The sequence below is a fragment of the Streptomyces sp. NPDC048664 genome (genome assembly GCF_040650555.1).
In the GTDB taxonomy this organism is placed as follows: domain Bacteria; phylum Actinomycetota; class Actinomycetes; order Streptomycetales; family Streptomycetaceae; genus Streptomyces.
In genome coordinates this window covers 1-115,343 of the sequence record NZ_JBEZHK010000007.1, presented here as the reverse complement: position 1 = coordinate 115,343, position 115,343 = coordinate 1, and the positions used below count along the sequence as shown (strand labels likewise).

Annotated in this window: 90 protein-coding genes and 1 pseudogene (1 of these 91 running past the window's edge); 52 read left to right on the top strand and 39 right to left on the bottom strand. The window is 73.0% G+C overall.

Annotated elements, in window-relative coordinates:
• Window positions 1-685 carry the 5' portion of a UDP-N-acetylglucosamine--N-acetylmuramyl-(pentapeptide) pyrophosphoryl-undecaprenol N-acetylglucosamine transferase gene (locus AB0C59_RS10160; RefSeq protein ID WP_363002599.1) on the bottom strand. The gene continues 479 nt to the left of window position 1, outside the view, so only the first 685 of its 1,164 coding nucleotides appear in the window; its start codon is at window positions 683-685; the stop codon falls past the left edge of the window.
• Window positions 686-749: 64 nt separating this feature from the next.
• Here AB0C59_RS10160 and AB0C59_RS10155 point away from each other — a divergent pair, with 64 nt between their 5' ends.
• Window positions 750-1,469: a response regulator transcription factor gene (locus tag AB0C59_RS10155; protein ID WP_363002597.1), complete on the top strand. Its 720-nt coding sequence runs from the start codon at window positions 750-752 to the stop codon at window positions 1,467-1,469.
• Window positions 1,466-2,869 carry a HAMP domain-containing sensor histidine kinase gene (locus tag AB0C59_RS10150; protein ID WP_363002595.1) on the top strand — a complete coding sequence of 468 codons (1,404 nt, stop codon included), beginning with the start codon at window positions 1,466-1,468 and terminating at the stop codon, window positions 2,867-2,869. Before AB0C59_RS10155 ends, AB0C59_RS10150 begins: the two co-directional genes overlap by 4 nt.
• 359 nt (window positions 2,870-3,228) lie before the next feature.
• Here AB0C59_RS10150 and AB0C59_RS10145 read toward each other — a convergent pair whose 3' ends face one another.
• Window positions 3,229-3,966: an SDR family oxidoreductase gene (locus AB0C59_RS10145; RefSeq protein ID WP_363002593.1), complete on the bottom strand. Its 738-nt coding sequence runs from the start codon at window positions 3,964-3,966 to the stop codon at window positions 3,229-3,231.
• 137 nt (window positions 3,967-4,103) lie between these two features.
• Here AB0C59_RS10145 and AB0C59_RS10140 point away from each other — a divergent pair, with 137 nt between their 5' ends.
• Window positions 4,104-4,940: a helix-turn-helix transcriptional regulator gene (locus AB0C59_RS10140; RefSeq protein ID WP_363002591.1), complete on the top strand. Its 837-nt coding sequence runs from the start codon at window positions 4,104-4,106 to the stop codon at window positions 4,938-4,940.
• A gap of 61 nt (window positions 4,941-5,001) precedes the next feature.
• On the opposite strand, the gene AB0C59_RS10135 is transcribed toward AB0C59_RS10140, so the two are convergent.
• Complete coding sequence (locus AB0C59_RS10135) at window positions 5,002-5,988, bottom strand: L,D-transpeptidase (RefSeq protein ID WP_363002589.1); 987 nt, start codon at window positions 5,986-5,988, stop codon at window positions 5,002-5,004.
• A gap of 194 nt (window positions 5,989-6,182) precedes the next feature.
• Between AB0C59_RS10135 and AB0C59_RS10130 the strand changes: the two genes are divergently transcribed.
• Both AB0C59_RS10130 and AB0C59_RS10125 read left to right on the top strand, forming a co-directional pair.
• Window positions 6,183-6,881 (top strand): ABC transporter ATP-binding protein, encoded by a 699-nt coding sequence (locus tag AB0C59_RS10130; protein ID WP_363002587.1) that lies wholly within the window; start codon window positions 6,183-6,185, stop codon window positions 6,879-6,881.
• A complete protein-coding gene (locus tag AB0C59_RS10125) occupies window positions 6,878-9,103 on the top strand; it encodes a hypothetical protein (RefSeq protein WP_363002585.1) in 2,226 nt (741 codons plus the stop codon). Before AB0C59_RS10130 ends, AB0C59_RS10125 begins: the two co-directional genes overlap by 4 nt.
• Before the next feature lie 61 nt (window positions 9,104-9,164).
• Here AB0C59_RS10125 and AB0C59_RS10120 read toward each other — a convergent pair whose 3' ends face one another.
• From AB0C59_RS10120 to AB0C59_RS10080, 9 genes are all read right to left on the bottom strand, one after another.
• Window positions 9,165-9,989 carry a DUF4232 domain-containing protein gene (locus AB0C59_RS10120; protein ID WP_363002583.1) on the bottom strand — a complete coding sequence of 275 codons (825 nt, stop codon included), beginning with the start codon at window positions 9,987-9,989 and terminating at the stop codon, window positions 9,165-9,167.
• A 211-nt stretch (window positions 9,990-10,200) separates the two neighbouring features.
• Window positions 10,201-11,667, bottom strand: coding sequence for an aldehyde dehydrogenase (NADP(+)) (locus tag AB0C59_RS10115; RefSeq protein ID WP_363002581.1), 1,467 nt, complete (start codon window positions 11,665-11,667; stop codon window positions 10,201-10,203).
• Window positions 11,668-11,728: 61 nt separating this feature from the next.
• Complete coding sequence (locus AB0C59_RS10110; protein ID WP_363002579.1) at window positions 11,729-12,730, bottom strand: proline racemase family protein; 1,002 nt, start codon at window positions 12,728-12,730, stop codon at window positions 11,729-11,731.
• Window positions 12,730-13,662, bottom strand: coding sequence for a dihydrodipicolinate synthase family protein (locus AB0C59_RS10105; protein ID WP_363002577.1), 933 nt, complete (start codon window positions 13,660-13,662; stop codon window positions 12,730-12,732). Before AB0C59_RS10105 ends, AB0C59_RS10110 begins: the two co-directional genes overlap by 1 nt.
• A 43-nt stretch (window positions 13,663-13,705) precedes the next feature.
• Window positions 13,706-15,178, bottom strand: a complete 1,473-nt coding sequence (locus AB0C59_RS10100) for an FAD-dependent oxidoreductase (protein WP_363002575.1) — start codon at window positions 15,176-15,178, stop codon at window positions 13,706-13,708.
• A complete protein-coding gene (locus AB0C59_RS10095) occupies window positions 15,178-15,504 on the bottom strand; it encodes a (2Fe-2S)-binding protein (RefSeq protein WP_363002573.1) in 327 nt (108 codons plus the stop codon). Before AB0C59_RS10095 ends, AB0C59_RS10100 begins: the two co-directional genes overlap by 1 nt.
• Before the next feature lie 4 nt (window positions 15,505-15,508).
• Window positions 15,509-16,705 (bottom strand): FAD-dependent oxidoreductase, encoded by a 1,197-nt coding sequence (locus tag AB0C59_RS10090; RefSeq protein ID WP_363002571.1) that lies wholly within the window; start codon window positions 16,703-16,705, stop codon window positions 15,509-15,511.
• 51 nt (window positions 16,706-16,756) lie between these two features.
• Complete coding sequence (locus AB0C59_RS10085) at window positions 16,757-17,365, bottom strand: XRE family transcriptional regulator (RefSeq protein ID WP_363002569.1); 609 nt, start codon at window positions 17,363-17,365, stop codon at window positions 16,757-16,759.
• Window positions 17,366-17,426: 61 nt separating this feature from the next.
• Entirely contained in the window at window positions 17,427-19,532 is a 2,106-nt protein-coding gene (locus AB0C59_RS10080; protein WP_363002567.1) for a SpoIIE family protein phosphatase, read from the bottom strand.
• A gap of 220 nt (window positions 19,533-19,752) precedes the next feature.
• On the opposite strand from AB0C59_RS10080, the gene ppk2 reads away from it, so the two are divergent.
• Window positions 19,753-20,556: a polyphosphate kinase 2 gene (gene ppk2, locus AB0C59_RS10075; RefSeq protein ID WP_363002565.1), complete on the top strand. Its 804-nt coding sequence runs from the start codon at window positions 19,753-19,755 to the stop codon at window positions 20,554-20,556.
• A gap of 43 nt (window positions 20,557-20,599) precedes the next feature.
• Here the strand turns inward: ppk2 and AB0C59_RS10070 are convergent, their stop codons facing one another.
• Both AB0C59_RS10070 and AB0C59_RS10065 read right to left on the bottom strand, forming a co-directional pair.
• Window positions 20,600-21,226: a hypothetical protein gene (locus tag AB0C59_RS10070; protein ID WP_363002563.1), complete on the bottom strand. Its 627-nt coding sequence runs from the start codon at window positions 21,224-21,226 to the stop codon at window positions 20,600-20,602.
• A gap of 163 nt (window positions 21,227-21,389) precedes the next feature.
• On the bottom strand, window positions 21,390-21,989 hold the full coding sequence (locus AB0C59_RS10065; RefSeq protein ID WP_363002851.1) for a lytic transglycosylase domain-containing protein: 600 nt from the start codon (window positions 21,987-21,989) through the stop codon (window positions 21,390-21,392).
• Window positions 21,990-22,229: 240 nt separating this feature from the next.
• Here AB0C59_RS10065 and AB0C59_RS10060 point away from each other — a divergent pair, with 240 nt between their 5' ends.
• The 5 genes from AB0C59_RS10060 to AB0C59_RS10040 all read left to right on the top strand — a co-directional run bounded on the left by AB0C59_RS10060 (window position 22,230) and on the right by AB0C59_RS10040 (window position 26,541).
• The gene (locus AB0C59_RS10060; RefSeq protein ID WP_363002561.1) at window positions 22,230-23,618 is read left to right on the top strand and encodes a hypothetical protein; all 1,389 of its coding nucleotides are present in this window, start codon (window positions 22,230-22,232) and stop codon (window positions 23,616-23,618) included.
• Between the two features lie 473 nt (window positions 23,619-24,091).
• Window positions 24,092-24,889 (top strand): IPT/TIG domain-containing protein, encoded by a 798-nt coding sequence (locus tag AB0C59_RS10055; protein ID WP_363002559.1) that lies wholly within the window; start codon window positions 24,092-24,094, stop codon window positions 24,887-24,889.
• A gap of 84 nt (window positions 24,890-24,973) precedes the next feature.
• Window positions 24,974-25,990, top strand: coding sequence for an IPT/TIG domain-containing protein (locus tag AB0C59_RS10050; protein WP_363002557.1), 1,017 nt, complete (start codon window positions 24,974-24,976; stop codon window positions 25,988-25,990).
• 74 nt (window positions 25,991-26,064) lie between these two features.
• Window positions 26,065-26,352 (top strand): hypothetical protein, encoded by a 288-nt coding sequence (locus tag AB0C59_RS10045; RefSeq protein ID WP_363002555.1) that lies wholly within the window; start codon window positions 26,065-26,067, stop codon window positions 26,350-26,352.
• 12 nt (window positions 26,353-26,364) lie between these two features.
• Complete coding sequence (locus AB0C59_RS10040; protein ID WP_363002553.1) at window positions 26,365-26,541, top strand: hypothetical protein; 177 nt, start codon at window positions 26,365-26,367, stop codon at window positions 26,539-26,541.
• Here AB0C59_RS10040 and AB0C59_RS10035 read toward each other — a convergent pair.
• On the bottom strand, window positions 26,525-27,175 hold the full coding sequence (locus tag AB0C59_RS10035) for a PAS domain S-box protein (RefSeq protein WP_363002551.1): 651 nt from the start codon (window positions 27,173-27,175) through the stop codon (window positions 26,525-26,527). The two genes, AB0C59_RS10040 and AB0C59_RS10035, sit on opposite strands and share 17 nt — an antisense overlap.
• Before the next feature lie 219 nt (window positions 27,176-27,394).
• Here AB0C59_RS10035 and AB0C59_RS10030 point away from each other — a divergent pair, with 219 nt between their 5' ends.
• Window positions 27,395-30,565 (top strand): cytochrome P450, encoded by a 3,171-nt coding sequence (locus tag AB0C59_RS10030; protein ID WP_363002549.1) that lies wholly within the window; start codon window positions 27,395-27,397, stop codon window positions 30,563-30,565.
• A 75-nt stretch (window positions 30,566-30,640) separates the two neighbouring features.
• Here the strand turns inward: AB0C59_RS10030 and AB0C59_RS10025 are convergent, their stop codons facing one another.
• From AB0C59_RS10025 to AB0C59_RS10010, 4 genes are all read right to left on the bottom strand, one after another.
• The gene (locus tag AB0C59_RS10025; RefSeq protein WP_363002547.1) at window positions 30,641-32,581 is read right to left on the bottom strand and encodes a collagenase; all 1,941 of its coding nucleotides are present in this window, start codon (window positions 32,579-32,581) and stop codon (window positions 30,641-30,643) included.
• 149 nt (window positions 32,582-32,730) lie between these two features.
• A complete protein-coding gene (locus AB0C59_RS10020) occupies window positions 32,731-33,690 on the bottom strand; it encodes a LysR family transcriptional regulator (RefSeq protein WP_363002545.1) in 960 nt (319 codons plus the stop codon).
• 190 nt (window positions 33,691-33,880) lie between these two features.
• On the bottom strand, window positions 33,881-35,518 hold the full coding sequence (locus tag AB0C59_RS10015; protein WP_363002543.1) for a M4 family metallopeptidase: 1,638 nt from the start codon (window positions 35,516-35,518) through the stop codon (window positions 33,881-33,883).
• Between the two features lie 474 nt (window positions 35,519-35,992).
• Entirely contained in the window at window positions 35,993-37,033 is a 1,041-nt protein-coding gene (locus AB0C59_RS10010) for a PAS domain-containing protein (RefSeq protein ID WP_363002541.1), read from the bottom strand.
• A gap of 285 nt (window positions 37,034-37,318) precedes the next feature.
• On the opposite strand from AB0C59_RS10010, the gene AB0C59_RS10005 reads away from it, so the two are divergent.
• From AB0C59_RS10005 to AB0C59_RS09965, 9 genes are all read left to right on the top strand, one after another.
• Complete coding sequence (locus AB0C59_RS10005) at window positions 37,319-38,692, top strand: ATP-grasp domain-containing protein (protein ID WP_363002539.1); 1,374 nt, start codon at window positions 37,319-37,321, stop codon at window positions 38,690-38,692.
• Window positions 38,689-40,701, top strand: a complete 2,013-nt coding sequence (locus AB0C59_RS10000; protein WP_363002537.1) for a PEP/pyruvate-binding domain-containing protein — start codon at window positions 38,689-38,691, stop codon at window positions 40,699-40,701. Before AB0C59_RS10005 ends, AB0C59_RS10000 begins: the two co-directional genes overlap by 4 nt.
• A gap of 8 nt (window positions 40,702-40,709) precedes the next feature.
• Window positions 40,710-42,068: an MFS transporter gene (locus tag AB0C59_RS09995; protein ID WP_363002535.1), complete on the top strand. Its 1,359-nt coding sequence runs from the start codon at window positions 40,710-40,712 to the stop codon at window positions 42,066-42,068.
• 399 nt (window positions 42,069-42,467) lie between these two features.
• Window positions 42,468-43,787 carry an MFS transporter gene (locus AB0C59_RS09990; RefSeq protein ID WP_363002533.1) on the top strand — a complete coding sequence of 440 codons (1,320 nt, stop codon included), beginning with the start codon at window positions 42,468-42,470 and terminating at the stop codon, window positions 43,785-43,787.
• Window positions 43,788-43,892: 105 nt separating this feature from the next.
• On the top strand, window positions 43,893-45,203 hold the full coding sequence (locus AB0C59_RS09985) for a condensation domain-containing protein (protein ID WP_363002531.1): 1,311 nt from the start codon (window positions 43,893-43,895) through the stop codon (window positions 45,201-45,203).
• A gap of 465 nt (window positions 45,204-45,668) precedes the next feature.
• Entirely contained in the window at window positions 45,669-48,839 is a 3,171-nt protein-coding gene (locus AB0C59_RS09980) for an amino acid adenylation domain-containing protein (RefSeq protein ID WP_363002529.1), read from the top strand.
• Entirely contained in the window at window positions 48,839-50,737 is a 1,899-nt protein-coding gene (locus AB0C59_RS09975; protein ID WP_363002527.1) for a non-ribosomal peptide synthetase, read from the top strand. The genes AB0C59_RS09980 and AB0C59_RS09975 overlap by 1 nt, the downstream gene beginning before the upstream one ends.
• A 1-nt stretch (window position 50,738) precedes the next feature.
• A complete protein-coding gene (locus tag AB0C59_RS09970) occupies window positions 50,739-52,580 on the top strand; it encodes a non-ribosomal peptide synthetase (RefSeq protein ID WP_363002525.1) in 1,842 nt (613 codons plus the stop codon).
• On the top strand, window positions 52,570-55,572 hold the full coding sequence (locus AB0C59_RS09965; RefSeq protein ID WP_363002523.1) for a condensation domain-containing protein: 3,003 nt from the start codon (window positions 52,570-52,572) through the stop codon (window positions 55,570-55,572). The genes AB0C59_RS09970 and AB0C59_RS09965 overlap by 11 nt, the downstream gene beginning before the upstream one ends.
• A gap of 29 nt (window positions 55,573-55,601) precedes the next feature.
• Here AB0C59_RS09965 and AB0C59_RS09960 read toward each other — a convergent pair whose 3' ends face one another.
• From AB0C59_RS09960 to AB0C59_RS09945, 4 genes are all read right to left on the bottom strand, one after another.
• Entirely contained in the window at window positions 55,602-56,069 is a 468-nt protein-coding gene (locus AB0C59_RS09960) for a GtrA family protein (RefSeq protein WP_363002521.1), read from the bottom strand.
• A complete protein-coding gene (locus tag AB0C59_RS09955) occupies window positions 56,066-57,067 on the bottom strand; it encodes a glycosyltransferase family 2 protein (RefSeq protein ID WP_363002519.1) in 1,002 nt (333 codons plus the stop codon). The genes AB0C59_RS09960 and AB0C59_RS09955 overlap by 4 nt, the downstream gene beginning before the upstream one ends.
• A gap of 112 nt (window positions 57,068-57,179) precedes the next feature.
• Window positions 57,180-57,941 (bottom strand): hypothetical protein, encoded by a 762-nt coding sequence (locus tag AB0C59_RS09950; RefSeq protein ID WP_363002517.1) that lies wholly within the window; start codon window positions 57,939-57,941, stop codon window positions 57,180-57,182.
• Window positions 57,938-58,933: an ABC transporter permease gene (locus AB0C59_RS09945; RefSeq protein ID WP_363002515.1), complete on the bottom strand. Its 996-nt coding sequence runs from the start codon at window positions 58,931-58,933 to the stop codon at window positions 57,938-57,940. Before AB0C59_RS09945 ends, AB0C59_RS09950 begins: the two co-directional genes overlap by 4 nt.
• A gap of 304 nt (window positions 58,934-59,237) precedes the next feature.
• Here AB0C59_RS09945 and AB0C59_RS09940 point away from each other — a divergent pair, with 304 nt between their 5' ends.
• The 4 genes from AB0C59_RS09940 (at window position 59,238) to AB0C59_RS09925 (ending at window position 65,249) form a co-directional block, all read left to right on the top strand.
• On the top strand, window positions 59,238-60,440 hold the full coding sequence (locus tag AB0C59_RS09940) for an acyl-CoA dehydrogenase family protein (protein WP_363002513.1): 1,203 nt from the start codon (window positions 59,238-59,240) through the stop codon (window positions 60,438-60,440).
• A gap of 233 nt (window positions 60,441-60,673) precedes the next feature.
• Window positions 60,674-60,889, top strand: a complete 216-nt coding sequence (locus tag AB0C59_RS09935) for a DUF4177 domain-containing protein (RefSeq protein ID WP_363002511.1) — start codon at window positions 60,674-60,676, stop codon at window positions 60,887-60,889.
• A 1,184-nt stretch (window positions 60,890-62,073) separates the two neighbouring features.
• Window positions 62,074-63,171, top strand: coding sequence for a hypothetical protein (locus tag AB0C59_RS09930; protein WP_363002509.1), 1,098 nt, complete (start codon window positions 62,074-62,076; stop codon window positions 63,169-63,171).
• Entirely contained in the window at window positions 63,168-65,249 is a 2,082-nt protein-coding gene (locus tag AB0C59_RS09925) for a tetratricopeptide repeat protein (RefSeq protein WP_363002507.1), read from the top strand. Before AB0C59_RS09930 ends, AB0C59_RS09925 begins: the two co-directional genes overlap by 4 nt.
• Window positions 65,250-65,671: 422 nt before the next feature.
• Here AB0C59_RS09925 and AB0C59_RS09920 read toward each other — a convergent pair whose 3' ends face one another.
• A complete protein-coding gene (locus AB0C59_RS09920) occupies window positions 65,672-66,808 on the bottom strand; it encodes an NAD(P)/FAD-dependent oxidoreductase (protein WP_363002505.1) in 1,137 nt (378 codons plus the stop codon).
• A 142-nt stretch (window positions 66,809-66,950) separates the two neighbouring features.
• On the opposite strand from AB0C59_RS09920, the gene AB0C59_RS09915 reads away from it, so the two are divergent.
• From AB0C59_RS09915 to AB0C59_RS09895, 5 genes and pseudogenes are all read left to right on the top strand, one after another.
• Window positions 66,951-67,544, top strand: a complete 594-nt coding sequence (locus tag AB0C59_RS09915) for a helix-turn-helix domain-containing protein (RefSeq protein ID WP_363002503.1) — start codon at window positions 66,951-66,953, stop codon at window positions 67,542-67,544.
• Between the two features lie 185 nt (window positions 67,545-67,729).
• On the top strand, window positions 67,730-68,353 hold the full coding sequence (locus AB0C59_RS09910) for a DUF6230 family protein (RefSeq protein WP_363002501.1): 624 nt from the start codon (window positions 67,730-67,732) through the stop codon (window positions 68,351-68,353).
• Between the two features lie 27 nt (window positions 68,354-68,380).
• Window positions 68,381-68,785, top strand: a pseudogene (locus AB0C59_RS09905) (DUF6114 domain-containing protein); the annotation flags it as partial.
• Window positions 68,786-68,843: 58 nt separating this feature from the next.
• On the top strand, window positions 68,844-69,311 hold the full coding sequence (locus AB0C59_RS09900; protein ID WP_363002499.1) for a MarR family transcriptional regulator: 468 nt from the start codon (window positions 68,844-68,846) through the stop codon (window positions 69,309-69,311).
• Window positions 69,308-69,715: a hypothetical protein gene (locus AB0C59_RS09895; RefSeq protein WP_363002497.1), complete on the top strand. Its 408-nt coding sequence runs from the start codon at window positions 69,308-69,310 to the stop codon at window positions 69,713-69,715. Before AB0C59_RS09900 ends, AB0C59_RS09895 begins: the two co-directional genes overlap by 4 nt.
• A gap of 88 nt (window positions 69,716-69,803) precedes the next feature.
• On the opposite strand, the gene AB0C59_RS09890 is transcribed toward AB0C59_RS09895, so the two are convergent.
• Window positions 69,804-70,421, bottom strand: a complete 618-nt coding sequence (locus AB0C59_RS09890; RefSeq protein ID WP_363002495.1) for a GNAT family N-acetyltransferase — start codon at window positions 70,419-70,421, stop codon at window positions 69,804-69,806.
• A gap of 185 nt (window positions 70,422-70,606) precedes the next feature.
• Between AB0C59_RS09890 and AB0C59_RS09885 the strand changes: the two genes are divergently transcribed.
• A complete protein-coding gene (locus tag AB0C59_RS09885) occupies window positions 70,607-71,413 on the top strand; it encodes a siderophore-interacting protein (RefSeq protein WP_363002493.1) in 807 nt (268 codons plus the stop codon).
• Window positions 71,414-71,436: 23 nt separating this feature from the next.
• On the opposite strand, the gene AB0C59_RS09880 is transcribed toward AB0C59_RS09885, so the two are convergent.
• A complete protein-coding gene (locus AB0C59_RS09880; RefSeq protein WP_363002491.1) occupies window positions 71,437-71,820 on the bottom strand; it encodes a signal peptidase I in 384 nt (127 codons plus the stop codon).
• Window positions 71,821-71,964: 144 nt separating this feature from the next.
• Between AB0C59_RS09880 and AB0C59_RS09875 the strand changes: the two genes are divergently transcribed.
• The 9 genes from AB0C59_RS09875 to AB0C59_RS09835 all read left to right on the top strand — a co-directional run bounded on the left by AB0C59_RS09875 (window position 71,965) and on the right by AB0C59_RS09835 (window position 83,930).
• On the top strand, window positions 71,965-72,810 hold the full coding sequence (locus tag AB0C59_RS09875; RefSeq protein WP_363002489.1) for an alpha/beta hydrolase: 846 nt from the start codon (window positions 71,965-71,967) through the stop codon (window positions 72,808-72,810).
• 304 nt (window positions 72,811-73,114) lie between these two features.
• Window positions 73,115-73,432, top strand: coding sequence for a hypothetical protein (locus tag AB0C59_RS09870; RefSeq protein WP_363002487.1), 318 nt, complete (start codon window positions 73,115-73,117; stop codon window positions 73,430-73,432).
• A 249-nt stretch (window positions 73,433-73,681) separates the two neighbouring features.
• The gene (locus tag AB0C59_RS09865; RefSeq protein WP_363002485.1) at window positions 73,682-75,751 is read left to right on the top strand and encodes a phosphocholine-specific phospholipase C; all 2,070 of its coding nucleotides are present in this window, start codon (window positions 73,682-73,684) and stop codon (window positions 75,749-75,751) included.
• Between the two features lie 477 nt (window positions 75,752-76,228).
• Window positions 76,229-77,491 (top strand): phenylacetate--CoA ligase family protein, encoded by a 1,263-nt coding sequence (locus tag AB0C59_RS09860; RefSeq protein ID WP_363002483.1) that lies wholly within the window; start codon window positions 76,229-76,231, stop codon window positions 77,489-77,491.
• The gene (locus tag AB0C59_RS09855; RefSeq protein ID WP_363002481.1) at window positions 77,488-78,777 is read left to right on the top strand and encodes an MFS transporter; all 1,290 of its coding nucleotides are present in this window, start codon (window positions 77,488-77,490) and stop codon (window positions 78,775-78,777) included. The genes AB0C59_RS09860 and AB0C59_RS09855 overlap by 4 nt, the downstream gene beginning before the upstream one ends.
• On the top strand, window positions 78,774-79,910 hold the full coding sequence (locus tag AB0C59_RS09850) for a GNAT family N-acetyltransferase (RefSeq protein WP_363002479.1): 1,137 nt from the start codon (window positions 78,774-78,776) through the stop codon (window positions 79,908-79,910). Before AB0C59_RS09855 ends, AB0C59_RS09850 begins: the two co-directional genes overlap by 4 nt.
• On the top strand, window positions 79,907-81,073 hold the full coding sequence (locus tag AB0C59_RS09845; protein WP_363002477.1) for an acyl-protein synthase: 1,167 nt from the start codon (window positions 79,907-79,909) through the stop codon (window positions 81,071-81,073). The genes AB0C59_RS09850 and AB0C59_RS09845 overlap by 4 nt, the downstream gene beginning before the upstream one ends.
• Entirely contained in the window at window positions 81,070-83,586 is a 2,517-nt protein-coding gene (locus tag AB0C59_RS09840) for an acyl-CoA reductase (protein WP_363002475.1), read from the top strand. Before AB0C59_RS09845 ends, AB0C59_RS09840 begins: the two co-directional genes overlap by 4 nt.
• A 128-nt stretch (window positions 83,587-83,714) precedes the next feature.
• Window positions 83,715-83,930, top strand: coding sequence for a hypothetical protein (locus AB0C59_RS09835; RefSeq protein WP_363002473.1), 216 nt, complete (start codon window positions 83,715-83,717; stop codon window positions 83,928-83,930).
• Window positions 83,931-83,960: 30 nt separating this feature from the next.
• Here AB0C59_RS09835 and AB0C59_RS09830 read toward each other — a convergent pair whose 3' ends face one another.
• Window positions 83,961-85,205: an MFS transporter gene (locus AB0C59_RS09830; RefSeq protein ID WP_363002471.1), complete on the bottom strand. Its 1,245-nt coding sequence runs from the start codon at window positions 85,203-85,205 to the stop codon at window positions 83,961-83,963.
• Window positions 85,206-85,381: 176 nt separating this feature from the next.
• On the opposite strand from AB0C59_RS09830, the gene AB0C59_RS09825 reads away from it, so the two are divergent.
• Window positions 85,382-86,317, top strand: coding sequence for a LysR family transcriptional regulator (locus AB0C59_RS09825; protein ID WP_363002469.1), 936 nt, complete (start codon window positions 85,382-85,384; stop codon window positions 86,315-86,317).
• Window positions 86,318-86,323: 6 nt separating this feature from the next.
• On the opposite strand, the gene AB0C59_RS09820 is transcribed toward AB0C59_RS09825, so the two are convergent.
• The gene (locus AB0C59_RS09820; protein WP_363002467.1) at window positions 86,324-87,001 is read right to left on the bottom strand and encodes a TetR/AcrR family transcriptional regulator; all 678 of its coding nucleotides are present in this window, start codon (window positions 86,999-87,001) and stop codon (window positions 86,324-86,326) included.
• A 59-nt stretch (window positions 87,002-87,060) separates the two neighbouring features.
• Here AB0C59_RS09820 and AB0C59_RS09815 point away from each other — a divergent pair, with 59 nt between their 5' ends.
• Complete coding sequence (locus AB0C59_RS09815) at window positions 87,061-88,680, top strand: FAD-binding oxidoreductase (protein ID WP_363002465.1); 1,620 nt, start codon at window positions 87,061-87,063, stop codon at window positions 88,678-88,680.
• Window positions 88,681-88,817: 137 nt separating this feature from the next.
• Here AB0C59_RS09815 and hemC read toward each other — a convergent pair whose 3' ends face one another.
• Window positions 88,818-89,750 carry a hydroxymethylbilane synthase gene (gene hemC / locus AB0C59_RS09810; protein WP_363002463.1) on the bottom strand — a complete coding sequence of 311 codons (933 nt, stop codon included), beginning with the start codon at window positions 89,748-89,750 and terminating at the stop codon, window positions 88,818-88,820.
• A 369-nt stretch (window positions 89,751-90,119) separates the two neighbouring features.
• Between hemC and AB0C59_RS09805 the strand changes: the two genes are divergently transcribed.
• The 4 genes from AB0C59_RS09805 to AB0C59_RS09790 all read left to right on the top strand — a co-directional run bounded on the left by AB0C59_RS09805 (window position 90,120) and on the right by AB0C59_RS09790 (window position 96,524).
• Window positions 90,120-94,412, top strand: a complete 4,293-nt coding sequence (locus tag AB0C59_RS09805; RefSeq protein WP_363002849.1) for a HAMP domain-containing protein — start codon at window positions 90,120-90,122, stop codon at window positions 94,410-94,412.
• Complete coding sequence (locus AB0C59_RS09800; RefSeq protein ID WP_363002461.1) at window positions 94,409-94,993, top strand: response regulator; 585 nt, start codon at window positions 94,409-94,411, stop codon at window positions 94,991-94,993. The genes AB0C59_RS09805 and AB0C59_RS09800 overlap by 4 nt, the downstream gene beginning before the upstream one ends.
• A gap of 96 nt (window positions 94,994-95,089) precedes the next feature.
• Window positions 95,090-95,341 carry a hypothetical protein gene (locus AB0C59_RS09795; RefSeq protein ID WP_363002459.1) on the top strand — a complete coding sequence of 84 codons (252 nt, stop codon included), beginning with the start codon at window positions 95,090-95,092 and terminating at the stop codon, window positions 95,339-95,341.
• A 10-nt stretch (window positions 95,342-95,351) separates the two neighbouring features.
• Window positions 95,352-96,524: an SPFH domain-containing protein gene (locus AB0C59_RS09790; protein WP_363002847.1), complete on the top strand. Its 1,173-nt coding sequence runs from the start codon at window positions 95,352-95,354 to the stop codon at window positions 96,522-96,524.
• 70 nt (window positions 96,525-96,594) lie between these two features.
• On the opposite strand, the gene AB0C59_RS09785 is transcribed toward AB0C59_RS09790, so the two are convergent.
• Window positions 96,595-97,551 carry a hypothetical protein gene (locus tag AB0C59_RS09785; RefSeq protein ID WP_363002457.1) on the bottom strand — a complete coding sequence of 319 codons (957 nt, stop codon included), beginning with the start codon at window positions 97,549-97,551 and terminating at the stop codon, window positions 96,595-96,597.
• A gap of 77 nt (window positions 97,552-97,628) precedes the next feature.
• Entirely contained in the window at window positions 97,629-98,486 is an 858-nt protein-coding gene (locus AB0C59_RS09780; RefSeq protein WP_363002455.1) for a patatin-like phospholipase family protein, read from the bottom strand.
• Window positions 98,487-98,853: 367 nt separating this feature from the next.
• Between AB0C59_RS09780 and AB0C59_RS09775 the strand changes: the two genes are divergently transcribed.
• The gene (locus AB0C59_RS09775) at window positions 98,854-99,504 is read left to right on the top strand and encodes a TNT domain-containing protein (protein WP_363002453.1); all 651 of its coding nucleotides are present in this window, start codon (window positions 98,854-98,856) and stop codon (window positions 99,502-99,504) included.
• A gap of 239 nt (window positions 99,505-99,743) precedes the next feature.
• Here AB0C59_RS09775 and AB0C59_RS09770 read toward each other — a convergent pair whose 3' ends face one another.
• Both AB0C59_RS09770 and AB0C59_RS09765 read right to left on the bottom strand, forming a co-directional pair.
• Window positions 99,744-99,971, bottom strand: coding sequence for a hypothetical protein (locus tag AB0C59_RS09770; RefSeq protein ID WP_363002451.1), 228 nt, complete (start codon window positions 99,969-99,971; stop codon window positions 99,744-99,746).
• Complete coding sequence (locus tag AB0C59_RS09765; RefSeq protein ID WP_363002449.1) at window positions 99,968-100,603, bottom strand: ParA family protein; 636 nt, start codon at window positions 100,601-100,603, stop codon at window positions 99,968-99,970. Before AB0C59_RS09765 ends, AB0C59_RS09770 begins: the two co-directional genes overlap by 4 nt.
• A 209-nt stretch (window positions 100,604-100,812) precedes the next feature.
• Here AB0C59_RS09765 and AB0C59_RS09760 point away from each other — a divergent pair, with 209 nt between their 5' ends.
• A complete protein-coding gene (locus tag AB0C59_RS09760) occupies window positions 100,813-102,045 on the top strand; it encodes an FAD-dependent oxidoreductase (RefSeq protein ID WP_363002447.1) in 1,233 nt (410 codons plus the stop codon).
• Between the two features lie 386 nt (window positions 102,046-102,431).
• Here AB0C59_RS09760 and AB0C59_RS09755 read toward each other — a convergent pair whose 3' ends face one another.
• Both AB0C59_RS09755 and AB0C59_RS09750 read right to left on the bottom strand, forming a co-directional pair.
• A complete protein-coding gene (locus tag AB0C59_RS09755) occupies window positions 102,432-104,528 on the bottom strand; it encodes a SpoIIE family protein phosphatase (RefSeq protein WP_363002445.1) in 2,097 nt (698 codons plus the stop codon).
• Between the two features lie 310 nt (window positions 104,529-104,838).
• Complete coding sequence (locus AB0C59_RS09750) at window positions 104,839-104,994, bottom strand: DUF6131 family protein (RefSeq protein ID WP_363002443.1); 156 nt, start codon at window positions 104,992-104,994, stop codon at window positions 104,839-104,841.
• Between the two features lie 216 nt (window positions 104,995-105,210).
• Between AB0C59_RS09750 and AB0C59_RS09745 the strand changes: the two genes are divergently transcribed.
• A complete protein-coding gene (locus tag AB0C59_RS09745) occupies window positions 105,211-105,768 on the top strand; it encodes a hypothetical protein (RefSeq protein ID WP_363002441.1) in 558 nt (185 codons plus the stop codon).
• A gap of 4 nt (window positions 105,769-105,772) precedes the next feature.
• Here the strand turns inward: AB0C59_RS09745 and AB0C59_RS09740 are convergent, their stop codons facing one another.
• Entirely contained in the window at window positions 105,773-106,333 is a 561-nt protein-coding gene (locus tag AB0C59_RS09740; RefSeq protein ID WP_363002440.1) for a TetR/AcrR family transcriptional regulator, read from the bottom strand.
• 119 nt (window positions 106,334-106,452) lie between these two features.
• Here AB0C59_RS09740 and AB0C59_RS09735 point away from each other — a divergent pair, with 119 nt between their 5' ends.
• Window positions 106,453-107,490 (top strand): hypothetical protein, encoded by a 1,038-nt coding sequence (locus AB0C59_RS09735; RefSeq protein ID WP_363002438.1) that lies wholly within the window; start codon window positions 106,453-106,455, stop codon window positions 107,488-107,490.
• A gap of 16 nt (window positions 107,491-107,506) precedes the next feature.
• Here the strand turns inward: AB0C59_RS09735 and AB0C59_RS09730 are convergent, their stop codons facing one another.
• Window positions 107,507-109,768, bottom strand: coding sequence for a SpoIIE family protein phosphatase (locus AB0C59_RS09730; protein WP_363002436.1), 2,262 nt, complete (start codon window positions 109,766-109,768; stop codon window positions 107,507-107,509).
• Between the two features lie 202 nt (window positions 109,769-109,970).
• Here AB0C59_RS09730 and AB0C59_RS09725 point away from each other — a divergent pair, with 202 nt between their 5' ends.
• On the top strand, window positions 109,971-111,413 hold the full coding sequence (locus AB0C59_RS09725) for a glycoside hydrolase family 47 protein (protein WP_363002434.1): 1,443 nt from the start codon (window positions 109,971-109,973) through the stop codon (window positions 111,411-111,413).
• Window positions 111,414-111,595: 182 nt separating this feature from the next.
• Window positions 111,596-112,411 carry a polysaccharide deacetylase family protein gene (locus tag AB0C59_RS09720; RefSeq protein WP_363002432.1) on the top strand — a complete coding sequence of 272 codons (816 nt, stop codon included), beginning with the start codon at window positions 111,596-111,598 and terminating at the stop codon, window positions 112,409-112,411.
• On the opposite strand, the gene AB0C59_RS09715 is transcribed toward AB0C59_RS09720, so the two are convergent.
• Together AB0C59_RS09715 and AB0C59_RS09710 are read right to left on the bottom strand one after the other, a co-directional pair.
• Window positions 112,384-112,773, bottom strand: coding sequence for a DUF1330 domain-containing protein (locus tag AB0C59_RS09715; RefSeq protein WP_363002430.1), 390 nt, complete (start codon window positions 112,771-112,773; stop codon window positions 112,384-112,386). The genes AB0C59_RS09720 and AB0C59_RS09715 overlap by 28 nt on opposite strands.
• 94 nt (window positions 112,774-112,867) lie before the next feature.
• Window positions 112,868-115,084 (bottom strand): glycosyltransferase family 39 protein, encoded by a 2,217-nt coding sequence (locus AB0C59_RS09710; RefSeq protein ID WP_363002428.1) that lies wholly within the window; start codon window positions 115,082-115,084, stop codon window positions 112,868-112,870.
• Window positions 115,085-115,343 lie beyond the last annotated feature (259 nt).

The following is a 115,343-nucleotide window of genomic DNA, read 5'->3' as shown; positions in this document are numbered from 1 at the left end:
GGCGTATGTCGTCGCGGTGCCGCAGGCGTTCCGCGAGGCCGATCGCCGCCTCGGTGAGCCGGGCGGCGCCGAGGCTGCCGCCGTTGACCAGGAGCAGCCGGGTGTGTTCGGGGATGCCCAGTTCCCGGCGGGCGTCCACGCGGCGGGCCGCGCGGTCGAGTCGGGCCAGGGGACCGGACAGGGGCATGCCGACCACCTCGGGGCGGCTGGAGGCCGGCAGGCCCGCGCCGCTCGCCTCGAAGGCGAGCGCGACATGCGGGGTGAGCCGCGCGGCGAAGGCGTTGGCCCGGCCGGGCACCGCGTTGGACTCGTGGATGATGCTGGGCAGACCGGCCAGGCGCGCGCCGAGGATGACGGGGGCGCTCGGGTAGCCGCCCATGCCGACGGCGACCTGCGCGCCCTGCTCACCGAGGAGGGCGCGGCACTGCCGGCCCGACCTCAGCAGCGCGACGGGCAGGGTGAAGCGCTTGGCACCGAGCGACCGGTCGAAGGGGATCATGTCGACCGTGTGCAGCGGGTAGCCGGCGGCGGGTATCAGCCGGGTCTCCAGGCCGCGTTCGGTGCCGACGAACGAGATCACCGCGTCGGGCACGCGGCGGCGCAGCGCGTCGGCGAGCGCCAGCCCCGGGTAGATGTGGCCGCCGGTGCCCCCGGCACCGATCACGACGGAGAGTGGGGTGTTCATGCCGTCGCACGGTCCTGGGCAGGTCTAAGAGGCTTCTAAGAAGTCGCTTTGGCAGGCTGGACCCATGAACGAGGCAGGTCAGGAAGTACCCGGTGCCCCTCCCCCGCGTGTGCTCGTCGTGGACGACGACCCCGAGGTGCGGGCCGCCCTGGAGGACGGGCTCGAACTGGAGGGGTTCACCGTCCTGGGGGTGGCCGACGGGCACGCGGCGCTCGTGGCGGTGGCGGACTGGGAGCCGGACGCCATGGTGCTGGACGTGATGATGCCCGTGGTCGACGGGCTCGCCGTGTGCCGGCGGCTGCGGGCGCTGGGCGACCGTGTCCCGATCCTGGTGCTGACCGCGCTGGACGCGGTGAGCGACCGGGTGGACGGACTGGACGCGGGGGCGGACGACTACCTGGTCAAGCCGTTCGCGCTGGACGAGTTGGCGGCCCGGCTCCGCGCACTGCTGCGGCGCACGGGGCCCGGCGAGCCGCCGGCCGCGGGTGAGCTGCGGTTCGCCGATCTGACCGTCGATCCCCACAGCCGTACGGCGGTGCGGGCCGGCCGGCGGCTGGAGTTCACCCGCACCGAGTGGGCGCTGCTGGATCTGCTGCTGCGCCATCCCGGTCAGGTCCTGGAACGCGAGACGATCATGCGCTGGGTGTGGGGCCGGGACCTGGGACCCGACTCCAACTCGCTCGCCGTCTACGTCGGTTATCTGCGGCGCAAGCTGGAAGCGGACGGCGCCCCCCGCCTCGTGCACACCGTGCACGGGGTCGGCTACCGGCTGGACGAGCGGTGAGGCGGGCCCGTCGGCACCGCCGCCCCCCGCTGCGCCGCCGGCTGGCGCTGGCGGCCTCGGCGGCGGTGGCGGGTGTGGCGCTGGCCGTGTGCGCCGGCGCCTACGCGGTCACCGTGTACACCCTCAAGCGGCAGTTCGATCTCCAGCTCACGCAGTCGGCCACGCTCGCCGTGCAGCGGTACTCCGGGGAGGGGCCGGGCGTGCAGGCCGGTGAGTGCCGCTACTTGGCCGCGCCCGCCTGCGCCCAGCTGGTGCCCGAGAACCGGGCGGACGATCCGAGGGCGCCGTATCTGCTGCCGGTCAGCGGATCCGTGCGGGACGTCGCGGCGCGCCGGCGCGCCCCCTTCTTCCGTACGGCGTCCGTGGACGGTCATCCGGTGCGGGTGCTGACCACCCCGGCCCGCAAGGGGCTGGCCATGCAGGTGGCGCTGCGCTCCGACGGGGTGCGGCGGGCCGAGCGGCAGGCGGCCGGGCTGCTGGCGGTGATCGGCGGGGCGGGTGTGCCGGTCGCCGCGCTGCTGGGCTACTGGGTGTCCCGCTCGGGCCTGGCGCCGGTCACCCGGCTCACTTCGACCGCGGAGCGGATCACCGCCACCCGTGACGCCGGGCTGCGTATCGAGCTGCCGGCCGGGCCCCGCGGCCGGGAGGACGAGATCACCCGGCTCGCGGTCTCCTTCAACACCATGCTGGACGCGCTGGAGGAGTCGCTGGCCGCGCAGCGTCGGCTGGTCGCCGACGCCTCGCACGAACTGCGCACGCCGCTGACCGCGCTGCGTTCGAACGCGGAGATCCTGCTGCGCGCGGACCGGTTGAGCCCGCAGCAGCGGGAGCGGGCCACGGGGGCGCTCTCCCGCCAGTTGCGGGAAGTGACCACGCTGGTCAACGACTTGATCGATCTGGCGCGGGACGAGGAGCCGCAGCAGGCTCTTGAGCTGGTGCGGCCGGTGTCCCTGCTGGAGCACTCCGTGGCCGCCGCTCGTGACCACTGGCCGCATGTGGGCTTCGTGCTCGACCGGGACCCGGCGGCCGCGTCGGCGCTGACCGCGGCCGTGCCGAGCCGGCTCACGCGCCTGTTCTCGAACCTGCTGGACAACGCCGCGAAGTTCTCCCCGGCCGGCGGCCGGGTCGAGGTGGCGGCGTGCCGGGCGGAGCGGGACCACCGCCTGGAGATCACCGTCCGGGACCACGGTCCCGGGATCGACACGGCCGACCTGCCGCATGTCTTCGACCGCTTCTACCGGGCGCGGGCCGCCCGCGCGCTGCCCGGTTCCGGGCTGGGGTTGGCCATGGCCCGGCAGATCGCGCAGACCCACGACGGGGAACTGACGGCTCATCAGGCGCCGGGGGGCGGGGCGCTGTTCCGGCTGGCCCTTCCCGTGGACCCGCGCGGCGAGCAGTGAGCGGGCGAGGGCGCGGCACGCGCTCCGGCTCAGGGCCCGACACCCTGCGTGGATGCTCGTCCGGGGAGGGGCGGCACCTCCCGGTCTCGGGTCGGCCGGGTGCGGGGCGCGGTGCGGCACCGGACCGCGAGCCGGCCGCCCGGTGCCGAGGGAGACATCCCGTCCTAGCAGAGCTGCCCCGTCCCGACGGAGACATCCCTTTCCAGCGGAGCTCCCGCCGGGGTCGGCGCGGTCGGGGCGTCGTCGAGCAGGGGCGTCGGTCTTCCGCGTCGTCGCTCGAAGGGGCCGTCCGCCGGGGGTCGGCTCTCCGGGACGAGCCCCTCGTCAGGGGGCGTGGTGGGCGGGGCCCGGGTTGGCCCTCACTGAGCGCTTGCCGCGGGGCGTATGACGATCTCGTTGACGTCGACCTCCGGGGGCTGGGAGACGGCGTAGGCGACGGCAGCGGCGACGGCGGAGGCGGGCAGGGCCACCGCGCGGTAGGCGCGCATGGCTTCCCGGGCGACCGGGTCCGCGATGGCGTCCGCCAGTTCGGACTCGGTGACGCCCGGGGAGATCAGGGTGACCCGCAGGCCCCCCGCGGATTCCTGCCGCAGGCCCTCGGAGATCGCGCGGACGGCGAACTTGGTGGCGCAGTACACGGCGGCCGTGGGCGAGACCTCGTGCGCGCCGACGGAGGCGATGTTCACGATGTGCCCGCCGCCCTGGGCGCGCATCCCGGGCAGCGCGGCGGCGATGCCGTTCAGGACGCCGCGCAGGTTCACGTCGATCATGCGCTCCCACTCCTCGGTCCGCGTCGCGTCCAGCGGTGAGAGCGGCATGATTCCGGCGTTGTTGACCATCACGTCGAGCCTGCCGTAGCGCTCGCGGGCGTCCGCCTCGAAGTCCCGGACGTCGGCGGCGTCGGTGACGTCCAGGTGCCGGGCCGCCGCGGTGCCGCCCGCGGCGGTGATCTCCTCGACGATCCGCTCCAGGCGCCCGGTGCGCCGTGCACCCAGGAGCAGACGGTGGCCGTCGGCGGCGAGTCGGTGGGCGGTCGCCTCACCGATCCCGCTGCTCGCACCGGTGATCGCTACGACCTTGGCTGTCTGGTCCGTCATGACCGGCCCTTCTCTTGGTGGACCACCGAGTGGTGGACCACCGAGTCTGGGCGGAGCGGTCCGGGGCGCCCAGGCCGTGCGCTGCCCGGGTGCGGCACACCCAGGCACGGCTTCCGGCCGGGGCATAGCCTGACGGCATGAAGGTCAACGGGTTGGGGGAGTTCCTGCGGGCGCGGCGCGCGGCCGTGCGGCCGGGGGACGTCGGCATGGCGAGTCACGGCCTGCGCAGGGTGGCGGGGCTGCGCCGCGAGGAGGTGGCCGTACTGGCGGGCGTGAACGCGGACTACTACACCCGGCTGGAACAGGGCCGCGAACGCCACCCGTCGGCGCAGGTGGTCGACGCGCTCGGCCGCGCGCTGCGGTTGGACGGCGACGCCCTGGCCCACCTCCACCGGTTGGCCGGTACGGCTCCGGGCCTGCGGTCCGCCGCCGACGACCGGGTCGACCCCGCACTGCGCGTGCTGCTGGACTGCTACCCCGGCACTCCGGCGTTCGTCATCAACCCGAGCCTGGACATCCTGGCCGCCAACGCCCTGGCCGAGGCGCTGTACGCGCCGTTCGAGCGGTCGGACAACCTGGCCCGCATGGTCTTCCTCGACCCGGCCGGCCGGCCGTTCCACGCCCGGTGGGACCGAACGGCCGAGACGGTCGCGGGTCATCTGCGCCAGGCGTCCGGCCTGAGTCCGGACAGTGAGCGGCTTCGGGAGCTGGTCGCCGAACTCACCGCGTCGAGCCCGGACTTCGCCTGGTTGTGGAGCAGCCACACCGTGCGGGGCAAGACGCGGGAGGACAAGTACTTCCGGCACCCCGACGTCGGTGCCATGACCCTCGCGCACCATGCGTTCGACGTGCGGAACGCTCCGGGCCAGCAGCTGATCATCTATCACGCCGAGCCCGGCAGCCCCAGCGCCGAGGCGCTCGGCCTGCTCGGCTCCCTGCACGCCACGCCGGACCGGGCCGCCGGGCGCTGGTAGGAGTGTGCGGCGGGCCGCTCGTGCTCGGTCCCGCCGCCCCCGACGCGCCTGACGGCGCGCGTCACAGTGCCGCGGTCGTCCCCTCGCCGGACGCGCTGCCCGCGAGCCACTGGCCCCATTCCAGGTCGAAGTCGGCGTAGCCGTTCTCGGGCGCCGCCTTGGCCTTGGACGAGCCGGTGATGGTGACGGGGTCGCCCTGCTTGACCTGGTCGTAGAACCACTCGGCGTCCGCCTTGGAGAGGTGGACGCAGCCGTGTGAGCCGCGGGCGCTGCCGCTGCCCGGGAAGGGGTCGCCGTCCGAGTAGTGCACGTACGTGCCGGAACCCGTCAGGTGCACGTCCCAGGGAAGCGTCAGGTCGTAGTAGTTGGGGCTGCCCTTGTCGCAGCTTATGCCGACGGAGCAGGAGTTCATGTGCACCTTCTCCTGCTTGTCCATGACGGCCATCGTGCCGTTCCACGTGGGGAACTCGGAGCTGCCCGCGTTGATCGACAGGGTGCGCACCGGCTTGCCGTCCCGGGTCACCTTCATGGTGTGGCCGGTCACCGAGACGTCCGCGCGCACATCGTCGCCGATCTTGAAGGCGTGCGTGTAGCTGCGTACACCGTAGCGTCCGTTGCCGTTGGCGACGCCCCTCATGTCGACGTCGACCTTGACGTTCGTGCCGGCGGGCCAGTACGTCTTCGGACGCCAGTCGGCGCGCGTGTCGCTGAGCCAGTGCCAGGCGCCGACCACCGGCTGGGAGGCGCTCACCTTCATGTGCTTCTCGACGGCGGCCCGCGCCTTCGCCGCCACCGGGTTCGCGAAGTCGACCGAGACCGGCATGGCGACGCCCACGGTGGTCCCCGACTGCGGCATGATCGTGTTCAGCAGCATCGGCGGCCCCGCGGGCTTCGACGGGGATGCGGAGGCGGAGGTACGCGACGCGCCCGGCCCCTTCGCGTCGTCCCCTCCTGCCTTGCCCCCGCCGCCCGCGCCGCAGGCGGTCGCGCCCACCAGCACAGCACCCGTGACCAGTGCGATTCCTATGCTGCCCCTGCGCCGTTCCACGATCCGCCCCGCTCTTCGACTCTCGCCCCCGACGGGCTCGACTCCCTGTCAGACGGCGAAGCAGGCATTCCGGTTGCGCGCGTCGCGTAAAAGATGCCTCAAAAGGCTCCCCCACCGGCGGCGACCTGCTCCCGCGTCCAGAATGAAGCGCTCGGCTGGACGGTTGCCGAGCGGATGTCTCCTGGGGGAAGTGGATGAGCGGCATGATGCCGGACCAGCCCGTGCTTGCCGTGCGCGGGCTGCGATACGAGGTCGCAGACCGCGTATTGCTCGACGGAGCGGACCTCGAGGTCGCACCCGGGGAATCGGTGGCGGTCGTCGGGCCGAGCGGCAGCGGCAAGAGCACCCTGCTGGGCTGTGTGCTGGGGCTGATCCGGCCGTCCTCGGGCTCGGTGAGCGTTGCCGGCGCCGACGTGACGCGCATGAGGCGGCGTGCTCTGGAACGGCACCGCAGCGGCCACATCGGAGTCGTCTTCCAGTTCGGCGAACTGCTCCCGGAGCTGACACCCGTGGAGAACGTCGCTCTGGCCGCTCTGCTGGCGGGCACCGGTGCTCGCCAGGCGTACGCGCGAGCGGAGGAACTGCTGGCCGAGCTGGGTGTTCCCGTCAAGGGAGTGCCCACCGGCCGGCTCTCCGGTGGTGAACGGCAACGAGCCGCGGTCGCACGGGCCTTGATGAACGAGCCGGCCCTGCTGCTGGCCGACGAACCGACCGGCGCCCTGGACTCGGCCACCCGGGACACCGTGGCGGACCTGCTGTTCTCGGTACCGAAGAAGTGGAACTGCGCGATGGTCGTGGTGACCCACGATGTCGAGGTCGCCCACAGGGCGGACCGGCTGCTGGAGCTCAGGCGGGCGGCGTTGGTGCCCTACGCCGTGGAGGGTCGAGCATGAGCGGAACGTCTCTTTCCGCGCAACTGCTGCGTATGGGGTGGGCCGCGGGACGGCGTACCGGCGACGGAGCGGTCCGCGCCGTCGCCCTGCTCCTCGCGGCAGCCTCGCTGGCGCTCGGCCTGTCCGCGGTGGCGGCGGTGTGCGCGGCCTACGACGGGATGGAGCGCCGCACGGGCGAGCGCGCGCTGCAGTTCCAGGACGCATTTCCCGACCGTCCGGCCGTGGCGCTCGCCAGGAGCGACTTCGACGAGGTGGAAGGACGCCAGTACAGCCTCGTCTACCTTCGCCCGCTGTCCACGGACACTCCACTTCCGCCAGGGATCGACCGGTGGCCCGCGCCCGGCCAGGCGGTGCTGTCACCGCAGCTGGACCAAGCACTGCGCGCCGAGGGAGCGCCGTCCAGGCTCGGCCGGGTGGTCGGCTTCATCCATCAGTCCGGGCTCGCCGGTCCAGGCGAGCGGTACGCCTATGTCAATCCCACGGACAAGCAGTTCGACAAGGCCGGATTCTCGCGCGTCGTCGGGTTCGGGAAGGAGCGGGGGTTGCCTGCGGGCGATGTCCTGTTCGTGTCCGGCCGAGGCAAGTTGCTCACCGCGCTGTATCTGATTCTGCTGCCTGCCGGCGTGCTGGCCGTCGTCGCCGCGCGCATGGGGTCGGCAGGCAGGGACAAACGCACCGCGCTGATCAGCGCGTTGGGGGGCGGCTCGCGTCATCGCCTCGCTCTCACCCTCGGAGAGTCGGCGGTACCGGTGCTGGCCGGTGCGGTGCTGGGTGCCCTTCCGGCCTTCCTCGTGATGACGACGGACCACGTGCGTCTGCCCTGGATCGGCTACTGGCTGTCCGGTGCCGACCTGCGGCACTGGTGGTGGGGCGCCGCCCTGGCAGGGTGTGTGGGAGCGATCGGCACGCTGGTCCTCGTCGGCGTGATGCACCGACCCGGCGGACGGGGAGGAACCCGGCCCGTGCAACTGTCGGCGCGCCGGGGACGGGCCATCCGTTGGGCGGCCCTGGCCTGTCCGCTGCTGATCTTCGCCACGGTCCGAGGTCCGGCGCTCCTTGATCCCGCACAGTACGCGGACCTCCGGATGAAGCTGTACAACGCGGGTGTGGTCGCTGTAATGGCCACCTTCCCCTGCGCGGTCGCCCTCGGAGCGGGCGCGGCGGGCTCCAGGATCGCCGATTCGGTCCGCAGGACAGGCAGTTCGGGCGCCCTGGTCTCCGGCAGGCGCATGGCCGCTCACCCAGGGGTGACCGCGCGCCTGGTCGCCGGAGTGGGGATCGCAATGGTGCTGGTCAGCCAGGTCCAGCTGAAGACCTCACAGTTCGGTGCGAGCGCGCAGGCCGCTCAGGAGACGGCTCGCCGCATCGGGCACAGCGTCGTGCTCCTTCAGGTCGATCCGAGCAGACTCTCCCCGAACCAGCTCGCAGGCGCGCTTCGGCGACTGCCGGAGAACACGGAGAGCTTCGCCCTGTACCCCCCGACGGGCCCCGCCTCCGACGGACTTCCCCGCGTCCAGGCGCCCTGCCCCGCCCTCCGATCCGTGAAGCTGCCCTGCTCGCGGCAGGTCACCACCACCGGCACAGCCCTGGCGACCCCGCGGATCGCCGAAGCGGTGCGCTGGTCGCTCCCGACCGATGAACGCATCGCCGTACAGGAAGGGGACGTCCTCCCAGGCGACATGAAGAAGGCACCGTCGAATCTGGTCCTGACCTCCTCCGACGGCCGGGACATGGACTACGACCAGATCAAACGGCTGTTCAGGGACGACCTCCCCGTCGCGGCCGTCACCGCGGAGCTGCCGGGCGAGGGGTGGCTGGTGGGCGCACGGAACGGAGCGGCACACGGCAGATGGGTCACCTTCCTCGGCGTTCCGGGCCTGCTCATCGTCGCCGTGGCCGCGACTCTCGGGAATCTCGCCGAGTTCCTGCGGCTCAGCCTCCTGCTCGCGCCGCTGAGCGTGCTGACCGGTCGGCGACGGATCTACTACTCGGCCTCCGCCTGGGCTCTGCTCGCCCCGCTCCTGGCGGCGACGGCCGCCGGCGTCGTCGTCGCGGCCTGGCTGGCCACTCCCCAGGAGAGTCCCGTCGACGGCATCGGGCTGTCCGGCGGCACGTTGTCCGTCACTGCGGGGGCCCTGGCCGTGCTGGCTGTCCTCACCTGGTGGTGGGGCGCCCGTGCGGCACTGAGGCAGACGGCCCAGTGGCGTCCCTACGGGGATTAGGAGTGGCCGACCGCATGCGGTCACGCCGAAGGGGCGGGGCGGAGCGGCCGGTCAGGGAGGGCTACTCGACGGTCACGGTGGTGGTGGCGGTGGTACCGGCGGTGGGGCACTGCGCGCTGACGTAGTAGACGCCGTCGACGTCGGCGATCTCCGGGAAGCCCTGCAGAGTGGGCCGGTCGGCGGAGGGGACCAGGTCGGTGGAGCCGTCGACGAAGGCGTTCGACGTGACCGAGGCGTCGGTGTCGTCCTCGCAGCCGGAGACGACGACGTCCGCGGTGTCCCCCGCGTGCAGCGGGCCGGTCGTCGGTCCGTAGTCGGTGAGCCTGTGGACGGAGACCTTGAGCGGCCGCGCCGGGGCCGGCTGGGCGGCGAGGGCGGTGGCACGCAGGACGCCGGCGTCGATGGCGCCCGGGGTGAAGCGGACCGTGAGGTCGCCTCGCCCGCGGGGCGCGGTGACCTTGAGGTAGGAGGGGGTGATCGACCTGTCGCCCTGGGGGGCGTTCCAGGACAGGCTCGCGGTGGCGGCCTGTCCGGGCCTGAGCGTCACGGTGCGGGGGCCGGGGTCGCGCTGGAAGTAGGTGGAACCCCACACCACGTCGACGGCCTGGTTCCGGTGCCTGGCGTCCTGGACGCTCAGACGGGGATATCCGCGCACGGTGCACGTGCGGTACGAGTCGTTGGTCAGGGTGAGGGTCTGCCCGAAGTTGCCGGCACCCGCCTGGGCGTCCCGCAGGGAAGCCGTCAGGTCGGCGGTGCGGCAGGAGGGCGCCCACGCGGTGGGGCCGGTGTCGGCCGAGGCGCTGCCTGCCATGCCGGTGACCAGCAGGGCGGCCGCGGCCGCTCCCGCGGCCGAGATCGTCGCCTTGCGGGTGCGTCGTGCGGTCATGGGGGTCTCTCTTTCGCGGTGTCTGCCGGGCCGCGCGGCCCGGGGAATGCACTTCCGTGATGTGGCCCACACACGGCGGTGCGGTTCCCACACCTGGTGATGACGAGAGCCCGGGGCGGCGGGTTCATCCCCCATGGCAGCAATAAATAATATTTACTTTGCAAAATGATCTTTTGTCCGGTCTGCTCCGCCCACCGGGCGGCCGCGGCGGCTACCCGTCGACCCGTTGGGGCACGCCCCAGGGGTTGTCGTCGCGCAGCGGCGGCGGCAGCAGCCGCTGCGGCCACGACTGGTAGGCGACGGGCCGCAGGAACCGCTCGATCGCGGCGGTGCCGACCGAGGTGGTGGCGGGCGCGGTGGTGGCGGGGAACGGTCCACCGTGCTGCATGGCGTGGGTGACCGAGACGCCGGTGGGCCACGCGTTCCACAGCACTCGGCCGCTGCGCGCGGCCAGCGCCGCGATCAGATCGGCGAGGTCGCCGTGCTCGTGCGGCTCACCGTGCAGGGATGCGGTGAGCTGCCCCGGCAGCGAGGTCACCGCGGCGGCCACGTCCCCGAGCCGCTCGTACGTCACCACCAGGCCGAGCGGCCCGAAGCACTCCTCGGCCGCGGCCCGGGGGTCGGCGGCGAACGCGGCCAGGTCCAGGGTGAGCAGCCGGGGGGCCGTCGACGCCTCGTCCTTCGGCCACACCAGCCGTCGTACGCCCGGCAGGGCGGCGAGTCGCCGCGCGCCGTCCCCGTACGCTTCGGCGATCCGGTCCCCCAGCATCGGCAGGGCGGGAGCCCGGGACAGCGGCTCTGTGAGCGCGTCGAGCAGATCGCCGTCGGCCGGGGCGAACAGCAGGCCGGGGTTGGTGCAGAACTGACCCGCGCCCAGGGTGAGCGAGCCCGCCCAGCCCTCGGCGATCTCCGCACTCCGGGCGCGGGCCGCGCCCGGAGTGACCACGACGGGGTTGACGCTGCCCAGTTCCCCGTAGAACGGGATCGGCTCCGGGCGTTCGGCGGCGACGCGGGCGAGCGTCAGGCCGACCCTCGTGGAGCCGGTGAAGGCGGCTGCCCGCAGGGCCGGGTGGCGCAGTGCGTCGGTCCCGGCCCGCTGCCCTTCGATCAGGGCGAACACCCCTTCGGGTACGTCGGCGCGGGCCATCGCCTGCCGGATGACCCCGGCGGTGCGGTACGACAGTTCGGGGTGGCCGGGGTGCGCCTTGACCACCACCGGGCAGCCCGCGGCCCAGGCGGAGGCGGTGTCACCGCCCGCCACGCCGAAGGCGAAGGGGAAGTTGCCGGCCGCGAACACCAGGACCGGGCCGAGCGCGACGCGGTAGCGGCGCAGATCGGGTCGCGGCCCGGTGGGCCATCGGGGGTCGGGTCGGTCGATACGGACGTCGAGGGCCTCCCCGGTGCGCACCAGGTCGGCGAAGAGCCGCAGTTGGAAGACCGTGCGGGTCAACTCGCCGTCCAGGCGGGCCGCGCCGAGACGGGTCTCGGTGTCGGCCAGGGCGACCAACTCGGGGCGCTCCCCTTCGAGAGCGCCCGCCACGGCTTCGAGGACGCGGGCGCGGGCCGTCGGGGCCGCGTCGGCCCATGCCCGGGCCGAGGCGGAGGCCGCGGCCACCACCCGGTCGGGCTCGGGTGCGACCGCGTTCCAGGTGCTTCGAGCCGAGGCTGAACGGGACATGGCGGGCTCTCCGGTGGTCTCGTGCGGAGTGAGGGGGATGAGGGGTGAGGGGTGCCCTTTTCTAGAGCACGAATCCGTGCGGGAAGGGGTCGGTCGGGTCCAGCAGGTGGGTGGCGGTGGCGGTGATCCAGGCGCGGCCGGAGAACTCGGGGACCACGGCGGGCAGGGCGCCGACGTGTGTCGTCGCGAGCAGGCGGCCGGTGAACTCGGTGCCGATGAAGGACTCGTTGACGAAGTCGGTGTGCAGGTCGAGCTCGCCGCGTGCGTGCAACTGGGCCATGCGGGCGCACGTTCCGGTGCCGCAGGGCGAGCGGTCGAACCAGCCCGGGTGGATGGCCATGGCGTTGCGTGAGCGGCGTGCGGTGGAGTCCGGGGCGAGGAACTGCACGTGCTTGCACCCTTGGATGAGGGGGTCGACCGGGTGCACCGGCCGGTTCCGCTCGTCGATGGAGCGCATGACGGCCAGTCCGGCGGCGAGGATCTCGTGCTTGCGCCCGCGGTCGAACGGCAGCCCGAGCCGGTCGAGTTCGACGATGGCGTAGAAGTTGCCGCCGTAGGCCATGTCGTAGCGGACCTCGCCCAGACCGGGGACCTGGACCGTCGCGTCGAGTTCGAGGGCGAAGGCGTCCACGTTGCGCAGGGTGACCTGGGCGGCGCGGCCGTCGGTGACCGCGACCCGCGCCTCGACCAGCCCCGCGGGCGTGTCGAGGCGGACCCGGGTCTCCGGCTCGGTCACCTCGACCATCCCCGTCTCCACGAGGACGGTGGCCACGCCGACAGTGCCGTGCCCGCACATCGGCAGGAATCCGCTGACCTCGATGTAGAGCACGCCCCAGTCGGCGTCCGGGCGGGTGGGGGGCTGCAGGATCGCCCCGCTCATGGCGGAGTGCCCGCGCGGCTCGTCCACCAGGAACCGGCGCAGCCCGTCCAGGTTCTCCACGGCGTGGCGGCGCCGCTCGGCCATGGTGTCGCCGGGGACGGGACCCACCCCGCCGGTGACCACGCGGGTGGGCATGCCCTCGGTGTGGGAGTCGACCACACTGATCGTGCGGACGGACCGCATCAGGCGGACTGCTTCTCGAGCGCCGCGACGGCACGGGCCATGTCGGCCTGGACCCGCTCGCGCAGATCCGCGCCCAGCGGGCCGCGCGGCGGCCTGCAGGGCCCGCCGAACCGGCCGACCAGGTCCATGCCGAGCTTGACGGCCTGGACGAACTCGGTGCGCGAGTCCCAGCGGAAGGCGGCGACCAGGGACTCGTACAGGGCGCGGGCCTCGGAGACCCTGCCGGTCACGGCGAGGTCGTACAGGCGCGCCGACTCCGCGGGGAAGACGTTCGGGAAGCCGGCGAACCAGCCGGTGGCGCCCATCAGCAGGCTTTCCAGGAGGAGGTCGTCGGCGCCGCTGACGACCTCGATGCCGGGTGCCCGCTCCCTGATCTCCAGAACGCGCCGGACGTCGCCGGAGAACTCCTTCACGGCGACGACGTTGTCGATGCGGGCGATCTCCGCGAGCAGGTCCGGGGTCAGGTCGACCCGGGTGTCGACCGGGTTGTTGTAGACCATGACCGGGAGGCCGACGCCGGCCACGGCCTCGAAGTGGGTGAGGATCTCGCCACGGTTCGCGCGATACATGGTGGGGGGCAGGCACAGCAGGGCGTCGGCACCATCCTCGGCGGCGACCTCGGCCCAGTGCCTGGCCTGGTGCGCGCCGGCGCCGTGCACGCCCACGACCACGATGCCCAGGTCGCCGACGGCCTCGATCGCCGTCCGTGCGACCGTGCGCCGCTCCTGGTCCGTCAGGGAGGTGTACTCGCCCAGCGAACCGTTCGGACCGACGCCGCGGCAGCCGCTCCGCACCAGCCAGCGGCAGTGCTCGGCGTACCGGTCGAGGTCCACGGCCAGCCCGGCCGGGGCGGACGCGTCCTCGCGGTAGGGAAGGGCGGTGGCCACGACCACGCCGCCCAGGGACAGGGCCTGACTCTTGTTGTTGCCCATGAACTCGGCTCCTCATCAAGGAAGTCGATGGGACGGTGCGGGATCAGGGAAGGTGCGGGGCGGGACCTTCGGGGGGCGGTTCGGGGGCGGCGGCCAGTTCGCTCAGCCGTAGCGGCTGGGCGATCGGGCGCCGGTGGGGTGAGCAGGCAGGCGGGCCCCCCGCGGTCCGGTCGGTGGGCTCACCGGACAGGCGGGCGTTCAGCTCGGCGACCGTGGGGCCGCAGATCCGGCCCTGGCACGGGCCGAGCCCGGCCCGTGTCTCCAGCCTGACGACCCGGGCGGCGCGGGTGGCCTCGTCGGCCGCGGCCCGGCGGATCGCGGCGTAGTCGGTCTCCTCGCACCGGCAGACGACGGTCTCGGGGCGCAGCCACTCGGGCCAGGCCGCGCCGATCGGGTGCGCCGCGGCCAGCCGTGCGGCGAACGCGCGGCCCTGGTCCCTGGCGCGGCGCAGCTGACGCGGTGCGGCCGTGTCCGGGGCGCCACCGGCGGCGAGCAGGCCGGCGAGCGCGCCTTCCGCCCGCGCGGCCGGGGCTCCCGCGATGCCGGTGATCTCGCCGACCGCGTAGACGCCGGGGCAGGTGGTCGCCTGATCGTCGTCGACGTGCACGAACTCGCCGCCGGCGGTGGTGCGCAGGGCGCATCCGGCGGCCACCGGAAGCTCCAGCCGCGGGCTGAAGCCGTGGGTGACGCAGACCGCGTCCACGGCGAGCGTGCGCTCGCTGCCCGGCACGACCGACCAGTCCGCGCGCAGCCGCGCGGTGACGACCTCCTCGACCCGCCCGTCGCCGTGCGCCCGGATCACGGCGCGACGCGTGCCGTAGGGCACCCGGTGCCGGAGCAACAGGGCCGCGTACGAACCGAGTTCACCCGCCTTCGCGGCGTGCGCCGCGAGCTGCCAGGGACGGCGCGACCAGCCACGGGCGACGGTGCCCGGCGTGTTGGCCTCCAGTACCGCGAGCACCCGGGAGCCGGCTTCCAGCAGCGTAGCGGCCACCGGGAGCAGGAACGGCCCGGTACCCGCGACGACCACGCGGTCGCCGACCACGACCCGCTCCCCCTTGGCGAGCGCCTGGGCGGCGCCGCCGGTGAAGACACCGGGCAACTCCCAGCCGGGGAAGGGAAGTACGCGGTCGTGCGCGCCCACGGCGAGCACCAGGGCGTCGGGGTCGAGCGTCGTCCGGCGCCGGTCGGAGCCGTCGGCCGGACCGCGCAGCACGTGCACCCGGGGCACCCCGGGCCGCGCGGGGCGCTCCAGCGCCCACACCGAGGACTCGGGCCACCAGGCGCACCGCGCGTGCGTGAGCACCCGGCGGCGGCGCCGGTCGAAGGCCCGCCACCCGTGCCGCGGCGCCCGCGACCGGAAGGCGTCGTACTCGGCGGGGGGCATCCGGTGGTACTGGCCGCCGGGCCGGTCCGCCGAGTCGAGCAGGGTCACCCGGGCGCCCGCGCTCAGCGCGGCCTCCGCCGCGGCGAGACCCGCGGGTCCCGCACCGACGACCACGACATGACGAGGCATCAGCTCTCCCCCGTTCCGCCCCGTACCGGCTCCCTGGTCTGGGTGGTCACCACGTCGTTGTCGCGGGCCCGGCGCAGGCAGGCCCGCACATCGCGCTCCTCACCCACCGTCACCAGGCAGTCGAAGCAGACACCGATCCCGCAGAACACCCCGCGCGGGGCGCCGGAGCGGCCCCGGCGCCAGGCCGGCCGGCCCGCCGCGAGCAGGACTCCCGCGATGGTCTGGCCCTCGGTCCCGCCGACGGGCTCGCCGTCGACCGTGATCCGCAGGGGCCGGTCCCGCCGTCCGGCGGCGTCGGACGCGGCGCGTGCTGGTCCGGGACTCATCTCCTCACCTCGTTCGACTCGCGGTGTGCGTGCCCGCGCCGAGCACCGCCGGACGGTCCACCCGGAAGGGGGCGGCGTCCGTCTCCGTCGGCTCGTCGAGCATCAGGTTCCGCAACAGCCGTGCGGAGCCCACCGACAGGCCGATCCCGGCGCCCTCGTGTCCGCTGACGTGCCACAGCCCCGCCAGCCGCGGATCGGCGCCGATGACCGGCAGATGGTCGGGGACGTACGGCCGGAAGCCGCCGTACGCGCGCATCACCGGCACCCCGGCCAGCGTGGGGAACAGCCGCAGCGCCTTCGCGGCGACGGCCGACAGGACCTCGGGGCGCGACCGGTCGTCGAAGCCGACCCGGCGGCGTGAGGAGCCGATGAGCACGCTGCCGCCCCGGGTGGACTCCACGACCGCGGAGGTCCGCAGCTCCTCCGCGTCGCTGCCGACCGCGCCCACGTAGTCCGCGTCGTAGACCTTGTGGAAGACCATCGGCGGCAGCGGTGTCGTCACCAGGATGTCGCCGCGGCGGGGCCGCACGTCCACCGGTGCGCCGAGGCGGCCGGACAGTTCGCCGGACCAGGGGCCCGCGGCGTCGACGAACCAGTCGGCCTCCAGCAGGCCGGCGCGGGTGCGCACTCCCGTGATCCGGCCTCCTCGGGTGACCGCGCCGAGCACCTCGCAGCCCGTGTACAGCGTCGCCCCCGCCGCCAGCGCGTCGCCGAGCAGGGCACAGGCCGCGCCCGCCGGCTGCACCTGGGCGTCCTCGGGGTAGGACAGGGCCGCGGTGTGCTCCCGGGTGACGTACGGCTCGGCGTCGGCGAGCGCGTCGGCGTCCAGCGTCTCGACCCGTACCCCTGCCGCGCGTTGCCCGGCGGCCGACCGGGCCAGCTCCCGCGCGCCGTCGGGGGTGGTCGCGACGACGATGCCGCCCTTGGGCTGCCACTCCGCCGTGTGCGCGGCGTGCGGGGAGCGCTCGGCGACGGCGGCGAGCACCTCGGGCCACAGCCGCCGGGAGAGTTGGGCGAGGCGGAGTTCGGGGCCGGGCCGCTTGTCCGAGACGAGGATGTTGCCCTCGCCGTGCGAGGTGGTCGCCGCCCCTGCGCCGCCGCGGTCCACGACGACGACCTCCAGTTCGGCCAGGGCCAGTTCGCGAGCACAGGCGGCGCCCACGATCCCGGCGCCCAGCACCGCCACTCTTGTTCCGCGCATCGAACCCCCATCGTTCGCTGTACCGAACGATTCGGAACGTAGCGACGGGGGTCAGGGCGTGTCAACGGTCCCGTCGGACGTGTCCGCCAGATGCAGCCTCTGATCGGCCCGGTACTGCAGCAGCAGGACGGAGCGGACCTCGCCGTCGAGCGCCGTGTACGCGTGCGGCAGCGTCGCGTCGAACGCGACGTAGTCGCCGGGGCCCAGCTCCACCTCGCGCCCCTCCACCCGCACACCGAGCCGGCCGGCCTGTACGATGGTGTGCTCGGTCCCGACATGGCCGAGCGAGTCCTGCCGGCGGTCGGCCCGCACCCGCTGGTCGAAGACCTCGAAGACGGCGTCCCCGGCCTCGATGCGCCGCAGCGGACGCAGGTCGACCCCCTCTCCGCTGAGGGCCTCCACCTCCGCGGCGCGCACCACGGTCGGGCCGGCGGGCGGTGTCGCGTCCAGCAGGTCGGAGATCGCCACCTCCAGGACGCGCGAGAGGCTGAACACCGTCTCGATGGTGGGGTTCCCGGTGCCCGACTCCAGCTGCGACAGCGTGGCCTTCCCGATCGCCGAGCGCCGGGACAGCTCGGAGATCGACAGTCCCCGCTCGGTCCTGGCCCGTCTCAGGTTGACGGCCAGCCTTTCCCGGATCGACCCTTCACCGACGTGCACGCTGTCCCCCTTCGCACCGATCCCTGTTCGGTATAGCGTACGGAACGCCGGGCCTGTTCCGTCACGTCCGCGCGGCGGGCGTCTCGGGCAGCGCGATCTCCGCCCAGATGGTCTTGCCCGCGGCCTCATGGCGGGTGCCCCAGCGCCGGGCCAGCTGAGCGACCAGGAGCAGTCCGCGCCCGCCTTCGTCGAAGGTGCGGGCCCGCCGCAGGTGCGGGGCGGCACTGCTGCTGTCGGACACCTCGCAGATCACCGTGGTCGAGCGGATCAGGCGCAGCTGGATGGGCGGGCCGCCGTAGCGGATGGCGTTGGTGACCAGCTCGCTGACCACCAGCTCCGCGGTGAAGGTCGTCTCGTCCAGTCCCCAGTCCGCGAGCCGGCGGGTCACCGAGGCGCGCACGCCGGCCACGGCGGCGGGGTCGTCGGCCAGCTCCCAGGTGGCGACCTGGCGGGAGTCCAGTGCGCGGGTACGGGCGACCAGCAGGGCCACGTCGTCCGTGGGCCGGCCGGACAGCAGGCTGCCGAGGACGACGTCGCACACCTCCTCCAGCCGGTCGGCCGGCATGGCCAGGGCCCGCCGCAGCCGCTGGAGTCCCTCGTCGATGTCGCGGCCGTCGGCTTCGAGCAGGCCGTCGGTGTACAGCGCGAGCACACTGCCCTCGGGCAGTTCGCGCTCCACGGCCTCGAAGGGCAGGCCGCCCACTCCCAGCGGCGGCCCGGGCGACACGTCGAGGAAGTCGACCCTGCCGTCGGGGGTGACCAGGGCGGGCGGGGAATGACCGGCGCTGGCGACGGCGCAGCGGCGGGAGACGGGGTCGTAGACCACGTACAGGCAGGTGGCGATGAGATCGGTGACGATCTCCAGGTCGGGATCGACGGCCGTGTCCTCCTCCGCCGCGAGATGGGTGACCAGGTCGTCCAGGTGGACGAGGAGCTCCTGCGGCGGCAGGTCGACGTCGGCCAGGGTGCGCACCGCGGTGCGCAGCCGCCCCATGGTGGCCGACGCGCGCAGTCCGTGGCCCACCACGTCACCGACGACCAGGGCCACCCGGGCTCCCGACAGCGCGATCACGTCGAACCAGTCGCCGCCGACACCGGCCCGCGAGTGGGCGGGCAGATAGCGGGAGGCCGCCCGCACCGCCTCCTGGTCCGCCGGCTGCTGGGGCAGCAGGCTGCGCTGCAGGGCCTCGGCGGTGGTGCGCTCACGGGTGTAGCGGCGGGCGTTGTCGATGGCCACGGCGGCGCGTGCGGCGATGTCCTCGGCGAGGACGAGGTCGTCGTCGGTGAAGGAGGCCCGGCGCCGGTGGCGGACGAGCACGGCCACCCCCAGGGTGATGCCGCGGGCGTTCAACGGCACCACGATGACGGAGTGGATCCCGTGGTCGAGGACCCTCGCGGCGCGCTGCGGGTCTCCTTGCGCCCATCGGGCGACGGACCGGTCGATGGTGCGGTGCAGGGAGGGCAGGCCGCTCGACAGGGCGCGGACGGGCGGCGAGGACTGCGGATAGTAGTCCACCTCGCCGATCCCCACCACCGATTCGGGGACGCCAGGAAGAACCGACTGGTGTGCGGCGCGCAGCAGGGCCAGTCCCTCGGCGGCCGGTCGGGGCTCCACGCCGCGGAACAGCGAGTCCAGCAGGTCCACGGTGACGAAGTCGGCCAGGCGGCCCGCCACCACGTCGGCCATCTCCTGGGCGGTGCGGGTCACGTCCAGGGTGCTCCCCACCCGGGCTCCGACCTCGTTCAGCAGGGCGAGGCGCTCCCGTGCCGCGTACTCCGCGGTCAGGTCCACGGCGGTGAACTGCACATGCCGGACCTGGCCTGTCGCGTCCCGCAGCGGGGACAGGGTCACCGACCAGACCCGCTCGCCGGGGTCGGTCCGGCCCTCGACGCGCACCTCCAGATGCGCGGACGCGCCCGTCCTGACCACCCGGCGCATCCCCGCCTCCACCTCCTCGTAGGCCGCGTCGGGCATGAACTGCGTGAACCGCCGGCCGCGCATCCCGTCCTCGGTCAGGCCCGCCTCGTCCGCCATGCCCCTGCTCGCCCGTAGGACGCGCTGCTCGGCGTCGCAGATCGCCACCGGTACATGGCACTGGAGGAAGGCCTCCTGCACCATCGCGTCCCCCGCGCGTCGATGCGGCTTCTCCCCAGGCATGGACACCATCTGCCCTCCGCGGACCGGTGACGGACCTTTGACCACCCCCCAGTCCTGCTTCCTGTCTACCGCTGTTTCCCCCCGTACGCAGGGCGGGGACGCGCACACGCGGCGGCCGCGCGGCTCCCGAGGGTACGGCGCCGCTGTTCGTGGGAACGTACAGTGGCGTCCAGGCTCCCGATCCGGGGGGACGGGTGTCTCCGTGCGTCGTCGAGGCAGGAGGTGCGGCATGGCCGGCAGGGAGACGGTGGCGCTGCCGCGCAAGGTGTACGAGAGGGAACTGCTGCGCCTGCAGGCGGAGTTGGTGAGGCTGCAGGAGTGGGTGCGGGCGGAGGGCGCCCGCGTGGTCATCGTGTTCGAGGGGCGTGACGCGGCGGGCAAGGGGAGCACCATCAAGCGGGTCACGGAGCACCTCAATCCCCGCGTGGCACGGGTCGCCGCACTGCCCAGGCCGACCGAGCGCGAGCGCACCCAGTGGTACTTCCAGCGGTACGTCGAGCATCTGCCGGCCGCCGGGGAGATCGTGCTCTTCGACCGCTCCTGGTACAACCGGGCCGGTGTCGAGCACGTGATGGGCTTCTGCACCGGTGCCGAGTACCAGCGGTTCCTGCGGCAGTGCCCCCTGTTCGAGCGGATGCTGGTGGAGGACGGGATCCTGCTGCGCAAGTACTGGTTCTCGGTGAGCGACGCCGAGCAGCAGGACCGGTTCCGGCGCCGCCTGGAGGACCCGCTGCGCCGGTGGAAGCTGTCACCGATGGACCTGGAGTCGATCACCCGCTGGGAGGCGTACTCCCGGGCCAAGGACGAGATGCTGGTGCACACCGACATCCCGGAGGCGCCGTGGTACGTCGTGGAGAGCGACGACAAGCGCCGGGCCCGGCTGAACATGATCGCCCATCTGCTCTCGTCGGTGCCGTACCACGAGGTGCCGCCGCCGGTGCTGGAGCTGCCGCCCCGGCCCGCCTCGACCGGCTACCGGCGCTCACCGCGCGACCTGCAGACGTACGTCCCCGATCACGCGGCGGGTCTGTGAGCGGTCAGCCGGCCGACGGGCCGGGTGAGGGCGCGGACGGCGCTCAGAGCCAGCCCAGTGATCCGAACACCAGCAGGCAGACCGCGTCGAAGGCGAAGAGGGCGGACACGGCGACGGCCTTGGTGCGGACGCGGGGAAGGTCGTGGACGACGGCGACGGCGACGAAGAAGGGGGCGTAGCCCAGCAGCAGGATCAGGAAGGGGAAGTCGGCCTGCCACCAGGACCAGTCCCAGGTCAGCACGCCCGCCCGGTTCAGAAGGAGTTCCACGCACACGCAGGCGATCGAGTTCGCCACGACGAACACCAGCCGGTTGGGCATCCCGAGGACGCGTGTCCCCCGGGGAGGCAGGAGCTTGGCCGCCGTCACACCCATGATCGCGAACATCAGGCAGATCTCGATGTTGAGCCCGACGAGGATCTGGTACGCGCTGCGGCCCGTCGCCCCCCAGACCGGGGCCCGGCCGGTGAAGTGGAGCACGAGGGCGTTCCAGATCTCGTTGAACCAGTCCATGCCCCACAGGGCGAGCCCCGCGAAGAAGACGTCCCAGTTCCGGCGCTCCACCTCGGCCGCGTAGACATAGAGGGCGAGGAGCAGCAGGGGTATCACGTACCACTGGAACCGATGCGCGTCCCGCAGGTGTTCGAGGGCTGCGCGGGCGTGATCGGTCACGGGGCCTCCATCAGTGGCATGCGGGGCCACCCGCCCTCGCTACCCGCTGGTAACTATGTTCATGCGGCCCCTCTCCGTCAAGGCTCCGCCGATCACGGTCGCCCAACAGGCGGTCGGCAGCGCCCCGTTCACCCCGAATGCCCGACGGCGCGTCCGGACCGACTCAGCCGGCCCCGGCGCCGTGCGGCCCGCTCCGGTCCGTCAGGGCCTCGGCGGCTCGGCTCCGGTGGCTCCGGAACCGGCGCAGATACGACCGCGCCATGGGGCCCGGCGGGACACCCCGGGCGAACGCGCGCATGTTGCGTTCGCCCGTGTTGTACCCGAGGGCGAGAAGCTCGTCGCGGGTGTAGCGGCGCACGTGCCGTTCGGGAAGGCTCCGGTCGAGGTCCCTCAGGTGCAGGGCCGCCGCGCGGATGGCGAAGGCGGGATCGTCGCGCAGGTCCTGCCAGCGCTCCGGCAGGTCGTGCGCGCGCCGCACGCGTTCGAACGTCGCGCGGTGCATGTTGGCCACCCCGAAGGACGCGCCGGGCTTCCACCACTGCCACAGGCGCTCCAGCAGCGGATGGTGGGGCTTGTACGCCTCGTTGTGGAGCACGGCCATCACCAGCAGGGGTGACACCCCGGCCTCCTCGGCACCGCGCACCACGGACGCGGCGTAGTCGGCCGGATCGTAGCTCCCGGGTCGCAGCGGTGGTGTGCGGGCGCCGTCGCGGTCCAGCGCCCCGGACCCTTCCGCCGGCACCGCCGTCGACCGCCTGACCATCCCCACGCGCCTCTCCTCTGCCGCTCCGTGCCCCGCGGACGCGGGAGGTCCCGGCGTCCTGGACTCCACGTGCCCGCCGGGCCCGGTCCCAATCCGGTGCCTCCGGCGCACCGCCCACATGGGCTGTTCGTAGGGCGATCCGACCATGGACGGCATGTCGACACCGTTCCGGACGCGCCGCGGATACGGTGATGCCGCCGATATGTACGAGCGGACCGTGCACGTCCATGGAGGAGCGCGATGAGCTGGTGGAGGGCTCGGGCCCACGTGGCCGCGGCGGCGGGGGGACTGCTCGTGGGCTCGGCGACGCTTCCGGCGCATGCCCTCACGGACGTGCCGTGCTCCACCTCGGCGCTGGTCACGGCGATCGGCGACGCGAACTCCGGGTCGGGGGACACGCTGACGCTGGCCCCGTACTGCGTGTACACGTTGACCGACTCCGACGGGTCGCTGCCGACGATCGCGCAGCCGCTGACGATCCACGGCAACCACGCCACGATCCGCCGCGACCCGGCAGCCACCAGCAGCTTCCGGATCCTCGACGTGGGCGCGGCCCCGCTCACCCTGGACGCCCTGACCGTCATGAACGGCAACGCGGATTCCGGCGGTGGCGGCGGGGTGTTCCTCGGCACCGCCGGCGGATCCCTCACCACCGACGGCGTCAGCTTCCAGGGGAACGCCGCGGGAGTGGGCGGCGCCGTCGCGGCCCTCGACGGCACGTCCGTCTCCCTCACCCGCACCGCCGCCGAGGACAACAGCGCCACCAGCCAGGGCGGCGCCCTCACCGCGCTGGGCGCGGTCGCCGTCACCCTGGACTCGGTGACCATGACCGGCAACCGCTCCGGGAGCCTGGCCGGGGCCGCGCTCCTCGACACCAGCCTGCCCGCCTCCATCACCGGTGGCGTCATCGGCCACAACACGGCGAAACAGGTCGGGGGCGGCATCGTCTACGGGGGCTCCGGCACTCTGTCGGTCACCGGGACCACCGTCTCGGACAACCGGGTCACCCAGAGCATCGAGGGCGGCGGCGGAATCCTGTTCGCTCCGGCCTCCGGCGGGAGCGGCACGATCACCGGCGCCACGATCAGCGGGAACACGGTCACCGGTTTCACCACCGCCGACGGTTTCAGCAACCGCGGCGGCGGCGTCTTCGCCGACGGCGGTCCGCTCGTCCTGGACCACACCAAGGTCACCGGCAACCAACTGGTCGGCGACTTCGGCCAGGGCGCGGGCGTCGCGGCGGCCGGAGACCTCTCGGCGAGCGAACTGACCCTGCGCAACGGCACCACGATCAGCGGCAACCTGGCATCGGGCCGCTCCTCCCAGGGCGGCGGACTCCACACCGACAACACCCTGGGCGCCGTGTCCGTGACCGTGACCGACTCCCACATCGACGGCAACAAGGTGACCGGTACCGGGTCCGCCGCCGCGGGCGTCTTCAACAACGGCGGGACATACGCGTTCACCGCCTCCACCGTGAACGGCAACACCGCGCCGGACGCGCCCGCGCCCGGCGGGGTCTCCACCACCGTGGCGATCACCGACGTGGACGGCGTCACCACCTTCACCGGCAACACCCCCACCGACTGCCTCCGCAGCCCGCAGCCCGTGACGAACTGCGGCAGCTGAGCGGGTCCCGGATCCCGGGCCCCGCCGGCGGGGGTCGAGTGAGCTGCCCCGTGCGACACCATCGCACTCCGGCTCATAAAGGGAATCCCGGCTTTTAAGCCTACATTCGCACTAAACCCCTGTTGCTCCCCATGCGCCCTTTTGCGCAGGAGGAACATCTGCCGTAATGGTCTCAGGTGGCGCCGACGGCGCGCTCCTGGACTCGGCTCCAGGACGTTCCTTCCGGGATGCTCTCGGCTCCAGCCCGAGGCTCGGGAAGCAGGGCTTCACACGAAGTCGCCACGACCGGCGGAGCGCCGGCACGACTCCGGTGGCGGCGACATCGGATCACGCACGCTTCCCTCATCGCCACCCTCTCCGCGACGTCAAGTCCCGCCCCCGCCCCCGCAACAGGGGTGCCCCGTGCGGAGACGAACCAGGGGCGGCAGCACCCACCTGTCCTTCGGGTTCACCAACACAACCAAGGGAAAGACATGGCAACCATCACGTCGTTGGTCGACACCAGCACCTCCACCAACCAGGGAAAGGCCGGAGACACACTCCACATCAACGGCACCGGCCTGGGGACCACCACCAAGGTGACCTTCGGTTCGGTGACGGTGACCAGCGGACTCACCGTCACCGCCACCCAGGTCTCCCTCACGATCCCCTCGGTGCAGTGCGCCGGGCAGGTCTCCGTCAGCGTGACCAGCAACACCAACGTCACCAGCAACGCACTGCCCTTCTTCCTCATCTCGGCCCCGAGCGCCACCGGGGTGAGCGCCACCTGCGGGCCGACCGGCGGCGGAACCACGGTCACGCTGTTCGGCTCCAACTTCCTCACCGGCACCGGCGTGACCGTCGGCGGCACCGCGGTCACCCCCACCCCCACGTTCTCCTCGGCCTCGCAGGTCACCTTCACCACGCCGGTCCACACCATGGTCAACACCTGCGTCGACACGGTGGACATCGCCATCACCACCGCCGGCGGCACGAGCCCCCCGACCAGCAACCTCACGCAGTTCTCGTACTACGCGGCCCCGGTGATCACCTCGCTGGCCCCCTCCACGGGCACGGCGGGCGACCTCATCACCATCAACGGAACCTGCTTCATCAACGTCTCCACGGTGGAGTTCAGCGACGGGACCGACACCTTCACCGCGGACTGGACGAGTTTCGGTGACACCCAGCTCACCGCCACCGTCCCCGCCGGACTCACCGCCGGGCCCGGGACCATCACCGTCACCACATGCGGCGGCCCCTCCAACGACCAGGCGTTCACCATCGTCTGATCCGCGGACAGGCACGGCCGGACAGCGCGCCGCCTTGGTCGAGCCCGTCGACCAAGGCGGCCCGACGACACGAGAAGGAGCATCATGGCCCCACCCGTCGTGTCCAGTGTCAGCCCCAACCAGGGCCCCAACCTGGGAGGGACCTCCGTCACCATCACGGGTATCGGTCTGACGGGCGCCACTCTGGTCCGGTTCGGCGCCAACCCGGCGACCAACGTGATCGTCGTCAGCAGCACGCAGATCACCGCCACGACCCCCGCAGGCAGCGGCACGGTCAACGTCTCCGTCACCACGCCGGGCGGCACCAGCTCGCAGACGGTGCCCTTCACCTACACCGTGGTCACCACTCCGACGCTGACCAGCCTCAGCCCCACGGCGGGGCCGGCGGCGGGCGGCAACACGGTCACCCTCAACGGCACCGGCCTCACCGGCGCCACCCTGGTGCGGTTCGGCGCCAACGCGGCCACCAACGTGATCGTCGTCAGCAGCACGCAGATCACCGCCACAGCACCCTCCGGCACCTGCGCCGGCACGGTCAACGTCACCGTGACCACGCCCGGCGGCACCAGCAACCCGCTGCCGTACATCTACGTCGCCGCTCCCACCGTCATCGACCTCGACCGGCACTTCGGCCCGAGCACCGGGACGAACACGGTCGTCGTCTTCGGCACCGGTCTGACCCTCACCAGCGCGGTCGCCTTCGGAGCGACCCCGGCCTCCAACGTCACGGTCGTCTCCGACAGCCAGCTGACCGTCACCGCCCCGCCCGGGTCCGGCACCGTCACCGTGACCGTCACCACGCCGGGGGGCACCAGCCTCGCGAACGGGAACACCTACTACACCTACCTCGCGGCCCCGGTCCTCCAGTCCCTCTCCCCGGCACAAGGACCCGGTGCCGGCGGCACCGCGACCGTCCTGACCGGCACCGACCTGACCTACACCGACACCGTGACCTTCGCGGGCGTCCCCGCCGTGTTCGCCGCGATCTCCGACACCCAGGTGGTCGTCACCACCCCCGGCGGCCCGCCCGGCACCGTCGCCGTCATGGCGCACTCCCCGGCCGGAAACAGCAACACCCTGCCCTACCTGTACGAGCCGTGACGACGCGCCCCGCGCCGGGACACCCCTCCCCCACCACCCCGCTCCCACAGACCCGAAACGCACGGTGATCGCCCATGAACCTCGTGGTGCTGTTCCTCACCCTCGGCGCCATATGCCGCGTCACCCGCTTCATCACCAAGGACACGCTCGCCGCGGGGCTGCGCATCCGGGTGGCCGACCGATTCGGCGACGACTCCCGGCCCACCGTGCTGGTCACCTGCGGCTGGTGCACCAGCATCTGGGTCTCCGCCGCCGCCGTCCCCCTCGCCCACCTGGTGGGCACCACCACCTGCTTCCGTGTCGCGGCGACGATCCTGACCCTGTCGTACCTGGCGGGCGTCGCCTCCGACCGGCTCGACTGAAGGAGAGACATCATGGGCTGCAACTGCGGTGGACACGTGCACCCCCCCGCCGGACGGACGATCACCGTGTTCCGGCTGACCAGGTCGGACGGAACCGAACAGGACTACCTCACCTCGCAGGAGGCCGACGCGGCCAACCGGCGTTCGGGCAACGGCGGCACCATCACCATCTTCACCCGCCCTGCCTGAGCGTCCGTCGGGCCTGCGGCGGCCAGACTCCCGGTGCGAGCACCCCCCGGGCGTAGGCGTGCGCCACCAGCTCCGTGCGGTTGGACGCGGACCAGCGGGCCGAGAGCCGCCGCAGATGGTAGGTGACGCCGTCCGTGCTGAGGCCGAGTTCCCTGGCGGCCCGGCTCGTGGTGGCGCCCCCGGCCAGCAGCGCCAGGACCCGGCTCTCCACCGACGTGACGGGTTCCGGCTCCGGTTCCCGGGGGATGTCGCGCTCGCCCCGCACCCGGAGCATCACCAGGAGCGCCGGTGTCTGGTCCGTGCTCTCCGTCACCGGATCGGCCATCAGCTCGCCGTACCGCTCGCTCCCGCCGGGAGCGGGCCAGGACACCGACACCCGGTAGCGTGAGCGGTGCCGCAGCCGGAGCGCCTCGGCGATCCGCTCCACCTGCGTGGTCTCCTCGGGGCTGAACAGCTCCAGCACGTTGCGGCCGCACAGCCTGCCCGGCGTCGTACCGCACTCGGCGGCCATCGCCGGGTTGGCCAGCACGATCCGTCCGTGCACGTCGCACACCGCGACCGGCACGAAGACACGGTCGAAGATGGTCAGCGCACGGTTGCGCCACACCACCGCCTCGGACTGCCCGGTTTCCATGCGCACCTCCCTGTCCCGCCCATCCAAGACGAACCGCCGGACCGACGGCAATCTCGACGGTGCGACGGGAGCGCCGGGAGGCAGCCGCGAGGGCGGCGCACAAGAGCGCTCGGTCACTGCCGACTGCACGATCGTGTAGTGGCGCGGCACGGGTACGAGGGGCGGGTGGACGAGTCTGGGGTGCAGGACTTCCGTTCTGCGAAAGGCAGTTGTCGCGTCATGCCTCCCACCGCACCGCACCCCGAGACGATCCCGGCCGACGTTCCCGTGATCGACATCTCCGCCTCCGGGCCCGGGCCCACCCCCACCCAGCAGGTCATGGAACTGATGCGTACGCACGGCCCGATGCTCGTGCGCCGCCTCCACGGGAGGGACGCCCTGTTCGTGGCCGACGCCGACGTGGTCGCGGAACTGGCGGACGAGGAGCGGTTCACCAAGCACGTCGGACCCGCCCTGGAGAACGTACGCGCCTTCACCGCCGACGGCCTGTTCACGGCCTACAACGACGAGCCCAACTGGGCCAAGGCGCACGACATCCTGATGCCGGCCTTCGCGCTCGGCTCGATGCGGACCTACCACCCGGTGATGGTGGCGGTGGCGCGGCGCCTCATCGGGGCCTGGGACCGGGCCGCACGGGCCGGGCAGCCGGTCGAGGTCGCCGATGACATGACCCGGATGACCCTCGACACCATCGGACTGGCCGGGTTCGGCTACGACTTCGGCTCCTTCGAGCGGGCCGAACCGCACCCCTTCGTGGAGTCGATGGTCCGCTGCCTGGAGTGGGCCATGAAGCGGCTGGCGCGCACCCCGGGCGAGGACCACTCCGCGGCCGACGCCGCCTTCCGCGCCGACGCCGACCACCTGGCCAGGGTGGTGGACGAGGTGATCGGCGCCCGCACCGGATCGGGGCAGGACGGCGCCGGGGACCTGCTCGGGCTCATGCTCACCGCCCGCCGTCCGGGCGACGGGACGCCCCTGGACACGGCCAACATCCGCAACCAGGTCATCACCTTCCTCATCGCCGGACACGAGACCACCTCCGGCGCGCTGTCGTTCGCCCTCCACCACCTGACCAAGCACCCGGCCGCGCTCCGGCTCGTCCAGCGCGAGGCGGACGCGCTGTGGGGTGACGACCCGGACCCGGAGCCGACGTTCGACGACGTCGGCCGACTCACCTACACCCGTCAGGTCCTCAACGAGGCGCTGCGGCTGTGGCCCACGGCCGCCGTCTTCAGCCGCGAGGCCCGTGCGGACACCCTGCTCGCCGGACGTGTCCCGGTGCGCGCCGGGCAGGCCGTCAGCGTGCTCACCCCCATGCTGCACCGGCAGCCCCTGTGGGGCGACAACCCGGAGCTTTTCGACCCGGAGCGGTTTTCCCCCGAGGCGGAGGCGGCACGCCCGGTGCACGCCTTCAAGCCCTTCGGCACCGGTGAACGGGCCTGCATCGGAAGGCAGTTCGCGCTCCACGAGGCGACGATGCTGCTGGCCATGCTGGTCCACCGCTACCGGCTGCACGACCACGCCGACTACCGGCTCACCGTGAAGGAGACCCTCACGCTCAAGCCGGCGGGCTTCACCCTGACCCTGACCCCGCGCACGGGTGCCGACCGGGTCCACGCCGCGCTGCCGGGCGCCCCGACCGCCGGCGCGCCGGAGGCGGCGTCCGCCGTGCTGCCGTCCCGGGTCCGGCCGGGAACCGGTGTGCTCTTCCTGCACGGCAGCAACTACGGCACCTGCCGCGCCTTCGCCGCCCAACTCGCCGACGAGGCGGCCTCGATCGGCTGCGCCACCTCCGTCGCCGCCCTGGACGACCACACGGGCAGCCTGCCCACCGACCGGCTCGTCGTCATCACCGCCGCCTCCTACAACGGCCGCCCCACCGACGACGCCGCCGCCTTCACCGCCTGGCTGGAGGACGCCCGGGACCTCACCGGAGTGACGTACTGCGTCCTCGGGGTGGGCGACCGCAACTGGGCCGCCACCTACCAGCAGATCCCCACCCGCATCGACGCGCGCCTCACCGAGTTCGGCGCCACGCGGTTCATCGAGCGCGCCGCCGCCGACGCGTCCGGCGATCTCAACGGCGCCGTCCGCGAGTTCGGTGCCCGGCTGCGCACGGCTCTGCTCCAGGAGTACGGCGACCCCGAGGCCGCCGGTGGCGAACCGGCGCGCCCCGCCACCGACCACGACGTACGCCTCCTGCCGGACAGCCCGCTGGACGCCCTCGCGGCACGGCACGACCTGGTCCCGATGACGGTGGCCGAGGCCCACGACCTCACGGCACCGGGCCACCCGCGCACCAAGCGGTATCTGCGCGTCGCACTGCCCGACGGGGTCGGGTACCGCACCGCCGACCATCTCACCGTGCTCCCGGCCAACGCCCCGGAGGTGGTGGACCGCGCCGTCGCCGCGTTCGGCGTCGACCCCGAGGGCCTCCTGGACATCCGGACCTCCCGCGCGCGCCACGACGGGCCGGCCGTGGACCGCCCGGTGACGGCACGTCATCTCCTCACCCATCACCTGGAGTTGCAGGAGCGGCCCACCGAGCGGCAGATCGCCCTGCTCGCCGAGGCGAATCCCTGTCCTCCCGAGCGTGCCGCGCTCACCGCCCTGACCGGGGACGACCCGCGGACCGTGCTGGAGCTCGTCGAGGACCACCCCGCGCTGGGCGGCGCCCTGGGCTGGTCGCGTCTCCTGGACCTGCTGTCCCCGCTGCGTCCGCGCCACTACTCCATCTCCTCCTCACCGGCGACCGACCCGGGCCACGCGGATCTCATGGTCTCCGTGCTGGACGCACCCGCCCGGTCGGGCCGCGGCCGCTACCGGGGGACCGGCTCCGGGCATCTCGCGTCGCTGCGCGCCGGCGACTCCGTGTACGCCCGGGTCCAGCCGTGCCGGGACGTGTTCCGCGTCGACGGCTCCGTACCGGCCGTGATGGTGGCGGCCGGCACCGGTCTGGCCCCGTTCCGCGGCGCCGTCGCCGACCGGGTCGCCGCCCGTGCGGCGGGGGTCGTACCGCCGCCGGCTCTGCTGTACTTCGGCTGCGACGCGCCGGACGCCGACTTCCTGCACGCCGGTGAGCTGCGCACCGCCGAGTCCGCGGGGGCCGTGTCCTTGCGCCCGGCCTTCAGCGCCGCCCCGGAGAACGGCCGGCCGTTCGTGCAGCACCGCATCGCCGCCGAGTCCGACGAGGTGTGGGAGCTGTTGACGGCGGGCGCCCGGGTGTACGTCTGCGGTGACGGCTCCCGTATGGCGCCCGGGGTGCGTGCGGCGTTCCGTGCCCTGTACCGGGCGCGAACGGCGGGCGCCGACGAGGCGTCGGCGGCACGGTGGCTGGACGCGCTCGTGGCCGAGGGCCGCTATGTCGAGGACGTGTACGCGGCGGGGTGAGCCGCGGTGCACCGGATCCACCGGATCCGTCGCGCACGGGCGACGGATCCGGTGGTTCTCCTGCCAGGCCCCCCGCTACGCCGCTGTGCCCGGCGTGGCGCAGGCTCCCGAGGCGCACAGCGTGAGCCAGCGGTCGAAGTCGGCGTCGTAGCGGGTGCCGATGCCGTCGTGGTAGACGGCGTACCCGCCCGGGTAGTCGCCGGTACGGAACAGGCCGAGCATGCGCTGGACGTCGTCCGGATGGTTCTCGAGCATGTACCGGACCGCCAGGTAGCCCCAGGGGTAGGTGCGGGTGACGTCGCTGTTGGCGTAGGTGCTCTGGAACAGGTCGCTCAGCCGGTAGGTGTGCCTGCCCGCCTCCGTCACGGCCTCCTCGTCGGGTATGCCGCGGTAGCTGTAGGAGACGTACTCGGCCAGCCCCTCGATCCACCAGATGTCGGGGACGCTCGTCTGCCGGGCGAAGTCGCCCTTCATGTCGTCGCGGGCGTCGAGGAAGTGCGTGTACTCGTGATTGAGGTTCCAGATCCGCGCCACGAACCCGTCGTCGTAGTCCTTCTGGTACATGATCGACATCGGTTGGTTGGCCGGGTCGGCGGGGTCTCCCGTCAGGGTGATGCCGCCGTTGTCGGTGTCGACGCCGAAGATCGCCCCGGCGTAGAGCTGGTAGTCCGCGCGGCTCGCGAAGACAACGAGCCGGATGGTCGCCACGTGCTGGCCGGGTATGGGGCCGTCGTCCTTGACCACGCCGTGGACGTACGAGTCCTGCGCCAGCACGCTCGCGCAGGCGGCGTCGAGGTCGGCGGGGGTCAGGGCCTGGGCGCGGACGGTGTGGGTCGCGTCGCAGGTGTGGGTGAGGGGCAGGGCCGCGGCGGCGAGGCGGGCCTGCAGGTCGCAGACGCCGTAGTACGAGCAGTGGGAGCCGTCGTAGGCGAAGGCCTGGGTGGCCACCGCGACCCACAGCGCCGCGGTGGGGCCGGTGATGCGCGAGTGGTTGAGCAGCTGCCTGGTCAGCGGCCGGGCCGTGGCCTGGAGGGAGGGGTGCTCCACGTAGCGGGCCAGGTTCATCCCGGCGTTGGCGTCCAGGTAGGCGCGGTCCGTGCCGAGCAGGTCGCGGTGGTCGAGGGCGAACGCGTCGAGGGTGGCCGCCATGTCCGGGTCGGCCGCCACCGCGTCGACGTACTCGGGGTTCCAGTTGCCGCGCCACAGGGGCGTGTGGACGTCGTTGACGGCCGCGAGCATGCTCGGGAAGGCGTCGTAGGAGCTGTCGTAGCCGTCGAGCAGTCGTCGGTACACGTCCAGGTAGCGGGCCTGCTGGTCGGCGCTGTCGGTGAGGACGACGACGTCGCCGAGGACGTCTCCGTTGGCCTCGGTGACGTCCTCGGAGTGCGGGCGGGCGAAGAAGGCGTCCAGGCCGCGGACCGTCGCGCTCGTCAGTGCCGGGTCGTAGGGTCCGACGTCGGCGGGGTCGTTGAACTGCACGTAGTAGCCGGCGCGCAGGAACAGCACGAGCTGCCAGACGCCCGAGGAGTTGTCGCCGCGGTAGTGGCGCGCCGTGCGGGTGAAGGCCTGGGCGACGGAGACCATCTGAGGCTCGCGGAAGACGTCGTGCGCGTTCGCGCCGGTGACCGCGAACAGGGTGTTCACGCAGTCGGTGGTCGAGTTCACGACGAGGGTGACGAGTGCGTCCCCGGTCCGGCTGCCGAAGTCCGCCGGAGAGCAGGACGCGCGCTGAGGGGTTTCGGCCTTCGGGTCGGTCCCGGCGTGGTCCTTGGGAGGTGCCGGCCGGAGGGGAGGCAGGTGGGCGGGTGCCATGGGTCGGCCCTGGACGGCGGGACGGTCGGTGGCGCCGGTCGCGGCGCCGGTCGGGGACGGCACGCGGCGGGGTGTGCTCACCCTCGGGGTCGCGGCCCCGGCCCGGGGCGACGCCGGCGCCGGCGTCGCGAACAGGCCGAAGAAGGTGAGGCAGGCGGTGAGAGCGCCGGCCATGCGCAGGGGCAGGGTGGAGCGGCAGCGCATCGGATCTCCTTCGCGGACGGATGCGCCTCGATGACGGGGTTGAGGCGTGTGCGGCACTGTCTCAACGGGTGCCTGCAGCAACAATGGCCTGCGGCATAGCACCTGGCCGCCGTCGGCCATAACACCGGCCCTGCGGGGGGATGCGGCGCCTAGTGCCCCGTCACGCTCCAGGCGCGTGCGGCCCAGGTCTTCAGGTGCGGTGACCTGTCGACGAGTTCGCGATAGGCGGCGGTGGCGGAGCGGAACAGTGCCTCCGCCTCCTCCTCCCCCACCACGTCCCGCCGCCAGGCCAGGACGTAGCGGCACCACAGCGGTGTCCCGGCCAGGGGGCGGATCACCACGTCCGGGTTCGGGCGCAGGGTCGGCTGGACGACGGACACGCCGAGGCCGTCGGCGATCATGCTCTGCAGCTGGGCCTGGTCCCCCAGGAACTCGTGCACGGCCACCGGTGTGAATCCGGCCGCGGCGCAGGCGGCGTAGAAGACTCCCGGCCAGCCCGCCCCGTCGTCGGGCGTCAGGAACCAGGCGTCCTCGGCGAGATCGGCGAGCGGGACCTGTGCGCAGCGGGCGAGGCGGTGGTCCGACGGCAGGGCCACGAACGTCGGCTCGGTGACGATGCCGCGGTGTGTCACCGCGTCCGAGTGCCGCAGTTCCATCGCCGGATAGTCCGCGGCGATGGCCGCGTCCACCTCGCCGTCCTCCAGGAGTTCGACGATCCGCGCGGAGGAGTACACGCTGCTCACCACGAGCGCGAGGTCCGGGAGCGCGCCGCGGAGTCGGGACACCATGCCCGACAGCATCGGGGAGTTGGTGGCCGCGACCCGCAGCGGTCTGCGTGTCCTCACGGGTCCGTCGGCCGAGGGGTGGGCCAGTGCGTCGGCGCGGGCCAGGATGTCGCGGGCTCGTACGACGATCTCGGCGCCGTAGCGTGTGGGGTGCACGCCTCTCGCCCCGCGGTCGAAGAGGGGCTGCCCGAAGTGGCGTTCGATGCGCTGGAGTTGGGCGCTCACGGCGGGCTGCGAGTAGCCCAGGTCCGAGGCGGCCCGGCCGACGCTGCCCGCGTCGGCGAGCGCGCACAGCACGCGCAGATGGCGCAGTTCCAGGTCCATCCGCCCTCCCCGACCTCGCCCGGCACCAGGGCCGCCGACGGAAGGGAAGCGTTCCATCGCCCCGCCGTGCGCACAAGGCGGAGGTCCGGCCAGTCGGCGGACTCCGTCGGGCCGCCGGCCTGGACGGGGCGGGACATGCCAGGGGGCGGCAGCCGGGTCGTGTCCCGGTTGCCGCCCTCGGGCCGTGGGGTCAGCTGACGTTGACCGCCGACCAGGCGGCCTCGACCGCCTTGTACTCGGCGCTGGAGGCGCCGTACAGGTCGGTCGCCGCCTTGAGCGTGCCGGCGCGGGCGGCCTTGTAGTCCGTCGTGGACGTGAAGTACGCGGTCAGGGCCTTGTACCAGATCTGCAGGGCCTTGTCCCGGCCGATGCCCGTGACCTTCGAGCCGTCGGAGGTCGGCGAGTCGTAGTCGACGCCGTTGATGGTCTTCGCGCCGCTGCCCTCGGACAGCAGGTAGAAGAAGTGGTTGGCCACACCGGACGAGTAGTGCACGTCCAGGCCGCCCACGCTGGAGGACCAGGCGTCGGCGGAGCCGCCGTCCTTGCTGGGCTTGTCCATGTAGCGCAGCGGCTTGCCGTCGCCGTTGATGTTGATCTTCTCGCCGATGAGGTAGTCACCGGGGTCGGTCTTGTTGTCGGCGTTGAACTCCACGCCGGTGCCCATGATGTCGGAGGTCGCCTCGTTCAGGCCGCCGGACTCGCCGGTGTACTCCAGGCCCGCGGTGTTGGAGGTGACGCCGTGGCTCATCTCGTGGCCGGCCACGTCGAGGGCGGTCAGCGGGTCGCTGTCCTTCGCGCCGTCGCCGTAGGTCATGCAGAAGCAGCCGTCGTCCCAGAAGGCGTTCTCGTACGCGTTGCCGTAGTGGACCCGCGAGTAGGCCGCCTTGCCGTCGTTCTTGATGCCGCTGCGGCCGAAGGTCTTCTTGTAGAAGTCCCAGGTCTGCTGCGCGCCGTAGGCGGCGTCGGCGCCCGCGGTGCCCGCGTTCTTGACCGTTCCGTCGCCCCAGGTGTCGCTGGACTGCGAGAACAGGGTGCCGGTGCCGGACTCCTTGTGGTCCAGGTTGTAGGTCTTGTGGCCGCCGCGGTCGGCGTCGGTCAGGGTGTAGGAGGAGCCGGACTGGGCCGTCGTCAGGTCCACCTTGCCGCTGTACTGGGTGTTGCCGACACCGGTCTCGATGCCCTGGTACTGGAAGAGCTTCTTGCCGGTGGCCGCGTCGCTGATGACGTGCAGGCGGCTCGGGGTGCCGTCGTCCTGCAGGCCCGCGACGATCGTCTCGTAGGCGAGCACGGGCTTGCCCGAGCCCGCCCAGATCACCTTGCGGGCGCCGTCCGCGTTCGACTTGGCGGAGCCGAGGGTGGCGGCGGCGGAGACCGCCTGCTTCTCGGCCTTCGCGGCGGTCACCTGGGGCGTGAGCGAGGCCACCTTGATGGTCGCGCCGGTCGCCTTGGTGACGCCCTCGGTCCTGCCCGACCTGGTGTGCACGACGAGGTCGCCGCCGAGCACCGGGAGGCCGGCGTAGGTGCGCTCGTAGCGGGTGTGGACGGTGCCGTCGGCGTCCTTGACGACGTCCTTGACGATCAGCTTCTCCTGGGCGCCGAGACCGATGTGCTGAGCCGTCTCGGCGACGCCGGCCTGCGCCTGCTGGACCAGGGAGGACCGGGCGGAGGCGGACAGCGCGACCGGGGCGCCGGCGAGGTGCGAGGTGCCCTCGGCGACGGGCTGCGCCGTGGCCGTGGCGGTCAGCGACGTGCCCACGAGGGCTCCGGCGGCGACGGCGATGGCGGCGGCGAGGACGGTGCGCTGCGGACGTATGTGGCGGGAGGTCACACAAGCTCCTTGATCGTGGGGGGAGGAGTCCGGCCGGTGTGGGGCCGACCAGGACGTCTTGGGAAGTTCTCGTGCTCCTGCGGCGGTTGAAGAACCATGCCATAAGTGACGTGTTCATGTCACTAGGGAAGATGTCACAGCATGGGGGTGATGTCCCCCATGGGACGGCTCGCACGCAGGAGACCTGCGGCGCGGGCCGACGACGCGGGCGGACCGGCGAGGGCAGGGGCAGCACCGGCGCCGACAAGGGGCGGGGCGGAGCCGGGCAGGCCGAAGAAGGCGCTACGCATGAACTCTCCAAGAAATGTGGGGGGTTGGAGATGTGGACACGAGACAACCCCAGTCGACGGCCGATGCGCTACGCACGTGACCCAGCTGCGACAACTCCCCCACACCGCCTTCACTCCTGCCTCACGAGCCCACCCGCGCCAACGGCTCGGGCCGCGCCGCCCCCCTCCGGGCGGCTCCCGCAGGTCAGACGGGGCTGGCGGGGTGGGCGGCGCTCGACGACCGGGGCGGCCAGACCTGAGGGGAGAGGATGCCGAGGACATAGGCCCGGGCCACCAGCGAGGGGCGGGTGGCGGCTCCCAGCAGGACACGCAGACGGCTCAGGTGGTAGTCCACCGTCTGCCGCGACAGGCGCAGCTCCTCGGCGATGTCCGCGTTGCTGTGCCCGGCCGCAAGCAGGGCGAGTATGCGCACCTGGGCCGCGGTCAGGGAGGGCTGCGCCTGCTGGCGCAGGCCGACATGGGTGACGACCGCCCACACGCTGGACACGCCCGGCGCCGTGCCGCCCACGGTGCTCAGATGGACCCGGGCCCGGCGCTGGCAGCCGTCCGCGTCGACGAGCACGACCCCGGCACGGGCGCTTCTGCGCCGGCCGGCGATCAGATCCCGCCAGATCCGGTGCAGGACGGTCCGCTCGGGCGTCTCGGCGAGCAAGGTGTCGGCGCTGCGCCCTATCAGGTCGGAGAGGCGCACGTGCAGGACCTCGGCGAAGGCGGTGCCGGCCTCGCTCACCCGGCCGTCCGGGGTCAGCCGGACGCAGGCCAGGCCGCTGCGGTCGCGCAGTGCGAGTAAGTCCGCCTCGGCGCGGTGTCGCTGGTCCAGCACCTTGGCGTGATCGGTGACGTCCACGTAGATCCCCGCGACGCAGCGGGTGGCGTTCCAGCGGACCGGGAAGCGGTAGCCCGCGGCATGCCCGAGGCTCCCGTCGGCGCGCAGATAGGTGAGGTTGTGCCGTACCGGCCTGCCCTCGGTCAGCACATCCTGGTCCAGCGTCAGGAACCGTGCGATGTCGGCGGGTTGGTCGATGTCGGACAGATGCCGGCCGATCAGGGCCTCGCGGGTCTTGCCGTACAGATGGGCATAGGCGTGGTTGGCCCAGACATAGCGGCCGGTGGCGTCGCGCACGAAGGCCGCGGCCGGGGCCAGTTCGGCGAGCGCGGCGAACGGGTTGCGGTCCGCGCGGCCGCCACCCGCCTCGCCCGGCAGGGGCGTGACGGTCTCATCCACGACGCAACTCCTTCAATCCTGCACGACATCACGTGGGGTGACACCTCATGCGTAACCCGTAGCACCCTGGGCATGCGAGAGAGTCAGGCACCCTCCCGCCGGGCACGGTCCGTTCGCTAGCGCATCACGGCGCCTTCACATGACGCCAATCGCCTCCACGAATAGGGCATTTGCCTGAGTGGTCCGGGCGATGGAGACCCTTGGAGGTGAGCGGCTACTGGTTCGCTTGAAGGAGGCCGGTCGACCGGTGATGGGCACCCCCTACGTCGAAGGAGATGGTTTTTCGTGAGCAAGGTGCTGTACGTGCATGCCAAGGGCGGGCCCCCGGTGGGGCACGCTCTGACGCGGGTGGCCGCGAGGGCCGCGGTGCACCTGCTGGCGCTGAGCGAACTGCCCGTCAGCGTGGCCGAGGACGTAGCGGGGCTGTGCGCCTCGACGGCGACGGCGCCGGAGGTGCCCGACCGGGACCTGGTGGAGGTGATCACCGCCCGGGCCCGGGAGGTGGGGGCCGACGCCGTGGTGACCTTCTCGGAGTACGCCGTGGTCGCGGTCGCCGAGGCCTGTCGGCGACTGGGGCTGAAGGGTGCCGGGTCCGCGGCCGCGCTCGCCCGCGACAAGCGCCTGATGCGTGCGACCTGGGAGCGGCACGGCATCGAGCAGCCCCGGTTCCGCGCCGTCACCAGCCTCGAGGAGCTGGAGCGGGCGACCACCGAATTGTCATGCCCATTGCTGCTCAAGGCGGCATGGAGCGCCGGGTCGACCGCGCACCAGATCATCGACCGGCCCGCCCAGGCGCAGCACGCCTGGCGGCGCTCGCGCGAGGTGATGACCGAGTCGGCGCAGCTCGGCTTCGCCGAACTGCACGTGCGCGGGGCGTCGGAGGACTTCATCGTCGAGGAGATCGTCACCGGGCGCGCCGAGGAGTGGTTCGACGGCCCCGGCTGGGGGGACTACGTCAGCGTCGAGGGCGTTGTGGTCGACGGGGTCTTCCGTCCGGTCTGCCTGAGCGGGCGCATGCCGACCGTGGCGCCGTTCACCGAGCGCGCGGGCATCACACCGGCCGCCGTGACGGCTGGGGCCCAGCACAGGATCGTGGAGCTGGCCGAACGCGCCGTGGACGCCCTGCGGTTGGAGAACTGCGGCACCCACACGGAGATCAAGCTGGGCGCCGACGGCCGGATGTGGGTCATCGAGACGGCCGCGCGGTTCGGCGGCGCGATGACCGTGCCGCAGATCGAGGAGGTCTTCGGCCTCGACCTGGTCGGCATGTTCACCGACCAGCTGCTCGGCGCCTCCCCCGACTGGCCCACCCGGGCCCTGACGCCCGCCGACGCCACCGGCGCGGCCGGGTCCCTGGTGGTCCTGGCCGTGAACGGCGACGGCACGCCGTGGCCGGGCCGCCGCCGGTGGGACTCCTCGGTGGTCGTGCGCACGGCCCCCGTCGGCGCGGGCAGCACGCTGTCCGTGGTCGGCGAGAGCTCCCTGCCGGACGGGTCCGTGGTACCCGAGTACGACCCCGCCGCCGGCGCCAACACCATGGCCGGGCTCTGCCTGCTGTCGGCCGACGAACCGCAGTCCGTCGTCCGCGACTTCACGGCCCTGGTCGACACGCTGCCGCACATCCTGCCCGCGGACGTCACCGAGGGGGTCCACGCATGACCGTCGAGCTGGGCGAGGCCCGCGTCCCCGACGCGGCACCCGACAGGACCGTCGTCGGGGTCAACCTGTCGCTGCCGCTGTTCCGCACCCTGTCCGGCGTGCTGGCCGGACATCCCTATCTGAAGGTCGTGGTGGACCGGGTGGAGGACACCTGGCATCTGCTCGACACCCGGGTGCACCCCTTCCACGTCGACTACATCGCGGGCCGCATCCTGGGCATGAAGGCGGACGAACTCGACGCGCAGCTCGACGCGTTCAACGCGTCCGTGTACATGGCGCCGGACCGGCGCTTCCTGCTGGGCGTGCTCTCGCTGCACTGCGACGAGGACCCCGACGGCACCGAGCGGCCCTTCCTGGTCCTGGAGACCACCGAGGCCGACACCATGCACGGCGAACTGCTGGAGGGCTTCTACGACTACGTCCGCCACCGGGTGGACGGGCGCCTCCCGCTGCTGCTGAAGCCGGCGAACCACGGGCAGGAGCAGGAGCTGGCCTCGGTCGGCGAGGCACGCGTCCCGCGCATCCTCAGCCAGGAGCTCTTCGGCAACCGGACCCGTACCTGCCTCAACCCGGGTGTCGCCGAGGGGCGGTTGCGGTACTTCCGCAGCCTGGACGAGTACCGCGGCAGTGCGGCGGAGCTGGGGTGGGCGGACATCGTCGCCATGCCCTGCCTGCCCGACGACGTGCCCCGGGTCGCCGGATTCGTCAACACCGAACCCACCACGCCTCTGTCGCACACCAACGTCCTCGCCTCGGGCTGGGGCATCCCGAACGCGATCGTCCGGGACCTGGACGCCCTCGTGGAGCGGGAGGGCCTGGACGGCGCGTGGGTGCGCTACCAGGTGCGGGAGGACGCGATCACGCTGGAGCGGCTGGCCGGCGCCCCGGACCTGGAACGGCCGGTCTGGCACCAGCAGCGCATCCGCGTCGAGTCGCCCCTGCTGGACGACGCGCCGATCATGGCGTTGCACCGGCTGCGCGGCGCCGACCGCGACAGCTACGGCACCAAGGCCGCCAACCTCGGCGAACTGCACCACGTGCTGGACAGCCGCACGGCGGATCTGACCACCTTCTACGCGCGCCCGCGGCCACCGCGACCGGATCTGCTGGCCCACCTGGCCTCGCGGCTGGGCGAGCCGGACGCACCCGTGGAGCGGCTGCGCTCCCTGGCCGCCGAGCGGGTGGCGCGGACGGTCCGGGCTCCCGAGGGCGTGGCCCTGCCGTTCCGCCTGCACCATCTCTACCTGACCTCGTCGCCCGCGCTGCAACAGGGCATCGGGAAGCTGAAGATGGCGCTCGAACTCGACGCGCTCGACGTGATCGACTCGCTGTCCCTGGATCTGCAGCACCTGACGCAGAACACGCCGATACCCGAGGAGGTGGCGCGCGCCATCGTCGGGTCGGTGCCGGGGCTGCTGGAGGACGACCGCCGTCTGGTCGTGCGCTCCTCCTCCAACGCCGAGGACCTGCCGGGATTCTCCGCCGCCGGGATCTACGACTCGGTCACGACGGTGCGGGGCGCGGACCAACTGCTGGACGCCGTGCGGCATGTGTGGTCCTCGCTGCTGTCCCCGCGCAGTGTGCGTCTGCGGCACGAGGTGGGCATCTCCCTGGACGACACCTACATGGGGGTGATCATCCAGGAGTACGCGCCGGCCGATCTGGGCGGCGTCCTGGTGACCTGCAATCCGACGCGTCGCGAGGACTTCCGCAACGTGTACCTCAACTGCACGGCCGGATCGCCGGAGCGGGTGGTGGACGGCACGGTCCTGCCGCACCAGTACCTGTACAACACCGTCGAGGGCGGCGGCCGTACCGTGGCGGTCGACTCGACGGGCACGGACCTTCCGGCCGACACCCGTGCGGCGCTGGCCCGACTGGCCCTGACCGGACGCCTTCTGCAGTCCCACTTCGCCGAGGACGACCCGGACGATGCCCTGGACATCGAGTGGCTGATGACCGCCGAGGGGGCATTCCAGCTGGTCCAGGTCCGCCCCTACGCCCGGTGAGCCGCCGTATGCCCTTCCCGTGGCGCCGCGGTCCCGCGCCGGACCTGACTCCGGCCGCCCGCCGCATCATCCGTCTCAACAACGGGTTCCAGCTGCTGTTCAACCTGCTGTGGTGGATGCCCGTGTTCTACGCCTACCAGCGGGACGCGGGCCTGTCCGACGGCCAGATCTTCGGCATCCAGAGCATCTACTACGTCGCCTTCTGCCTGTTCGAGATCCCCACCGGGCTGATCGCCGACCGGATCGGAGCCCGCAACTGCCTGCGGGCCGGTGCGGTCGTCATGACGGCGGCGAACATGCTGCCGGTGCTGGCTCCCTCGTACACCGGATTCCTCCTGCACTTCCTCGCCATCGCCGCCGGGCGCTCGCTCACCTCGGGTGCGGCGAGCGCGTACCTCTACGACGGGCTGCGCGCCGAGGGCGCGGCGGACTCCCACTACCTGAGGGCGGAGGGTACGGCGCGGGCGCTCGGGCTCGCCGCCAAGGTCGTCTGCTGGCCGCTGGTCGGACCGCTGATGGCCCTGACCCAGCCGGCGCCGTACGTGCTCAGCGCGGCGAGCGCGGCCGGCTCGCTGGTGTGCGCCCTCGCCCTGCCGCGGCTCGCCCCGCCCGAGGGCGCGGCGCGCGCGCCGGGGCGACGGGGCGGCGCTCTGCTGCGCGACACCGGTGCCGCCCTGCGCACGCTCCGGTCGTCCCCGTGGCTGACGCTGCTCATGGTGCAGGGGGTGGCGGTGTTCACCCTGTCCCGCATCTGCCAGGTCAACCTGTTCCAGCCGGTGCTGCTCGACCACGGCATCGGGGAGAGCACCCACGGCGGTGTGCTGGCGGCGATGACGGTCGCCGAGGCGGTGGCCTCCGCCCGGCCCCAGTGGCTGGGGTCCCGGTTGTCGCCGGCGGCCTGGGTGTCCCTGCTGAGCGTCGCGCTCGCCGCGGCGCTGGCGGGCACCACCCTCGGCGGGCCCTGGGCCGTGGTCGGGCTGCTGTGCGCGTTCGCCGCGATCACCGGGTTCTGCTATCCCGTGCAGCGCAAGCTCATCAACGACGCCATCCCCAAGGAGGCGCCGCGGGCGACCCTGCTGTCCGTGGAGAGCATCGTGGACCGCGGCGTGTGCGCGCTGGCGGCGGTGGCGGCGGGCGCGTATCTGGCGGCGGACCGGCTCGACGCCCTGCTGTGGCAGTCCGCGGCGGTCACCTGTGTGCTGATTCCCGCGCTCCATCTGGCGCTGCGCCGCATGGACCGGACGGCGGCCGGGCGCCGGGCCCAGCCGGCGCCTACCGCGGGCCCGGCCTCGGGGCCGGGCGGCGTACGGCCGCCGGAGGAACCCGTGCCCCTGCCCGTCGACGAGGGCGCCGCACCCCGGCCCTGACCGGGCACCCGGAGCGGCACCCGCCCGGCACCGCGTCGCACGCAGGCGCGGTGCCGGGGTCACACGGTGTTCATAGCTGACGGAAGCGGTGTTTCCGTATGACTGTGATCAGGGATGAGCTTTTTCGGTCAGAATGGAATCGATCACTCACCGTGACCGGTATCGTTCGCCGCCTCCTCGCGCCCATTGCCCTCCCTTGACCTCACGCGTCCCGCGACGCACACCAACTGACGGACATTCACGTGCACTTACCGCAGGTACGCCGAATGTTTTCCCGACATGCCGCCAAAAGGACGCAGAAGAAGTCCGAAAGTGACCGGGTTCCTTTGACTCCTGAACGACGGGTCAGTGAATGTCATTCACATGTTCGTCACATCCCGAGCCGCCGACGGTGGCCCGATGCGTTCACGTGACTTCCGGATGCTGCTCGCGGGAGCTGCCACCGGACAGTTCGGCGCCCAGGTGACCCTGGTGGCCCTGCCCCTCGTGGCCGTCCTCGAACTCGACGCCTCCGCCTTCCAGGTGGGCCTCCTGACCGCCGCGGAGACCGCCGCCTTCCTGCTCGTCGGACTGCCCGCCGGGGCGCTCACCGACCGCGTGCGCAAGCGGCCCCTGATGATCCGCGCGGACCTGGTGCGCGCCGTGGCCATGGCGAGCGTCCCCGCCGCCGCGCTCGCCCACCTCCTGACGATGGCGCACCTCTACGTCGTCGCGCTCGTGACCGGTGTGGCCACCGTGTTCTTCGACGTCGCCCATCAGAGCTATCTGCCGCAGATCCTGCCCCGCGAACAGCTCGTGGCCGGCAACGGCGCACTGGAAACGGTCCGCTCCACCTCCCAGGTCACCGGCCCGGGCATCGGCGGCGGACTGGTCCAACTCGTCGGCGCGCACCTCGCCGTTCTCGCCGACGCCGTCGGCTACGCGCTCTCCGCCCTGTTCCTCCTGCGGATCCGGCAGCCCGAACCGGCGCCCCCGCCGGCCGCCGGCAGTTCGCTGCGCAAGGAGATCGGCGAGGGTGTCCGCTTCGTCTTCGGCCACCCGCTGCTGCGGGTCATCGCCTTCACCACCGGCCTCGCCAACCTGTGCGCCGCCGTCCTGATGGCGACCCAGACCGTGCATCTGATCCGCGTCGTCGGACTGGGGCCCGGCGCGCTCGGGCTGGTCCTGTCCGCCTCCGCGGTCGGCGGGCTCCTGGGCGCCCTGGGCGCCGGGCGCCTCGCCCGCCGGCTGGGGCAGGCCAGGGTCATCCTCCTGTCGGTCCTGGTGACCGGCCCCTTCGCGGTGCTGTGGCCCCTGTCCGGTCACGGTGCCCTCGGCGCGGTCCTCTTCGCCGCCGGCTCGGCGGTCGTCTCCTTCGGCGCCGTCGTCTACAACGTCGCCCAGGTGAGCTTCCGCCAAGGGCTGTGCCCGCCACGACTGCTGGGCCGGATGAACGCCACGCTGCGCTTCCTCATGTGGGGCACCCTGCCGCTGGGCGCGCTCCTCGGCGGTTTCCTCGCCCAGTCCTTCGGGCCGCGTACGGCACTGGCCTGCTGCGCCGCCGGATTCCTCACCGTACCCCTGCCGCTGCTGCTCTCCCCGCTCCGCCGCATGCGGGACCTGCCGGGTCCGCGGGACGACGACGCCGAGGACGACGCCCGGGACGACGCCCAGGAGGCACCGCTCCAGGACGCCCGCGCGGACGGCGACGAGCGTCCGGCCATCACACCCACCGCCTGACCACTCCACGGCCCTCGGCGACGACCTCGGCGCGGGCACCGACCGCATCCCCGTCCCCACCGCCACCCCGGTGGGCGCGGCCGCGGACACCACAGAGAGGACCACGTGCACAGCATCACGAGCCAGTACCTGGCCCGCTACCGGCGTCTGACCGACGGCGACGACCACGGACCCCTGCTGCCGGTCACCGGAGCACAGCGACGCTTCGTCCTGGTGCGTTCGCTCGACCCGTCGGGACGCCCCGACGTGGTGCCCATGTTCCACGCCTTCCCGCACGGAACCGTCGACCTCGACCGGCTGCGCGCGGCCGCCCGCTCACTCGCCGCCCGGCACACCGCTCTGCGTGCGCGGCCCGCCGTCGTGCGCGGGGCGCCCGTCCTGCGTGTCGGGGAACCGGACGTCGCCGTGACGCGGCTGGAGTCCGCACCGGGTGAGCCGCCGGCCGACACGCTGCGCCGCGCGCTGGCGTCCTGGGATCCGCGGGGTCCCGTCCTGCGGCTCCTCCTGGTCCGCGACGAGGAGCGCCGGGAGGAGATCCTCTGCGTCGCCCTGGACCACGCGGTCTGCGACGGCCGGTCGCTCGCCCGGATCGTGGACGAACTCGGCGCCGCGTACACCGGGGGCGCCGCCGCGACGGAGCCCGGGGACCCGGACGCGGAGACGGCCGCCTACCGGGACGCGGTCCTCCTGCAACTGGCCGCCGAGGAAAGGGCGGAGGCCCCCGAGGCCGCCGCGTACTGGGCGCACCGGCTGCGCGGTGTGCACGTCCAGGCCCCGCCGCCCCGGCCGGCGCGCGTGCCGGCCGGTGCCCTGCCGAGCGGCTCGGCGCAGGCCCTGATCGCCGCGCCCGAGGACGGCGTGCCCTTCCCCCACCTGCTCGACGCCTGCCGCTCCGCGGCCCGCGCGCTGTACGGTCCGGGTCAGGTGATCCCGCTCGGCTACCCGTGGGGCGGCCGCCCGTCGGGAGCGGAACCGGTGCTCGGCTGCTTCCTGAACACCGTCGTCTTCCCGGCCGACACCGGCCACGTGCCCGATCCGCGGGAGACGGCCGACGCGTGGTGGGACGACCTCGACCGGGCCGACGTGCCGTTCGACGCGGTGGTGACCGCCGTGCGGGCCGCCGGCTCGGGCTGGACCGGAGGCCTCGACGGCCTGCTCACCGTGGACGACGACAGCCGTCGGCCGCCCCTCGCACTGGCCGGTGTCCAGGGACGGGAGGTCCACGTCGACGGCAGACCGGTCCGCGCCCCCTTCGCCGTCTCCGTCACCCAGGGCGCCCGGATCGGGCTGCGGATGGTGTGGGACCGCGCGGTCCTCGACGACGACACGGCGCACCGGGCGTTCGACGCGCTCACCCAGGCGCTGCGCCCCCTGGAGCCCCTGCCCCTGGAGCGGCTGGAGCAGCCCGTGAGCTGACCCGCCGCACGGACGGGCGCGCGCCCCGGGTGCGATCGGCGGCGCCGACACGCGGCCGGGCCCCCGCATCCGCATGAACGTCCGCGTGCGTCACCAGCCGCCACGTCCCGTCGTGTCCGGGGAACGGACCGGCCCGCACGCGTGCGGACCCGGCGCCCGGCACCCGGTGCCCGGCACCCGGTGCCCGGTGCCCGGTGCCGGTGATGAGCGCGGCGCCCCTGGTCGCGGCACCGCCCGCGTCCACCGTGCGCGCTCCCGCGCAGGGTGTGCCCGGGGCGCGTCGAGCACGTGACCCACCCGCGCCTACGGCCGCCGCGGCGTCTGCCGCGCCCCGCCGCACCGTCCACCCCCAGCGCCCCATCTCGCACCCGGCCCCGCGCGACCCGCGGAGCCGACCGCGCCACCACCCGCCGGCCGCGACCGTGTCCGGCGCCGAATCCGACCCGACAACCTCAGGGATCGCCCATGCTTCCGCTCTCCTCCTCGCAGGAGATCGTCTGGCTGCACGAGCAGATGCAGCCCGGCAGTCGCGCCTACAACTTCACCGCCGCACTGGACCTGTGGGGCACGCTCGACACCGAGGCACTGCGCCGGGGACTCGCCGCCACCCTGGCCCGCCACCCCGGCCTGCGGCTCGAACTCGTCGCCTCCACCGGGTCCGTGCCCGGTCAGCGGGTCGCGCCGCAGTGCGCGCCGCGGCTGCACACCGTCGACCTCGGCGACCGGGACGACCCCGAGGCGGCCTTCACCGAGCTGCTGCGCACCGAGGCCGAGACGCCGCTCGACACCTTCGAGGCGCCGCTGATCCGATGGACGCTGGTGCGGCTCGCCGAGGGGCACCACCGGCTGGTCCACGTGGAGCACCATCTGATCCACGACGGGCACTCCTTCGCGATCCTGCTCGACGACGTCTTCCGCGTCTACCGCGCGCACGTCCTCGGCGAGACCCTGGAGCTGCCGCCCGCCTCGTCGTACGCCGACCACGTACGGGCGCAGGCCGAGGCCGCCTACGCCCCCGAGTCGCTGGACTTCTGGCGGGCCGAACTGCAGGACCAGCCCCACGACATGCCGCTGCCCGGCCTCGCCCGTCCCGGCGCCCGCCGCAGGCACCACGGCGGGCAGCTGCGCCAGACGATCGGCGCGGATCTCGCCGAACGGCTGCGCGGTCACGCCCGTGACCGCGGCCTGACCCCGTTCGCCACGCTCCTCGGTCTGTTCGCCGAGCTGCTGCGCCGGCACAGCGGCCGGTCCCGGATGGTCGTCGGCACCGCGGTCGGCAACCGCCCCCGCGGCTACGAGGACGCCGTGGGCATGTTCGTCAACACCATCCCGCTGCCGATCGCCCTGGACGGCGCCGCCCCCGCCCAGGACGCCATGGACGAGGTCACCGACACCCTCATCCGGGCCCTTCCGCACCAGGACGTGCCGGTCCAGGAGCTGACCCGGGCGCTCGGCATGCACACCCTGGGCGCCGACAACCCGCTGTTCTCCGTGATGTTCAGCGCCCACGACGCGCCGCTGCCCGTGATCGACGTGCCCGGTCTCGACATCACCCTCTTCGAGGGGTTCAACACCGGCACGACCCGTTTCGACCTCGACGTGGTGCTGCTCCCGGACGACCGGCGCGGCGTCACCCCGCGCCACGGCTCCCCCGGCATGACCCTGGTCTGGGACTACGACGCCGACCTGTTCGGCGAGGACGTCGCCCGCCTGCTCTGCGACCGCTTCCTGGACCTGCTGCGCGCCTACCTCGACCGCCCCGAGACCCCGCTGGCCGACCTGGCGCCGGCCGCCGTCGAGCCGGCCGCCGAGCCCGTCCCCGTCCCGGCCGACCGCGACCCGCTGGACCCGGTGGCCGCGCACGACCCGTCGCTGCCGGCCCTGCTGCGCGGTGCGCGCCGCGTCACCTACGGCGAACTGGACGAGCGCGTCACCTCGCTCGCCGAACGGCTGCGCACGGCCGGTGTGACGCCCGGTCAGCCGGTGGGCGTGGTCCTGCCCAGGGGCGCGGACTCGGTCGTCGCCCTGCTCGCCTGCCTGCGGACCGGCGCCGTCCACTGCCCGCTGTCCCCCTCCGATCCGCCGGCCCGGCTCGCGCTGCTGCTGGAGCGGCTCGCCCCGGCCCTGGTCCTCACCGGTGAGGGCAGCCCGGATCTGCCGGAGACGCTGCCCACCGCCCGGATCGACGCCCCCGTGCTGCCCCCGGCCCGCGAGGCCGCCGTGCTGCCCGACACCACGTACGTCATCCACACCTCCGGATCCACCGGGATCCCCAAGCCGGTCGCCGTGGGCCGTGCGGCGCTGGTGCACCATCTGACGGCGGCCGCCGACCGGTTCGGCCTCATCACCTCGGACCGTGTCCTGATGTTCGCCCAGCCCTCCTTCGACGTGGCGCTGGAGGAGGTGCTGCCGACCCTGCACGCCGGCGGCTGCCTGGTCCTGCCCGAGCACGAGGTGCCCACCGGCGCGGAGCTCGCCGAACTGCTCGCGTCCGCCCGGGTCACCGTCGCCAACCTGCCGACCAGCTACTTCCTCGCCACCCGCGAGGACCTGCGCCCCGCACTGCGCGACGGGACCTGGGCGCCGAGGCTCCTGGTCCTGGGCGGCGAGCGCCTTCCCGTGGAGGCGTTGCGCGGCGTCCTCGCCGACACCGACGCCACCGTGCTCAACGTGTACGGCGTCACGGAGGCGGCCATCAGCTCGACCGTCCACGAGATCTCGCGCGACGCCCTGGCCGAGGGCCGCGAGATCCCGCTGGGCACCGAGCTGCCGGGCGAGCGGGTCCACGTCCTGGACGCCCACCACCGCCCGCTGCCGTCCGGCGCCGTCGGTGAACTCGCCATCTCCGGGCCCTCCCTGGCCGAGGGCTACGCGGGCAACGCCGAGGCGACGGCCGCCCGGTTCCTCACCGTCGACGCGCTCGGCGGGCAGCGGGTCTACCTCACCGGCGACCTCGGCTACCGCGACCGGGACGGTCTGCTGTACTTCCTCGGCCGGCGCGACAACCAGGTCAAGCTGCGCGGTCACCGTATCGAGCTGGAGGAGATCGAGGCGGCGGCCTCCGCCGCGCTCGGCGGGCGGTCCTGCGCGGTCGTCCTGGACCGGGAGAACCCCGGCGGCCCCCGGCTCGTCGGCTTCCTGGAGGGCGGCGCCGACGGCGCGGACCTCGACGAGAAGGCCCTGCACACCGAACTCGGCGACCGGCTGCCCGGGGCCCTCGTGCCCGCCCGGTGGGCTCGGCTGGACACGATGCCGACCCTCGCCGGCGGCAAGCCCGACCGCGCGGCGCTGGCCAGGCGGGCGGCGGCGCTCGAACCCGCCGACGACACGACGCACGGGGCCGACGGCTTCGCCGTCACCGGTTCCGGGGACGAGCCCGCGGCCGCCTCGGCGCCCGACGATCCGATGACGGACCTGCTCACGGAGGGCTGGCGCGTGGTCCTCGGCCACAGCCGGTTCGACACCCGTTCCCACTTCTTCCGCAGCGGGGGCCACTCCCTGCTGGCCGCCGAGCTCGCCGCGTGGCTCGAGCCCCGGCTGGGCACGCGCCCGCCGCTGAAGGTGCTCTTCCGCAACCCCGTGCTCGCCGACCAGGCCGACGCCCTCGCCGCCACCACCCCCTCCACGGAGTCGTGATGACCCAGTCCCCCACAGCCCTCACCCTCGGCGCCGCGTCCGAGCCCGGCGTCGGCACCGCGCCGAGCATCGCGCACGGTCCCGCCGCCGAACCCACCAGCGTGGTCGCCCGCTTCGAGGACCGGGTCCGGCGCGCCCCCCAGGACCCCGCCGTGATCGACGGCCCGCGGACCTGGACGTACCAGGAACTCGACGCGGCCGCCGCGCGCGTCGCCACCGCCCTGGCGGACCGCGTACGGCCCGGTGACCTGGTCGGTGTCTGCCTCGACCGGTCCACCGCCCTGGTGGTGACGGCCGTCGCGCTCGCCCGGATCGGCGCCGTCTACCTGCCGCTCGGCCCCCGCCCCGGCGCGCGCCGCACCCAGGCCGTCACCGAGGACCTCGACGTCTCCTGCCTCGTCGGCGACCCCGCCGTGCTGCCCGAGGCCCACCGCGACGGGGAGCACCTTCCGCTGCCCCTGCCCACCGGCGGCGTCAACGCGCCGACCGCCGCGGTGGCGTCCTTCGCCGGTGCGCGCGGCGAACGGCGCGCGCCCGAGGGCTCCCTGTACGCCGTCCTCACCTCCGGTTCCACCGGTCGGCCCAAGGCCGTCGCCGTGGCCGAGGCCTCGCTGTCCGTCGCCCTCGACTGGTACCGGGCCGAGACGGGTCTGGCGCCGGGCGACCGCCAGTCCCTGCTCATCGGTGTCGCGTTCGACCCGCACCTGCTGGAGCTGTGGGCCGCCCTGACCTCGGGTGCCGCCCTGGTCCCGGCCCCGGACGACACCCGCTGGGACTCGGGCGTGCTCACCGACTGGTGGCGCGACGCCGCCCTCACCCACGTCGTGTCGGCCACCCCCACGATCGAACCGCTCCTGGACCGGCCGTGGCCGCGGGACCTGAGGCTGCGTCATCTCGTCGTCGGCGGCGACCGCATGCGCCGCCGCCCCGGCCCCGACGTCACCGCGACGGTCCACAACGCCTACGGTCCCGCCGAGGCCACCGTCGTCACCACCACGTACGCCATGCGCGGCACCGACCCGGAGGCCGGCGAGCAGAGCCCGCCGCCCATCGGCAGCGCGCTGCCGGGTGTCGTCCTCGTGGTCACGGACGACGACGGCCGGCCCGTCGCGCGCGGACAGGACGGTGAGCTGCGCGTCGGCGGACACTGCCTGGCGCTCGGCTATCTCGACCCCGACCTCACCGCGCACCGGTTCACCGCGCCGCCGCGCGACGCGGCGCTGGCCGCCGTCGAGCGCCTGTACCGCACCGGCGACCGGGTGCGGATGAACGCCGACGGCGGCCTGGAGTTCCTCGGCCGCCTCGACGACCAGGTGAAGATCAGCGGGGTGCGGATCGAACCGGCCGAGGTGGAGGCCGCCTTCGAGCAGGACCCGCGGGTGCGCAGCGCCGTCGTCACCGTGTCGCGCGACAGCGCCGGCCACGCCCGTCTCGTCGCACACGTACGTCTCCTCGAAGGGGCCGGGTACGGGTCCCGGGAGCTGCTCGACGCGGTCCGTGCCTGGCTGCCCGAGCAGGCCGTCCCGGCCGCCGTACGGATCGTGGAGGGCTACCCCCTCGACGCCAACGGCAAGGTGGACCGCGCCGCCCTGGCGGCCGCGGAACCCGCCCCCGCCAAGGCCGAGTCCGCCCCCGCCGACGACCTGGGCGACCTCACCGACTGCGAGCGGCTCGTGCTCACGACCGTGCGCGACCTCCTCGGCGCGCCCGGCATCGCCCTCGGCGACAACTTCACCGACGCCGGCGGCACCTCCGTGGTCGCCGCGCGTCTGCTCGCGGCCGTCGAGCGCGAGACGGGAGTACGCCCGCGCGCCCACGAGCTGCTGCGCAGCACCGACCTGCGCGCCTTCGCCACCCTCCTCGACCAGCGCCGGGCCTGCGCACCGGCAGGAGCCTGACATGACACCCACCATCCCGCGGCCCGCCCGCGCCACGGACGGCACTGCCCGGGCGCGGACCGTGTCCCTGCCGGCCCTCGTCGCACGACAGGCCCGGCTCGCCCCGAACGCCCTCGCCGTGGTGGACGGCGACACCACCCTCACCTACGGCCGCCTCCTGGAGGCGGGCCATGCCCTCGCCGCCCGGCTGCGCGACCACGAGGTGGCCGTCGGGGACCGGGTGGCGCTGCTGACGGCCCGGTCGGCCCGGACGATCGTGGCGCAGCTCGGGCTGTGGCTGGCCGGAGCGGTGTGCGTGCCGCTCGATCCCGCCCAGCCCCGGCCCCGCACCGAGGCGGTGATCGCCGACGCGGAGGTGACCCTCACCGTCGGCGACGCGAAGCTGCTGGACGCGGCCACCCTGCCCGGACCCGTGCTGGCCCTGCCCGAGGAGCCGCTGACCAGCGGTGAGCCGGTGGACCGATCCGACCCGCACGGCGCGGCGTTCATCATGTTCACCTCCGGCTCCACCGGCCGCCCCAAGGGCGTGGCCGTGCCGCACGGTGCCATCTCCGCGCTGGTCGGCGACCCCGAATACGTCACCCTCACCGCCCGCGACCGGGTCCTGTTCCACTCCCCGATGACCTTCGACGCCTCGACGTTCGAGGTCTGGGGCGCACTCGCCAACGGTGCCGCCGTCGTCGTCTGCACCGAGCAGCGGCCCTCCCTGGAGGACCTGGCCCGGCACGTCGAGCGGCACGGTGTGACGGTGGCGTTCTTCACCACGGCCCTCTTCCACCAGCTCGCCGCCCGCCGCTCCCGTCTCTTCGCCCAGCTCCGTTCGGTCGTGGTGGGCGGCGAGGCGATGGCCGCCGCCCAGGCCCGCGAGGTGCTGAGCGCCTTCCCCTGGCTGGAACTCGTCAACGGCTACGGCCCGACCGAGACGACCACCTTCGCCACCGCCCACCGGGTCACCGAGCAGGACTGCGGGGCACCGATACCGATCGGCGTGCCGATCGCCGGAGCCACGGTGCACGTCCTGGACGCCGGGGGCGAGCCGGTGGCCGAGGGCGACCGGGGCGAGCTGTGGATCGGCGGCGGCAGGCTCGCCCTCGGGTACACGGGCCTGCCCGAACTCACCGCCGAGCGGTTCGTGGAGCACCCCGCCGCGGGCCGGCTCTACCGCACGGGCGACATCGTCTCCAGGCGGCCCGACGGCGTCCTCCTGTTCCACGGCCGCAACGACGACCAGGTGAAGGTCCGCGGCTTCCGCATCGAGCCCGCGGAGATCGAACACGCCCTGCGCCAGCAGCCGGACGTGGACGACGCCGCCGTCGCCGTCGACGGCGCGGGCACCCCCGAGGCGCGCCTCGTCGCGTTCGTCGTCGCGGCGCCCGGCCCCGTGCCCGGTGGCCGGGCGCTGCGCGAGCGGCTGACCGCCGTCCTGCCGGGCCATCTGGTGCCGGACGCGGTCACCGTGGTGGAGCGGCTTCCGCTCACCCCGACCGGCAAGGTCGACCGGCGGGCGCTCACCGAACGCGCCCGTGCGGACGAGTCCGGGACCGCCGACGTGCCGGCGGCGGCCATGACGCCGCTGGAGCAGGCCGTCGCCGAGGTGTGGAGCCAGGCGCTGGGCGGCGAGGTCACCCGCGCCGACGCCGACTTCCTCGCCCTCGGCGGCCATTCCCTGCTCGCGCTCGCCGTCACCGACGACCTGCGCGAGGAACTCGGCGTGGAGCTCTCCCTCGCCGAGTTCTTCGCCGCCCCGACCGTCGCCGCGCAGGCCGCGCTGGTCGAACGCGTTCTGCTGGCCGCCCACGACGGCCTCCACCCCGAGCCCCCGGAGCACAGCGATGTCCACTGACGCCGACTCCGCGGCGCCCGAGCGCAGGCAGCAGCTGCAGCGGGAGCTGCTGCGCCGGGCCCGTGCCAGAACCGCCCGCCCGGACACCGCCCGTGGGGCCGACGCCGCCTCGCGCCCGGGCCGTGTCCCCCTCTCCCGCGCCCAGCGCCGCATGTGGCTGATGGAACGCCTCGGGGGCGCGGGCGACTCCTACCACGTGCCGTTCGCCACCCGCGTGCGCGGCCCGTTCGACGTGGCCGCGTTCACCACCGCCCTCACCTCGCTCGTGGAGCGGCACACCATCCTGCGCACCCGCTACGCGGAAGGGGACGGGGAGCCCTACCAGGAGGTGCTCCCGGCACCGCGGACCGTGCCCGTGCCCGTGGTCGAGACCGGTACGGAGCACGCCGCCGGGCTGCTGCGGCGGGAGTCGGCCCGGCCCTTCGACCTGGCGGTGGGCGAGGCCGTGCGGGCACTCGTCCTGCGGCACGGGCCGCAGGACCACACCGTGCTGCTGACGTTCCATCACATCGCGGTCGACGGCGGGTCCCTGGAGACACTGGCCGGCGAGCTCGCCGCTCTGTACACGGCGGCCGCCGACGGAGCGGGCGGGCACACGCTGGCCGATCCGCCGCAGTACGCGGACCACGCGCGGCGCGAACACGACGCCCTGCCCGGCTTCGAGGCCGAACTCGACCGCTGGAGCGGCCTGCTGGCCGACGCGGCCCCGCCCCGCCTGCCTGCCGCGGCGGCGGGCGGGCAGGGCGGCGCGGACCGGCCGGCGGCCGTGCGCACCGTTCCCCTCGCCCCCGGCCTGCCCGAGGCTCTGCGGGAACTGGGCGCCGAGCGGCACGCCACGCTCTTCGCGGTGACGCTCACCGCGGCCTTCGCCGCGCTGCACCGCCTCACGGGCGACGCCGACCTGGTCATCGGGGTGGCGGGCACCCATCGCACCGGAACCGCCATGCGCGGCCTGGTCGGACTGTGCGTCAACACCCTGCCCGTACGGGTCGACGTCGGCGGGGACCCGTCGTTCGCCGAGCTGCTGCGGCGGGTGCGCGACGCTCTCCTGGAGGCCCAGCGCCACCGGCACATCCCCTTCGACCTGGTCCTGGAACGCCTCGGAGCGGGCGCGCGGGGCGCCGACGGCACGGCGCTGGTCCGCGTCACCTCCGACGTCCTGGGCGACCCGACGGTCCTGCGGCTGCCCGGCACGTCGGCGGAGTACGTCGACGTGCCCACCACCGGCGCGAAGTTCGCCCTGTCCTACGGCCTCGGTGTCGGCGACGCCGCACAGCCCGTGGCGCTGGTCCAGTACGACGGGAGCGCGCTGGACGACAGCGTGGCCCAGGCGGCCGTACGGGACTACGCGGCCCTCCTGCGGGCGGCCGCGGCCGACCCGGAACGCCCCCTGAGCGAGCTGCCCGTCGCCGCCCCGGACCAGGGGCGCGGCCCACGGGGCGCGCCCGGGGCGCACGAGGGGGCGGACGATCCGGACCACGCCGGGCGGGCCGGCGGCGATCCGTCCGGTGACCGCCACCCCGCCGCGCGGGCCCTGCGCGCCCATCCGCGGATCGCCGACGCCACGGTGGTCCAGCCCGCCCAGGGGCCGCCCGTGGCCTATGCCGTCCTGCGCGACAGCGTCGGCCCCACCCGGCATGAACTGCTGGGCCTGCTGCGCCGCTCGCTCGCGCCCGAGGTCGTGCCCGCCACGGTCACCCTGGTCGACGCGCTGCCCCGCACGGCCACCGGGGCCTGCGACGACGCTCGGCTGCCCGGACAGGCCACACAGGCCGGCGGCCCGTCCGGCCCCCGGGTCCAGGCGGTCCTGGAGGCCTTCACCGAGGTGCTCGGCGCCCTTCCGGCCCCCGACGGCGACTTCTTCGCTCTCGGCGGGCACTCCCTGAAGGCCGTCCAGCTCGCCGAGCGGCTGCGCACCGGACTCGGGCTGCCGCTCACGGGCCTCGACGTGCTCCAGGCCCGTACGCCCCGGGCGCTGACCGCGCTCCTCGACGAGCGGGCGGCTCGGCAGGCCGCCGCGAAGGCCGCGAGGCCCGCGGCGGCGGCGCGGGCCGAGGGCGGGGCGGGACGGTCCCGTGCCCTGCGGCCGGGCACGGTCCTGGTGACCGGCGCGACGGGCGGCGTGGGCGCGTTCGTCGTGCGTGAACTGGCCGCCCAGGGACGGCCCGTGCTGGCGCTGGCCCGCCCCGAGTCGGCGCACCTGATCGCCGCGGAGGGCGTCGAGGTCGTGGAGGGCGACCTCCAGGACCTGGCCGGGCTGCGGGACGCCGTCGCGCAGGCCGACGCGGTCGTCCACTCCGCGTGCACCTTCACCCGGCACGAGGTGGACCTGGCGGCGATGGAGGCGATGGTCGAGGCCTGGCGGAGCGGCCCGTTCGTCTTCGTCAGCAGCGTCGACGCCTACGGGCATCCCGTGGCGGACCGGGTCGCCGAGGAGGCGCCGTCCCACGAGCCGGTCAGCCCCTACGGGCGCGCCAAGCTCGACTGCGAGGCCATGCTGCTGCGCGCCGCCGGGACCGGGGGACGCGGCGGTGCGAGCGCCGTGCGGTCCCCGATCGTGTGGGGCGCGCACGACCGGTTGCGCGAGCAGTTGCGCTGGGGCGCCCTCGGGAGCCTGTACCGGTCCGCCCACACGGGAGGCCCGATCGAGCTGCCGCGCCCCGGTACCGGCGGACACGCCTGGTACGGCGCCGCCTGGGTGCACGCAGCGGCCCTGGCTCGCGCGGTGACGGTGTGCCTGGACCGTCCGGTGCACGGCGTGGCCAACGCGTGCAGCGGGCATGTCTCCTGGCACGACCTGGCGCGCGATCTGACGGAACTGCTCGGCACCCGCGCGGACGTCCACGAGAGCGGTGAGGTCCCCCGCGACCTCGACCACCGCTGGCACTACGACAGCGCGCGCCTGGCCGGTCCGCTCAGGGCGCGGCCGGGAGAGGACCGGCGGACCGTGCTGGCCGAGATGATCGACGGCATGGCACCCGGCGACGACTGACGCGCGGGCGGCGTGTGTTCCCGGGCGCCCTACCGGTGCCGCAGCAGGCGGCGTTCGAGGTCCCGGGTCCGCTCGCCGGCCGCCGCCGGCAGCCGCGTCGCGGCTGCCGGCCCGGTCCCTCGCGCACCGGAGGTGAGGGCCCAGCGGGCCAGCAGGAAGGAGAGCGGCGTGACCAGGACACCGGCGCCCAGGGCGGCCCAGTGCTCGTCCACGCCCAGTTGGGACACGGCGAGATGGAGGAGGATCCCGCTGGCCACGACGTTGGTCGCGCCGGACAGGGGGTAGCGCGCGAAGGCGTGCCAGGTGGGCCGCACCCGCAGGGTGACGGCGGAGTTGAGCAGGAACGAGCAGACGAGACTCACGGCGTAGCCCAGCACGTGCGCCGCCAGATACGGCAGCCGGCGGTCGGCCGTGACGTACACGGCGTAGTAGACGGCGGTGTTGGCGAGGCCGACCACGGCGAAGACGGTGAACTGCCGCACGGCGCGCGCGTTCATGACCTCGCAGTCCGCGTCGTGGGGGCGGGGAACCGGGCGATGGATCCGGCGGCGGCCATCCGCTCGGTCTCCCGCACCACGTAGTGCGGGCGCCGTTTGGACTCGTGGTAGATCCGACCGACGTACTCCCCGATGACACCGACGGTGACGAGCTGGATCCCGCTGAGCGCGACGACGGCGACGATCAGTGTGGCGTAGCCGGGGGTGTCGACGCCGTTCAGCACGGCGGCGCCGGCGATCCACAGCGCGTAGGCCAGCGCGGACAGGAACAGCCAGAGCCCGGCGTGGATCGCGAGGCGCAGCGGACGCGTGTTGAAGGCGAGCAGGCCGTCGATGCCGTACTCCAGGAGGCGTCGGCCGCCCCACTTGGACCGTCCGGCGGCCCGCTGGACGTTCTGGTAGGTGAAATGGACCGTGTCGAAACCGATCCAGCAGAACAGGCCCTTGGAGAAGCGGTTGCTCTCCGGGAGCAGCAGGAGGGAGTCGACGGCGCGGCGCGAGAGCAGGCGGAAGTCGCCGGCGCCGTCGACGAGCCCGACGTCCATGAAGTGGCGTACGGCGCGGTAGTAGACGCGGCTGACCGCGGTGCGCAGGATCCCTTCGCCCGCCCGGTCCCGCTGGGCGACGACCTGGTCGTAGCCGTGCCGGTGGAGTTCCAGCATGCGGTGCAGCAGTTCCGGGGGGTGCTGCAGATCGGCGTCCATCAGGGCGACCGCGGCACCCTGGGACATGCGCAGTCCCGCGAGCATCGCGGCCTCCTTGCCGAAGTTCCGGCTGAAGGAGGTGTAGCGCACCTGGGGTGAGGACGCGGCCAGCGCGCGGAGGTTCTCCAGCGTGTCGTCCGTGCTGCCGTCGTCGACGTAGCAGACCTCGAAGTGTTCACCGGTCTTCTCCAGCGCGGCGGTCAGGGCGGTGTGGAAGGCACCGATGACCTCGCCCTCGTTGAAACAGGGGACGACGACCGAAATCCGAATCCCTGGCACCGCCCCAGTGGACATCGGGAGGGGACGGAAACCGCGTATGCGTTCTGCGTGTGGCGGCGCTACCACGCGAACGGCGTATCCGGTGATCACGGGGATCATGGGGGGTTCCGCGGCGGCACGCCGGGGGTCAGGTGTCCAGCAGGTCCGGTGCGAAGACGTCCTCGATCCGCCATCGCCGGGGGGACAGGCCCTGTTCGTGGTGGTAGCGCAGACAGGTGTAGAGGGTGGCGCGGTTGGCCGCGATGCCGTAGGGCCACCAGTCCTCGGGGAACTCCTCCTCGACGCGCTCGACCAGGGCGTTCGTCCACGGCAGCATCGTCTGCACCTGATACAGCCTGCGGTTGCGGCGGTAGCGGTCGGCGGCGGTGCCATTGGCGCGCAGGAAGGTGCGGTAGACCTCGCGCACCAGGCCGGGATCCTCCTTCAGGAGGTCCTGCCGTACGACGACGGTGTGCATGATCGGGAAGATCCCGGTGCGCCGGTGGTGGTCGCGTTCCAGGGACTCGTGGTCTGGGAAGAGGCGGGCGACGTTCGGGGACCGGGCGAGGAACGAACTCGGGGCGTTCGCCGAGAACAGGGCGTCGATCTCGCCGCGGTCCAGCATCGCGTCGAGCGTGGCTTTCTCGGGGGCGGCGCTGACGTCGACGTCGGCCGGATGCGGGTGGGGGATGAAGTCGAAGGGCGGCGCGGGGTGTTCGAGGCCGCCGATCACCCATCGGCTCGCCTCGGGCCTGAACCCGTGCTCGCCGACCGATCTCGTCGTGGCCTGGCCGCGGTCCGGGCGCCACCCCCTGGTGCGCGGCTTCGTCCGGATCGCGACGGAACGAGGCGTGTCGGCGGCCGGTTCCGGCTGACCGCCGGGGCGGCGTGCGGGGCGTTCGGCGTTCACGGCGGTTCCACGGGTGGTGCGGGCCGGCCGCCTGGGTGGCGTTCGCGCCAGACGCAGAAGACCGTGCAGGACAGGACCGCCCAGGCGGTCAGCACGAGGAACGGGAACGCGTGCTGGTGGCCCGCGAAGTACACGGCGGTGTGCTGGGCGTTGACCGAGGCACCGGGCGGCAGCCAGCGGCCGATCAGGCCGAGCGGGGAGGGGAGCAGCGGCCAGGAGACCGCGCCGCCGGAGGACGGGTTGCCGACGACGACCATCAGTCCCCAGGTCGGCAGGACGGCCCAGCGGCCCACGAGTGTGTTGAACATCGTGAAGACCATGCCGGAGACGAACATGGTGAACGCCAGGATCAGCCACGACTCGACGAACGGCAGGCGCAGCGCACCCAGCAGCCAGTCCACCACGGCGACGATCGCGAAACCGCCGAGCAGGGCGTAGGCGAGGGTGAAGGCGATGCGTTCGGGCGCGCTGAGTTCCCTGGCGTGCACGCTCAACTGGATCGCGCCGACGAAACCGATGATCACGGCCGCGATCGACACGTAGAAGATCGCCAGGCCGCGCGGATCGCCCCGCTGCAGCGGCCTGAGGTCCCGGACCGCGACCGGGGTGCCGGTGGCGGCGCCCACCTTCACGGCCGCCGTCAGCAGCACCTGCGCCACCGCCGCGCCCGAGGCGCCGGAGACGTCCACGCTCACCTTGCCGTCGGCGGTGGGGGCGTCGAGGACAGCGAACATCCGCTGGTCGTCCACCGCCGCCACCGCCGCGCGGCGGGAGCCGAAGCGGCGGGTCCGCAAGGACGCGTGCAGGGCGTCCTCCATCCCGGCGAGGAAGCGGGCGCCCCGCGGCCCGTCCCACACGCCGACCAGGGCGGCGGGAATCGTACGCGGGGTCGGGTTGGCCATGGCGTAGGTGTAGGAACCGGCGAAGAGTCCCGCCATCGCGGCGACGATCACCACGAGCAGCGTCGCGGGCACGAACGGGGATCTAGGCACGGCGGGCCGCCACGCGGCGGGGCCGGGCGGACGCGGGCCCCGGCCTGCGACGTCTGCTCATGCATCCACCAACGAGGCGGCGCCCTCACGGTGACCGCGACACCGCCGAACGGAGCAACGCCCTGCGTGGCCCACCCGCCGGCCGGCGACCCGGGCGGCCACACGGCTCTCACGGCTCTCACGGAACCGTCGCGAGGGCCGGTGGACGAAGAACACGTTGTGCGGGACGTGAAGGGGGCATACGGCTCACGAACGCACGCGGATCACGTCAGGGGGCGCGACCGCGGGATGAGGGAGAACTGGGATGAGCACCGATATCACCTCGATGGACGACCTGCCGACCGCCGACTTCTACGCCTACGAGTCGCTGCTCCCGGACGAGGAGCGCAAGATCCTGCTGAAGGCGCGCGACCTCGTGCGCGACGGGATACGTCCCCTGGTGAGGGACAGTTGGGCCGAGGGCGAGCTGCCCGCCGAGCTGATCGACGCGCTGCGCGGAAGCGGCCTGTCCGCGCTCGCCTACGAGGGCTACGGCGAGCACCCGGGTGCCGTCAGCCATCTGCTCGGCGGCATGCTGGCCCTGGAGTTGAGCCGCACCGACGCCTCGGTCGCCACCTTCTTCGGTGTGCACGACGGGCTCGCCTTCGCCTCCATCCACCACGGCGGCAGCCAGGAGCAGCGTGACCGGTGGCTGCCCCGCATGGCGACGATGGACACGATCGGCGCGTTCGCGCTCACCGAGCCGGAGGGCGGCTCCGACGTCGCCGCAGGCATGCGCACCACGGCGCGGCGCGAGGGCGACACATGGGTGCTCGACGGTGCCAAGAAGTGGATCGGCAACGCGACCTTCGCCGACGTCGTGGTGGTGTGGGCGCGGGACGTCGAGGACGACCAGGTCAAGGGGTTCGTCGTGGAGAAGGGCACCGCGGGGTTCGAGCCCGTGAAGATCGAGGGCAAGATCGCGCTGCGGATCGTGCAGAACGCCGAGATCACCCTGACCGGCGTCCGGGTGCCGGAGGCGAATCGGCTCCAGAACGTCGACTCCTTCCGGGACGTGGCCGAGATCCTGCGCATGACGCGCAGCGGCGTCGCCTGGCAGTCGCTGGGCCTGATGATCGGCGCGTACGAACTGGCCCTGGACTACGCCAAGGAGCGCGTCGCGTTCGGACGTCCGATCGCCAGGTTCCAACTGGTGCAGGACCTGCTCGTCAAGAGCCTCGGCAACATCACCGCCTGCTGGGGCATGCTGGTGCAGCTCGCGCGGCTGCAGGACGCGGGCGTCTTCCAGGACGAACACTCCTCGCTGGCCAAGGCGTTCGTCACCGCGCGGATGCGTGAGGTCGTCGCCTGGTGCCGTGAGATCTTCGGCGGCAACGGCATCCTGCTCGACCACGACATCGCGCGGTTCTTCGCCGACTCCGAGGCCCTCTACTCGTACGAGGGGACGCGGGAGATGAACACCCTGATCGTCGGGAAGGCGATCACGGGGCAGAGCGCCTTCGTGTGAGCGGCGGCCGCCGCGCGGCCCGTCGCGGCGTGAGGGGCCGCCGTGGCATTCCGGCATGATCGACTCACTGGCTCACGCCGAGGACGCCGTGGTCGCGGCGACGGCCGCGCCGGTACGCGGTGGGCGTCGCGGTCCGGCGGGCCGAGGCCCCGGTCCTCCCGGACGGCCTCGTTCCGGCCGGTGGTTGACTGGCTCCCGCACGCACACCACCGACCCGTAGGAGCCACACCGCGATGAGTCAGTCCGCCCTGTACGAGTACAAGGTCGCGACCTTCCGGGAGTCGCTGATCGGCGACGCCCTGGACAGCGACAAGCTGGAGAAGGTCCTCAACAAGCACGCCGAGGACGGCTGGCAGTTGAAGGCCATCACGTCCGCCGACGTCAAGGGCCGCATAGGGCCCGGCGCCGTCGAGGGTCTGCTGCTCACCTTCGAACGACCGCGCCACTGAGGGCTTCGGCCCGTCGGCCGTGGTGCCGTGACCGCCTCCGCGCGGCCGCGGCACCGCGGGCCCGGCACGCCGCGGGCGCGGTGCCAGGGGGCGGGGATCCCCCCCATGCGCGCGAGGTCCGGGTGAGGGAAACCCCTTGACCTGCGCACGCGGCTCGATCCCTTCAGCCGCACGAAGTCCCTGTGACGCCACGCGACGCGTCATGTTTCGGCCAGCGCCTCACCGCCGGTGACCCCCGCCGTGTTCGCCCCGTTACACACGAGCAGCCGCGAACACGGCACTGCCCCCGCTCCTGTTCCAACGGGTCCTTCACTCAACGGAGTTGCAAGGTCACGCCCCCTGTGGGCCGACCCGGGCACGGCAGCGTGCGAAGGTGATCGCATACGCCAAGACCCGGGAGGCGGCGCTCGCCCACCCAGCCGCCCGGGCCCACGAACCGGCCGATTCACCGCAGCCGGACCGGCGCGCACGGGGTCGGGCGAAGGGCACCCGGCGCCACTCCTTGCAGAAGGAGACGGGCGGACACAAGCGGATCCGGCGACGCGCCTTCCACTTGGCCGCGCGAAGGCGGTCCCGCCCCGCGGGCGCCGGGGCGCCGGCCGTGCGAACTGCGAGGACCGGTCCCGCCCCGTCCGCGCCGGCGGGCCCACCGGAGCGAAACGGAACCCGTTGCAGACGGCAAGAATTCCCCGGCTCATTCCGGGACCGATTCGTTGAATCGTTTTTCGGCATCGTTGTCCTCGACAAGCCGGCCGCACCGGCCCGTTGGCGCGAAGACAGCCTTGACGCTTCCGGCCGATCAAGCGACTTTTGATTGCCGCCGGCCACCGGTCGGTGAGTGTTCATCCAGCCGAGAGAGGACATGAGATGAAGTCGACTGTCGCAATGAGCAAGAAGGCCGGCGCCAAGAAGATCGCCGTGCGCCGTACCGGCGACGTCCGCCTGACGTCGGCCGCCTGTCAGTGCCCGTACCACGTTCAGGCCTGACCATTACCGGTGGCTTAGGCTCGGGTGCGCCGTCTTCGCGGCGCACCCGAGCTGTCATCGCCGTTCATGAGGGAGGGTTCGTGGCGGGTGGCGGCATTGCGCTCCATGAGCTGAGTTTCGTTTCCGAGGGCGACGATGTCGTGGTCGGCCGTCTGGACACCGGCTCCTACGCGGTTTTCCCTGCCGATGGAGCGTCGTTGCTGAAGCGGTTGGCGGACGGAATGCCGCTCGGCGACGCCGAGGCCTGGTACGAGGCGGAATTCGACGAGCCGGTCGACCTGGACGACTTCGTGGCGACGCTGGAGGAGCTCGGCTTCATCCGCGAGAGCGGCCGGCAGCCGGAGCCCCCACCCTCACCGGTACGTCTGCGCGGACTGGGCCGTGCGGTCTTCTCGCCGCCCGCCTGGGCGCTCTATCTGGCCGTGGTGGGCTGCTGGCTGTGGCTGGTCGCCACGCGCGCCGATATCGCCCCGCATCCGGGTCAGATCTTCTTCGTGCATTCCCTGCTCGTGGTCCAGTTGGTGATCACCTTCGGCCAGGTGCCGCTGCTGCTGCTCCACGAGGGATTTCACATACTCGCCGGCCGACGGCTCGGGCTGCCGACTCGGCTGCGGCTGAGCAATCGGCTGACGTATATCGTCGCCGAGACCCAGATCAACGGGCTGCACAGCGTTCCCCGCTCCAAGCGCTATCTTCCCTTTCTCGCGGGAATGGTGTGCGACGGTGCCGTCCTCGGCGTTCTTGGAATCATCGCCGAGACGACCCGGAATTCCGACGGATCCTTCCCGCTGATCGCCCGGGCCTGCCTCGCTCTCGCCTTCACGGTGGGGGTCCGCATTCTCTGGCAGTTCCAGCTCTATCTGCGGACGGATCTCTATTACGTGGCGGCCACCGCCTGGAACTGCTACGACCTGCATGACGCGGGAATGACGTTGCTCAAGAACCGCGTGTGGCGGCTGCTCGACCGGCCCGAGCGCATCGTGGACGAGGAGAAGTGGACTCCGCGGGACCGCCGTGTCGGCAGGTACTACGGGCCGTTCATCGTGCTCGGCTACGCCACGCTGGCCGCGATCACCGCCTTCGTGAGCATCCCCGTGACCGTCCAGTACGGACGGATCGCCTGGCGGGCCATGAGCTCCGGCCAGGTCGACGCGGCCTTCTGGGACGCCGCGCTGTCCCTGTGCATGAACGTCGCCCAGGCGGCCGCACTGATCGTCTTGTCCAGGAGGAAGCGCCGGGAGAAGCAGTCCGGCCCCTCTCACACGTCTTCTTCGGCGGAGGTCGAACTCGCATGATGGGCCATCTCCGGATCGTCGGCGACAGGCACGCGGATCGCCTCCGCCTCATCAAGTCCCATGCCGGCAAGGCCCTGGTGGTCCGCTGCCACCAGCGGCTGCGCGGTCCCTACACGGGCGTGGACACCGTGTTGCGGGCCGTGCTGCCCGAGGCGCAGCAGCGCTGGCCCGACCTGGTCGAGCAGCACCGTGTGGAGTTGCTGTACGGGATGCCCGAGCTGACGCAGCTCATCGGCGAGAGCCCGCGCACCCTGGCCGGTGACGCCCCGTTCAAGGAACGCACGCGGTTCTACGGCGCCGGCATGATCCGCTGCATGAGCCAGGGGATCGTCACCTTCCTGCTCGCGTACGCACGTCTGGTGCACGCCGAGACCGGTGCCCCCTTCGAGGTGGCGTTCGAGGAGGTGCACGCCGCGGAGTCCACCACTCAGGAGCTGGTGGGCCTGCTCGTGCGCCGGGCGGATCCGCGGGTGCTGCGGGTCGTCGTCTCCGGCACGGGGGACGCGCTGCCCGACGAACTCCACTCCGCGCTCGCCCCGGGCACCACGCTCACGGTGCCGCCGGCCGCGCGGGAGGAGCCGCCGGCCGCGGACCAGGACGCCCTGGAGTGGGCGGCCGTGTACGTGAACAGCGACGGCACCGACGACGACCCCCGCGCGGTCCGCGGTTACCGTGCCGCCGATCCGCGAGCGGTCGCGGACCTGCACGACAAGCGCGCCGAGGCCCTGGAGCCCGGGGCGACCTGGGGCATGCGGATGGGGGCGATCGCCTACCACCGCGAGCGCGGCGGCGACCGGTCCGGAATCGGCCGCACCACCCTGCTGGAGGCCCAGCGCCACGCCGTGGCGACCGGCTTCTCCGCCGTCGTGGTCGACCTCGGGCTGCGCGGGCGGGGCGTGACCGACCCGGCCACCCATGAGCACGACTTCTGGGAGTTCACCCGGGAGGCCGCCTCGGCGTGCATCCCGATCGGCCGGCTCCAGCAGTCGATGGAGCTGTACCAGGACCTGCTGCGTCGCTTCACGGACCCCAAGGTCCACATGATGACCAGCTACGCGATCGCCATGCTGCACACGCGGTTCCTGGAGCCCCGCGACCATGACCTGGCCGTGCAGTGGCAGCACAACGCGGTGGCCATCGCCGGCCTCCTGCCGGATCCGGCGGAGCGCCTGACGTACAGCGTCTTCCACGACAACGGGCTGGCCCTGGTGGAGATGCACCGCGGGAACCGGGAACGCGCCCTGGAACTCGTGGAGACGTGCATCGCCCGGCTCGACGCGCGCCTGGACGACGACCAGTGGGTGCTGCACCGCTCCCAACTGCTCTACAACCGGGCCCGTCTGCAGGCCTCGCTGAACCGCCTGGACGAGGCGCACGCCGACTACACCCGGCTCATCGAACTCGACCCGTACTACACGGACTACCTCTCGGAGCGGGCGAGGATCCACCGCGAGCGCGGCGAGTTCGAGGCGGTCCTGGCCGACTACGACCGTGCCGTCCTGCTGGCGCCTCCGTTCCCGGAGCTGTACTACAACCGGGGCACCGCACGGGCCGAGACCGGTGATCACGAGGGGGCGCTCGAGGACTTCGGCTATGTGCTGGAGATGGAGCCGCTCGACCTCGCCGCCCGTGTCGCCCGAGCCGAACTGCTCCTGGAGTGCGGCGACCTCGACGGTGCCGAGGCGGACGCCGACGCCGGGCTGGCGCTGCACCCCGCGGAGGCGCAGCTGCTCTGCCTCAAGGGCATCGTCCTGCTCCAGCGGGAGGACCTCCAGCCGGCCCTGGCCGCCTTCGACGCCGTGCTGGAGCAGGACCCCGCCTATCCCGCCGCGCTGATCAACCGGGCCGTGGCCCACTTCCACCGGGCCCGGCACGACCAGGCCGTGGCGGACCTGTCGGCCGCGCTCGACGTCGTCGGCGACGACCCGGACGTGCTCCTCAACCGGGGCATAGCGCACCTCGCCGACGGCCGGACGGAGCTGGCCCGCGCCGACTTCGACCGCGCCCTCGGGCTGCCCGACGCGGACGTGGACGAACTCCGGCGCCAGCGAGAGCTCTGCGACGCCGCGGCGGGGTGAGGAGGACCGGGGCGGCCGCTGAGCCCTGACCTCGGGAGACGGTGGCCTCGGCGCGCGATGCGCCGAGGCCGACCCCCGGCACCCGGCCACCGCGCCACGCGCCACCACCGGCAAGAAGCCGTACGATCCCCCGCCACCCGACAGACCGGCCCGGTCGGTGAGCTGAGCCCTGGTCCCGGGAGACGGTTGACCGCAGCGCGCGATGCGCCGAGGCCGACCCCCGGCACCCGGCCACCGCGCCACGCGCCACCACCGGCGAGGAACCGTACGGTCCCCCGCCGCCCGGCGGACCGGCCCGGTCGATGGTTCCCGCTCTCCGCGGGTATGGTCGGGGCGTGCCCCGGCACCTCCGGCGAGGCGGAGTTCGCGTCCACCGCCGGGTGGTGCGCCCCGCGTCGCGCCGCCGGGCACGTCGGTCCTCGTCAGGACGTAGGCGTGAGGACGTCCGCCCCGGGCTCGGCCGCCGGGACGAGGGTGTCCATGGCACCGGCACAGGCCAGCGCGGCCTCGGCCGAGCGGGGCAGCATGGCCTTCTCGTAGGCCCGGACCGCGTCGTCGAGGTCGGCTTCCGCGACGAGGTGGTGCGCGAGCTCGGCGCCGTCGAGGAGGGCGAGGTTGGCGCCGAGACCGACCGGGGCCATCAGGTGCGCGGCGTCCCCGAGCAGGGTGACGCCGGGAACGTGCTCCCAGCGGTGCGGGGCGGGCAGGACGAACAGGGGGCGGTCGACGAACGCCCGGTCGTTGCGGCGCAGGGGGTGGAGCAGGCTCTCGTGCCAGCCGTCGAAGATCGCCGCCAGCCGGTCCCGCACCGCCTCCTCGTCCGTGTGATCGAGACCGGCGGCCGGACGCCGGCCCTCCGGGACCCTCAGGGCGAGGTACACGCGGATGTGGCCCGCGCTGTTGCGCTGGGCGAACAGGGCCCGGCCCGCGGACTTCACCACCAGGCTGCCCCGGCCCACCAGGCGTGCGAGAGCGGGGTGGCGGACGTCGCAGTCGTCGAAGCCGGTCTCCACGAACGTGACGCCCGTGTAGGTGGGCCGGGCCGGCGACAAGGCCGGGCGAACCCGTGACCAGGCGCCGTCGGCGCCCACCACGAGGTCGAAGTCCTCGGTGGTCCCGTCGTCGAGGAGCAGGCGCGCGGCACCGTCCTCGAGCGGGGTGACCGCGCGGACGGCGCACCCCCAGCGCACGGCGTGCGGGTCGAGGGAGTCCAGGAGCAGTCCGCGCAGTTGGCCGCGGTCCACCTCCGGGGAGTCCTCGTCGTGGACGGGGCCCGGGAAGGGCAGCGCCCGGCCGGTCATGGCGTCGAGCGTGCGCCACTCCTGGCTCTCGGGGCGGGACAGGGCGCGGAAGCGGTCGAGCAGGCCGGCCGCGCGCAGGGCCTTCTGGCCGGTGCCGGCATGGATGTCGAGGCTGCCGCCCTGGGGGCGGGCGTCGGCGGACGCCTCGCGTTCGAAGACCGTGACGGGGCGGCCGTGGCGTCGCAGGACGGAGGCGAGCGCCAGTCCGCCGAGGCCGGCACCGACGACCGCGATGCGGCCGTGGGGAGCGGAGGTCATGGGGATGTCCCCTCGAAAGATCGAAAAGGTGGGTGGTGGAGCCGCCGGATCCCGGCGACGACCCCATCAAGAAAGCACACTCACTACAAAAGTGCAATGACTACACTTTTAGAGTGGATGCACTCTGCGGTACCGTGTACCGGTGACCGAACCGACCGGGCGCCGCGAGCGCAAGAAGGCCCAGACCCGCAGGTCCCTGGCCGACGCCGCACTCCAGCTCTTCATGGACCGCGGCTACGACCAGGTGGGCGTCAAGGACGTCGCGGACGCCGCCGACGTCTCGGTGACCACGCTGTTCAAGCACTTCCCCAGCAAGGAGGCGCTCGTCTTCGACCTGGAGGAGGACCTCGAGGCGCGGCTCGTCGCCGCCGTCCACGACCGGCCGCACGGCCGGTCGATCCCGCACGCGCTGCGCGAGCACATCCTGCTGACGCGGACCCGGCTCGGCGTCGACGCGGCGGACCCCCGCTTCGCCGCCTTCACGCGCATGGTGCGGGACACCCCGGCCCTGCGGGAGTACGCGCACCGCATGTGGACGCGCCACGAGGCGGCCCTGGCGAAGGCGATCGCCGCCGAGGTGGGGGCGCCCGACGACGACGTCGCCTGCGCCGCGCTGGCCCGTTTCGCCCTGGAGTCACGCACTCTGATCCAGCGGCACGACGACCCGCGCCACGCCGCCGACGCGGTGTTCGCCGTGCTCACCGAGGGCTGGAACGCGCTGCACCCGGAAGGCTGAGCGGCCGTCAGACCACCCGGCGCGGGACGGCGCCCCTCCGCCTGACCTGCGGGCATATCACCCGACCGGCCGACCTGATGTGCCGCCAGGCACCGGGCCCGGAAGTCTAGACTCCGTCAGCAGTCACCAGCACCGCCCGTCCCGCCCCACGCCGGGCCGGGTCACCCGCGCGACGGAGGAGTCGCATGCCGCACCGCACCGGCAGAACGTGCTGGAAACGCTTCGCCACCGTCCTCGTCTGCGGCGTAACCGCCGCCGCGGCCCTCGGCATCGGCATGGCGCAAGGGGCGCTGGCGGCCTCGTTCTTCATCTCCGGCCAGAGCTTCCAGGTGAGAGCGGGCACCCTGTACGCCCACGGGTTGAGCACCTACCCCATGGTCGACGTGACGCGGAAGGGCACACTCGTCCCGGTCGTCGTCCTCGGCTTCAGACGCGCGGAGATCCGCAGGCTGTGCCTATCGGTGGAACTCCCGGTGCCGACACTGGGCACGTACACCCTCCTGCTCACCGGGGGCCGCGGCCGGCACGTCCAGGCGGCGAACCTGTACATCGACGCGACCTCCGTCTCGGCCGCCCAGGCGGACACCGACGGCATCGACATCGGGATCGCGGCGGGCTCGATGACCAAGGGACCGGTCAACCCGGGCGACAGGCGCTCGCGGTTCTTCGACCCCGACGTCTTCGCCCAGCAGGCCGACTCCGCCGTCCTGACCGACGTGAAGGCCACCTCGGTCGCGGTCTCCGCCGGCACGCTGAACATCCCCGACTTCGATCTCCAGGTGGAACAGGGCAGTCACGACTGCTTCTGAGCCCGCCCTCACCACGGGGAGCACTCCATGGGACCCGACGCATTCGGCCGTGGCAGGACAGTACGCGCCACGGCGGTCCGCACCCGGCACGCCTTCCGCGCATGGCGCGGCGAACGACCCTTCTGGGCAGGCCTGTTCACTCTCGCGGCGGGCCTGCCCATCATCTACCTCCCCTACACGCACCTGGACCTGGACGGCATCGCTCTGGCCCTGTCGACGACCTCCGGGGCGGGATCCCTGGTCATCGGAGCACTGCTCATCACCCTGGGCGCCTCCCTCTGGGCGCAGCCCCCCGTGCGCGTGTTCGCCGGCGTCGCGGCCCTGCTGCTCTCCCTGATCTCCCTGCCGGTCGCGAACTTCGGCGGCCTGCTCCTCGGCCTCTCCTTCGGCCTCGTCGGCGGTTCCCTCGCCCTCGCCTGGTCCCCTCCCCCGGAGAACCCGAGCCTATGATTGCCTTGACAAGAATTGTCGCGACAATAATGATGGAGACGTGAACAGGACGAGCGGACTCCACGACCATCTCGGCTACTGGCTCCGGCGGCTCTCCGACGAGGTCCACGGCCGCTTCGAGGCGGAACTCGCCGCGCACGGCGTCACGGTCTCCCAGTGGGGAGTGATGATCGGCGTCTTCCACGGCGAGGACACCACCAAAGCGGTCGCCTCCCACATGGACATCGACCCCGGCGCCGTCTCCCGGCTGGTCGACCGCCTCGTGGCCAAGGGGCTGCTCCGGCGCGAACCCGACCCCGTCTCCCGACGGACCGTACGGCTCGTGCTGACCGAGGAGGGCCTCGCCCTCGTCCCGGTCCTGGCCGAGATCGGCGACCGCAACGACGCCCACTACTTCGGTGCGCTCGACGCCGCACAGCGCCGGCAGCTGGAGACGTGGATCAGGCGCCTGGTCGGCGAGGCCCACCCCGCGCCACGGCACGACGACACCCCGAAGGAATCACCATGAGCACCACCCTCGGCATCACCAAGACCGTCAGCATCGAGCGGCCCGCCGGCGAGGTCCACGCCTTCCTCGCCGACCTCGCCAACTGGCCCCGGTGGGCCGTGGTCAACATCCAGTCGACGCAGCCCACCGACGACCCCCACTGGTGGCGGATGTCGACCCCCCGGGGACCCGGCAGACTCCGCATGCGCGCCGACGCCGGACTCGGCGTGCTCGACCACGACTACCTGGACGACACCGCGTCCTGGAGCGTCCCCGCGCGCGTGGTCGCCAACGGCGACGGCGCCGAGTTCATGATCACGTTCTTCCAGCCGCCCAGGCTCACGCGGGAGTCCTTCCTGGAGCAGGTCGCGCTGGTCGACAAGGAGCTGGCGACCCTGAAGGAGATCCTCGAAGGGGCGGCGTGAGCCCTGCCCCGCCCCTGCCCCCGCGCCCGCGCCGCGCCCGGTGCCCTCACGGGGTGCCCGGGCGCGGCGGCGACCGTGCGGCATAGCCTCAGCGGCCGCCGGGGAACGCCGCCTCCCGTGTGAGGAACGCCAGCTGGGCCTGCTTCTCGGGCAGCCGCACGTCCGGAAGGTCCACTCTCGGCAGCACCACGCGGGGCCCGGCCGTGAAGCCCTGTCTCAGCAGGCGCGCGATCGCCTTGCCGTTGGCCGGGTCCGGGTCCACCACGACGCGGAGGCGGTCCAGGCCTATGAGGAGGTAGGAGAGGAGCACGGAGGTCAGGGCGGCGGTCCAGCCGGGGCGGCCCCCTTCCGTACCGGCGGGCGCGAGCAGCAGATGGACGCCGATGTCGCCCGGGCGGGGGTCGTAGCAGGCGCCCACACGGTCGGCCTCGGGCTCGTACGTCTGCAGCAGGGCGACGGGGACGCCGTCCTCCTCGACCAGGAACGCGTGGTGGGTGTCGAGCGAGTCGACATGGGCGTAGATCTCCGCGACCTGATCCCGCGTGAGGCCGTTCATGCCCCAGAACGCGGCGCGTTCCCGACTCACCCAGGCGTGGACCGTCGCGGCGTCGAGGTGCGGGTCCAGGGGCAGGACGCGGTACGTGCCGAAGCCTTCGACGCGCTCTTCGTGGACGGACGGGCGGACGGGAGCGAGCGTTTCGGACATGACTCTCCAAGGCGGTTGGTGGCCGGTCGTTCGGGACCGGCCGCGAGGGAGCCCGCGCCGTGCGCACCGGCGGAGGCGGTGGGGTCGGGCGAGGACGCCGGCCGTCGGCCGCACCCCCGGACCCATGTGGCGAGATATTAGGTTAGCCTTGCCTAAATTTCATGCATGCGAAAGGGTGGGGACCGATGGGACCAAGACGTGGGTGGGAGGGTGCGGTCCTGCGGCTGCTGCGGGCCAAGGACTTCGTGCTGACCGTGACGGCGGCGGAGGACGTCACCCCGTCCTACCGGCGCGTTCACGTCCGTGACGGCGGACTGCTCGCGGCCACCGGAGTCCATCCGACGATGTGGGTGCGGCTGTGGTTCGCGAACGCCGGCCGGCCTCACCAGCGGGCGTACACCCTGGTCGACCCGGACCCGGCGACGGGGTGCTTCGCGCTGGAGTTCGCGCTCCACGACGGGTGCGCCAGCGACTGGGCACGAGCCGCGAAGCCGGGTGACACGATCGAGGCGACGGTGCAGGGCACGGGCTTCGAGCACCCCGAGGACGCCCCCTCGCACCTCTACGCCGTGGCCGACCCCGCCTCGCTGCCCGCGCTGAACTCCCTCCTGGACACCCTGGGCGCGGCCGACGCCACGATCTGGTTCGAGGGCGACCTGAAGGGCCTGCCCTGCCGCGCCCGGACCTCACGGCACGAGCTGCGCCAGGTTCCCCGGCGGGACGCGGGCGGGCTCCTCGTGGAACGGGTCCGCTCCGAACTGCCCGACCTCGTCGCGAAGACCCCGCACCCCTATGTGTGGATCGCCTGCGACACCGCGACAACGCGCACGCTGGCGTCGTACGTCCGCAAGGAGCTCGCGGTGCCGCGCGCACGCGTCCACGCGCTGGGGTACTGGCAGCCGACAGCGGCCGCGGGCTCCGCGTCCTCCCCGGCGGACGGCGACCGGTGGACCGCGCCGGGGGCGGACGGCGTGCGGCGCGGCGGGGAGTGAGGCCGCCCGTGGGGGCCCTTCCGTCACCCGGCGTGCTCCGGCCCCGGCGGGACCGCGTATCCGGGGACGGAGGGCCACCGCACGGTCAGCACCACCGACTCCTCCTCCGCCACCCAGGAGTGGTCCACTCCCCTGCCCCACACCACGTAGTCGCCCTGCCGCTCCAGCAGCACGCTGCGGCCGGGGAGTTCCACCCGGAAGCGCCCGCTGACCAGCACCAGGAGCGCCGTACGCTCCTCGCCGCGCACCCATCGCGCCCGTTCGTCGCCGCGCGGGTGGACGCCCCACTTGACCTCCACGGCGTCGCTGCGGCGGGGATCTCCCTGCGCCTTGAAGTGGCCGAGCAGCCAGCCCCGGTCCAGCGCCGCGTCCTTGCCGGCGTTGCCCACGTACACGTCGTCGCTCATGCGCCGCAACGCTAACAGCGCCGCGTGCGGCGGCCCTTCACCCCGATGCCCCCGGGATTCACCCGATCGGACCGTGTGGCCGGGCTCGATGACACGGACGAGTGAACGCTGAGGTGCGGTAGTCCTCCAGAGAGGGAGAGCGGCATGACGGCATGTGCGGTCCCTGGATCACGACGCCCGGCACGACGTGCGCGCATCACGGCCGCGGGGTGCGCCCTGGTCGCCCTGTGCGCGGTCCCGGCCGGCCCGAGCGCCGCGGACAGCGCCCCGGCCGGTGCGAAGCCCACGATCGTGCTGGTGCACGGCGCCTTCGCGGACGGCTCCAGCTGGAACGGGGTGATCGCACGGCTCGAGCGCCGCGGCTACCGGGTCATGGCCCCGGCCAACCCGCTGCGCGGGCTGCAGAGCGACTCCGCCTACATCGCCTCGGTCCTCAGGAGCGTCAAGGCCCCGGTCGTCCTGGCCGGCCACTCCTACGGCGGAGCCGTCATCAGCACCGCGGCGGCGGGTGACGCACAGGTGAAGGCGCTGGTCTACATCTCGGCGCTGATGCCCGACGTGGGGGAGAGCGGCATGTCGCTCGCCGCGCGCTTCCCGAGCGCCCTGGCCACCGCCACCGAGTCCGTGCCCTACGAGGCGGGTTCCGGTGTGAGCGGAACCGACCTGTACCTCAAGCGCGACAAGGTGCGCCCGGTGTTCGCGGCCTGCCTGCCGGCCGGCCAGGCCGACCTGCTGGGGGTCACCCAGCGGCCCGCCGCGACCACCGCCTTCTCGCAGAAGGCGAAGGTCGCGGCGTGGAAGGACATTCCCTCCTGGGCGCTGGTCGGCCGGCAGGACATGACCATCAACCCGGACCAGGAACGCTTCGAGGCACGGCGCGCCCACTCCCACACCGTGGAGATCGACTCCTGCCATGTGTCGCCGATCGCGCATCCCGACGCCGTGGCCGATCTGATCCTCCAGGCCGCCACCGCCACCCGGACGCGCTGAGCCACGCGGATCCCCACCGGACACCGCGAACCCCTCGTTGTTCAGGTCGGCCGTGCCACTGGGGTGGTGGTGGGCCGCGGTGACGGCGAACGCGCCCGAGGTGTCCACCCGCAGCGTGCGATGCTCGCCGCCGCAGCGGGCTGCCCACGCCGGGTGACGTCGCCGTGAACGCCGGCGGAACCGGTGGGCGGCGAGGGGATGTGCGCACCCGCGCGGGTGACGCGGCGGACCGGTCGGCGTGGTGGGTCGGGGCGAGGGGCAACCCGAGGGTGTCCCTTGGAAACCACCCGTCACGGAGGCTGTCGTGGCACGAGTACGCAGATCCCTTCTCGTCTGCGCGGCCGCGGCCGCTCTGTCCCTCACGGTGCCGCCCGGCACCGCCCACGCGACATCCGGCTTCTTCCTGTACACCAAGCAGCCCCGGCACATCCGGTACATGCTCTACGAGCCCCTGGACGACGTCTGCTACGTCCTCACCGGTCAGGGCCGCACCCTCAACGAGAGCGACCGCACTGCGCAGTTGTACGCGGATCCGGACTGCGGCGGCGAGGTCGCGCTGTCCCTTCCGCCCGACTCGGGAGTCCTGAACGCGTCGTTCACGAGCGTGCGGTTCGTCGAGTAGCGCACGCCGGCGGCGACCCCGCACGCGTGACCCAGAACGGGCAGGTGCCGAGGGCACCTGCCCGTTCTGACGTTCCCTCAGCATCTCATAACGAAAAGGCAACGAGTCCAGTCCAAACGCCCTCCCGGTTTCATCGCGCTGCCATCTTGTCAGCGGCCGGTAGTCACCTGGCCGGTCGACAGTCCTCGGGACCAGAGTCACACCGCACGGCACCCCTTCCTTCCCTCATCCCGTTTCGGAGGCCCCACCGTGACGCCCGTCTCCCGTCGCACGTTCCTCGGATCCGCCGCGGCACTCGGCGCAGCCCTGGGTCTGGACCCGCTGGCCGGCACCGCCTCGCGCGCGGCGGCCGCGAGCACCGGCACGATCAAGGACGTCAAGCACGTCGTGGTGCTGATGCAGGAGAACCGCAGCTTCGACCACTACTTCGGCAGCCTCAAGGGCGTGCGCGGCTTCGACGACCGCGCCACCGTCCCCCTCGAAGGAGGCCACAGCGTCTTCGAGCAGCCCAACGGCACCGGCCGGCAGTACCCCTGGCAGCTCAGCGCCACGAAGACCTGGTGGTGGGGGGCCAGCGCCGAGCAGCTGGCCCAGTGCGACGGCTCCCTGGACCACTCCTGGTCCACCCAGCACAAGGCGTGGAACAACGGCAAGATGGACAGCTGGGTGTCCGCCAAGGGTTCGGTGCGCGCGCTCGGCTTCATGAACCGCGCGGACATCCCGTTCCACTACGCGCTCGCCGACGCCTACACGGTCTGCGACGCCTACCACTGCTCGATCCTCTCCGCGACCGGCCCCAACCGCACCTATCTGTGGTCGGGCTGGATAGACCCCTCGGGCACCGCGGGCGGCCCCGCGTACGACGGCGGGGACGAGTCGGGGCTGACCTGGCAGACCTACGCCGAGGCCCTGCAGGACGCGGGCATGACCTGGAAGGTCTACCAGAACGCCGCCGACAACTACGGCGACAACGCCCTGGCCTACTTCAACCAGTTCACCGGCGCCCCCGCGTCGAGCCCGCTGCGCGTCAGAGGGATGTCCTCCGTCCCGGCGGTGACCGGTTCCACGCCCGACGACATCGCGGCCGCGATCAGGAGCGACTCCGTCAACAACACGCTGCCGCAGGTGTCGTGGGTCGTCGCCAACCAGATCTTCTCCGAGCACCCGAGCGGGCCGCCCGAGAACGGCGCGCACTTCGTCAACCTCGTCATCCAGGCCCTGGCGGCCAACCCCGAGGTCTTCGACTCGACGGTGCTGTTCCTCAACTACGACGAGAACGACGGCTTCTTCGACCACGTGCCGCCGCCGGTCGCCGCGTCGGGCACGACGGCGGAGGCGTACGCGGGCACGCCCCTGGGCCTCGGCTTCCGGGTCCCGATGGTCATCGTGTCGCCGTGGACGCGCGGCGGCTGGGTGGACTCCCGGGTCTACGACCACACCTCGGTGCTGCGCTTCCTGGAGACCTGGACGGCCGCCCTGGGCACCCCCGCGAAGTGCCCCCACATATCCGACTGGCGCCGCCAGGTCTGCGGCGACCTCACCACGGCGTTCGACTTCACCAACCCCGTCTTCGGCCTGCCCTCGCTGCCGGACACCAGCGCCACCATCAGCGCGGCCACCGCCGGCTCGATGATCAACCCCAGCCCGGGCACCAACTTCCAGCCGGCGCAGGAGCCGGGCACCAAGCCCGCGCGCGCCCTGCCGTACCAGCCGAACGCCTGGGTCGACCGGATCGAGTACAACAGCAACAACCAGATCCTGCTCTGGGTCGACCTGGCCAACCAGGGCACGCGGGCGACCTCCCATGCCCACTACTCGATCCACGCGGGCGCCTACCGCAGCGGTGGCCCGTGGCAGTACACCGTGGGTCCGCACAACCCGGCGACCGATGCCGACGGCAGCACGAGCGACTTCTTCAACATCGGCGCGGGCTACGGGGACGGCAAGTACGACCTGACGGTGCTCGGCCCGAACCGCTTCCTGCGCCGCTTCACCGGCAACGCGACCGCGGCGGGCAAGGGCTGCGAGGCGACGACGTACTACGCGCCCGCTCCGGACACCGGCAAGGACGCGCTCTGGTTCAAGCTGACCAACACGGGCGCCGGCACGGTGACCTACACCGTCACCTCCACCAACTACCGCACGGACGGCCCCTGGACCTACCAGGTCGCCCCCGGCGCGACGGTCACCGACTACTTCAACTCCGGTGCCCACCAGCACGGCTGGTACGACTTCACCGTCACGGTGAACTCCGACGCGAGCTGGGGTCGGCGGGTCACCGGCCATCTGGAGTCGGGCTACGCCAGCGTCACCGGCTGACGACCGAGGGCGCACCGCGCCTCGGCAGGCCACGGCCGGACGGACGCGTCATGTCCGTCCGGCCGTGGCGTTCGACGGACGCGACCCCTCGCCGCCCCGGGCTGTATCGGGCGTCACATTCGGCCGATGTCCTCGGCGCCACCGGGCGCGCTTTCGCAAAGAGCGGCTAAAGGGACCCCAACGGCCGCCTATGGAACCGGCCCGCTTGTGAGGACCGTCTCCCGTTCCTGCGGAACCGGGTGCCGACGCGTTCCGTCCACGGCGACCCGAACCTTTAATATTAAAGAGCCAGTTGGCGCAAGTGCGTTCCGAATGGTGAGATAATCTTCGAGTTCGGATGCGACGCCGTCCCCAGACGCGCGCCGCCGCACCACATCCTCAGCGACACGGTCGCCCGCCTCACCGGGACGGACCGTCTTCGTCGCCCCTCCGTCGGCCCCTTCACCGCCGCCGGTCCACGCCTTCGAGCAGGAATCGATGCCCGTTCAACCTCTCGCGGAGCTCATACGCTACGCGCGTCACCACTCGCCCTTCTACCGTGAGCTGTACGCTCACCTCCCCGATCACGTGGCGCACCTCACGGACCTTCCGGTGGTGCCGCAGACGGAATTCTGGCGGGCCAACTCGCCGCGCGACAACAGACTTCTCACCACCCCGCTCGACGAGGCAGTCGTCTTCCGCAGCGGCGGCACCACCGGCTCCCCGAAGTTCTCGTACTACACCCGTACGGAGTGGCGGGAGTTCACCACCGCCTTCGGCGCCGGGCTCGTCACCGCCGGGCTGCGTCCGGGGCACCGCGTGGCCGACCTGTTCTACGCGGGCGACCTGTACGCCAGCTTCACCTTCATCCTCGACTCGCTGCACCGCTCCCCGGTGGCCAACGTGCGCCTGCCCCTGGGCGGCGCCGTCTCCTGGGAGTCCACCGCGGCGACCCTGGAGGAGTTCGGGGTGCAGGTCGTCGCGGGGACGCCGACCACCCTGTGCGCGCTCGCCGAGCGCCTCACCGCGGCCGGGCGCACCCTGCCCGACGTGGAGCTGCTGTTCTTCGGGGGCGAGTGCCTCTTCGGCGACCAACTCCCCTTGCTGAGGTCCGCGTTCCCCAAGGCGGAGGCGCGTTCCCTCGGCTACGCCAGTGTGGACGCCGGACTGCTGGGCGAGGCGGTGCCGGGCGGCGACCCGCGCGTCCACCGCGCGTTCACCCCGCACACGATCGTCGAGGTGCTGGACGACGACAGCGACGTACCCGTGGACGGCGAGGGGGTACCCGGCCGGCTGGTCGTCACCGACCTGCGCCGACGGCTGATGCCGATCCTGCGCTATCCGGCGGGCGACCGCGCGGAGTGGGTCGATGAGGCCGCCGGGGTCTTCCGCATCCTCGGCCGCGCCGAGGAGGGCGTACGCGTCGGTCCGGTCTCGCTGTACACGCAGGACGTCCACGATGTCGTCAAGGCGGCCGACACCGAGAGCCGTGTGAGCGGTCTGCAGCTCGTGGTGCGCCGCCAGGACGGTCGGGACGGGCTGGTGCTGCGTCTGGCCACCGGCGAACCCGGCGCCCTCCCGGAGGGGGCCGGCGCGTCCCTCGCCGCCGCCGTGCTGGCGCAGCGCCCGGCCTACGAGAGCGCCGTCGCCGCGGGACATGTCAACCCGCTCGGCGTCGAATGGGTACGGCACCGGGAACTCGCGGTCAACGCGCGTTCCGGCAAGCTCGTTCGCGTCGTGGACGAACGGCCGCACTCATGAGCGTCTCCGCAGCGCCCGCGCGACGCCTTCCCCTCGTCCTGCGCAACCCGTCCTTCGGCTCGGTCTGGGCCGGCCAGCTCCTGACCCAGGCGGCCGGCCGGATGTTCCAGGTCGGCGCGGTGTGGTGGCTCGTCGGCTTCGCCGCCACCCGGCACCGCGGACTGGACTCGGGGCTCTTCCTCATGGTGAGCACCCTGCCCGCGGTCGCGCTCGCACCGCTGGTGGCCCGCGTCATCGCCCGCCACGCCCATCGGACGGTCCTGTCCGTCGCAGCGCTCGTGGCGGGGCTGGTGGCCGGTGCGGCCGCCCTGTGGGCGTACGCCGGGACGCTGCCCATGGCGGCCACCTACGCGGTGGGGCTGGGGCTCGCCGCGTGCCAGGCGGTCTTCGACCCGTGCCTGACCACGTCGGTGCCCGAGCTCGTGGAGGACACCGACATCGAGGCGGCCACCGGATTCGAGCTGTCGACCCAGTCCGTCGCCGGGCTCGGCGGAGGACTGCTGGGACCGCTGGCGGTCGAGGCGGGCGGCCTGGCCGGCGTCGTCGCCGCCTGCGCGGGCGCCTATCTGCTCGCCGCCCTGCTGGTCCGTGCGGCCCGCTTCCCGCACGCCGCACCGGCGGCCGGCCCCGCGGACGAGGCCGCGCCCGCCCGACGGACGCTGCGCGAGGTCCTGGCCGGACTGCCCCTCATCCGCCGGATCCTGGTGTGCTTCGCCGCGGCCAACGTGTTCACCACCGCCGTGTTCGTGGTGATGCCGCTCTACACGCGGGGCGTGCTGCACTCGACCGGCGCGACCGTCTCGGCGCTGGAGGCCGCGCTGGGCGCGGGAACCCTCGTGGGCTCGTTCACCGGTGGGCGCCTGCCCGGGCGGCCGGTCGCCGTCGGCAGCGCCTGTCTGGCCGTGATGGCCGCGGCGCTCGGCCTGCCCGGGCTGCTGCCGGGGCGGGCGACGGCGCTCGGCTGCCTCGCCGTCGCCGGCTGGTGCGTCGGGGTCATCGGCGTACGGTTCGTCGCGCTCTTCCAGCGTCTGGTGCCCGCCGACGACAAGCCGGGCTTCTTCGCCGTCATGCAGGCGCTGCTCGGTGCCACCTTCCCCGTGTCCTCGCTGGTCTTCGGCGCCCTCGGCGACCATCTGCCGGCCCGCGTGCTGTGCCTGGTCCAGGGCGCCGGTCTCGTGCCGGTGGCGCTCGCGCTGTGGTGGCTCGGCTCGCGCACGGACGCCGCCGCGGCACGGACCTCCGCCGTGCTCGCGCAGCCGGTCACGCCGGCGGGAGAGGCGTCATGACCGTCATCCTCTCCCCCGCCGCCGTCCAGGACATCGCGGAACTGCGGCAGTTGTACTTCGACGTGTACGGGCACGGCTACCCGGTGCCGCTCGGCAGCGACCCGGCCGTGATGCGGCGGCTGATCACCGAAGGCACCGCCCACTGGCTCACGGCCCGCGACGAGAGCGGCCACCTGGTCGGCTCCGCCGTGGTGCAGACGGATCCCGCCGGCCGTATCGGCAAGCTCGTCGGGCTCGCCGTGCATCCCGGCCACCGCGGCGGCGGCCTGGCCTCCCGGCTGACCGGAGCGGTCTGCGACGAGGCCTTCGGCACCGGCGCTCTCGACTCGATGTACGCGACCGTCCGCGTCGTCACCGAGGGCCCGCAGCACGTCGTCGTCCGCAACGGCTTCCGGCCGCTCGGACTGATGCCCAACGCGGTGGAGGTCGAGGGGTGCGAGAGCCTCGCCCTGTTCGCCCGCTACGCCGACGGCGTCCTGGAGCGGCGGGCCCCCGTGGAGCGGGTCCCCGAGCGTCTGGCGGGACTGCTGTCCGCGGCCTCCGCCGGTATCGGCGTCGACTACGCCCAGACGGGGCACGTTGCGCCGAGTCCTCCTCCGCGTCCACAGGGCGGTGCCGAGCCGATCGAGCTGATCGCCGCCCCCGCCTTCGTACGCCGCCGGTTCCTGGAGCGCTTCCCCGACGCCGGCGACCGGTTCTTCCCGTTGCACTCGCCCAACGCGGTCCTGGTCGCCGCCGACGGCGGATTCGAGGCCTACGCGGATCTCGATCCGGTGGCGGGGAGTTGCGCCCTGGTCGCGGTCCATCCGCGTCCCGCGGCGGTCTCCGGTGCCTTGGAGGCGCTGATGACCGCGGTCACCCGGGCGGGCGCGGACTACGCCGAGGCGCTGCTGCCCCTGGCCGACACCGAGGCCCTGGAGGTCTTCCTCGCCTCCGGTTTCGTGCCGAGCGCGGTCTACCCGGCCATGCGCCGCGTCCGGGACCGGCTGCACGACTACGTGGTGCTCTCCCGCACCAGCCGACAGATCGACTTCCGCACCACGGCCGTCAGCCCCCTGCTCCAGCCCTATCTCCGCGCCTACCTGAGCGCCTGGACCGCCACCTATCTGCCCCGACACGAGGTGTCCCGATGAATCCCCATCTCGCCCCCGTCGAGGTCCCCGACGCCTCGGCCCTCGGCCATGTGCAGCGCCTGTGCGACCTCTCCGAGCCCTACACGGCCGGCCCGGACGCCGACGAGCTGTTCGCCGCCGCGATGGCCGAGACCAACGCCTGGCACGCGCGCCGCTCGCCGTTCTTCGCCGCCCTGCTCCAGGACCCGCCCGAGGCCCCCGCCCCCACGGTCGGCGGCCAGGTGCGCGCCCCGCTGGTGCCCGCCGCGTTCTTCAAACGGCACGAGGTGCTCTCGGTGCCCCGCGACGAGGTGTTCCTGCATCTGACCTCCTCGGGCACCACGGGCCAGAAGTCGCAGATGTTCTTCGACGGCTGGACCATCCGCTCGGCGCAGCGCATGGTGGCCCGGATCTTCGACCACTACGGCTGGATCACCCCGGACCAGCCGGTCAACTACCTGCTCTACAGCTACGAGCCCGCGCCGTCGCTCAAGCTCGGCACCTCGTTCACGGACAACTACCTGTGCGACTTCGCGCCGGCCCGGCACACCACGCACGCGCTGCGGCACACCGGTTCCGGCCACGAGTTCGACGTGCACGGCTGCATCGCGGCACTCCAGCGCTACGCCGAGGACGACGTGCCGGTCCGCATTCTCGGCTTCCCGGCCTTCCTCTACTTCACCCTGGAACGGATGCGGGCGATGGGGCTGCCCGCCCTGCGGCTGCCCGAGGGGTCGCTGGTGGTCCTCGGCGGCGGCTGGAAGAGCCACGCGGACCGGCAGATCGGCAAGGACGCGTTCTACGCCGAGGTCACCGAGCGGCTGGGCATCCCGGGTGACCGCATCCGCGACACGTTCGGCTCGGTGGAGCACTGCGTCCCCTACGTCGAGTGCGCGCACCACCGGCTGCACGTGCCGGTGTGGTCCAGGGCGGCGGTCCGCGACACGGCGTCGCTGCGCCCCCTGCCGTACGGGGAGAAGGGCTTCCTGCACCTGGTCAGCCCCTACATCACCTCTGTACCGGCGCAGAGCGTCGTGATGGGCGACCTCGCCTCGCTCCACCCGGGCGAGGAATGCCCGTGCCCCCTCACCACCGACTGGTTCACCGTGCACGGCCGTGCCGGGGTGAGCCGCAACCGCAGTTGCGCGGTCGCCGCCGCCGAACTCCTGAAGGGACTGTCGTGACCACCTCCGTACTCCACCTGTGGCAGGGCGAGTTCATCGACGACGCCGAGGCGGGCCGCCGGCTCGCCGGGCTGCCGGAGCTGACCGGGCGGGTGCTGGCGCGTCCGCTGCCCACCGACGTGGTGATCGGCGCCTGCGCCGAGGTGAGCCGCGTGCTCGCGGACCCCGCCTCCGCCCTGCACACGCGCCTGGCCGCGCAGCTGCCCCCCGGCGAGTCCGGCCAGGAGCCCGCCGCCACGCTCGCCGAACTGGCCGCCGCACTGACCCGGCAGGCGTTGGAACGCAAGCTGCGCCGGGAACTCGGCGGGCTGCGTCCGGAGCGGCTGACCCGGCCGGACGCCCGCGAGAGGGTCTACGAGTCCTGGGCGCCGCTCGGCCTGCTGGTGCACATCGCCCCCGGCAACGCCGCCGCCGTGGCTCCGCTGAGCGTGGTGGAGGGACTGCTGTCCGGCAACCTCAACGTGCTCAAGACCAGCAGCTCGGACACCGCGCTCGCCCCGGAGCTGCTCGCCGCCCTCGGTGCCGCCGACCCGACGGGACTGATCGCCGAGCGCGTGGTGGTCCTGCGCTTCCCCTCCTCGCGCCGCGACTGGCTCGAGGCGCTGTGCGGGCAGGCGGACGGGATCGCGGCCTGGGGCGGCGAGGACGCCGTGCGCTCGGTGAGTGAACTCGCGCAGCCCGGCTGCCGGGTCGTGGAGTGGGGGCACCGGATCTCCTTCGCGTATCTGACGCGGGAGGCGGCCGGCGACGACACGGCCCTGGACGCGCTGGCCGAGGACGTCTGCCGCTTCGAGCAGCAGGCCTGCTCCAGCCCCCAGGTGGTCTACCTCGACACGAGCGACGCCGAGGAGGTCTTCGCGTTCGCCGGACGGTTCGCCGACCGGCTCGCCAAGGTCTCCGGGGCGCGCCCCGCCCCGCTGCCGGGCGCCGCCGAGCGGGCCGAGATCACCGGCACGGAGCAGCTGGCCCGGCTCGAACAGCATCTGGGCCTGACGCGGGTGTTCGTCGCGGACGACGGCTCGTGGCGCGTGCTCGCGGACACCCGGCCGGCGCTCGACGCGTCCCCGCTGCACCGCAGTGTCTGGGTGAAGCCGCTGCCCCGGCACGCGGTCGTGGGCACGCTGCGGCCGATGCGCCGCTATCTGCAGACCGCCGCCGTCGGCGGCGACCGGGCGGACGTGGCGGCGCTGTCGCGGGCGCTGTTCGCGGCGGGAGTCACCCGCGTCACGCCCGTGGGCGCCATGCTGGAGGGGTACGAGGGCGAACCGCACGACGGTGTCTACGCGTTGCAGCGCTACAGCCGCCGGGTGAGTGTGCGCACGACGGACGAGGCGTTCACCTCGGTCGCCTGCCTGGACGATCTGGTGGCTCCGCCCGCGCTGCCCCCGTCGCCGGACGGGCCGACGCTCGGCAAGGCGGACGTGCAGCGGGCGCTGGCGTCGCTGCCGGCCGAGTACGCGCACCTGTACTTCCGCAGCGGCGGCTCCACGGGGGCGCCCGCTCTGTCGGTGTTCACCTGCGACGACTACGACAACCAGATGCGCGCGGCGGCGGACGGGCTCGTCGCGGCGGGCTTCGACCCGGCGCGGGACCGGGCGGCCAACCTGTTCTACTGCGGCGGGATGTACGGGAGCTTCATCAGCTTCTTCTCCATCCTGGAGCGGCTGAACGCCACGCAGATCCCGATGGCCGCGGGTCCCGACCACGCGGTCGTCGCCGAGGCGCTGGTCGCGCACGGGGCCGACACGGTCTTCGGGATGCCGTCCTACCTGTGGCAGCTGTTCCACGCCGAGGCGGACCGGCTGCGCTCCTACGGCGGCATCCGCCAGGTGTTCTACGGCGGCGAACACTTCACGGACGAGCAACGCCGTGTGCTCACCGAGGAGTTCGGCGTCCAGGTGATCCGCTCCGCCGCGTACGGCAGCACCGACCTGGGGCCGCTCGGCTACCAGTGCGCGCAGAGCGAGGGCTCCGTCCACCACGTGCTGACCGATCTGCACACCCTGGAGATCCTCGATCACCAGGAGGACCGGCCCGTGGCGCCGGGCGAGCCGGGGCGGCTGGTGTTCACCTCGCGGGCGCGGGCCGGGCAGCGGCTGGAGCGCTACGAGATCGGCGACCTGGGCCGCTCGGTCGAGGGCGCGTGCGCGTGCGGCAGTCATGTGCCGCGGCTCGAACTGCTCGGCCGCTACGGCGACGTGGTGCGCGTGGGCACGTACTTCTTCAACTACCGGCGCTTCGTGCGGGCCGCGCAGGAGCGGTTGGGCTATCACGGAGAGGTGCAGCTGCTGGTCGAGTCCGGCGCGGGCCGCGAGCGGATGACGGTGCGCCTGGACGAGGGCTACGCCTCCGACCCGGTGGCCGCGTGCGACGCCCTCACCGCGGAGATGGCGGAGCTCTCCTCGGCCCGTGCGGAGGGTCTGCTGGACTTCGCCGTGGCGACCGTGCGCCGGGAGGAGTTCGAGCGGACCGCGACCAGCGGGAAGCTGCGGACGGTGATCGACCTGCGCTGACGGCTGTGGTGTGCGGGTGGCGCGGCGGGATCGCGCCACCCGTGCGCGACCTTCGCCTCCAGGCGCCCGGTCCGTAGGATCGCCTCTGCGTCGGCGGAGCGGTCCGCCGTGTCACGGGGGTGGGTGCGATGGTGACCTTGGCGGTGTTCCTCGGGGTTTTGGCGGCCCTGTCGGGGATGTTGGTCGGGATCCTGCTGCGGCGCGGCGGCAGGCCGACGCTCAACGCGGACGGGCTGCGCATCGAGCAGGCGCGGCGCGAGCGCGCCGCCCGGGACCGGAAGACCTACAACGCCTTCACCCAGCACAGCGGGACACCGGCGGCGAGCGACGACCACGGGAATTGACGCTGCACTGGGAGGTTCCCCGGTCGCGTGTCACACGGGGCTGCGGGACGGCTTCGGCGCGCGGCGCGCGCTCCGGTCCCGTCGGGGCAGCAGGAGCGGGGTGGCCAGGACGAGCAGTCCGGCGACGGTGAGGGCGGTGCGCGGGCCGGTGGCGTCGGCGAGCAGTCCGCCGAGCGCGGTGAGGACGGCGATGGAGACCTGCTGGCCGATCGACCAGGCCGACAGGGTGCGGGCGACGAGATGGCCGGGGGTGCGTTCGAGCCGGTAGGTGGCGAGCACCGGGGTGTACAGGCTCATGTTGACGATGATCGCCAGTTCGACGGCCATCACGGTGACGAGGCCGGTGACGCCGGGGCGGACGAAGGCCAGTCCGATCAGCCAGACGGCGCGCAGGGTGCCAGCGGTCCGCAGGACCCGGTGCCGGCCGTGGCGGGCCACGACGCGCCGGGCCAGCCGGGAGCCGATCAGGCCGCCGAGGCAGGGGGCGGCGAAGGCGAGGCCGTACTGCCAGGGCGCGAAGCCGAGCCCGCGCAGCAGGAGCACGGCCAGCAGCGGCTCGGTGGCCATGATCAGACCGGCGACGAGCAGGTTGTTGAGGTAGAGGGCCCGCAGCTCGGGATCGCCCATGATGTGCCGCCAGCCGTCGAACACCGCCCCCGCCCGGGCCGGGCTCCGGTCGGCCGCTCGCGGCGCTTCCTCCCGGCCGGGGATCGCGGCGATGCAGAGCGCGGAGAGCAGGTAGCTGAGCGCGTCGGCCACCACGGTGGTGACCGGCCCGAACAGGCCGATCGCCGCCCCGCCCAGGGGCGGACCGACCGCGATGGAACTCCAGTTGGTGGACTCGAACCGCGCGTTGGCCACGAGCAGGTCGTCCGGCCGGACGAGGGTCTTGAGGTAGGCGCCGCTCGCCGCGCCGAACGCGATCTTGGCCGCGGCGACCACGGCCGAGACCACGAGCAGCTGGACGAGGCCGAGCAGGCCGACGGCGTAGGCGACCGGGATCGTCGCCATGGCCGCGAACCGGGTCAGATCCATCGCGACCATGACGGGGCGCTTGCGCCGGAACTCCACCCACGGCGCGAGCGGCACCGCCAGCAGCGCGCCCACCGCGGGCCCCACCGCGGAGAGCGCCGACACCTCGGCGGGGCCGGCGCCGAGCGCCAGCACGGCGATCAGCGGCAATGCCCCGAACCCCAGCCCGGACCCGTACGCGCTCACCGCGTACGCCGCCCACAGCCGGCCGAACCGCCGGCCCAGCCTCCTCCTGCCCACCACGCTCGGCGCGCTCCCCTCGACGTGTCACCCGAACAGTCCGACGTTGATCGGTGACCAGGGAATCGGGCGCTCGGCGGCAGGTCAAACAACCGCCGCGCCGCCGGTGGACAACCACGGGTTGTTCACCAGGGGCTGACCCGCCGGGGATCGCGGGACAGCCCTTAGGGTGGGTCGGCGTGGATCTCGAAGCAGTGCGGACCTTCGCCGCCGTCGCGGAGGCCGGCCAGTTCCAGAGGGCCGCCGTCGACCTGGCGGTCACCCAGCAGGCCGTGTCCAAGCGCGTCGCCGCGCTGGAGCGCGACCTCGGCGTGCGGCTGTTCACCCGCACTCCGCGCGGCGCCGAACTCACCATCGACGGGCAGGCGTTCCTGCCCCACGCACGCGAGCTGCTGCGGGCCGCGGAACGTGCGGCCGCCTCCGTGCGCACCGGGCACCGCCCCCTGCGCGTCGACGTGATCAACTCGCGGGGCGCGGCCTCGGGCCTGCTGCGCGGCTTCCACCGCACGCACCCCGAGATCGACCTCGACGTGGTGATGCTGTTCGACGTCGAGGCGGCGGTGGCCGCCCTCCGCTCCGGTGCGATCGACGCCTCCTTCCGTGCGGTCGCCGCGCCCGGCCGCCCCCTCCCCGAGGACATCGCATCCGTCCGTGTCCTCGACGAGGCGCTCCAGCTCCTGACCGGGCCCGCCCACGCGCTCGCGGGCGCCGGGTCGGTGACCGTCGCCGAGCTGGCGGGGCACCGCATCTGGATGCCCGGCATCGTCCCCGGCACCGAGTGGGCCGCCTACTACGACGACCTCGTCGCCGCGTTCGGTCTCACCATCGAGGCGACCGGCCCCAACTTCGGCTCCGACGCCCTCCTCGACACCATCGCCGACACCCCGGCCCTGGCGACCTTCATGAGCGAGCAGACCCGCCTCGTGTGGCCCGCCGGCCACGGCCTGCGCCGCATCCCCGTGACCGACCCGACGCTCGTCTACCCGCACTCGCTCCTGTGGCACCGCGACAACCCCCACCCGGCGCTGGCCACCCTTCGCGCCCACCTCGCCGCCTCGGCGGCCGGCCACGGCGCCCCCGGGACCTGGACGCCCGACTGGGTCCTGCCGCGCTGAGCACCGTCACGAGGGGCCGCGGACGGCTTGGAGCAGCCGTGCGCAGCGTGCGCTCATGTCCTGGGCGGACAGCTCGGGGTGGGAGACCCACCAGCCGACGAGGGCGCTGACCGTGCCCGTCCACACCTGCTTGAGGGCGTCCGCGTCCAGCGCGTCGTCGTTCCCCCCGGCGTGCAGGAGGGCCGCGGTGCCGTGGGCGGCCGTGGCGTCGATGGCCTCACGGTGGCTCCGTGCGGCGTGCCACGGCGCGGAGCCGTGCTCCAGGGACCGGTCGTAGAGCACGAACCAGGCGTGCCGCCGCTCCTGGAGCGTCTCGAAGACCGCGGTGAGCACGGCGAGGGGCAGTCGCTGCTGTGACTCCTCCGCCCGCATCGCCGTGTCGATCGCGGCGAGCAGGAGGGGGCCGACGCGGTCGACGCAGGCCGTGTGGAGGCCGTCCTTGGACCCGAAGTAGGTGTAGAGCATCGGCTTCGTGACGCCGACGCGCCGGGCGATCTCGGTCATGGACGCCGCGGCGTGACCGCGCGTGCCGAACTCCTCCAGGGCGGCGTCGAGGATCTGCTCCTCCCGAAGGGCGCGCGGAACCCCTTTGGTGCCGGCGCCCCGCCTGCCGCCCCCGCCGGTCCCGCCGCTTCGCGGACGGACCGGGGGGTCCTGTGGGCCGGAGACTCTTGCGGTCGTCATGGCCGGAGTATACGTTGCGGTAACTTACCAAGAGGTAAATTACCGAAGGATCAATTCTCGTGGCCGACAGCAGCACACCGCCTCCACCCTCCTCCGACGCCCGCCCCCACCGCTCCTGGTGGGGCTGGGGCGCCGCCGACAAGGCCCTGTCGGACGCGGAGTGCGCCGAGCTGGGCCGGCTCGTCCCCGGAGCGGCCGACACCCCGCGCCCGATACCGGCGCTCCCCTCCCTCGCCCTGCCGAGGACACGCGTCGAGCCGCCCACCGCGCTGGCCCCGCTGATGTCGGCCACGCCGCCGGACCGGGCCTCACACACCTACGGCAAGGCCTACCGCGACGTGATCCGCGCGCTGGACGCGGACCTGGCCGCCGCACCCGACCAGGTCGCACGCCCCCGTACCGAGCGCGAGGTGACGCAGGTCCTCGACTGGGCGGCGGACGCGGACGTGGCCGTGGTGCCGTACGGCGGGGGCAGTTCGGTCGTCGGCGGGGTCGAGTACCGCGCGGACCGGCACCGCGGTGTCGTCTCCCTCGACCTGTCCTCGATGGACCGGGTGCTGGAGGTGGACACGGTGAGCCGGGCGGCCCGGATCCAAGGAGGCGCGCTCGGCCCGGCACTCGAGGCCCAGTTGCGGACGCACGACCTGACGTTGCGTCATTTCCCGCAGAGCTTCGAGTACTCCACCCTGGGCGGCTGGCTCGCCACCCGGGCCGGAGGCCACTACGCGACCCTTCACACCCACATCGACGACCTGGTGGAATCGATGCGCGTGGTGACACCGGTGGGCGTCAACGAGTCGCTGCGACTGCCCGGATCGGGCGCCGGCCCGTCCCCGGACCGGCTGTTCCTCGGCTCCGAGGGCACCCTGGGGGTCATCACCGAGGCCTGGATGCGGCTTCAGGACCGCCCCCGCCACAAGGCGTCGGCCACGGTTCTCTTCCACGACGTCCACGTCGCCCTGAAGGCCGTGCGCGCCCTCGCGCAGTCGGGCCTCAACCCGGCCAACTGCCGGTTGCTGGACCCCGGGGAGGCGGCACTCGCGGGCGTGACCGGGGGTGGCGAGAGCGTGCTCGTCCTGGGCGTCGAGTCCGCGCACGTCCCCGTCGACGGACGCCTGGCCGAACTCGTCGCCCTGGCCCGCGACCACGGCGGCACGCCGTCGCCCTCGGCGGGCGACGCCGGGGACACCGCCGCGAGCACCTGGCGCTCGGCGTTCCTGAGGATGCCCTACCTGCGGGACGCGCTCGCCCGGATGAGCGTGATCACCGAGACCTTCGAGACCGCCGTCACCTGGGACCGCGCGGCGGAGCTGTACACGTCCGTGCGCGGGCGGCTGGCCACCGTGGTGAAGGAGGTGACGGGCGCCGAGGGAACCGTCAACTGCCGCCTGACGCACGTCTATCCCGACGGGGCCGCGCCGTACTTCACGGTCGTCGCACCGGGGCGGCGCGGCGCGGAGGTCGCGATGTGGGACGAGATCAAGGCCGCGGCGATGGAGGTCCTGGGCGACCACGGCGCGACCGTCACCCACCACCACGCCGTCGGCCGCGACCACCGGCCGGGCTACGACCGCCAGCGTCCGGAGCCGTTCGCGCTCGCGCTCCGCGCCGCGAAGGCGGCGCTCGACCCGGCCGGGATCCTCAACCCGGGTGTGCTGTTCGATCCGGCCACCCGCTGATCACGCGCCACGGCCGGACCGGTCGGAAACGACCGAGGAGTGTCGCCGGGGCGCCGCCCGCCGGGCCCCGGCGGGCGGGCGTCAGCGGGCGGGCGTCAGCGGGCGGGCGTCAGCGGGCGGGCGTCAGCGGGCGGGCGTCAGTGGGCGATCCCGTCGATCAGCTCGCGCGCGCCCTGACGCAGCAGGGCGACCGCGACGGAGGTGCCGAGCGTGGCCGGGTCGAGCCGGCCCGCCCACTCGTGGGCATTGAGCACGGTCTTGCCGTTCGGCGTGAACACGCAGGCCCGCAGGGAGAGTTCGCCGCTGCGCCCAGCGCGCGCGTATCCGGCGATGGGGCTGTTGCAGTGGCCCTGGAGGACATGGAGGAACATCCGCTCCGCGAGGGTCTCGCGGTGGGTGTCCGGGTCTCCGAGGCCGCTGACGGCGTCGATGGTGGCGGTGTCCTCCGCACGGCACTGCAGGGCGAGGACGCCCGCGCCGATCGGCGGCATCATCGTCTCCTCCGACAGGATCTCGGTGATCACGTCGGTGCGGCCGATGCGTTCGAGCCCGGCGACGGCGAGGAGAAGGGCGTCGGCCTCACCGTCGGCGAGCTTCTCCAGGCGGCGGTTGGCGTTGCCGCGCATCGGGACGCACTCCAGGTGCGGATGGGAGGCGGCCAGTTGGGCGACCCGACGCACCGAGGAGGTGCCGATCCGGGTGCCCGCGGGCAGCTCGTCGAGGGTGCGGCCCCGGGAGTCGATGAGCGCGTCGCGGATGTCGTCCCGCTTGAGGAACGCGGCGAACTGCGTCCCGGCGGGCAGGGGGCGGTCGGCCGGGATGTCCTTGACGCAGTGGACGGCGAGGTCCGCCTCGCCGGCGAGCAGGGCGGCATCGACCTCCTTGGTGAACGCGCCCTTGCCCTCGACCTGGGACAGGTCGCCCATCCACTTGTCGCCCGTCGTCTTCACCGGCACCACCTCGGTGCGCAGTGCGGGATGGAGGGCGGCGAGTTCGGCGCGGACACGCTCCACCTGCGCGAGGGCCATCGGCGAGTCACGGGAGACGATACGCATCAGATCGACCAGCATGCAGGCACGATAGCGCCCTGAGGCGCGAGGTGGTGGCACGGCCCGCGCCGGGGTGCCGGCCGCGGCGCCGCCCCGACCCGGCGACACACGACGTCATGGAGCGTTCGATACTCGTCACCCTCGGGGGCCGGCGGACCGGCCGCCTCCATGCCGACACGGGCAGGACGAATGTAGTCTAAATGGGGAGAGAACGTCCATCCGCCCGTCGGGGATTGGGGCGCCATGAAGCCTGCCGCCCAGCCTGAACTCACGTCGTCCAGACCTGGGATCCGAAAACGGGGGGCCGGCACGACCCGCTCCAGGACCGCGGGGCGCCCGCCCTCCTCCCCCGGCCGCGAGTGTGTGCGCATCGCCGAACTGCGGCCGCTGATGGCGGCCATGAACGCGCTGTGTGACGGCGATTTCACCGTGCGCGTGGAGAGTCAGCCCGAAGGGGTGCTCGCCGAGATGGCGAGCGTGTTCAACCAGATCGTCGCGCGCAACGCCCACCTGGCCTCGGAGCTGGACCGGGTGCGCCGCGAGATGGTGCGGCAGGGGCGACTGGACGAGCGGCTCACGGCGAGCCCGGGCCAGGGCAGCTGGAGCACGAGCGTGGAGGCGGCCAACACCCTGCTGGAGGCGGTGGCCGTCCCCGTCATGAACGCCACCCGTGTGCTCGACGCCGTGGCGGACGGTGATCTCACCCGGCGCGCCGAGCTGCACGACGGCAAGCGGCAGCTGCACGGTGATCTGCGCCGTCTGGGGCGCGGGGTGAACCGCATGGTGGAGCAGCTGTCGCTCTTCACCGGCGAGCTGACCCGGGTGGCCCGGGAGGTCGGCACGGAGGGACGACTCGGCGGCCGGGCCACGGTGCAGGGGCTGTCGGGCGACTGGCGCTCGGTGACGGAGGCCGTCAACACCATGGCCTCCCGGCTCACCGCGCAGGTCCGCGACATCGCGGTGGTGACCACCGCGGTGGCGCGCGGCGATCTGACCCGGCAGGTCACGGTGGAGGCGACGGGCGAGCTGCTGGAGCTCAAGCTCACCGTGAACACGATGGTCGACCAGCTGCGCGCGTTCGCCGACGAGGTCACCCGGGTCGCCCGCGAGGTCGGCACGGAAGGACGACTCGGCGGCCGGGCCCAGGTTCCGGGGGTCTCCGGGGTCTGGAAGGACCTCACCGACAACGTCAACTTCATGGCCTCGAACCTGACCTCGCAGGTCCGCAACATCGCCCAGGTCACCACCGCGGTCGCCGACGGAGACCTCAGCCAGAAGATCACGGTCGACGCCCAGGGAGAGATCCTCCAGCTCAAGGACACCGTGAACATCATGGTCGACCAGCTCTCCGCGTTCGCCGACGAGGTCACCCGCGTCGCCCGCGAGGTCGGCACCGAGGGACGACTCGGCGGCCGGGCCCAGGTGCGCGGCGTCTCCGGCGTGTGGAAGGACCTCACCGACAACGTCAACTTCATGGCCGACAACCTCACCTCCCAGGTACGCAACATCGCCCAGGTCGCCACGGCCGTCGCCCAGGGCGACCTGGGCAAGACGATCACGGTGGAGGCGAAGGGCGAGATCCTGGAGCTGAAGTCGACCATCAACACGATGGTCTACCAGCTCTCCGCGTTCGCCGACGAGGTCACCCGCGTCGCCCGCGAGGTCGGCACCGAGGGCAACCTGGGCGGTCAGGCGCAGGTGCGCGGGGTGTCGGGCGTGTGGAAGGAGCTGACGGACAACGTCAACTTCATGGCCTCGAACCTGACCTCGCAGGTCCGCAACATCGCCCAGGTCACCACCGCGGTCGCCGACGGAGACCTGTCCAAGAAGATCACGGTCGACGCGCGGGGCGAGATCCTCCAGCTCAAGGACACCGTGAACACGATGGTCGACCAGCTGCGCGCGTTCGCCGACGAGGTCACCCGGGTCGCCCGCGAGGTCGGCACCGAGGGACGACTCGGCGGCCGGGCCCAGGTGCGCGGCGTCTCCGGCGTGTGGAAGGACCTCACCGACAACGTCAACTTCATGGCCGACAACCTCACCTCCCAGGTACGCAACATCGCCCAGGTCGCCACGGCCGTCGCCCAGGGCGACCTGTCGAAGAAGATCGACGTGGACGCCCGGGGCGAGATCCTGGAGCTGAAGACCACCATCAACACGATGGTCGACACGCTCTCCTCGTTCTCCTCGGAGGTCACCCGGGTGGCCCGCGAGGTCGGCAGCGAGGGGCAGCTGGGCGGTCAGGCGCGGGTGGAGGGCGTCTACGGGACGTGGAAGAGGCTGACGACCAACGTCAACGAACTGGCCCTGAACCTGACCACGCAGGTCCGGGCGATCGCCGAGGTCGCGAGCGCGGTCGCCCAGGGCGACATGTCCCGCTCGATCACGGTCGAGACGCAGGGCGAGGTCGCCGAGCTGAAGAACAACATCAACCTGATGGTGGCCAACCTGCGGGAGACGACCCGCGCCAAGGACTGGCTGGAGTCCAATCTGACCCGTATGGCCGCGCTGATGCAGGGCCACCGCGACCTGGTGGAGGTCGCCGACCTGATCCTGCGCGAGCTCCCCCCGCTGGTCAACGCGCAGTTCGGGGCGTTCTTCCTGGCCGAGGCCGGGGCGCCCCCCGGCGAGGGCCTGCAGTTCATCGCCGGATACGGCACCGACCAGGCCGCCGGCGCCGGCCCGCTGCCCGGTACCGGCACCCCCGGCCGCGGGCTGATCGCCCAGGCCGCGCAGGAGAAGCAGCGCATCATCGTCACGGACGTCCCGCCCGACTACATCACCATCGACTCCGGGCTGGGCACGGCCCGCCCGGCCAGCATCGTCATCCTGCCGATCCTCTTCGAGGATCAGGTGCTCGGGGTGATCGAGCTGGCCTCGCTCAGCAGGTTCAGCGAGGTGCATCTGGCCTTCATCGACCAGTTCGCCAACACGATCGGTGTCTCCATCAACACCATCATCGCCAACTCCCGTACGGAGTCACTGCTGTCGGAGTCGCAGCGGCTCACCTCCCAACTGCGCGAACGTTCCGACGAACTCCAGCGCTCCAACGCCGAGTTGGAGGAGAAGGCCGCGCTGCTCGCGACCGCGTCCCAGTACAAGTCGGAGTTCCTCGCGAACATGTCGCACGAGCTGCGCACCCCGCTCAACTCCCTGCTCATCCTCGCGCGGCTGCTCGCCGACAACCCCGACGGCCGCCTGGGCGAGCAGGAGGTGCAGTTCGCCACCACCATCCACCGCTCGGGCTCGGACCTGCTCCAGCTCATCAACGACATCCTCGACCTGTCGAAGATCGAGGCCGGGCGCATGGACGTACGCCCGCAGACGGTTCCCCTGATCAAGCTGCTCGACTACGTCCACGCGACCTTCCGGCCGCTGACCATCGACCGCGGTCTGGGCTTCGACATCTCGGTCAGCAAGGACGTGCCGGCCGAACTGTACTCGGACGAGCAGCGGTTGCAGCAGGTGCTGCGCAACCTGCTGTCCAACGCGGTGAAGTTCACCCATGACGGAAGCGTGGAGCTGCGCGTCAGCACCGTGCCGGGGAGCAGGTTCACCGAGGAGACCCTGAAGAACGCGAAGGCCGTCATCGCGTTCTCCGTCAAGGACACGGGCATCGGTATCGCCCCCGAGAAACTGCCCCTGGTCTTCGAGGCGTTCCAGCAGTCCGACGGCACCACCAATCGCAAGTACGGCGGCACCGGTCTCGGCCTGTCCATCAGCCGGGAGATCTCCGGCATGCTCGGCGGGAAGATCGTCGCCGAGAGCGAGCCGGGGGTGGGCTCCCGGTTCACCCTCTACATCCCCTCGCACTACCCGGGCGCCGAGGCCACGCACGGTGCCGCCGCACTGAGGTCCGTCGAGGTCCAGCCCGCGCCCGCGGCCGAGGAAGGGCCGGGGGACACCTCCGCCGACGCGCCGGGCAGCCAGGTGCTCGACAGCGCGGCGCGCCTCGGTTCCGACGCCCTGATCCGGGGTCGCCTCGGCGACGACGCGGCGGCCGCCCCCGCGACGGGCGAGGCGGCGGGCCGTGAGGGCCGCGAGGACTCCGCACCGAGGACGACACAGCTCAAGGAGTGGCTCAGCGGGCGCCCGGGCAGGGTGCTGGCGGGCCGGCGCATCCTGATCATCGACGACGACATCCGCAACGTCTTCGCGCTCACCCACGTACTGGGCCGTGTCGGCATCACCGTGAAGTACGCGGAGAACGGCCGCGAGGGCCTCGAGGTCCTCCAGCGCTCCCCCGACGTGTCCCTGGTGCTGATGGACATCATGATGCCGGAGATGGACGGCTACGAGACGATCCGGACCATCCGGCGCAGCCCGCGCCTCGCCCATCTGCCGGTCATCGCGCTCACCGCCAAGGCGATGCCCGGGGACCGCGACAAGGCGATCGAGAGCGGTGCCAGCGACTACGTGCCCAAACCGGTGAACGTCGACCGGCTGCTGTCGGTCATCTGCGATCTGCTCGACCCGCAGAGCGAGTTCCCGGCACCGGGAGGGGACCCCGACCGGGAGGCGGACTCCCCGCGGGCCGGGGATCAGGTCCGGGACCGCGGCCCCGCCCGGGAACGGGACTCCGTCGGGGCGCGGGGCCGGGACGGCGCCGAGCGGGCGCCCGGCGTCAGGGACGGCGCCGGGGTGACGGACGCCGCCGGGGGTGTGTCCGGGGACACGCCATGAGCGACGTCCCCGAGGACCGGTGCGCCATCCTCATGGTCGACGACGTGGAGGAGAACCTGGACGCGTTCGAAGCCGTGCTCGGGCCGCTGCACCAGCACCTGGTGCGCGCGGACTCCGGGGAACGGGCGCTGAAGGAGATGCTCCGCCAGGACTTCGCGGTCGTGCTGCTCGACGTGCGGATGCCCGGGATGGACGGGTTCGAGACGGCGGCCAACATCAAGCGGCTCGACCAGACCAAGGACGTGCCCATCGTCCTGGTCACCGGAAGCGACGTCGGGGCGGACTACGCCTACCGGGGATACGCGGTGGGCGCGGCCGACTTCCTCACCAAGCCGGTCGACCCCTGGGTGCTGCGCGCGAAGATGGACGTCTTCCTGGATCTGCACCGCACCCGGCGCCGGCTGGCGACACGCGCCATGGCGCAGGACGCCGACCGGCTCACCGAGATCACCGAGCACCTCGCCCGGATCGAGCTGCTGCTGCGCGACGGCACGGACGCCGGCGCCGACGGTCTCGCCGACCGGATCGCGGAGGTGGAGCGCGCCGTGGCAAGCCTGTTGACCGGCCGTCCGGCCCGATAGCGGTCCCGGCACATCGGCCGCCCCTCGGCGCAGACCTGCGGAGCCGGTGGGTCTATCGTCGGACTCAGGGGGCTGAGCGATGAGAGGTGGCCGACGATGGTGCAGGACGACGCCGTGATCGGCTGCACGGGAGAGCTGATCATCGGAACGCGTGGGTCCGCCGGTCCGGGCGAGATCCTCGTGCGCGTCCGGGGCGGCACCGAGACCTTCCTCGCGTGGTCCCCGCAACCGCTGCCCAGAGGGGCGACGGTGCTCGTGATCGAGTCCCGTGGCTGCCGCGAGGTCGGCGTCATCGAGTGGGCCGATCCGTTGGACGCGCTGGACGGCGACGCCGTCGGCGCAGACTGAGGAGACAATGATGTTCGGATACCGCGTACCCGCCCCCGACGAGGCGATGCTGATCTCGGGGGGACGGCGGGGACTGGGGGGCGCGCCGTTCCGAGTGGTGACGGGACACGGCAAGTTCGTGCTCCCGGTCTTCCGCAAGACCCGCTTCCTCACGCTGTCGATGTGCGAGGCCGAGGTCACCGAGACCTGTGTCACCAAGCAGGGCATCGCCCTGCACGTCCGCGCCGTGATCGCCTTCAAGGTGGGCAACGACACCGAGAGCATCATCAACGCCGGGCAGCGCTTCCTGTCCGACCAGGACCAGATGTCCGTCCTGACCGGACGGATCTTCGCCGGTCATCTGCGGGCGATCATCGGCTCGATGACGGTCGAGGAGATCGTCACCGAACGCCAGAAGCTGGCCGCCGAGGTCCTGGACACCTCCAAGGCGGAGATGGCCAAGATCGGTCTGATCGTGGACTCGCTGCAGATCCAGTCGATCGACGACGGCGACACCGGGTACATCGACGCGATGTCGGCGCCGCACAAGGCGGCCATCCAGCGGCAGGCCCAGATCGCGCAGGCGCAGGCGAACCAGGCCTCGGCCGAGGCGGAGCAGGTGGCGGCGCGCAACCAGGCCGAGTACGAGCGGCAGACAGCGGTGGTACGGGCGGAGTACTCCGCCCAGGTGGACCGCGCCCAGGCGCAGGCCGCGCAGGCCGGGCCGCTGGCCCAGGCGCACGCCCAGCAGGAGGTGCTGGCGGCCCAGACGGAACTGGCGCAGCGTCAGGCCGATCTGCGGCAGCAGCAGCTGGTGGCCGAGGTGGTCAAGCCCGCGCAGGCCGAGGCCGAGCGGATCAAGGTGCTCGCCATCGCCGAGGCGGACCGGATGAAGATCCAGGCCGAGGCCGCGGCGTCGCACGACCGGGTCGCTCTGGAGCGGATGCTGATCGAGCAGCTTCCGCTGATCGTCAAGGAGGCGGCGGGTGGCCTGTCCGGGGCCAACGTCAACGTCCTCAACGGCGCGGACGGCCTGGGTGAGATCGCGGCCGGGCTGGTCGCGCAGGGGCTGACGATCCTGGACTCCGTCCGACAGAACCTGAGCGGACAGAGCCCGGAGGGTGGGGCGGAGCAGGACGGCGCGCGGCGCGAGCTGTCGTTCGGGCGCGAGCGGCGGGGTGACGGGGTGGTGGGAGTCGACTGACCGGACGCGGTGCGCGGGGGCCGGCGTCTCGCACGGTTCCCGCGCACTTCCCGCGAGGCCGACTCCCCGGTCACGTCGTGGGGGTGGCCTTTCTTCGGGCGTGCTCGTACTCCGTCACGGGGTCGCCGGTGTTGTTCCAGGGCCATGCGGTGACCACACCCCCCAGTGCCTCGAAGATCGGGCGGGCCTCGTGGCGCCTGTCGGCGGCCATCAGGGCGTAGGCGAGCAGGTTCAGGTCGGCCAGGGCGGCGGCATGGTGGAAGAACTCCGGTCTGACCCAGCTGTGGGCGGCCCGGTCGAGGGCCACGGCCGCCTCCCGCTGGGTCCAGTGGTTGCGCGCCACGAGCGCCTCCACCCCGCCCCGGGCGAGGACGGAGTGGTAGTGCAGGACCTGGGCGGTCAGTTCCGTCGCCGCGCACGGCGCGTTCGCGGGCATGCGGGCGGAGAGGGTGTCGACGAAGTCGAGCACCTGGACGCGTGAGCCCGCCTCCTGCGGGGTGAGGTAGCCCAGCATGCTCAGGTAGGCCTCGCGGTTCCAGCGGTCGCGCGCGAGGACCTCGTTCCAGACGCCGAACACCTGGGACTGCTCCCAGCGCTCCAGCCGGGCCACTCCCAGCAGCACCACCCAGGGCATGGGGTCGTCCGGGATCAGCTCGGCGGCCCGCAGGCAGTGGTCGGTGACCGCCGTCGGGTCCTCCAGGCTCCCCTGGGCGCGGCCTCGGGCGAGTCGGGTCGCCGCCTCCAGAAGCAGCGCGTCGGCGTGGCGCGGCTCTCGTGCCGCCCAGGTCGCCGGCAGGCGGCTGCCGCGCAGGAAGTCCGCCAGGACGGTGACGCGGTGCGTGCGGCGGTCCCAGTCGCCCCGGTCCTCGTCCATGAGGCGGGAAATCTGGGCCAGGCACAGGTCCGTCGTGGCGATCGTGCCGGTCCTGGTGGTCGCGAGCAGGGACTTGAGCAGCCTGCCCAGGGCCTGATCGTCCAGTTCCGGCGCGAGACGGGGTCTTCTGCGGCGGCTTGAGAGAAATGCCATGCACGGAGGCTAGGACGGACCTGGGCTCGCACAAGACATGCGCCAAGATCGTTATCACTTGCTTGCCCGCGCCCCCGTTACTCGCTCGTACGGTGAGACGCCTTCCACTCGACGGTGGTCCGGCGCCCCTGGCGGCGGCCCGCCTCGGCGGCCGGCACGCGGGTGGCCGGGTCCAGCGGGTTGGCGCCGATCGCGGTCCGCGATCCCTCGTCCGGCTCGATGACCGCGACCTCGGCGCCGGACGCCCTCAGTTCCTCGAGGGCCTCCTCCAGCGGCTTGTCGCCGGGGAGCATCTCCACGGTGCCCATGGGGACGACGACCAGCACCCGGGACGCGCCCGCGGCGTAGTCCGCGTTGGCCATGGAGCGGATCCCGCCGTCGACGTACCGGCTGCCGTCGATGGACACCGGCGGCCAGACGCAGGGGACGGCGCAGCTGGCGGCCACGGCCTCGACCAGGTCGACCCCGCAGGTGTTGTCGAAGACGCGGGGGGCGCCGGTGGCGGCGTCCACGGCCACGATCCTCAGGGGCCGCGCGGGCCATGCGTGCGAGGGCAGCCGGGAGGCGATCACCGCCCGGCGCTTCGGCTCGGGGACGGTCTCGGTGCGCAGTGCCATCCGGCCGATCGCGCGCCGGACCTCCCCGGCGTCGGCGGCCTGGCCCAGCACCTCGCCGAGTTCGGCCGCGAACCGGTCCACGTCCATCTCCGCCATGATCTCCTCGGACTGGAGCGCGGGGTCCACCTGCCGGGCGTAGAGCTGGTCGAGGGGCAGTCCGCTGCCCAGCTGAGCCGCCACGACCGACCCGGCGGAGGTGCCCACGACCAGGTCGGCACCGGTCACGTCCTGGCCCGCCTGCGCCAGTCCCGCGAGCAGTCCGGTCATCCAGGCGATCCCGCCGACCCCGCCGCCGCCCAGCACCAACGCCTCCGTCATGACTCCCCCTTGATCGCCGAGATGCTCCTCCCAGCCTACGGGGCCCTTGGGGAATGCCCGCTCGGGCGCGGGACCAGAAGTGCCCGGGCCCGGGGGTTACTCGTTCGGGGGGCCGTACGGCACGCCTGCGCGCCATCCCCTGACCCGCTGGATTTAGTGATCTCGTTCATCGGGGCATGCCCCGGCAGTTCCCTCTGGAGGTTCTGTGAGATCGTCAAAAAGGCGGGTCGGCCTGGCCGCTGCCCTCGGCCTGACGGGTTCCCTGGTCCTGGGTGCCTCCGTCGCGTCCGCCGCGTCGTCACCCGTCGACGACCCCCGGACAGGGGTCGTTCGGGGACCCGGTCGCACCGCGCCGACCCTGCGGCCGATGCCGGTACCGGCGCAGGGCACCGCGTCGGCCCGGCCCGACCACCAGGGCGTGTGCCGGGGGCTGGTGCCGTACCCCGTCCCGAAGCCCTACCGCTCCTCCTACTTCTGCGAGGACTGGCGCCTCGGTTCCTCGACGCTGCCGACGCGGGGGCCGGTGGGGAACGTCCTCAGGAAGTACGACCGGCTCGGCGGTCTCTCGGCCACGCGCTTCCTGGTCCGGTGGTGGGACCCGGCCGGCGACGCGGGCCAGGGCGAGTGGCGCTACCCGGCGGACGACGGCTACGAGCACAACTCCCAGGGCGTCATCGCCTCCCCCGTGGTGCTGCACGCGGGCCTGCGGGTCGACCGGTTCGGGAACGAGGCGGGCCGGTTCCTGGCGCCCGCCGGGACCAAGTACGGCATGCGGTCGATCCCGCCCTCCAGCCTCGACACCAGCGACCCGCGCTACCCCGACGACTACCACCTGTACCGGGTGACCAGGGATGTCACCGTGTGCGCGGGACCGACGGCCCCCGCGTTCGAACAACCGGGTCTCGGCACGCAGTACGTGACGTCGAGCGCGTTCTGTCCGGGCATTCCGCGCACGACCGTGGGCGATCTGGTGCGCAACGGCACCCTGGTGCGGCTCAACGCCCCGACGTCGCAGTGACCCTGCGTCGACCACGTCGAGCTGGGTGAGGCCCTTCGTGCGGCCGGGGTTCCTCGGGCGTACCCCGAGATCCCCGGCTGCCCGCCTCCGCCGTCCTCGACCGAACGCCACTTCCTGCGCGAGCGGGGCCGGCGCGAGGTGCTGGAGCGGTTCGCGACCGAGGGTGAGGCCTGCGACCGGCTCCACCCGCCGCTGACCGACGAGAGGCTGCCCCCCGGCGTGCTCCGGGCCTCAGTCCGTCATGGTTGCGTACTGCTCGTCAGGGGGCGCAGGACCGCCGCTCCGGCGCGCGCGAGCGCCGACACGGGCGCCTCGGCCCAGCGGACCAGGTCGCGGGTCAGACCGGCGTCGAACTCGATCGTCACCCGGACGTAGCGGGTGCGCAGCTGGGTGACCCTGGCCGTGCGCGGCGCGGCGTCCGGTTCGCGCTTCAGGGCTGCTCGGTAGGTGTCCTTGCGCTGGTTCACACGGTGTCCTGACGCTTGATGAGTTCGTCTGCGAGATCCATGTACGCCGTGCCCTTCACCTTGACGGGGCCGCCGAACGACTGGGCGTACAGGTCGAGGCGCGGGATGTGGGTCGCCAGCACGTCGAATCCCCGTTCGGTGAGGGCTTCGCGGGCGTCGGCGTCCGGCCCGGTGCGCGTGGCGTCGGCGCGGTTGGTCCGGTTGAGCAGCACGGCCGCCTTGGCCGGCCGCACCCGCAACGACTGGACGTCGCCCATCTCCCCGCCGATGGGTGCCATGCGGTCCAGTTCGATCGGAGCCGGGGTCACCGGCACGATCCACTCCGCGGCGTACCGCATGATGCTGCGCGCGATGTGCGCGTGGTCCTCCAGCTGCGGGGCGTCGAACACCACCGCCTGGCGGTCGCCGAGGAAGTCGTTCACCCTGCGGTGCACGTCGCCCACGGGCAGGGCGACCACCGGGAACGGAAAGCCCTGGGCCAGCTCGCTCCAGCGCAGCGCGGAGGACGCCGGATCGCTGTCGACCAGCAGTGGTGGAATGCCCGACTCGTGCAGCGCGTGAGCGAGCCACACGGCACTGGTCGTCTTCCCGACTCCGGGCTTCAGGTTCACGAACGCGTAGCTCAGCGACACAAGAGGCGAAGGTAGCGGTCCGGGGCGGCCCGCACCGAAGGCGCGGGGCACGGGGCGCGTTGTTCACCCCGCGGCGCGGTCGCGTCATCCGTTCGGTCCAGCGTTCCGTACTCCGGCGTGCGTCAGGGCGCAGCCACCGACCGGTCCGTCCGGTCATGCGTCATCGTGTGACGGTGCGAACCGCGGACGTGCGTGGAGGGAAGGGCGCGATGGAGCGAACCACCTGCTGTGTGATCGGCGGCGGCCCCGCCGGTATGGTCCTCGGCCTGCTGCTGGCGCGGGCCGGCGTGCGGGTCACGGTCCTGGAGAAGCACGGTGACTTCCTGCGGGACTTCCGCGGCGACACCGTGCATCCCTCGACCCTGGCGCTGCTGGACGACCTCGGTCTCGCGGACCGCTTCGCCCGGCTGCCGCAACGCCGCGTCACCACCCTGCAGTTGCCGCTGGGGAGGGACGGTGAGCTGGCCACCGTGTCGGACATCGGCGCGCTGCCCGGACCGTACAACTACATCGCGATGGTCCCCCAGTGGGATCTGCTCGACCTTCTCGCCGACGAGGCGCGCAGGGAACCGTCCTTCACCCTGTGGATGGACACCGAGGCGACCTCGTTCATCGAGGAGGGCGGGCGGGTCACCGGGGTGCGCCACCGCACCTCCGACGGGCGCACCGGGGAGCTCCGGGCCACTCTCACCGTGGCCTGCGACGGCCGGGGTTCGCTGGCCCGGTCCCGACCGGAGCTGGGGCTGCGGCACTTCACCTGCCCCATGGACGCGTGGTGGTTCCGGCTGCCGCGCCGGGAGGGAGATCCGCACGGCCTGGTGGGAGGGATCGGCGAACGGTTCCTGACGGCCATGATCGACCGCGGCGACTACTGGCAGTGCGCGGCGATGATCCCCAAGGGATCCGACGCCGAGCGCCGGGCCGCCGGACTCGACCGGTTCCTGTCCCAGTTCGCCGCCGCCGTGCCCTGGCTCGGGGACCGGACGGGGGCCGTGCGGTCGTGGGACGAGGTGCGGACGCTCGACGTGCGCCTCGACCGCCTGCGGCGCTGGCACCGGCCGGGGCTGCTGTGCATCGGGGACGCCGCGCACGCGATGTCACCGGTGTTCGGCATCGGCATCAACCTCGCCGTCGAGGACGCCGTGGCCGGGGCGCGGTATCTGGTCGAACCCCTGCGCAGAGGTGCGGTGGGCCTTCGGGACGTACGGCGCGTGCAGCGCCGCCGGTGGCCGACCACGGCGGCCACCCAGGGGCTGCAGCGCCTGGCCCACGCCCGGCTCATCGCCCCCGTGCTGGAGGGGCGCGCCCCGCTGAAGCACGCGAAGGGCGCGGAGCGGGCGAGCGAACTGCTCGCCGCCTTCCCGTGGGTCAAGCGGCTGCCCGCGTACTTCCTCAGCTACGGCGCGCTGCGCGAACGCCCGCCGGCCGAGTGCGTGAGGTGACCGGCTTGGCCCGTTCGAGTGCGGTGGCGGGGCGTCTGCCGCGTCCTGCGTGCCCGGCTCCCCCGCACCCGGAGTATGGCGTGCGGCGCGCCACGTTTCGGAGCTACCGGTGAGGACGACGTGACCACCCAGGCACAGCCCAGGCACGATGCCCGCGACCCCGCCCGGCCGCTGGGCGAGGCCCTGGACGAGGCGGCGATGTCCCGGATACACGTCAGGTTCTGGCTGCTGGCCGGCCTCGGCATCCTGCTGGACGGCTTCGACTTCTTCGTCATCGGTGTCGCGGGCCCGCTCATCGCCAGGGACTTCTCCGTCGGTTCCGTCGACAAGGGCCTGCTGTCGGCGGCGGCCATCGTGGGGTCGGTGCTGGGGGCGGCACTGCTGGGTCACCCCGCGGTGCCGCCGGTTCCCGGACGTTCCTCGGGCCGCGCGATGAGCAGGGCCACGTCGTCCTCGCCGCCCGGGGGCCTGAGCGTGTCCAGGATGCGGTCGCACGCCTCCTCCAGGCCCAGCCCGCGGGTCTTGGCGAGGGCGTCGACCAGGGTGTCCAGTCGCTCGTCGATGGGCTCGCTCCGCGTCTCCACCAACCCGTCGGTGTAGAAGACCAGTTGGTCGCCCGGCTGGAAGGCGAAAGTGGTCGTCTCGAAGGGGACGCCGCCCACGCCGAGGGGGACGCCCGTCGGCAGCTCCAGCAGTTCGGGGGAGCGTCCCCGTCGCACCAGGGCCGGCGGCAGATGGCCGGCGAGACTGATGTGGCACTCGTCGCGGCCGGGGTCGTAGACGCAGTAGACACAGGTGGCGATCGTCTGTTCGACGTCCTCCGTCAGATGGTCCAGATGGCGCAGCACCTCGGCGGGTGCGAGGTCGAGTTCGGCGAACGCCCGGGTGGCGCTGCGCAACTGGCCCATGCTGGCGGCCGCGTTGATGCCGCTGCCCATGACGTCCCCGACGACCAGGGCGGTCTTGTCGCCCGGCAGGGCTATGGCGTCGAACCAGTCGCCGCCGATCTCCCCGGCGGCTCCGGCGGGCTGGTAGCGGCAGGCGATCTCCAGCCCGCGCAGACGGGAGGGGAGTTCGGGCAGGAGCCTGCGCTGGAGGGTGAGCGCGGTGCTGCGCGCGCTCTGGTACCAGCGGGCGTTGTCGACGCTCACCGCGGCGCGCGCGGCCAGCTCGGAGGCGAGGAGGACGTCGTCGCCGTCGAAGGGCGCGAGGTTGCCGGCGCGTTTGAGGTCGAGGACGCCGAGGACCTCGCCGCGCGCCACGAGCGGAACGGCCAGGTAGGTGTGCACACCGGCGGCCTGGAGCGCGGCGGCGGCCCGGGCGTCGTGCGCGATGTGCGGCAGGTCCCGTCGGGTCACCTGGGACACGAGCACCGGTCGCCGCGTGTGCACGCACCGGGTGATGAAGTGGTCCCCGTCGTAGGTCACGAGGTCCTCGTCCCGGGTCACTCCGGGGGGTCTGGCGGGGTGACCCGTGCTGGAGGCGACGGCGTGGAAGCGCACCGGGCCCGCGAGCGGCGCCGCCCGCACATGCAGCGCGCTGTCCAGGATGTGCACGGCGGCCGCGTCGGCCAGGTCCGGGACGACGACCTGGGTCAGTTCGTGGGCCGTCTGCTCCACGTCCAGGGTCGTACCGACGCGGGCGGAGGCCTCGGCGATCAGGGCCAGGCGGTGCCGTGCCTGCGCGGCCTCCCCGGCCGCCCGGTGGCGTTCGGTGATGTCGATGACGGAGTTGGCGACGCCGAGCACCCGTCCGGCCGAGTCCTCCAGCCGGTAGAAGGAGACGGACCAGGCGTGCTCGTGCTCCGGGTCGCTGGGGGGCCGTCCGACGACGTACCGGTCGGCCACCGGCTCCCCTGTCTCCAGCACCCCCCGGATCCGCTCCTCGATGGCCTCGCCGTCCAGGAAGGTCAGGATGTCCTTGATCCGCCGGCCGACGTGCTCGACGGCCGGCAGCCCGTGCATGCGCTCCAGCGCCGGGTTGACGGTCAGATACCGCAGGTCGGGGTCCAGGATGGCCAGCCCGATCGGGGACTGGGACACCAATCGGGCGGACAGCGCCGCGTCCCGCTCCACCTGGGTGACGGTCGCCTGATCGGCGGCGAGTCCCAGGGCGTACGTCTCTCCCCGGTTGTCGAGGAGCCGCATGTTGCGGAACTCCACCAGTCGGGTGCTGCCGTCCTTGTGCCGTATCGGGAAGGTGCCGGCCCAGTCGGACCCGGACTCCATGACGTCGGCGAAGAGCTTGACGACCTCGTCCCAGTGCTCCTCGTGGACGAGCAGCCGTGCCGCGAACTGGCCGAGCGCCTCCTTGGGGGTGTAGCCGAACAGCTCCTCCGCCGGCGGACTCCAGAACACCACGTGCCCGGTGGAGTCCAGCACCACGGCTGCGACGCTGAGCAGATCCAGCAGGCCGCTGGGCGGCGCGGCAGGGGCGGCCACCGGCCGACGCCGGTCGGCCCGGGAGGAGTCCGCCGTGCTCATGCGCCGTTGTCCTCTCGCGCTCGTGCCGGCTCGTGCCGTGGGGGTGGGCGCTGTGCTTACTTCTTTCATAGTCGTCCAAGAGCCGCGCGGCATGTCTTGGACCCCCCCCCCGGAAGCCGGGCCCGCATGACACGGGCGTGCCGGTGGGGCACGCGCGGTGGAGTCAGAGGATGGCACGCGCCGGGGCCGGCGGAACACCCCCGTGCGCGGACCAGGTGTACGGCGGTGGTGAGAAGTCCGTGTGGAAGCGGCGCCGGGGGTTTCACGACCCCGGCGCCGCGCCCGTGTTCCCTGTCACGGGGATGTGGTGTCACCAGTAGTGGTTACGACCACCCACCGCGTGGCCGACGGCGCCGAGCAGCCAGAGGATCAGGCCGATGACGGCGAGGATGATTCCTATGGTCCACAGGATGCCGATTCCCGTGACGAATCCGACGACGAGCAGAATGACTCCGAGGATAATCATGGCGACCTCCGGGGCGATGGGCCCTCTGAGGACTCAAGTACCCCTGAACGGCCGGTCCATACGGCGGTCCGTACAGCGGTCCGTACGGCGGCGCGTCCGTGCGGTGGACGTGCGCGCGGGAAAGCGCCCGGGTATTCCACCCGAAGGGCCCGTTTCGGGCGCGTACTACCTGGGGACCCGGAGCGTGTCCGTGCGAGGGAGTAGGGAGATCGACCGATGTCAACAGGGACACTTCTGGCGATCATCATTCCCGTGGTGGTGGTGGTCGCGCTTCTCTCCGTGGGCTTCTCTCTGGCGACGCGGCGCAAGCGCCTGCGCGAGCGCTTCGGGCCGGAGTACGACCACGCGATCGGCGACGCCGACAGCCGTATGGCGGGCGAACGCGAACTGAAGGCCCGCGAGAAGCGGCATGACGATCTGGACATCAAACCGCTTCCGAGCGCGACGCGGGACCGTTACGCGCGGGACTGGGACGGAGTGCAGGCGGAGTTCGTGGACCGCCCCGAGGACGCCGTGCACGACGCGGACCGCCTGGTGTCCTCCCTGATGCACGAGCGGGGATATCCGACGGAGGAGTTCGAGCAGCGGCTCAAGGACCTGTCGGTCGAACACGGCCAGACGCTCCGGCATTACCGGGAGGCCCACGAGATCGAGACGCTCAGCGTCGACCACCGGGCCAACACGGAGCAGCTGCGCGGCGCGATGATCCACTATCGGGCGCTGTTCGACGAGCTGCTCTCCGACGGGGGCCGCCCCCACCACGCTCCCGCCTGAGCGGTCAGGAGGGCGGCACCAGGGCCGCGCGGGCGGCCGCGAGGATCTCCTCGGAGAGCGGGGCGTCCTTGACGGCACGGGCCAGGACGAGGGCGCCGAGCATCGTGCACAGGCGCTGCACGCCGTCCTGGTCCTCGTCGGTGAGCCAGTCGGTGAAGTCCTCCACGCCGTCGGCGTAGACGCGGCGGGCGCGGCTGCCGTCGGCCTCGCGCCCCATGTCGGCGGCGAGGGCGGCCGCGGGGCAGCCGGAGGACGGATCGTCCCGGTGCCGGGGCGACAGATACCCCTCGATCATGGCGCGCCGGGCGTCCTCGCGCCGCCCCTCCTTCTGCTCCAGGAGGTCGGCGCGCCACCGCGCGAGTTCGCCGAACCCCTGGGCGACGGCCTCCTCGACCAGGGCCTCCTTGGAGTCGAACTGCTTGTAGAAGCCGCCGTGGGTCAGCCCCGCCGCCTTCATCAGCTCCGCGACGCTCACACCGGTGCCCTGCTCGCGGAAGAGCCGTGAGGCCACCTCCACGACCCGCTCGCGGTTCTGCCGCGCCTGCTCCTGGGACACACGACCCATGGGCCCTCCCCGTTTGGATTACGGAAGACATCTATCGTAGCCTCCGTTTAGATTACGTAGCCAATCTATTTGCCGAGGCCGTGACGCACACCGGTCCCCGATCAGGAGAGCCACTGTTCATGGACACCCCCACCGGATCCGCCACCGACCTCCGGCCGAACCCCACCGCGGTCGTCACGCCCGATCCGGCGCCGCCCCGTGCCCGCCGTCGCCCCCCGGTGCGGACCTGGCTCCAGCCGATGGTGATCGCCCTGGTCGTCGTGTCCGCCTTCGTCGGCTGCTACGTCGGCCTCCAGCGCGACCCGCGGCCGCACCGGATCCCCCTCGCGGTGACCGGGCAGCGGTTGCCCGCCCAGATCCACGGGGCGCTCGGCGACAGCGTCGACGTCCGGCCCGCCCGTGACATGGCGGCGGCGCGCCTCGCGGTCGAGCACCGGGACGTGGTCGCCGCGCTGGGCGCCGACGGCCGCGGCCGGCTGGACCTGGAGATCGCGGGGGCGGACGGGACGTCCACCACGACCGCCGTGAAGACCCTGGTCGGCGCCTACGCGCAGGGCGCGGGCGCGCACCTGGCCGTCACGGACGTCGTCCCTCTGAGCCGGTACGACGCCCGCGGCCTGGCCGGCTTCTACATGGCCTTCGGCGTGTCCCTGGCGGGCTTCGTCCTGGCCCAGAACGCGCTCGGCCTGGCCGGACTGCTGCATCTGCGCCACCGGTTCCGGCTGCTGGCCGGCGGCTCGCTGGCCATCGGCGCCGTCGCCGCCGTCATCGCGGGGCCCGTGCTGGGCTCCGTGCCGGCCCCGGTGATCCCGCTGGTCTGCACGCTGGCCCTGCTGGCCGGAGCCGCCGCGTTCACGACCAAACTGCTGGGCACCTACTTCGGCCCCGTCGGCATCCCGGCCGCCACCCTGCTGCTGCTCACCGTCGGCAACGCCACCAGCGGTGCCACCATCGGCGCCGATCTGCTGCCCTCCACGGCCCGGGCCGTCTCCGCCCTGCTGCCGCCCGGGGCCGCCGTCCGCGCCATCACCGACCTGAGCTACTTCGACGGGGCGCACGCGGCGGTCCCGGTGGCCACCCTCGCCGTGTGGGCGGTCGTCGCGGCCGCCCTGATCGGCCTGCGCCCCCGGCTGACGGCCCGGCGCGCCGCCTCCTGACTCTGGAGCCTCGCCCTCAGGGAACCGCGGCCGGCGGCACCGGCAGGGGCATGTCCAGCGAGACAGTCTTGCCGCGGCCGTTGGGTGAGCTGTTCCACTGCCCGGCCAGGGCCTGGACGATGCACATGCCCCGGCCGTGCTCGGCCTCGGCGCTGCCCTCCTCGGACACGGACAGGGGCGAGGGGACGGGCGGGTTGCTGTCGGAGTCCCGGACCTCCAGACGCAGGCGGTCCGGGAACGCGCGCAGCCGCACGTCCACGTCGCTGCCCGCGTGGACGAGCGCGTTGGTGACGATCTCGGACACGGCCAGCTGCAGGTCGTCCGCGACCTCCGGCAGCCCCCAGGAGCGCAGCCGGTCGGCCACGAAGCCCCGTGCCGCCTTGACGCCGTGCAGGTCGCGGCGCTGGATGTGCAGTCCCGCGGTCCGCGGCGCGCCCTCGCCGCCGGCCCCCTCATAGCGGGCCAGGAGCAGTACCGCGTCGTCGCGCCGCCGGTCGGAGCGGGCCGCGGCGGCGATGATCCGGTCGGCGAGCGGTTCCAGGTCGTGGTGTGCCTCATGGTGGGCGGAGCCGAGCAGGGCGCGTGCGCCGCGGCCCGGATCGAGCACGCCGTCGTCGACCAGGCCGTTCGAGTACAGCATGAGGACCGCCCCGGGCTCGACGGTGTGCTCACGCCCCAGGCAGGGTTCGGGGACCGCGACACCGAGCGGCACGTTGGCGGGCGCCGCCAGGTCGCCCACGGTGCCGTCGGGTCGCAGGACGAGCGGCTCGGGATGGCCGGCCAGGGCGACCTCGGCGATGCCGTCGGTCGTGTCCAGGGCGACGACGCAGCAGGTGACGAGGAGATCCGAGCCCAGTTCCGCGAGCAGCCTGCCGGTCCGGTCGATCACCGCGGCGGGGCGGTGGCCCTCGCTGGCGTAGGCGGCCACCGCGGTGCGCACCTGGCCCATGACGGCCGCGCTCTTCAGGGCATGGCCCTCCACGTCCCCGACGACGAGCACCATCCGCTCCCCGGGGAGTCTGAGCACGTCGTACCAGTCGCCGCCGACCTTGGAGGTCGCGGTGGCGGGCCGGTAGCGCGCCGTGGTGGTCAGGCCCGGCAGTTCGCAGAGCGTGGCGGGGAGCAGCCACCGCTGCAGGTACTCGGCCACCTCGTGGCGCCGGCTGCTGAGCTCGACGCGCTCCACCGCCGCGCCCAGCGAGGCCGCCATCATGCTCAGGACCGCTCTCTCCTCGGGCGGGAAGTCGCGCGGCCCCTGGAACGAGAGGCAGCAGACGCCGACGACGTTCCGGGTGCGGATGAGGGGCAGGCCGCTCACCCGGCTCCCGGTGAGCGGAAGGTAGGCCTCCGCCCGTACCGCGCCCTCGGGGCCGCCGCAGCCGGGGGCCGACGGCTCCCGCTCCGGAAGGAACAGCGGATGCCCCCGTACCGCCTCCGCCGCCGGCGCCCGCGCGTCCAGCCGCGCGCCGTGCAGGCAGCGGACCATGGCGGCGGAGGCCCCACCGTGTCCCACCACCCACAGCCGGCCCTCGGCCGCCGAGGCGAGGACGAGGGCGTCGGCGCCGAACGGGTGCATGAGGCAGTACTGGGCCGCCTCGACGACGTCGGCCATGGTCCGGGCGCGGTTGAGCAGGTCCACGAGCCGGGTGAGCGGGTACATCAGGCTCAGGCCCGCGGACCCGGGGACACCGCTGACACCCCAGCCCGGCGTGCGGACGGTGTGCTCCTCGTCGGGCTCCGCCGGCACGAGCACCGGTACGGGCCCGGGTGCGACGGCCACGCCGTGCGCCTCGAGGTCCACGAAGGCGGCGGCGAGTTCCTCCCCGACCTCCCGCAGGCCCGCCCGGTCCGCGCCCCGGTAGCCGGCGTCCGTCGCCGGCCGCACGACGGTCACGGCGCCGTAGCGGTGGTCACCGGAGACGACGGGAGCCGACAGGGCCACGTACGGGTACGCGGCGTGCTTCGGGCCGGGGCCCTCCGGGTCGGGATCGGCCAGCACCGCCGTCGTCCCGCCGGCCAGGGCCCGTGCGGTGGCGTAGGGCGCGTCCAGCTCGATCACGCCCGGCATGGTGAACAGGGAGGGCGGGGTGCCGGCGATCATCGCGACCCGCAGATGGCTTCCGTCCTCGCTGAGGAGGTAGACGGCCGCCGCGATCGCGCCGAGCCGCTGCATCGCCCTGCGGACACCACGGTGCAGGACCGCCGCGAGATCCATGCCCTGGACCGGTGTGGCCGTGCCACCGCGGCGGCGTTCTCCGACTGGGTTGCTGCTCGTCACGCCAACGGCTCCCTCTACCGCGAGTATAGGTTCGGCGCTCCCCCACCGCCCCACGGGAAGCGGGCCCCCGACGCCGCGAAAGCCTGCTGGTCCTCTCGAGTGATGTCTCCACCTCAGGTGGAGCTTCAGACGGTGACCGGGTCCGGGGATCCGCGTGTCAGCGCCGTCACGGCGGCCGTCTCCCGGGTAGCGTCCAGGGTCCATGCGCCCCTTCCGCTCCGCCCTGTCCCGCGCCTTCCTTCCCCGCCGCAAGGCTCTGCACGTGGCGGGGGCCGGCACGGTGGGCCTGTTCGCCCCGCTGCGCTCCGCCGAGCGGGGGCAGGAGCCCACCGGCGTGGACCTGCCGCCCGACGCGGTGGTGGCCCAGCAGGTGCGCGCCGAGCTGGTGCACAGCTGGGAGGGGTACAAGAAGGCCGCCTGGGGCTACGACGAGGTGCGGCCCGTGTCCGGGGGGCACAACGACTTCTTCGTGCCCGGGCAGTCCTTCGGCCTGTCCATGGTCGAGGCCCTGGACACCCTGTGGGTCATGGAGTTGGACGCGGAGGTGGCCCTGGCCGCCGACTGGATCGAGGCGCACCTCGACCCGGCGGTGGACGGCGACGTCCATGTCTTCGAAGCGGTCATCAGGCTGGTCGGCGGCCTCCTGTCCGGCTACCTGTGCACCGGCCGGGAAGCGCTGCTGACCCGCTGCCGGGAACTGGCCGACCGTCTGCTGCCGGCGTTCACCCTCTCCCCCACGGGCCTGCCCTACCGGTACGTCAACCTGCGGACCGGCAAGGTGTCCGGTGCCGTCGCCCCGCTCGCGGAGGTCGGCAGCAACATCCTGGAGTTCGGGCTGCTGTCCCGGCTCACGCACGACGCCCGCTACGGCGACGCCGCCAAACGCGCCTACCGCGCGGTGCTGGACCGGCGGTCCTCCCTCGATCTGCTGGGCAGCACCATCAACGTCGAGACGGGCAAGTGGGTGGACGGCACGTCGAGCGTGCCCAACCCGCCGGTGGACTCCTTCTACGAGTACCTGTGGGCGGGGGCCGAACTCCTCGGCGACCGGGACCTCCTTGACTGGTACCGGCTGCTCACCGACGCGGTGGTGCGCAGGCAGGCCGAACACCGCTCCGGACACCTGTGGTTCCGCCAGGTCGACCACAGCAGCGGGCGGACGGTCGGACGGGAGCAGTCGGAACTGGGCGCGTTCTACGCGGGACTGCTCGGCAAGGGCGGCGACCTGTCGACGGCACAGGACTACTACCGGTCCTGGACCGCCCTGCTGGACCGCTACCCGCTGCTGCCGGAGTCCATCGACTTCGGCAGCCAGAAGGTCCTCTCGCGCCAGAACAGCCTGCGCCCCGAGTACGTCAACTCCTCGTTCGACCTGTGGCGGCTGACCGGGTCCTCCCTCTACAAGGCCACCGGCTACCGGTGCTTCCAGGGGATGCGTGAGCGGTTGCGGGTGCCCGGCGGCTACACGATCGCCCTGGACGCGCTGGCCTCCCCGGCACGTCTGGGAGACCTGACGCCCGGGTACTGGTTCGCGGAGGCCCCCAAGTACCTGTACCTGATGTTCGCCGGCAGCCGCCGCTTCGACCACCGCTCGGGGCTCCTGTCGACCGAGGGCAAGATCCTCCGCGGGGCGCTGCGCCCCTGAGGCACCGGCGCCGCCCGCCGGCCCCGCCCGCCGGCCGCGGCCCCCGTACATGCCCCTTCCCGCGCTCCCGTTACATTGTCCGTGGTTCGTAACAGACGGAGCCCGCGGGCCTTTTGCTCCGTCCTGACTCATGCACGGGGGGCTCACGGAGAAGACCAGGACCGGACAAGGGGCGGGGCGGCATGGGTACGCGGGGTGCGCGGGGTGGTTGGTACGGGCGGATGTTCGCGGCGGCGCTCGGTGTGACGGTGGTGGCCGCCGTCACGTCGGTGTGGAGCGCGGAGGCCGGCCCTCTCAAGGGCCATGGGTCGTCGGCAGGCGGCACGTCGGTGCGGCCGGCCGCACCGTCGGGCTCCCGGGCTCCGGGGGCGGCGAACGGCGCGGTGGACAAGCCGGTTTCGGTGACGATCGCCCATGCCTCGGACCGCGGCGCGCGGGGGGTCAACATAACCATCGACGACGGGCCGGACCCGGTGTGGACCCCGCAGGTGCTCCAGGTGCTGCGGGAGTACGGCGTGAAGGCCACGTTCTGCATGGTCGGCACCCAGGCCGAGGCCCACCCCGACATGGTCAAGGCGGTGGTGGCGGGCGGGCACAGACTGTGCGACCACACGGTGTCGCACGACACCACCATGGACAAGAAGTCCGAGGCGTACCAGTCGCGGGAGATCCTGGACGCCGCGCGGATGATCACGCAGGCGTCGGGGGGCGTCCAGCCGTCGTACTACCGCGCCCCCGGTGGGGCCTTCACCCCCTACAGCCGCACCCTGGCCGCCTCGCACGGCATGCGGCCGCTGGGCTGGAACGTGGACTCGCAGGACTTCGAGCGGCGCGGCACGACGGTGATCGTCTCCACCGTCGAGCGGGAGATGTCCAACGGCCCCACCGTCCTCTTCCACGACGCCGGAGGAGACCGCTCCCAGACCGTCGCCGCCCTGCGCCAGGTGCTGCCGTGGCTGAAGCAGCAGGGCTACTCCTTCGGCTTCCCGGTGCGCTGACCGGGGTCCAAGGACCGTCCGCCGGGAAGGCTGGCGCGCAGCGCCCGCGCGGTGCCGGCGGCGTCATAGCCCTCGGGGACACCGGGAACCAGGATGATGTCGCCCGCGATGTGGCGTGAGCGCAGCGGAGCGATCTCCCGGTACGCGGCGGAGTCCCACCAGTCGCGCGCCTCGGCCGTGCCGGGGAAGCCGATGACCACGACATGTCCGGGCCACTCCCCCTCCTTCACCTCGTGCGGTGCGCCGTGCACGAGGAACCGGCCGCCGTACGGCTCGAAGGTCGCGGTGATGCGCTCGATGTACTCGGCGATCTCCGGGTGCGGGGCGGCCTCGCGCAGGTGGGCGATGGCATAGGCGGTCATGGCGTCCTTCCGGTCGGTCGTCGGTGGTGCGCGGCGGATCCGCGCACCACCGACGATGGCATCCGGGCCGGGCCGGGGTCGATGACCCCGGAGGTCATCGACCCCGCGGCGCCGGGTGTGTTCCGGACGCGGTCCGGGCGGTCGGGCCGCACCGGTACAGCGTCTGGGCGGAGGGGGCGACCGCACCGAGGGCCTCGGGCTCCCGGGCGGTGGACGGCTCCGTGCCGCCGTACGCCGAGGCGGGAACGCGGCTGCACGTGGACGTGACCCAGGTCGTGATCCGGGTGGTGGCCGTCGCCGTGTCCGCGCCCCCGGACCCGCCTCCCCCGCGGCGGCCGCCGCCGAGCAGCACGTAGCGCAGCTTCCCGGAGCCGACCAGGTCGCGGAACCGCGCCTGGCTCGGGAAGGGCACCTTGCCGCTGAATCCGCCGAGCGGCAGCACATGGGCGCCGGTGGCGAGGATGAACGGTGAGGCGGCGCTCCAGCTGGTGGTGGCGAAGACGTAGGTGGCGGTACCCCGGTGCGCGGTGGTGTAGTCGAGCAGGTGCCGCTGCTCCGCCGTCAGTGTGCCGCTGTCATCGGATCCGCGACGGCCGCCTTGGCGTGCCCACCCGACCGCGGCCAGGGCACCGCCCCCGCGCGGCGGACCCATCCGGCCCGCCGTCCGCCGCCCCGAGCCGGATCCGCGGTGCGTCCCCGACGGGCCGACCGCGCCCATGCGGGAGGCGCTGTAGGACGGATTGAAGATCTGCACGGCCCACGCGCTCGGCGCGATCAGCACCGCGGCGAGCGACGCGGCGAGCCCGGCGAGGGCGAGTCGGCCCCGGGCCCGGCCGGGGCGGGCCAGGACCAGCAGGACGACGGCGGACAGTCCGAGCACGCACACGGCGGGCGCCAGCCACGGCAGGAACGCCGGGAACCCGGCGGCGAGATACGCGCTCCAGGCGGCGGTCGCCGCGACCGCGGCCGGCAGGGCCCAGGCCCGCGGGCCGCCGGCCCGGTAGGCGCGCCACATCAGGGTGACGCCGCCCCCGGTGAGGGCCGCGAGCGGTACCGCGATCACCCCCATGTAGTAGGTGTGGCCGCCGACGCTGCCCGCGCTGAAGACCAGGAAGTACGTCGCGAGCCAGGTGGCCCACAGGGCGAATCCGGCCCGGACGCGGTCGGTGCGGGGCCTGCCCCGGCGCCACATCACACCGCAGACCGCGGCGACGGCGGCGATCGGATAGAGCCAGCCCGTCTGCGAGGCCAGCGAGGTGCCGAACATCTTCGACCAGCCGTCCTGGTCGAAACCGCGTGCCCCCGTCCCGCCGTGGCGGGCGCCGCCGGCCTGGCCGTACGTCCCCGGCTGCCCCGACCGCGCCGTGCGGTCCGGCCCTTCGGCGCCCGACGGCGGGTTCTGCCCGCCGTGGCCGCCGCCCCCACCCCGGGTCGCGCTCACACTGCCCGTCGAGGCCGCGCTGATCCCGATCGAGGAGAAGCGGTTCAGGAAGTTGTAGCCGACGACCATACTGAACGCCGAGTTGTTGGTGGTGCCGTCCACATAGGGCCGGTCCCCCGCCGGGGCGAGGGTGACGGCGAGCGTCCAGGACGCGGAGACCGCGGCCATCACCGCGGCCGCCGCGGCGAGGTGCGCCAGCCGGCGCCGCGCCGCGACGGGCGCCGCGAGCAGGTACACCAGTGCCAGCGCGGGCAGCACCGCCCACGCCTCCAGCATCTTGGTCTGGAAGCCGACGCCCACCCAGACGCCCGCGGCCAGCAGCGGGCGCACGCGCCCGTCCCGGGCCGCGCGCTGGGTCGCCTCCGCCGCCAGCAGCAGGCAGAGCGTGAAGGCGGGATCCTCCACCGCCGTGCGGAACAGGCCCACGGCCACCGGGGTGAGAAGGAAGGCCGCCGCGGCGACCAGCGCGGCACCGGCACCGAGCCAGCGGCGCACCAGGCGGTGCAGCACCAGCAGGCTCGCCACTCCTTCGAGGACCTGGGGGAGGATCAGTGCCCACGGATGGAATCCGAAGATCCGGGCGGAAAGCGCCTGGGGCCACAGAAATCCCGGCAGTTTGTCGAGCGTGATGGAGTTTCCGGGGTCGAAGGAACCGTAGAAGAACGCCTTCCAACTCTCCGTCATACTGCGGACCGCATTGGCGTAGAACGTGTGGTACTGACCGTTGTCGATGCCCCAGGCGTAGAGCACGGCGGCCAGCACGGTGATGGCCAGCAGTGCGGGGCGCTCGTACGCGGGCCGGCCCGCGGGGGATCTCCAGGGCGCACGGCGGGGGGCTGTCGTGGCGGGGGCGAGGACTGTCGTGGTCATGTGCGGGAGTCTTCGGTCCCCCACGGGCGCGCCGTGTGAACGGCGGGGCGGTTCAAGGAAATTCTCATCGAACCCGGCCATTCCCTTGACCGACGGGCCCCGAGTTCCGGTCCGGGAATGTCCCGGACCTGAACGGAAAAGGGGCCGGGGGGGGGGGGGGGGGGCGGGGGGGGCCCCCCCCCCCCCGGGGGGCGCGGGGGCGACCGCGCGCGGGGGCCGGGGGGGGGGGGAGGGGGGGGGCCCCACCCGTTGCAGGGCA

What these genes read in the sequence shown, in the direction of transcription:
- AB0C59_RS10155 (WP_363002597.1), top strand. Translation starts at nt 750, where the DNA reads ATGAACGAGGCAGGTCAGGAAGTACCCGGTGCCCCTCCCCCGCGTGTG.
- AB0C59_RS10145 (WP_363002593.1), bottom strand. Translation starts at nt 3,966, where the DNA reads ATGACGGACCAGACAGCCAAGGTCGTAGCGATCACCGGTGCGAGCAGC.
- AB0C59_RS10140 (WP_363002591.1), top strand. Translation starts at nt 4,104, where the DNA reads ATGAAGGTCAACGGGTTGGGGGAGTTCCTGCGGGCGCGGCGCGCGGCC.
- AB0C59_RS10130 (WP_363002587.1), top strand. Translation starts at nt 6,183, where the DNA reads ATGAGCGGCATGATGCCGGACCAGCCCGTGCTTGCCGTGCGCGGGCTG.
- AB0C59_RS10125 (WP_363002585.1), top strand. Translation starts at nt 6,878, where the DNA reads ATGAGCGGAACGTCTCTTTCCGCGCAACTGCTGCGTATGGGGTGGGCC.
- AB0C59_RS10120 (WP_363002583.1), bottom strand. Translation starts at nt 9,989, where the DNA reads ATGACCGCACGACGCACCCGCAAGGCGACGATCTCGGCCGCGGGAGCG.
- AB0C59_RS10115 (WP_363002581.1), bottom strand. Translation starts at nt 11,667, where the DNA reads ATGTCCCGTTCAGCCTCGGCTCGAAGCACCTGGAACGCGGTCGCACCC.
- AB0C59_RS10110 (WP_363002579.1), bottom strand. Translation starts at nt 12,730, where the DNA reads ATGCGGTCCGTCCGCACGATCAGTGTGGTCGACTCCCACACCGAGGGC.
- AB0C59_RS10105 (WP_363002577.1), bottom strand. Translation starts at nt 13,662, where the DNA reads ATGGGCAACAACAAGAGTCAGGCCCTGTCCCTGGGCGGCGTGGTCGTG.
- AB0C59_RS10100 (WP_363002575.1), bottom strand. Translation starts at nt 15,178, where the DNA reads ATGCCTCGTCATGTCGTGGTCGTCGGTGCGGGACCCGCGGGTCTCGCC.
- AB0C59_RS10095 (WP_363002573.1), bottom strand. Translation starts at nt 15,504, where the DNA reads ATGAGTCCCGGACCAGCACGCGCCGCGTCCGACGCCGCCGGACGGCGG.
- AB0C59_RS10090 (WP_363002571.1), bottom strand. Translation starts at nt 16,705, where the DNA reads ATGCGCGGAACAAGAGTGGCGGTGCTGGGCGCCGGGATCGTGGGCGCC.
- AB0C59_RS10080 (WP_363002567.1), bottom strand. Translation starts at nt 19,532, where the DNA reads ATGGTGTCCATGCCTGGGGAGAAGCCGCATCGACGCGCGGGGGACGCG.
- ppk2 (WP_363002565.1), top strand. Translation starts at nt 19,753, where the DNA reads ATGGCCGGCAGGGAGACGGTGGCGCTGCCGCGCAAGGTGTACGAGAGG.
- AB0C59_RS10065 (WP_363002851.1), bottom strand. Translation starts at nt 21,989, where the DNA reads ATGGTCAGGCGGTCGACGGCGGTGCCGGCGGAAGGGTCCGGGGCGCTG.
- AB0C59_RS10060 (WP_363002561.1), top strand. Translation starts at nt 22,230, where the DNA reads ATGAGCTGGTGGAGGGCTCGGGCCCACGTGGCCGCGGCGGCGGGGGGA.
- AB0C59_RS10055 (WP_363002559.1), top strand. Translation starts at nt 24,092, where the DNA reads ATGGCAACCATCACGTCGTTGGTCGACACCAGCACCTCCACCAACCAG.
- AB0C59_RS10050 (WP_363002557.1), top strand. Translation starts at nt 24,974, where the DNA reads ATGGCCCCACCCGTCGTGTCCAGTGTCAGCCCCAACCAGGGCCCCAAC.
- AB0C59_RS10045 (WP_363002555.1), top strand. Translation starts at nt 26,065, where the DNA reads ATGAACCTCGTGGTGCTGTTCCTCACCCTCGGCGCCATATGCCGCGTC.
- AB0C59_RS10040 (WP_363002553.1), top strand. Translation starts at nt 26,365, where the DNA reads ATGGGCTGCAACTGCGGTGGACACGTGCACCCCCCCGCCGGACGGACG.
- AB0C59_RS10035 (WP_363002551.1), bottom strand. Translation starts at nt 27,175, where the DNA reads ATGGAAACCGGGCAGTCCGAGGCGGTGGTGTGGCGCAACCGTGCGCTG.
- AB0C59_RS10030 (WP_363002549.1), top strand. Translation starts at nt 27,395, where the DNA reads ATGCCTCCCACCGCACCGCACCCCGAGACGATCCCGGCCGACGTTCCC.
- AB0C59_RS10025 (WP_363002547.1), bottom strand. Translation starts at nt 32,581, where the DNA reads ATGCGCTGCCGCTCCACCCTGCCCCTGCGCATGGCCGGCGCTCTCACC.
- AB0C59_RS10020 (WP_363002545.1), bottom strand. Translation starts at nt 33,690, where the DNA reads ATGGACCTGGAACTGCGCCATCTGCGCGTGCTGTGCGCGCTCGCCGAC.
- AB0C59_RS10000 (WP_363002537.1), top strand. Translation starts at nt 38,689, where the DNA reads ATGACCGTCGAGCTGGGCGAGGCCCGCGTCCCCGACGCGGCACCCGAC.
- AB0C59_RS09995 (WP_363002535.1), top strand. Translation starts at nt 40,710, where the DNA reads ATGCCCTTCCCGTGGCGCCGCGGTCCCGCGCCGGACCTGACTCCGGCC.
- AB0C59_RS09990 (WP_363002533.1), top strand. Translation starts at nt 42,468, where the DNA reads ATGCGTTCACGTGACTTCCGGATGCTGCTCGCGGGAGCTGCCACCGGA.
- AB0C59_RS09980 (WP_363002529.1), top strand. Translation starts at nt 45,669, where the DNA reads ATGCTTCCGCTCTCCTCCTCGCAGGAGATCGTCTGGCTGCACGAGCAG.
- AB0C59_RS09975 (WP_363002527.1), top strand. Translation starts at nt 48,839, where the DNA reads ATGACCCAGTCCCCCACAGCCCTCACCCTCGGCGCCGCGTCCGAGCCC.
- AB0C59_RS09970 (WP_363002525.1), top strand. Translation starts at nt 50,739, where the DNA reads ATGACACCCACCATCCCGCGGCCCGCCCGCGCCACGGACGGCACTGCC.
- AB0C59_RS09965 (WP_363002523.1), top strand. Translation starts at nt 52,570, where the DNA reads ATGTCCACTGACGCCGACTCCGCGGCGCCCGAGCGCAGGCAGCAGCTG.
- AB0C59_RS09960 (WP_363002521.1), bottom strand. Translation starts at nt 56,069, where the DNA reads ATGAACGCGCGCGCCGTGCGGCAGTTCACCGTCTTCGCCGTGGTCGGC.
- AB0C59_RS09955 (WP_363002519.1), bottom strand. Translation starts at nt 57,067, where the DNA reads ATGTCCACTGGGGCGGTGCCAGGGATTCGGATTTCGGTCGTCGTCCCC.
- AB0C59_RS09940 (WP_363002513.1), top strand. Translation starts at nt 59,238, where the DNA reads ATGAGCACCGATATCACCTCGATGGACGACCTGCCGACCGCCGACTTC.
- AB0C59_RS09935 (WP_363002511.1), top strand. Translation starts at nt 60,674, where the DNA reads ATGAGTCAGTCCGCCCTGTACGAGTACAAGGTCGCGACCTTCCGGGAG.
- AB0C59_RS09925 (WP_363002507.1), top strand. Translation starts at nt 63,168, where the DNA reads ATGATGGGCCATCTCCGGATCGTCGGCGACAGGCACGCGGATCGCCTC.
- AB0C59_RS09920 (WP_363002505.1), bottom strand. Translation starts at nt 66,808, where the DNA reads ATGACCTCCGCTCCCCACGGCCGCATCGCGGTCGTCGGTGCCGGCCTC.
- AB0C59_RS09910 (WP_363002501.1), top strand. Translation starts at nt 67,730, where the DNA reads ATGCCGCACCGCACCGGCAGAACGTGCTGGAAACGCTTCGCCACCGTC.
- AB0C59_RS09895 (WP_363002497.1), top strand. Translation starts at nt 69,308, where the DNA reads ATGAGCACCACCCTCGGCATCACCAAGACCGTCAGCATCGAGCGGCCC.
- AB0C59_RS09890 (WP_363002495.1), bottom strand. Translation starts at nt 70,421, where the DNA reads ATGTCCGAAACGCTCGCTCCCGTCCGCCCGTCCGTCCACGAAGAGCGC.
- AB0C59_RS09885 (WP_363002493.1), top strand. Translation starts at nt 70,607, where the DNA reads ATGGGACCAAGACGTGGGTGGGAGGGTGCGGTCCTGCGGCTGCTGCGG.
- AB0C59_RS09880 (WP_363002491.1), bottom strand. Translation starts at nt 71,820, where the DNA reads ATGAGCGACGACGTGTACGTGGGCAACGCCGGCAAGGACGCGGCGCTG.
- AB0C59_RS09875 (WP_363002489.1), top strand. Translation starts at nt 71,965, where the DNA reads ATGACGGCATGTGCGGTCCCTGGATCACGACGCCCGGCACGACGTGCG.
- AB0C59_RS09860 (WP_363002483.1), top strand. Translation starts at nt 76,229, where the DNA reads ATGCCCGTTCAACCTCTCGCGGAGCTCATACGCTACGCGCGTCACCAC.
- AB0C59_RS09855 (WP_363002481.1), top strand. Translation starts at nt 77,488, where the DNA reads ATGAGCGTCTCCGCAGCGCCCGCGCGACGCCTTCCCCTCGTCCTGCGC.
- AB0C59_RS09850 (WP_363002479.1), top strand. Translation starts at nt 78,774, where the DNA reads ATGACCGTCATCCTCTCCCCCGCCGCCGTCCAGGACATCGCGGAACTG.
- AB0C59_RS09845 (WP_363002477.1), top strand. Translation starts at nt 79,907, where the DNA reads ATGAATCCCCATCTCGCCCCCGTCGAGGTCCCCGACGCCTCGGCCCTC.
- AB0C59_RS09835 (WP_363002473.1), top strand. Translation starts at nt 83,715, where the DNA reads ATGGTGACCTTGGCGGTGTTCCTCGGGGTTTTGGCGGCCCTGTCGGGG.
- AB0C59_RS09820 (WP_363002467.1), bottom strand. Translation starts at nt 87,001, where the DNA reads ATGACGACCGCAAGAGTCTCCGGCCCACAGGACCCCCCGGTCCGTCCG.
- hemC (WP_363002463.1), bottom strand. Translation starts at nt 89,750, where the DNA reads ATGCTGGTCGATCTGATGCGTATCGTCTCCCGTGACTCGCCGATGGCC.
- AB0C59_RS09805 (WP_363002849.1), top strand. Translation starts at nt 90,120, where the DNA reads ATGGCGGCCATGAACGCGCTGTGTGACGGCGATTTCACCGTGCGCGTG.
- AB0C59_RS09800 (WP_363002461.1), top strand. Translation starts at nt 94,409, where the DNA reads ATGAGCGACGTCCCCGAGGACCGGTGCGCCATCCTCATGGTCGACGAC.
- AB0C59_RS09795 (WP_363002459.1), top strand. Translation starts at nt 95,090, where the DNA reads ATGGTGCAGGACGACGCCGTGATCGGCTGCACGGGAGAGCTGATCATC.
- AB0C59_RS09790 (WP_363002847.1), top strand. Translation starts at nt 95,352, where the DNA reads ATGTTCGGATACCGCGTACCCGCCCCCGACGAGGCGATGCTGATCTCG.
- AB0C59_RS09785 (WP_363002457.1), bottom strand. Translation starts at nt 97,551, where the DNA reads ATGGCATTTCTCTCAAGCCGCCGCAGAAGACCCCGTCTCGCGCCGGAA.
- AB0C59_RS09780 (WP_363002455.1), bottom strand. Translation starts at nt 98,486, where the DNA reads ATGACGGAGGCGTTGGTGCTGGGCGGCGGCGGGGTCGGCGGGATCGCC.
- AB0C59_RS09775 (WP_363002453.1), top strand. Translation starts at nt 98,854, where the DNA reads ATGCCGGTACCGGCGCAGGGCACCGCGTCGGCCCGGCCCGACCACCAG.
- AB0C59_RS09760 (WP_363002447.1), top strand. Translation starts at nt 100,813, where the DNA reads ATGGAGCGAACCACCTGCTGTGTGATCGGCGGCGGCCCCGCCGGTATG.
- AB0C59_RS09755 (WP_363002445.1), bottom strand. Translation starts at nt 104,528, where the DNA reads ATGAGCACGGCGGACTCCTCCCGGGCCGACCGGCGTCGGCCGGTGGCC.
- AB0C59_RS09750 (WP_363002443.1), bottom strand. Translation starts at nt 104,994, where the DNA reads ATGATTATCCTCGGAGTCATTCTGCTCGTCGTCGGATTCGTCACGGGA.
- AB0C59_RS09745 (WP_363002441.1), top strand. Translation starts at nt 105,211, where the DNA reads ATGTCAACAGGGACACTTCTGGCGATCATCATTCCCGTGGTGGTGGTG.
- AB0C59_RS09740 (WP_363002440.1), bottom strand. Translation starts at nt 106,333, where the DNA reads ATGGGTCGTGTGTCCCAGGAGCAGGCGCGGCAGAACCGCGAGCGGGTC.
- AB0C59_RS09735 (WP_363002438.1), top strand. Translation starts at nt 106,453, where the DNA reads ATGGACACCCCCACCGGATCCGCCACCGACCTCCGGCCGAACCCCACC.
- AB0C59_RS09725 (WP_363002434.1), top strand. Translation starts at nt 109,971, where the DNA reads ATGCGCCCCTTCCGCTCCGCCCTGTCCCGCGCCTTCCTTCCCCGCCGC.
- AB0C59_RS09720 (WP_363002432.1), top strand. Translation starts at nt 111,596, where the DNA reads ATGGGTACGCGGGGTGCGCGGGGTGGTTGGTACGGGCGGATGTTCGCG.
- AB0C59_RS09715 (WP_363002430.1), bottom strand. Translation starts at nt 112,773, where the DNA reads ATGACCGCCTATGCCATCGCCCACCTGCGCGAGGCCGCCCCGCACCCG.
- AB0C59_RS09710 (WP_363002428.1), bottom strand. Translation starts at nt 115,084, where the DNA reads ATGACCACGACAGTCCTCGCCCCCGCCACGACAGCCCCCCGCCGTGCG.